Genomic DNA, 112,151 nt, shown 5'->3' with positions numbered 1-112,151 from the left:
CTCCTTGGCCTGTTTGCGAACGAAGACCGTCGGCAGCCCGGTCAGCTGTGACATGACGGTGGCGATCGGTATGCCGCCCATCTCCATCCCGGCCAGCACGTCGCACTCGGGCAGCAGCGCGACCATCGCCTGGGCCACGTCGCGCAACAGGTCGGGCTGCCCCTCGAACAGATACTTGTCGAAGTACTCGGGGCTCACCTGACCGGATCGCAGTCGGAACGACCCGGTCAGGTGACAGGCTTCGTACACACGACGCGCGAGTAAGGACGGCACGCCCTCCAGCCTCGCATCCCGGCTGACGCGGTCAGTAGCTGACCCGATCCCGCTCCGCGTCGACCGACCCGGTCGACGCGGAGCGGATTCATCGACCGCTAGAACCCACTCCACGGGCGGGCCGAGCACTTCCAGGTCTTCCCGTCGTTGTGCGAGACGCAGACCACGATGACCTTCCCGAGGACGGGCAGCCCGACGGTGAAGATGTGGATCCTCGTCTTCAGATAGGGGACGCCCGACTTCTCGGCGACGTCGCCCAGCGCCCACCCGGCGTCCGGCCCCGGCACGCTCGCCACCCGGCGCAGCGAGTCGACGTCCTTGCCGTCGAGCAGCGTCTCGATCTCCCCCGCCGACGGCTCGCCGTCGCCGGTCAACGTGTCGACTGTGTACGGCCCCTCGGCGGCGACGCCGTTGGCCTTCTCGAACGCCGCCTTCAGCCCGCCCACCGTGATGTCGCCGCCGAAATCGAGGGTGAGAGTCTGGTCGCCCTGACGCGACAGGATGCACTCCCAGACGGACTTGCCCGAGGCCATGCACATGGTCAGGCACCACTCCCGGCCCTCGGGCGCGGACGAGGCGAACAGCAGGGAGGTCGCCGTCCCGCTGTCACCTCTGCCGTCGTACACGCCGTCGGCCAGGTCGGCCATGGTCGTGCCGAGGATCTCCCGGCCGCCCGGCATCGCGCCCACGACCGTGACGCCGTCGACCTTCTCGCCGGCGACGAGCGCCGCGAGCTGATCGGCGGTGAGATCGCGGCCTCCGGTGTCGACTGCCAGCACCGTGTCCAGATCGCCGACGGGCCGACCGGTCAGGTCCTCGAACTGGCGCAGCATCATCCCCGGAGCACCGGGCTGGTCGGTGACCGTCGTCCGGGCCGCGTCCTCGGCGGCTTGCGACGGCGCGTACGAGGCCACCAGCCCGACGACGAGCGTAGCGGTGACGACGGTGGCGCGCCTGGCGATGTCCCGCAGAGCTGTCGGGTTCGTACGGGCTACCAGCGACATGTGATCACCACGCCCAGGCCGTTGGGAGAGGGTCCCCAGCCGCAGTGCCGGTCGATCCACTCACCGATCTCGCCGATCGTGTCCGCGACCCATGAGAGCGCCGACTTGATCGCGCCCCAGAGGCTGAAGTAGACGACTGTGGTCTCGGGTGTGCCGCCGGCCTCGTCGATGACGTCCTTCGCCGACGAGGCGCGGTCCGGCTTCTCGATGGTCTTCAGCACGCGTACGCCGGTGGTGTCCTTGCCGGCCAGCAGCGCCTCGACCTGCTCCGGGGTCCGCTCCTTGCCGTCGTCGACCGCCACGATCGCGCGGTCGATCAGCACCTTCCCGCTGCCGGTGACGGCCTGGGCGATGGCGGCGATCTCGCCCAGTGTGAGGTCGTTGCCGAGCGCGGGCCCGGTGAACCGCCGGACCGAGACAGTGCCGGACGGATCGACCCAGATCGCGTCGGCCACGATCATGTCGTCCGCCCCGAACGGGTCCCAGGCGAACGTCCACTGCCCGGCGACGCAGCGGAACTGACCGTGCTCGCGCCCCTCGGGTTCGGTCTCGGCGCGGATGATCCCGCCGCGCTCGTCGAGGTACTGGACCAGACAGTCGGTGCCCTTGGTCGGCGGCTTGTCGGTCTGGGCCACGGCCGCGGAGGACGTGGCCAGCGCCATCGCGCCGACCACCCCCACCACCGCGAGGTTGCGTGCCAAGCGACTCATCGAACGCTCCATCCCTGGCGAAAGGAAACTGATCCCCGAAGAGTGCCGAGCCGGGCTGAAGCGGCCCGGAAACCGCGCGGAAAGCGCGGTGCGTCAGGACAGCCGGGTGACGTCGAGCTGTTCGAGGTCGGCGCGCAGCGAGTCGGCGTCGGCGTCGCCGAGGTCGTCGAGGATGCTCAGGGCGCGGCGCCACGCGGCACGGGCGGCGCCCAGGTCGGCGAGCGCCCGGTGGCTGCCGCCCAGATTGACGTACGTGCTCGCTACCGCATACCGGTCGTGGACCTGCGCGAAGAGTTCGAGGGCGTGCTCGTAGCAGGCGACCGCCCGCCGGTCGTCTCCGAGCTGGTGATGGGCGTGGCCGAGGCTGTCCCACGTGTCGGCCTGTCCCTGCACGTCGTCCACCTCCTGCAACATCCGCAGCGCCTCGCCACACGACGTGAGGGCACGGTGGTAGTTGCCGAGCAGCCCTTCCTGCCAACCGACCGCGTTGAGGGTGTACCCCTGCCCGGCCCGGTTCCCGGCCCGCCGGAACAGCGTCAGCGCCCGCTGGGAGTGGCTGAGCGCCTGGTGGTGCCGCCCCTGCCGCTCGGCCAGCTGACCGAGGTTGAGGCAGGTGTGTGCCCGCCCGGCGTCGTCACCGACATCGGTGAACAGGTCGAGCGCGCGCCGCAGGTGGTCGTCCGCCTCGTCGTACCGCCGGAGCCGGGAGCAGGCGAGCCCGAGGCTGCGGTGGGCGTGGCCCTGCCCGGCCTGATCGCCGATGCGGGACGCGGCGGCGAGAGCGATCCGCTGCGTGCCGAGCCAGTCCTGCCAGTGCCCCTGCCGGTGCAGGAAGCCAGCCATGGCCCAGGCGAGCCGCCAGGCGTGTCCCTCGAACCCGGACCGCGCCGCGAGCGGTACGGCGGCGAGCAGAACGGGGACCTCGGCGGTGAACCACGCCGTGGCTGCCGACTTGTTCCCGGGGTTCTCCGGCGTCACGTCGGGCCGGGGCGGCGGGAGACTGATCTCGCTGAAGTGCGGATGCAGTGCGAGGTCCGCGGCGTGTGCCGCGCGCAGGCAGTGGTCCAGCAACCGGTGCACGGCGTCCTGTCGGTCGGCCGGTGACTCCGCGTCGTCGGCGAGGCTTGCCGCGTACGCGCGCAGCAGGTCGTGGAACGCGTACCGCCCGTAGGTGTGCTCGGTGAGGAGGTTCGCCCGGGTCAGCTCGGTGAGCAGCGGACCGATCGCCGTCGGGGTGACGCCGGCGAGGCTGGCCACGGCCGGGGCGGAAATGTCCGGACCGGGATGCAGGCTCAGCAGCCGGAACAGCCGGACCGCGGGTGGGCTGAGCGTTCGGCACGACCAGGAGAACACCGCCCGGACGTCGGTGGCCTCGTCGCCTCCGTGGAAGGCGTTCAGGTCGCCCAGCTCACCGGCCACCGCGGCCAGCGAGAAGCGCCGGTTGGTGGCGGCTCGGGCCGCGACGATGGCCAGCGCGAGGGGCAGCCGCGCGCAGCGGTCGGCGATGTCGTCGGCCGCGGCGGGTTCGGCGGCGACCTGGTGCGCCCCGAGCCGGCGGACCAGCAGGTGGCGGGCTTCGTCGGAACTCAGCAGGTCGAGGATCACCGGCTGGGCGCTCTCGATGACGACCAGCGGGGTGAGCTGGTCCCGGCTGGTGATGATCGCGAGGCAGTCGGGTGAGCCGGGCAGCAGGGGTCGGACCTGTTCCGCATCGCGAGCGTTGTCCAACACCACCAGCAGACGCTTGCCGGCCACCGCCGTGCGGTACAAGCTCACCATCCGGTCCGGTTCGCTGGGCATCCGCTCCGCCGCAACGCCGAGCGCCTCCAGGAATCCGTGCAGCGCTCGCGTCGGTTCGGTAGGTGTGGCCGCCGGGTCGAAGCCGCGCAGGTTGACGTAAAGCTGGCCGTCGGGAAAGCGCCCGGCCGCGCGGTGCGCCCAGTGCACGGCGAGCGCGGTCTTGCCGACGCCCGCGGTGCCGGACACCACCACGGCGCCACCGGAGTCGACGAGCGCGTCCAGGGCGGCGAGTTCCGCGTCGCGCCCGGTGAACGTCGGTACGCAGGGAGGCAACTGCGCCGCCACCGCCACCGGCCGTGCCGTCGCCGTCGGGGCGGGCGCGGCGATCGCGGTGTCCTGGCGCAGAATCGCGCGCTCCAGATCTCGTAGCCGCGGACTGGGGTCGATGCCGAGGTTGTCCCGCAGGGCGTCGCGCAACCGCCGGTACGTGGTGACCGCTTCGCCCTGCCGGCCGTCCCGGTACAGGGCGAGCATCAGCTGCGCGTGCAGGTGTTCGTCGAAGGGATGCTGCCGGACGAGCCGTTCCAACCCGGGGACGAGCCGAGCGTGCTCGCCGACCGACAGCCGTGCCTCGGCGAGCGCGCGTTCGGCCTCCAACCGCAGGCGTGCCAGGTATTCCGCCTGCTCCTCGAGCCAGGCGGACCCGGTCACGTCGGCCAGCGGCGGTCCGCGCCACAGTGCCACCGCCTCCGTCAGGTGGGTCACCTGCTCGGCCCGGTCCGTCACGCGGCGGGCCAGTTCCAGGAGGTGCTCGGCGACCTGGACGTCCGTGGACTCCGGCCCGGTGTTGAGCACGTAACCGGGCCGACGCGACACGATCGACCCGGGCTCGCCGAGCACCCCACGCAGGTAGGAGACGTGGCGCTGGAGCGTGTTCTCCGCGGTGGCCGGCATTTGCTCGCCCCAGACCACGTCGATGAGCCGGTCGACGCTCACGACCCGGCCCGCGTGCAGCGCCAACGTCGCCAGTACCGCCTTGCGGCGCAGCCCGTTCACCGTCTGCGGGCCGTCGGCGGCAACCACCTCCACCGGGCCGAGCAGCCGGACTCGTACGCCCGCGCCAGCCATCGACATCACCGGGTCAGGCTAAATCCGCAGCCCGCAGGCTCGATCTGTTCGTCGCGCAATGGACACGACGCCGGCTCTGCCCGGTGTACGGGCCGTTGCGGGTGTCGCCTGACGTGCCGTCGTAGCGGGTCACGCGGGTCCTCGATCAGACGCCGTCGGGCCGTCGCCCCGACTGGCGGCCTGGCGGATCATCGCGTCCGTCTCGGGATCGGGCATGAGCTCCCGAACGTCCTGCGCGCAACGGCACGAGGTGGCGATCTTGGCAGCCCACGCCAGCGCGTCCTCGCGTGTGGCCACGTCGACGACCGAGAACCCGCCGACGACCTCCCTGGTCTCCGGGTAGGGACCGTCGGTGACCGTTCCGTCCGTGGCCACGATGCTCGCCTGCTGCCTCTCCAGTCCGGCGCCGAACACCCACACGCCGGCGGTCACGGCCTCCTCGACCACCGCGTGCGAGGCCTTGCCCACGTCGGGCCAGTCCTCGGCGGGGATGTGGTCCATCGCGCCCTCGTTGAACGAGATCAGATACCGCGGCATTACGAGACTCCCTCGTCCCGGCGGCCTCCTCCGACCGCCTCCTGTCTGTACTACGAACGGCTCGGCACGGATTCGACGCTACGCCGCGCGGCCGGATCGTCCAGCCCCACCGAGCCGCTCCGGATGGTCACGCCCGGCACTGTCACGACTCGGGGCTACTGTGTCGAAAATCGAAGCATCGAGAGGGGCTGCACAGGCGATGACGACGCCCAGGCCGGGACGGCAGGTACGAGGACCGAGCGTCGCCGACGCCACGGCCTGATGCCCAGCCCACAGGTGATCGTGGTGGACGCCTGCACTCGCGACGGGCGAGGCGGCAGCCTCATCGCGTTGTCGGACCCCGTCGCGCCCGCCAGCAGCGCCATCATCGCGGCCCTCGGTCTGACGCCGAGCGACATCGTCGCCGACGACCTCCGGGTCGCCTCGCCCGGCACGCCCCGGCTTCTCGTCCGCGTTCGAGAACGCCGGACGCTGTCAGCACTGCGGCCCGATCTGGCCCGGCTGGCAGCCGAGTGTCGCCGGCTCGGCTATCTCGGCTGCTTCGCCTACGTGCTCGACACGTCCCGCCACAGCGACATCGAAGTTCACCAGGGCGACGCGCTCGGCCGCCCGTCAGCCGTCCTCGCGACGGCGACACAGACCCGAGACGGCATCGTGGCCAGAGTCGGCGGCCTGGTTCACCACCCGAGGGCCCAGCCGACCGTCTCGCGGACCGCCTGAGTTACCGCGGGGTGCGGCGCGCTCCCCTGTCGCCAAGGCAGGGAGACGCGCTCACGAGGAGCGGGCGTTGTCCGCCGTGGACGGCCGCCAGTAACGCTGTCACCGTGCCCTTCGGCGGACGGCAGGAAGTGACTCCGTCTCCTAAAATCTCGGTGAGGCATGCTGAGCGCGGATCCGGGGGTTGAGATGGCGTCGACGGACCCGTACGGGATCGACAAGGCGCTCGCCGACACGATGCGTGCGCTGTCCGCGCAGCAGTCGGGCGGGGCGCAGCAAGCGGACGTGCCCCAGCCTGAGGGGCGCGGCGAGGCTGCGGACGGGATGGTCCGGGTTTCCGCCGCGCCGCCGGGCCGGCTGACCGCGCTGGAGGTTGACCCCCGTCTCCGGCGGCTCGACCTCACGACCCTGACCGAGCACATCATGACCGCGGTCAACGACGCCATGGCAGATCTGCAGCAGGCAACGGCGTCCACCGCGGGGCCGGTCGACCTGAGTGACCTTGGGCGGCAGTTGACCGAGATCCAGCAGGATGCCGCCAGGCAGTTCACCACGTTCCTCGACGGCCTCGCCGACGCGCAGGACCGGCTGGGTCGCCGAGGCGGGTGACGACGCCGTGCAGATCGACCCAGAGAGCCTCGCGGCCGCCGGCACCACCATGCGGTCGTTGGCGGACGGCTTTGCCGACAGGCTGACTGCCTTCCAGGCCCGACTGGCGTCGATCGGTCCCGCGTTCGGCGACGACGAGACCGGGTCACTGCTCGGTGTGGCGTACGACGAGGCAGCGTCGTTCGTCTTCGAGTCACTGGGCGAGGCGCTCGAGGAGCTCGGTTTCGCTGGCGACGACCTCACGGCGATGGCTCGTTCCCACGAAGCGAACGAGGCCGACAACGGCGACCTCTTTCGCGTACTCCTCAGACGGATGGAAGGCTGACGCGTGGGTCTGCAGATTCCGGGCGAGCTGCGCAGCCTGCTCGACATCCTGGGCTACACCTGGCCCGCTTCGGACGAACAGAAGCTCTTCGAGCTCGGCCAGGCGTGGTGCGAATTCAGCAATGAGGTAGCCGAGTTCGTCCAGCAGGCGGAGACGGCCGCCAGAAACGCGCTGACCGGCAACAAGAGTGCCGACATTGAGGCATTCCGGGCCTGGTGGGGCCAACAGGAGAGCCCGGTCGACAGCCTGCAGAGCAACGGGACCGGGGCCGTGGTCGGCGGTGCCGGGCTGATGATCTGCGCCGCGATCGTGCTGGCCCTGAAGATCGCGGTCATCGTGCAACTGACCCTGCTGGCGATCCAGATCGCGCAGGCGATCGCCACCGCTGGCCCGACGTTCGGCGCGTCGCTGTTGGAGATTCCGGTGTTCCAGACACTCACGCGCACCATCGTCGGCAACCTGATGCAGGAGGCCCTCTGGCGGTTGGCCGATGGGTAAGAACCGCACCGGTAAGATCGCCGCCAGGTTCGCCCGGGAATGGGTCAGAGACCTCCGGAAGGTCAAGCGTCGGCGCCGTGGTGATCCGGGCGCGCGGCCTACCAGGAACGCTTCTCCCGCGCGGCAGGCGTCCTATCGGGCCCGCCAGGAGGCCGACCGCCAGCAGCGCAACGGCCGGGTCAATGGCACCGCCGAGGCCGTGACCACGGCGGACGGGCGACACACCGCCGTGTCGGTGAGCGACGGCCCCGACAAGATCTATCCGCACCACCGCCAGGTGGCCGGTGCGCTCGACCGAGTGCCGCAGAACCTTCGTGCGCCGTGGCACGGCAACTGTGCGCTGCCGCAGTCGTTGTCGAAGCTGCTGGACCGTGGCGTCGACCCGCGCGGTGGCGCGATCGGCGCCGCGCGGATTCGCGCTCCGGGCAACCCCGGCCATGGCGCGCACAACCCGTGCTGCAACAGTTGTAAGGCGTTGCGCAACGAGTTCGACCTGAGGGAGGTGCTGTGATGCGGGGAGACGACCGCGCACTGCCGGACCGTGCGGCCCAGACACTCAGGATGGCAGGTTGGACGCCACGCCGGCGGGTGGATGTCGGCGAATGGGAGTCGGGGCTCGCCCCGGAGGGCTTTGCCATGCACGCTCCCGCACGTGCCTTCCTGACCGAGTTCGGTGGTCTGGTCGTGCCGGTGAGCGGTCCCGGTCGGGACTCCGCCCGCATCGGTGTACGCCTCGACCCACTGCTGTGCCTCGGTCAGAAGGGGTGGTTCGACAGCCTCTCCGGACCCACGGCCGGTCAGCTCTACCCGCTCGGCGAGGAGCACGACGGGCACGCCAGCCTGGCCATGGACGCCGACGGCACGATCCATCTGCTCTTCAACGACCAGGTCAAGAGGATTGGCCCCGGCCTGACCGGCCTGGGCCGACTGCTCGAGGGCGAAGAGGCCTCGGCCGGGCAGTGACGGCCTCCAGCGGTGGCGACTGAAGCGTGCCGGCCACCCCAGTCACGGCGCACCTCGCCCGAGGCGGTCCACGCACCGCCCAGCTGATCTCACGGGCTGCGCCACCCGCCTGTCCGGCTGTACCGTTTCGCGAGTGGGACGGCTAGCGGACCGGCGCCGTGACCTCGCCGGACGCGCCTCACACCACGACCTCGGCCGGATCCGCGATCTTCCAGTACTCGGCGTAGCGACCATTCACGTGCATGAGTTCCGCGTGAGTGCCTTGTTCCAGGATTCGGCCATGGTCGAGGAAGACGATGCGGTCGACATCTTGCACGGAACGCATTTTGTGCGCCACCATGACGACCGTGCGTCCTTCGCGCAGCCGGTCGATACCCGCGTGCACGGCGGCGTCATTCACGGGATCCAGTGCGGATGTCACCTCGTCGAGCAGGACAATCGGTGCGTTCTTCAGCAGAGCGCGTGCGATGGACACTCGTTGGCGTTCACCGCCGGAGAGCCGCGCTCCACCTTCTCCGACTTCGGTCGCCCAGCCCTGGGGCAGCCGAGCAATGACATCGTCCAACTGTGCGGCAGTAGCGGCGGATCGCACTTCTGCGTCAGTGGCGTCGGGGCGTCCGAGGCGGACGTTCTGTTCAATTGTCCCGTCGAAGAGGTAGACGTCCTGGAAGACAATCGAGAATTGTGCCATCAGAGTCACGGGGTCGATGTCCCTGACGTCGGCTCCTCCGATACGCACCGCACCGGCGTCTACGTCGGAGAATCGTGCGAGAAGTTTCAGTATTGTGCTCTTACCTGCGCCCGACGGCCCGATCAGAGCAATTCTTTCTCCGCTCCGGACGTCCAGTGAGACGTCCTCGATCACTGCGCGGTCACCGTCGCGCAGTGTCACCGAGTCGAGTTCCAGGCCGTGATGTGCGGGGGTTTCGGGGTGGGCAGCGACCGGTAGCGGCTTTGTCTGGAGTACGTCGTTGATGCCGATGAGTACCGTGCGCGCGCCACGGATCCTCCCGCTGATCTCGGTCAAGGACAGTAGCGGCTTGGCGCTCAGCGTGGCCAGAAGCACAATGGCCAGCGCATCTGCGGCCAGGAGTTCACCGGCCAGGGCAAAGTAGGTAGCGAGAGTCAGGAGCGCAATGAATGCTGCCTGCACGACGGACGTCAGTCCTACTGCGCCGGGGAGGGTGGCGAACGTGGTCCGGCGTGCGGCGATTTCGAGTTCGCGCAACGAGCGGTCCAAGATCTCGAAGCGTTCCGCGTTCCGGCTACCGGCCCGTAGTACCGGTTGCGCGTGAAGGAACTCCACCACTCGTGCCGTTGCTTCTTGCTCTCGTGTGACGCGGTCCGTGTCGGCCGAGGTTGCCGACTTCTCGGTCCAGAGGTCGATGGCGACGATCGTCGGTGCGACCGCGAACGCGGCAAGCCCGATACGCCAGTCGACACAGGTTATGACGACGGCGATTGTCGCTGGGGTCACGGTCGCTGAGATCAGGGGGCCGAGCAGATGAGCGATTGCACTCATCGCCTGGAGGACCCCTCGTCCCGCCAAGACGGAAACGTCGCCGATTCGCGCGGCGGAGAACCAACTGATCGGCAGTGACGCCAGGTGATCGCCGAGGCGATGGTAGGTGCCACGCAGGAGCGCCGCGCCGACCCGGAAGCCCGTGAGGTCGCCGACATAGCGGACGACGCCGTAGACGGCGACGGCGCTCGCGAAGGCGATGATCCAGGGCCAGGCCGTCTCGGGGAACGGGCCGAACAGGGCGCGGAGGACAGGGACGAGGAGCGCATAGGAGACACCTTCGAGGACCGCCGCGGCGACCATCAGCGCGACGGTACGTCGTAGCGGCGACGCGTATTGCTGTCCCAGGACACGCAACAGCAGGCGGATCATCGGGGTCGGCTCTCCATTCGCGCCACTCGGCGGCGTGGTTCTTCGATGCGTCCGTGCTTGAGCACCAGTACGGTGTCGGCTTCGGAGATGGACTCGGGACGGTGCGCGATCATCAGGATGGTCTTTTCCTGGGTGGCCAGCATCTGACGCACGGCGCGTTCGGTCTGCGGGTCGGCGAACGAGGTGGCCTCATCGAGCACCAGCACGGGTGTTTCGGCGAGCAGCGCGCGAGCCAGGGAGATCCGCTGCTTCTCCCCGCCGGACAGCTCCACGTCCACACCGATCACGGATGCATAGCCGCGGGGCATCTGGAGAATCCGGCGGTGAATGTTCGCCTGCCGGGCGGCCCTGAGGATGTCCGCGTGCTCCGCGTGCGGAACGGCGAGCGAGATGTTTTCCGCGATCGTCGCGCGGAGGACCCGGACGTCCTGGAACACGAAGGAGATGTTTCGGTAGAGTTCGCTGCTGCTCAGGTCCCGCAGGTCGACTCCACCGAGGAGTATCGTGCCCGCGGTCGGGTCCGAGAATCTCGGAAGCAGCTCTACCAGCGTGGACTTGCCGCTGCCGGATGGGCCGGTCAACGCCGTCGTCGTGCCGGGTTCGAGCACCAGGTCGATCCCCTTGAGCACCTCGTGGTCCCCGTATCCCGCGTGAACGCCGCGGAATTCCACTCGGTGACCATCTGGTATCGCGGACGGCTGTGGCTCGCTCATCGATGGTGTCGAGAGCACCTCCTCGATCCGGGCGACCGCGCGTCCGGCCGCCTGAAAATCGTCGAACCCGTGGCCGAGAACGGCGACGGGAGCTGTCAACCCCATCCCCAACAGGAGGAAGGGCAACACGTCGACGGCCGCCATGCCCCCCGCTACGGTCATCGCCGTGCCGCCGGTCAGGACGACCAGTAGCACGAATGCCGGGGAGAGGACGAACTGCATCGCCGCGGCGGGGCGGGAGATTCCCCGCACCCATCGTGTGAAGACCGTGACGAAGCCGTCGGCGGCGGTACGGAACCGATGGTGAGCGCGCCCGAAACCGCCGAAGGTCTTCACCACGGCGATCCCTTCGACGAATTCGATGACCGCACTGGTGATGCGCTCCATCGCCTCATCGAACTCCTGTTGCTCACGCAGCCGGGGAGGCGTCATCATCAACGGCACCAGTGCGACCGCCAGCACGACGGGAACAAGCGTGATGAGTGTCAGTCGCCAGTCGATGGTGAAGAGATAGGAGAGTGCGACGAGGGGAACGATGAAGGCAGAGACGAGTTCGCCCGGCGCGTGGGCGATGAACGGGTGGACGGTGCTCACGTCTTCGCCCACGGCTTTCGCAAGTTCCCCGGTTCGGCGCCCGGAGAACCAGCTGAGTGGCACGCGACCGAGCTTCGCGGCGAGCTCTCTGCGGAAACTCAGCTGCACGTTCCCGTCGAGCACATGCCCCAACCCCGCCGCCACGGCAGTGAGCACGACGCCGACGATGAGCCCGAGGGCACCGAACGCCACAGCGACCCAGGCACGCCGGTGGTCTGTCGGGCCAACGGAGAGGAAGACCCTTCCGATCTCCACCACAGCCAGAAGTGGTGCGAGGCCCGCGACGGAGCCGAGGACGTAGAGCAGGATGATCGCCGCGAACCGGCGTCGGTAGGGCAGTAGGAGATCCCGGGTCTGCATGATCGGTATTCCTTCGGGTCACTCACGTGTGCGGGGCGCCGCTCCCGTGTTCAGACGCTCTCTCAAGAAGTTGGTGATCTCCGTGCGGGCCGCCTTCGCCTGGGGCACGAGGTTCGGCATGCTCAGGAAGGCATGGGTGGCACCCGGATACTCCGCCACCCGAGCGGGAGATCCACTTTCCTGAAGCCGTTCGGCGTAGCGTCGCCCCTGGTCAGAGATCGGATCGTGCGTGGGCACAACAACAAGGGCAGGGGCGAGCCCGCTGGCATCCGCCGTAGCCAGAGGTGACAGGGCCGAAGCATCCGTTCCTGGGGGAAGACCGAGACGCAGGAACATTTCCATCTGCCCGGTGGTCAGCGTGGGGTTGTCGGCGTAGCGGGCGTACGAGGGCAAGTCGTTCATGCTGGAGGCGACATCCACGCAGGGATTGGCCAGCACCTGCGCGCGCAGCGAGAGACCGCTGTCGCGCGCCCGGATCGCCGCGAGTGCGGCGATCAGCCCTCCCGTGCTTTCGCCGAACACGGCGACCCGTTCGGGATCGACTCCCCAGGTGTCCGGGCCTTGGTAGATGTGCTCAAGCGCGTCCCAACCGTCATCGACAGCGTCGGAGAGCGGGGTGTCCGGTGCGAGCAGTCGATGCTCGACAGAGATGACAACCGCTGGCAGGTGGGCGGCGAGGTGGCTGTTGATCCAGTCGCTTTGCGCGGCCGTGCCGACGAAGCCGCCGCCGTGCACGTGCAGCACGAGCGGAAGCGCACGGGCCGTGTCGTCGGGTCGACTTGCCCCGGGGCGATAGACGCGTACCGCCAGCGTGCGCCCCGGTAGGACGATTTCGCGCCAGTCGGCCGTGGCGTGCGGATTCATGCGGCCGGTGATGACGCGGGCCAGGGGCGAGGCACGCTTACGGTTCACCGTGAGCTGCAGGGTGCGCAGTTCTTCGGCCGTCATCTGCGACCACTCGGGCTCCTTTCCGAGGGCGGCATAGAGCCGAATTCGCAGCGGAGGTCGATCCGTGTTGTCATTCATAGCTCTTCTTCGCGTGTGAGGAATCTTCCGCTTCCGGCTTCATGAGACGGTTCTTTTGGAAGCCGGCGCATCACGCACCAGCAGGATTGTCGCAATGATGCCCAGAACGGTGGGGGTGAGCACCAGGAGCCCCCACACCGGGGAGAAGACCTGCTCGCCGTACTCGGTAGAAGTCAGCAGCAGAATCGCGGTCACACCGGTCACGAAGGTCGCAACCGCCGACCGAACTGGAGCCCACCATCCCCGCTTCCGCGACAGCAGAAATACGAATCCCCAGAGCAGGGTGATTGTTATGGCGACGGCATACAGAATCGCGTAGACCAGCCCCGGATCCGGCGTCAACCCATGTGGTGCGTACGCGGCTTCGGTGAACCCGTAGAGCTGCCGGCTGCCGGCCTGATCGATGATCGTGACGGCAAGGACGAGCCCAGATGTGACGATTGCGCCCCAGATCAAGGCTGTGGGCAAGCGACGAACCCGACGCTTCTGGACGCTCTCATCACCGGGCCGTTTAGAAAGTGACTGTCTCACAGATAGCGACTCTACGCAGCCCGGCGACAGGTAGTCAACACCTAACTGACAGTGGCTTGCTGTTTGCGGGCCGTGGTGTTAGCGTTCCGGCATGCCGGGGCTTCGGGAAAGCTGGCGTTTAGCAGCGATGCGGACGATCCAGGAACGCGCGCTGGACCTGTTCGACGAGCGGGGATTCCCGGCCGTGAAGATCGAGGACGTCGCTGAAGCCGCAGGAGTTTCCCCCTCCTCGATCTACCGATATTTCGGCACCAAAGAAGGGCTCCTCGTCGCCGACGAGTTCGACAACTGGGGGCAGGAGACGCTCGGTGCCGTTCTGGATCCCCGAGATCCGATAGGCAGCCTGATCGAGGCGGTGGTCGCCTATGAAGCGCCCCGGACTTCGGGGGGAGACAGCGTCGACCCATCGGCGGACATCCCGTGGCGGCGCGTGCGGTACTTCTTCACCGAACCGTCCGTGCGCTTGGCTGCACAAGCCTCGCTCGATCGAGCGAGTCAGCTCATTACCCCCCTGCTCGTCTCCTCCGACGCGCTCAGCCCGACCCAGGCGCGAGTGGTCGCGAACGCGCTGGCCTTCGGCTACTTCGCATGCCTCGAACAGTGGTACCTCGATGACCGCACCCGGCCTATCGCCTGGTACGTCGAGGAAGGGCTGCGTCCGCTGCGGGAGCTCTGGCCGAAGTAAGGCATTTGACTCCGGGCCGCCAGTTCCACCGCGTCTGACGCCGAGGCAGGGAGCGGCACTTGCGCGAAACCGTGAGACGCCGGACCGGAAAGCGAGTCAGCGACCCGGTCGATGATCACTCGACCAGGGTCGCTGACCTGCGATTTCAAGGGTGGGCCGCAGGTACCACCATGCGAACCAACCGGCGACTCTTGCCGGTTCGCCAACTCACGCCAACGGCGCTCGGCAGCCTGATAGTGCTCGTCGTCGGTCATGTCGTGCGCTTGCGGCCACCGCCGTCGCGCCTCGGCCCGCTCCTGGCGTTGAAAGATCAGCATCCGCACCCTGTCGTGGCACTCGTCCAGAGGCCACGGCGTCCCGCACACCATCCGCGTCGACAAGCCGCTGCCGCTGTGGCGGCGCCGCCGAAGCCAGCTCATCGGTGGCATCCGGCACCAGGTCCAACTGGCGACGGACCTCCCGACGGCCGCGAATCATCACCGAGGACATCTGCATCCAACCATCCGGGCCACGAAGCACCTGCAACTCCTCAGCCGGCAGGCGTGCCACCGCCCGGTCGTACCAGCGCAACGCACCATGCAGGTCGCCGCGCTCGGCGAGCAGCTCAGCGACCAACGTGCAGTGACCGTCATCCATCGCTGCGTCATGAGCCAGGCCATCCAGCACGACATAAGCCTCATCGACGTCGCCCTGCTCGAATCGCACCTCAGCGAGCTGCGCCATCGCGTAGCAGCCGTCACCACCGCCGTCAGTGAACAGCCTGGTCAGCAGGTCGGCTGCTCGGTCGAACCGCCCCGCCCGGCGCCATGCGTCGGCAGCCTCGAGCAGGATCTCACCTCGCTCATCCGGATACTGCTCCACCTCAGCCTCAAGGGCTGCAGCCTCGTCAGCCACACTCATCGACACGACACCTACCGCAATGAATGCCTTGACGCCACCGGGCGCGGGGAGCCAGGGGCGTCAGGAGCGGTACACATCCCTTCGGTGATCAATGTCCACAACGGTCACGGTGCGGTTGTCGTCGTCGATGCGGTAGATGATCCGGTAGGTGCCTCGCCGGGCGCTGAACCGATCCGACAACGGCGGCAACAAGCGCTTCCCGACTCGGTAGGGCTCTCGCACCAACGGCCCGGTCATGAACTCGTACGCGGCGACAGCGACGGCCTCCGGCAATCGTTCGGCGAGCGCTCGACGGACGGTCGGCGTGGTGCGAAGCGTGTACGGATCTTCCGGCAGCCGGGGGCTCACGCGGCCGAGGCGCGACGGGCGCGAATGGTCTCCGCGAGCTGGTCGGCGGACACCTCTTCACCTCGGGCCAGTTCTGCGTCGGAGTCGGCCAGCCGCCGCAGGGTGTCCGCATCCCCGAGAACCGCGACGGTTTCCTCCAGACGCTCCAAGTCCTCCACCGACACCAGCACGGCGGACGGCCGACCATGCACGGTCACGGTCACCCGTTCGTGGTGGTCGTGCACCCGCCCCACCAGCTCAGAGAGCCGAGTCTTCACTTCCCCCAACGGCAGCGTCGTCATAGTCACAAGTATGACCAAAATCCGCTGGGGCGTCTACCGTTCCTTCAGACACCACGCTGACGGTTCGCATGATGAACACGCATCGCCACGAAACGGCAGGTCAGAAAGTTGCGTGGGGCGGGCGGGACTCGAACCCGCGACCGAGGGATTATGAGTCCCCTGCTCTAACCGGCTGAGCTACCGCCCCGACACCGCGCGGATCTTATCCCGCCCGGTGGATCACGGGCCAGCGCCGGTGTGGCCCCGCCTCATCTCCGCCGCCGTCGCCACAGCAGCACGATGGGCAACGCGAGGATAACAGTGAGCAGCCAGCACACCACGGCGACGCCCCCGAACCATTCCTCGCCCGGCGCGGTGCCCGCGGCGACAATGACGTACGTCAGCAGCATGCTCGCCGCGCCTGCAACAGGACGGCCGCGCCGCTGACCACGATTGCCGCGATCTCCCACCACGGGCGGTCAGCGGGCGTGGCCGCCGACCGCCCGGCGGCGGGATGGCGTCCGATGTGCGGGCGGGATGGCGATGTGCCGGTCGGCCGGCACCTGAGCGTCAATGACCGGCAGCGCCGCCGGGAGCAGGTTGAACATCGTCGGCTCGATGGGCGCGCACGGCAACACTCATAGATGATCCGCTATGGCCGCGGGGCCCTCGTTCGGGGCGGGCTCAGCCGGCGCGCAACTCCTCGAGCACCGCCCCGGCGGCACGCCAGCCGCTGGCGAGAGCGCCCTGGATCGATGGACTGTCGCGGTGGTCACCGGCCACGAAGAGCCCCTCCCCCATCGACACGGGCTTGCGCAGCCGCCCCTGCGGCGGCGGCGCGGCGGGCAACGCGTCCGGGACGGCCACTGTGGTGAGGTGGGTCCAGTCGGCGGTGGATCGACCGTACAGCCGGGTCAACTCGGCCCGGATGGTCGACTCGGGCGGGGCCGTCGGACCCACCACCGAGGTGGCCACGAGGTGCCGTCCGGCGGGCGCGTACGTACGGGCGGCGTTGCTGAGCACCACAGTGTTCGCCACGATCTCCCGCCGGTCGCCGTCGACGAGCAGGATCGGCTCGGCGAGCGGCGGCTCGGGCGCGCTGTGGTAGTAGGTCGTGTAGCTGTGCATGCGTACCGTCGCCAGGGCCGGCAGCAGCGCGGCCGCGGCGGGCGGGTCGACGGCGACCACGACGGCCCGGCAGCGGATGTCGCCGGCCTGGGTGCGGACCACCCCGGGCGCGACCTGCGCGACCGGGGTGTCCAGGTCGAGCAGGTCGGCGGGGAGCGGGTCGGCGATGGCCCGGGGCAGCGCGGCCATCCCCTCGGCGGGCAGGCCGATCCGGCCGCGGGCGAACGAGCGCAGCACCATCGCGAGCACGTGGCTGGAGGTGGCCAGCTCCCGGTCGATGAACACCCCGGACAGGAACGGCCGCAGCAGCTCCTCGATGATCGCGTCGGAGAGGCCGGCGCGGCGCAGCGCCGTCTCGGCGCTGGTCTCCGGCGCGGAGAGCAGCCGGGACACCGGCAGTGTGGCGCAGCCGGTGGCGAGCGCGGCGAAGCGCAGCCGGTCGAGCAGCGAGCCCACGCCGGCCAGCGCGGTACGCGGCCCGCCGGCCGGCTCCCGCAACGGATTGACCAGACGCAGCAGGTCGTCGCCCCGGCGCACCAGCACCCCGGACGTGAAGCAGCCGAGGTTGAGCCGGTCGGTGTCGAGCAGTGTGCCGAGCCGCGGGTAGGCCGTGTTGAGCACCTGGAAGCCGCGGTCGATCTGGTAGCCGTCCACGACGTCGGTGGCGACCCGGCCGCCGAGCCGGCCGCCGGCCTCCAGCAGGCGCCAGGGCACGCCGGCGCGGTGCAGCCGGCGGGCGGCGGCGAGGCCGGCCAGGCCGCCGCCGACGACGACCACGTCGGTCTCAGCGAGCATCGCGCGCCTCCCGCTCGCCGTTCGCCCGGGACAACCGGCCCGGCCACCAGATCTTCGGCCCGATGTCGTACGCGAGCGCGGGCACCAGCAGCGACCGGACGATGATCGTGTCGATCAGTACCCCGATCGCGACGGCGGTACCCAGCTCGACGAGCACCACCAGCGGCAGGACGGCCAGGGCGGAGAAGGTCGCGGCGAGCACGATGCCGGCGGAGGTGATCACCCCGCCGGTGACGGCGAGGCCGGCGAGCACACCGGCGCGGGTGCCCCGCTTGACCGACTCCTCCCGGACCCGGCTCATCAGGAAGATGTTGTAGTCGATCCCGAGGGCGACCAGGAAGACGAACGCGAACAGCGGGAACGACGAGTCCACGCCGGGGAAGTCGAAGACGTGGCGGAACAGCAGCGCACAGAGACCGAGGGTCGCCGCGAAGCTGAGCAGCACCGTGCCGATGAGCAGCACCGGAGCGAGGAGGGCCCGCAGCAGCAGGGCCAGGATCACCGCGATGACCACCAGCACCACCGGGATGATCACGTTCTGGTCGCGCTTCGCGGCGTCCGAGGTGTCCACGTTGATCGCGGTGAAGCCGCCGACCACGGCGTCCGCGCCGGGCACCTGGTGCACGGCCACCCGCAGGTCGCGGATGGTCTGCTCGGCCCTGTCGCTGTCGGGCGGGTCGGCGAGCGTCGCCTCCAACTGCACCCGCCCGTCGACGACCTTCGGCGGGGTGTTCTCCTCGGCTGGGCCGGTCTGCGGGCCGCTGGAGAGTGGACGGACGTCGGCGACGCCGCGTACGCCCTGGGCCACCTGCGCCACCTGCCGCGCGCTCTGCTCGGTGGTGAAGATGGTTGCCGGGCTGCCGGTGCCGGCCGGGTAGTGCCGGGCGATCACGTCCTGGCCGTCCACCGAGTCGGTGCGCTGGGTGAACAGGTCGGACTGACCGAGGGTGGTGGCGCCGAGCTGGGTCAGGCCGAGCGTGAGGAGAGCCAGGACGACGGCGGTGCTCAGCCAGATCGGTCGGGCGTGCCGGGCCACGAAACCGGCGATGCGACTCCAGATGCCGTGCTCGGTTCGCGGGTCGGCCTGGTCGGCTCGGGGACGTCGGGGCCAGAACGCCCACCGGCCGCCGAGCACCAGCAACGCCGGCAGGAAGGTGAGCATCACCAGCAGGGTGGCGGCGATGCCGATGGCGGCGACCGGGCCGAGCGCCCGATTCGAGTTGAGGCTGGACAGCAGCAGGCAGAGCAGGCTGACGATGACCGTGCCGCCGGACGCGATGATGGCCGGAGCGGCGCCCCTCCACGCGGCACGCATCGCGTCCCACGGGCGGTCGTGCCGGTGCAGCTCCTCGCGGTACCGGGCGATCAGCAGCAGCGCGTAGTCGGTGCCGGCGCCGAAGACCAGCACGGTGAGGATGCCCTGGGCCTGGCCGTTGAGCTTGACGATGTCGGCGTCGGCGAGCAGGTAGACGAAGACCGAGGCCAGCGCGTACGACATTCCGGCCGCCAGCAGCGGAAAGATCCACAAAACTGGGCTGCGGTAGACGATCAGCAGGATGATCAGGACCACCACGAGCGTGACCAGCAGCAGCGGCCCGTCGATGGCGGAGAAGACCTCGATCAGGTCGGCGAGCAGGCCGGCCGGGCCGGCGACGTCCACGGTGAGCCCGCCCCGGTCGCCGCCGGCGATGTCGCGTAGCTGTTCGACGACCGAGCCGACCTCCTCGCCCTCGGCGTCGTCCACCGGCACGACGACCTGGAGTGCCTGGCCGTCCTCACTGGGAATCGGCGGGGGCAGCGGGTTGACCACGCCGGGCACCTGGGCGAAGCGGGCGGCGTCGGCGCTCACCCGCTGCCGGTCCGCGTCGGTGATCCCCGCCGACCGCTCGTAGACGACCAGCGCCGGCACGGTCTGCCGGTCGACGAACCCGCCGGCGAGGTCCTGGGCACGGGTCGCCTCGGCGTCGGTGGGCAGGAAGGCGGCGTTGTCGTTGGTGGCGACCTCGCTGAGACGCCCGGCGTACGGGCCGGCCACACCGCCGATCACCAGCCAGGCCAGCACGACCGCCACCGCGACCAGTGTGGCCCGACCGAAACCCCCTCGTCCGGACATTGCGCTCACCCCATGAATCGATGCATCAATCGACGCAGCTGGAGTCTAGGTCGACATCGACCATCCTGCCGGGCAGGCGAGCCGCAAGCGACCCAAACCCCCCATTCCGCCCCACACCCCCACACACCGCGGCCCCACACCCCCGCGCCCCACACACCCCCGCACACCGCGCCCCACGCCCCTCGCACGCCGCGCCGTCACGCCCCCGCGCCACCGCGCCACCGCACACCGCACACCGCACTCCACCACGCCCCACGCCCTCACGCCCCGCGCCACCGCACACCGCCCTCCACGCCCCCACCCCGCCCCGCCCCGCCCCGCCCCGCCCCGCCCCGCCCCGCCCCAAGATCGTCACAACTTCGGGGATATTGCTGCCTCAGGCCCGAGGGAGACAGCAACATCCCCGAAGTTGCTGCCACGAACGCCGACCCCACCCCGCCAACGCAGCCGCGCCGCAGAACCCCGCGCCGACCTTGCAGTTTCGGTCGTGGATATGCGAAGAGTGCCCCTTACGCCGGGACAGTAAGTGCAAGATCGCGGAGGGCAGGGGGCGGGCGGCCCGGACGGGAGGAGCTGCCCGGGGGCGGGGGGGATAGCAGGAACGCCCGTCGGCGTAGTGCCGACGGGCGTTGGTGGAGAAGCTCCCCCGATTGGACTCGAACCAATAACCTGCCGGTTAACAGCCGGCTGCTCTGCCAATTGAGCTACAGGGGATCGTGCACCGCCCGGAACCGGATTTCGCCGGTGCCGTGCGACGGGACAAGAGTACAGGACATTCCCCGGTGGTGGGCCAGTGGGTTCCACCCGCATCCGCCTTGATCCAGATTCGCAGGTCAGCGCCACAGCCGAATCGCAATCGGGACAAATCGCCATCCCGGCACAAGCAGGCTTGAGCGGGGAGCAGGATGGGTAGTTAGCTGCGGACAGAGGACGCAGGCGCGAATTTGTCGCGCCCGACGGGGCAACCCGCCGGGGCGACGGCGCGTCAGGTACGGAAGGAGCCGCCATGCGCGGAAAGATCATGTTTCTTGGCGGGCTGGCTGCGGGATTCGTCCTGGGCGCTCGTGCCGGCCGGGAGAAGTACGAAGAGCTCGTGGTCCGGGGCCGCAAGGTGCTCGACCACCCGACCGTCCAGGAGGCGGCCGGGGTCGCGCAGGCCCAGGCCAACAAGCTCTACAGCGAGGGCAAGGACAAGCTCGGCCAGACCAAGCTGGGCGAGAAGCTGGGCACCGGCAACGGCAGCACCGGCAAGCAGGAGCTGACCGCCGCCGACGACGCGTTCGCCGGCACGCCCGCCACCGTGGGCGCCAAGGCGGGCAGCAGCACGGTCGGCACGACCTCCGGGTCGCCGTCGGCCACCAACCCCCGCACCAAGCCGTCCGGCTCGGGCACCAACGCCAGCACGCTCTGATCCATCGCACGTAGACCCATCGCACGTAGACCCATCGCACGTAGACCCATCGCACGTCGACGGGCCGGTCGCCGAGAGGCGACCGGCCCGTGGCCTGTTCGAGCTGTGGTCAGTCCTTGCTGCTGAACGCCGCGTCGAAGGCGGCGCTCGGGGCGTCGAAGGCGAGCCGGCGGACGAACTGCAGCGCCTCCGGGGCGCCGACCAGGCGGTCCATCCCGGCGTCCTCCCATTCGACGGAGATCGGACCGGTGTAGCCGATCGCGTTCAACGCCCGGAAGCAGTCCTCCCAGGGCACGTCGCCGTGCCCGGTGGAGACGAAGTCCCAGCCGCGGCGCAGGTCGGCCCAGGGCAGGTGCGAGGCGAGCCGGCCGCGCCGGCCGTCGCCGGTACGCACCTTCGCGTCCTTGCAGTCCACGTGGTAGATCCGGTCGGCGAAGTCGAAGATGAAGTTCACCGGGTCCAGCTCCTGCCAGACGAAGTGCGACGGGTCCCAGTTCAGCCCGAACGCGGGCCGGTTGCCGATCGCCTCCAGCGTCCGCTTGGTCGTCCAGTAGTCGTACGCGATCTCACTGGGGTGCACCTCGTGCGCGAACCGCACCCCGACCTCGTCGAACACGTCGAGGATCGGGTTCCACCGATCGGCGAAGTCCTGGTAGCCGCGCTCGATCATCGACGGCGGCACCGGCGGGAACATCGCCAGGGTGTGCCAGATCGACGACCCGGTGAACCCGACGACGGTCTTCACTCCGAGCTTCGCCGCGGCCCGCGCGGTGTCCTTGATCTCCTCGGCGGCCCGCTGGCGGACCCCCTCGGGCTCCCCGTCGCCCCAGATCCGGGCGGGCAGGATGTCCTGGTGCCGCTCGTCGATCGGATGGTCGCAGACCGCCTGACCGACGAGGTGGTTGGAGATCGTGAAGACCTCGAGGTTGTGCTTTGCGAGCGTCTCCCGCTTGCGGTCGACGTACGAGTCGTCGGCGAGCGCCTTGTCGACCTCGAAGTGGTCGCCCCAGCAGGCGATCTCCAGACCGTCGTAGCCCCACTCGGAGGCGAGCCGGCAGACCTCCTCGAACGGAAGGTCGGCCCACTGGCCGGTGAAGAGCGTGATGGGTCGCGCCATTGTCCTTCTCCCCTGATGTGATGGGGATTCCCTTGTGCGGACCGGGGCGAGGGTGACCGGTCAGACCGGTACGTGGCACCGAGGCGGAACACCGGTGGGTGCCGAGCGCACCTGAGCCCGACGGGTTGCGCCTCCCACCGGGCCACCGGCCACCGTCACGGTCGCCGCCTCCACCCTATTTCCGCCGGGGGTCATCGCGAAAGCCCCGGATCGTCACTCGGCCGCTTCTTCGGGCGCGGGCAGGACCGCCCGGACGGTGAACCCGCCGCCGGGATTCGGGCCGGCCGAGAAGGTGCCGCCGACCCGCTCGGTGCGCCCGCGCACAGCGGCCAGCCCTCGCCCGGCGCCCCGGGTCTCCCCGGCCGGCGTCGCGGCATCGGCGCCGTCGTCGCGTACCTCGATGGTGATGCCCTCGGCGTCGTAGCGCAGCCGGACCGCGACCGCCGCGCCGGGGGCGTGTCGGCGCACGTCGGCCAGCGACTCCTCGATGATCCGGTACGCCGCCACGTCGACCGCGCCGGGCAGCGGCCGGGGTGCCCCGCCGAGGCTCCAGCGCACGGGCTGACCTGCGGCGAAGCCCTCCGCCAGCGCGTCGAGACGGTTCAGGCTGGGAGCCGGCCCGGTCAACGGGTCGGGCTCGTCGGCCCGGTGCAGCGCTGCGCGCAGGCGGTGCCCCTGGGTCCGCGCCATCCGGCGCCATCGCGCGAAACGCCCCATACTGGTCAAGGTACGGCAGCCTCCTGAGAGTGAGCCCGCGGCGTCCACGCAACGCGCCCAGCGGCACCGGCGGCACCGACCGCCCCGACCGCCCCGACCGCCCCGACCGCCCCGACCGCCCCGACCGCCCCGATCATGGATTGTCGAGAGGGGTATACCTGTGAGTTATATTTATGACTCACAGGTATACCCCTCTTCGGCGACATCGGCCTCGGCAAGGACGCGCCCGGTGAGGCGGGGCGCGTCCGGTGTCGCTGTGGTGCACACCAGGATCAGGTGATTCCGGGGAACGGGTCGCACCGGGGTCTGGCGGCATCGGGAGCGGGTGGCTCGCAGGGGCCGTCAGCCGTGACCGGCGGCCCCTGCGCGCTCAGTGAGCCCGGTGGGCTCGGTGCATTCGGCAGGTCAGGGCAGGGTCCACTTCTGGTTGGCCGCGCCGTTGCAGGTCCAGAGGTGGACGATGGTGCTGTCCGCCGAGTTGTTGCCGGAGACGTCCAGACACTTGCCCGAGGCCGTGTTGCGCAGGCTGCCGTCGGCCTGGGCCGCCCAGTTCTGCGCGCCGGTGCCGTTGCAGGTCCAGAGCTGGATCTTGGTGCCGTCGGCGGTGCCGCTGCCGGACACGTCGAGGCACTTGCCGAGCGCCTTGATCGTCGAGTTCGGCGTCACGGTCCAGGTCTGCGCCGTACTGCCGTTGCAGGTGTAGATCTGGATCTGGGTGCCGTCGGCCGTGGCGCCGCTGCGCACGTCCAGGCACTTGCCGGCGAGGCCCTTGACCGGGCCGACCCCGGTGCTGCCGCCGGTCCCCTTGACCAGGGTGAAGTCGTCCACGTCGAAGAGCCCGGTGCCGCTACCGCCGAACGTGAGGTAGAGGTTCTGGGTGCCGGACGGGACGTTGGACAGCGCCGCGGTGACGTTGGCGAACGTCGTCCAGCTGCCGGTGTTGGGCACGGTGACCGTGCCGAGCACCGGACCGGTGGCCGAGCCGGTGCGGACCTGGATGGTGCCGCCCGCGCCGCCGGAGACGACCCGGGAGGTGAACGAGGTGACGCCGGTCAGGTCCACGCCGTTGTACGCCGCCCAGTCACCCGGGTCGATGTAGCCGATGGTCTGGCCGCCGTTGGCGCCCGCCTTGGTGAACGCGGAGACGCCGTTGGCCGAGCTGAACGCCTCGGCCTGGATCGTGCCGGTAGGCGGCGGAGTGGTGCCCAACTCCTTGATTCGGATGTTGCGGAACGAGGCGTCGTCGCCGGTGCCGTGGTTCTGGATGCCGATGTGGCCGGCGAGCGACCGTACCGGATTGGTGTTGGTGAAGTCGTTGATCTTCACCCCGTTGAGGAAGATCTGGAGCCGTTCGCCCTCGACCAGCAGCTCGTAGGTGTTCCACTCCCCCGGCGCGTTGAGCGCCGCGTCGCGGGCCGCGAGGTCCGCGGACTTGAAGGTGTAGACCGAGCCGGTGGTACGGTCCGCCGCGTCGGTGGCGTCGATCTGGATCTCGTAGCCGTTGTCCACCGCCGACCACGGGTCGCTCGACGGCGGGAAGCCGATGAACACGCCCGAGTTGTCGTCGCCGGCCAGCTTCCAGTCCAGCTTCAGCGAGTAGTTGGTGAACTGCTTCGCGCTGTACCAGTACAGGCCCATGCCGCCCACCGAGGTGAGGGTGGCGTCGGAGTTGGTGAAGTTGCCCGGCCCGGCCTGCGACCAGCCGGTGGTGGAGCCGTTGTAGAGCGGGGTGTAGCCGGTCTCGGGCCGGCAGTCGGCCTTGCTCACACCGGCCGCGTACCGGATGCCGCCGAGCAGGTGGTTCCGGAAGTTCGGCTCGGCGTACGACGCCTGGGTGTGCCCGCCGCCGGTGTAGAAGGACCGGCCGCCGCTGTAGCTCTTGCACCAGGAGTGCGGGTGGTCGGCGCCCATCCCGCCACCGGAGTACGACGACTCGTCCAGGGTGGCCAGCACGTGCGCGGTCGACCGAGCGTTGGTGCGGTAGTTGTACCACTCGTCGGTGCGGGTCCAGGTCTGCGGCAGGTGGCCGGTCGCCGCGTGCCCCCGGTCCTCCACCTTGACGTTGGCCTGCTGGATGGCCGGGTGCGAGGCGAACCACGCGCCGACCAGGTTGCCGTAGAACGGCCAGTCGTACTCGGTGTCGGCGGCGGCGTGCACACCCACGTACCCGCGACCGGAAGCGATGTACGACTCGAAGGCGGTCTGCTGGCTGGCGTTGAGCACGTCACCGGTGGTGTTGAGGAAGACGACCGCCTCGTACTGGGCGAGGTTGGCGGTGGTGAACGCGGCGGCGTCCTCGGTGGCGGTGACGGTGAAATTTTTCGCGGCGCCCAGGTCGCGGATGGTCTGGATGCCGACCGGGATCGCGTCGTGCCGGAAGCCGGCGGTCTTGGAGAACACCAGCACGTCGTAGGGGGCGTCGGCGGCGCTGGCTGGGGTGGCCGGGGTGGTGCAGGCGATGACGGCGAGGACGGCGGTGGCCGCGCCGAGGACGGGTCGCAGGAGTCTGCGCATGTCGCTCTCCTAAAGACTGTTAGGAGGGGCCCCTTGTACAACACTAGGCGTTAACAAGGGGCCCTTCCTTTCAACTCAGGGCAGGGTCCACTTTTGGTTCGCGGCGGCGGTGCAGGTCCAGAGGTGCACTACGGTGCTGTCCGCCGAACTGTTGCCGGAGACGTCGAGGCACTTGCCGGACGCCACGTTGCGGAGCGTGCCGTCGGCCTGCGCGGACCAGTTCTGCGCCCCGGTGCCGTTGCAGGTCCAGAGCTGGATCTTGGTGCCGTCGGCCGTGGCCGCACCCGAGACGTCGAGGCACTTGCCCAACGACTTGATGGTGGAGTTCGGCGTGACCGCCCAGGTCTGGGCCGCACTGGCGTTACAGGTGTAGATCTGGATCTGCGTGCCGTCGGCGGTGGCGGCGTTGCGCACGTCCAGGCACTTGCCGCCCAGACCCTTGATCGGACCGGTCCCGCCGGTGGGGGCCGAGCCGGTGGTGAAGGTGAACGCGTCCAGGTCGTAGAGCGCGCCGGTGCCCGTACCCGCGAACGTCAGGTAGAGCGTGGTGGTGCCGGTCGGCGGGTTGGTGATCGCTCCCGTGACCGTGGTGAAGGTTTCCCAGCCGCCGGTCACCGGGACGGTGGCGGAGCCGAGCACCGTGCCGGTGGCCGAGCCGGCCCGCACCTGGAGGGTGCCGCCGGAGCCCGCCGAGGAGACCCGGGCGGTGAACGAGGTGACGTTGCCCAGCCGGTACGGCTGGAACGCGATCCAGTCGCCGTTGTTGATGTCGCCGACGGTCTTGCCGCCCTCGGCCGGGGTCTTGCTGAACACGTTGATCCCGGACGAGCTGCCGAAGAACTCGGCCTGGCGGTGTCGCGGCGGCAGCGTGTGCTGGGTGTGCGTGGTCAGCCCACCGGCGTCGGTGTACTCGGCGTCGAAGATGGCGAAGATGTTCGCCGCGTCGTCGTGCTCACCGTCGACCGGGATGGTGATCGAGCCGGAGCAGCCGGTCTTCGAGGTGATCTGGTGCCCGTGCTGGTCGTGCCCGAGCACGTAGGTCATCTTGACCTTCGTGCAGTCGATCGTGCCGTCCTCCGGGTCGGTCACCGTGATGCTGTACGGCACGGTGTCACCGAAGCTGAACAACTGCCCGTTGCCGGGGTTGTTGATGGTCACCGTGGGCGCGGTGTTGCCAACGTTGATCTGCACGCTGGCGCTGCCGGTGGCACCCTGCGGGTCCCGTACGGTCAGCGTGGCGGTGTAGGTGCCGTTCGTGCTGTACGTCTTCGTCGGGTTCGCCGTCGTGGAGGTGGTGCCGTCGCCGAAGTTCCACGAGTAGGTCAACGCCCCGCCCTCGGGGTCGGACGAGCCGGCCGAGGAGAACACCACGGTCAGCGGGGCCGCGCCGGAGGTCTTGTTCGCGCTCGCCGCGGCGCTGGGCGCCCGGTTGCCGCCGGCGACGTAGTCGAAGCGGTAGAGCGCCGAGTTGGCGTCACCGTTGAAGTAGCCGGTGCCGTAGTCGAGCACGTAGTAGGAGCCGTCCGGGCCGAAGGCCGAGTCCATCACCTGCTTGCCGACCCACGGGAATGTGTCGATGGTGCCCCGGGAGCCGTCGGAGTTGACGTGGATGGGCTTGATCCAGCCCCGGCCGAACTCGGTGGCGAAGAACTGGCCGTCGAACGACTGCGGGAACTTGGTGGTGGAGGTCGACGAGGCGTTGTAGCGGTAGACCGGGCCGGCCATCGGCGACTCGGAGCCGCCGCCGAACTCGGTCGGGGTGCCGGCGTCGCCGGCGTACCGGATCCAGGCCGGCTGGGCGGGCGGCAGGGTGGTCAGGCCGGTGTTGCGGAACGAGTTGTTGGTCGGCCCGCCGGCGCAGTTGTACTTCGCTCCGCTGGTGTTGGTGGCGAAGTCCCACTCGTTGTACGTCTCGGTGGTGGTGTTGGTGCCGGTGCAGTACGGCCAGCCGTAGTTGCCCGGCGCCGCGACCCGGTTGAACTCGACCTGGCCGGACGGCCCGCGGGTGGAGCTGGTGCTGCCGGCGTCCGGCCCGTAGTCACCGACGTAGACGACGCCGGTGCCCTTGTCCACGCTGATCCGGAACGGGTTGCGGAACCCCATCGCGTAGATCTCCGGCCGGGTCTTGGCCGTGCCGGGGGCGAACAGGTTGCCCGACGGGATGGAGTACGTGCCGTTGGCGTTCACCTTGATCCGCAGGATCTTGCCCCGCAGGTCGTTGGTGTTGCCGGCGCTGCGCTGCGCGTCGTACGCCGGGTTGCGGTTGGTCCGCTCGTCCAGCGGCGAGTAGCCGGCGGATTCGAAGGGGTTGGTGTCGTCGCCGGTGGACAGGTAGAGGTTGCCGGCGGCGTCGAAGTCGATGTCCCCGCCGACGTGGCAGCACAGACCGCGGTCGGCAGGCACGTCGAGGACGTCGACCTTGCTGGCCTGGTTGACCGTGAAGTCGCTGTTGAGGGTGAACCGGGAGAGGCGGTTCACTCCCTGCCAGGCCGAGAAGTCGGTGCCGGTCGCGGGCGCGTCGCCGGCGGGGGTGGACAGCGGTGGCGCGTAGTAGAGGAAGATCTGCCGGTTGCTGGTGAAGTTCGGGTCGACGCCGACGCCCTGCAAACCCTCCTCGTCGTGGTTGTAGACCAACAGGGTGCCGATCACCGACGTGGTGCCGTTCGCGTCGGTGCGGCGCAGCGTGCCGTTGCGGGCGGTGTGCAGGACCGAGCGGTCCGGCAGCACGGCCAACGACATCGGCTCCCCCATGTCGGACACGCCACGGGCGAGTTCGACCTGCTGGAAGTCGGTGGCGTTGATCGTGTGCGCCTGGGCCGGTGTTGGGCTGGCCGCCAGGGTGACCGTGCCGGCCGCGGCCACGAGGAGCAGGGCCGATCCGGCGGAGAGCCATCGTCGGGATCGACGAGGGGGTGCGTCCTTGTTGGACATCTGTGCTGTCCCTTCCTGACGAGTGAGGCCAGGCCGGGCGCGCGCCGTCGCGCCGGATGCCGTAGCGGTGGTGGGGGTCGATGGGTTACCGCGCCGCCGGTTCACCTCGACGAAACAATGTCGTGTTGGCCCCGACACTAAGTCGCGCTTGTAGATGTGTCTATACCTTCCGACGATCCAGCATCAACTTTCGTCGATTTGATCGAAAGTTGCCGGGTCGGGACCGTAAGAAAGGGTCAGGACGTCGCGTGCCGCACGCGCCAAGGGGCGGCACGCGACGCCGACACGTCAGGACTGCCGACCGGTCACCTGACTGGCCAACCCCACCAACGCCGCCCGTACCGAATCGGGAAGCGGCACCGCCGCCAGCGCTCCCGTCGCGGCTTCCTTGCGAATTCTGATCATCTGTTCGATCCGGTCCCGCGCGCCGGTGACCTCGATGATCTCGCGCAGCTCGACCGCGCCGTCCGCGTCCAACTTCGGGTTGCCGAACAGCTCGCGCAGCCGAAGGGTCTGCGACCGGTCGGCGGCGCTGCGGGCCAGCGCCATCATCACCGTGGGCTTGCCCTCACGCAGGTCGTCCAGGATCGACTTGCCGGTGACCGCCGGATCACCGAAGACGCCCAACACGTCGTCGCGGAGCTGGAAGGCGTCCCCCAACGGATCACCGAACTCACCGAGAGCCGCGATCAGCTCCGGTCCCGCCCCGGCCAGCGCCGCGCCGATCTGCAACGGTCGGGTGACCGTGTACCGGGCGGCCTTCATCCGGATCACGGTGAGCGCGCTGGCCACCGAGCCGTCACCCACCCCGGAGACCAGGTCGAGGTACTCCCCCGCGATCACCTCGGTACGCATCAGCGCGAACACGGCGTAGCCCCGGTGCACCTGCTCGGTGTCCAGCCCGCACTCGTGGAACATCTGATCCGACCAGGCGGCGCAGAGGTCCCCGCAGAGCAGGGCGGTGTTGCGCCCGTACGCCTCGGGGTCGCCGCGCCACGACGAGCGGGCGTGCAGGTCGGCGAAGAGGCGGTGCACCGACGGTTCGCCCCGGCGGCGGTCGCTGCCGTCCAGGATGTCGTCGTGGATCAGCGCGAACGCGTGGAACAGCTCCAGCGCCGCCGCGGCCACCACGATCGGGCGGTCGTCGGCGGCCCCGGCAGCACGCCAGCCCCAGTAGCAGAACAGCGGACGCAGCCGCTTCCCGCCGGCCAGCACGAACCGTTGCAGGGCGGTGAACACCCCGCGCGGCGCTCCGTCGGGCCAGTCCGGGCCCTGCCGGTCGAGGAAGGCGGCCAGCTCCGCGTCGAAGCGCGCCCGCAGCCCGCTCGCGTCCGCCGGAGCGACGGTGGCCGTCACGATCCCACCCCGGACCGGCCACCGTCACCGTTGGCCAACCCGGCCAACTCCAGCAGCAGCGCCTTCACCTCGGTGGCCGCCACCCGGTCCCGGGCAGCGGACGGGTCGGAACAGAGCAGCACCGGGGCGTCCGCCGGGTCGCTGGGCAACCGCCCGTGTGAGCCGCGTACCGCCTGGGCGCCGGCGTCCAGGCCGACGGCGCTCATCAGGTAGCGCATGCCGAGCTTCTTGCGGGCCAGCGCCACCCCGGCACGTGCCTTCGCGGCGCCGGGGTTGGCCGGGTCGAAGAACAGCTCGGCGGGGTCGTACCCCGGCTTGCGGTGGATCTCGACCAGCCGGGCGAAGTCCGGCGCGCGGGCGTCGTCGAGCCAGTAGTAGTAGGTGAACCAGGAGTCCGGCTCGGCCACCAGCACCAGCTCGCCGGCGCGTGGGTGGTCCAGCCCGTACGCGGCCTTGCCGTCGGCGTCCAGCACCTCGGCCACCCCGGGCAGCCCGGCGCAGAGCTTCGCCACCGCCGGCACGTCGGCCGGATCCTTGACGTAGACGTGCGCGACCTGGTGGTCGGCGACCGCGAACGCTTTCGACGTCCACGGGTCGAGGTACTCCATGCCGGCCTGGGTGTGCACCCGCAGCAGCCCTTCGGCACGCAGCAGCCGGTTGACGTCCACCGGCCGGGACACGTCGGTGATGCCGTACTCCGAGAGCACCACCACTGTCGCGTCGCGGGCCCGCGCGGCGTCCAGCAGCGGGCCGAGCACCGCGTCCAGCTCGGCCGCCGCGGCGGCGGCCTGGGCCGACGAGGGGCCGAAGCGTTGCAGGTCGTAGTCCAGGTGGGGGACGTAGACCAGGGTCAAATCGGGTGACACGTCGGCCAGGATCTGCTCGGCCGCCCGGCAGATCCACCGCGACGACGGCAGCCCGGCGGTCGGCCCCCAGTAGGTGAACAGCGGGAAGGTGCCCAGCCGCCCGGTGAGCGCGTCGTGCAGCTCCGGCGGGTCGGTGTAGCAGTCCGGCTCCTTGCGGCCGTCGGCGTAGTACACCGGTCGTGGCGTGACGGTCCAGTTGACGTCCGCGCCCATGGCGTACCACCAGCAGACGTTGGCAACGGTGTAGCCCGGTTCGGCCCGACGCGCCGCCTGCCAGAGCTTGTCCCCGCCGACCAGCGCGTTGTGCTGGCGCCACAGGAACACCTCGCCCAGCTCCCGGAAGTACCACCCGTTGCCGACGATTCCGTGCCCGCTGGGCTGTTCGCCGGTGAGGAAGGTGGACTGCACCGAGCAGGTCACCGCCGGCAGCACGGTGCCCAGCTCGGCCCGGAAGCCGCCGTCGGCGACGCCGCGCAGCCGAGGCATGTGCGCCAGCAGTCGGGGGGTCAGCCCCACCACGTCGAGTACCACCAGTCGTCGGCTCATCGCGTCACTCCCGCGCTCACGGCGTGGTCCGGGGTCAGCCCGAGGCCGACCAGTTCGTCTCGGGCGAAGGCCAGCTCGGCGGCGATGCCGGCGGCCAGCTCCGCGTCGGTGCCGGGCCGCCGCGCGGCCGGTAGAACCCCCCAGGTGTACGTCTCGACGTCGAGGTGGTCGCACCCGGCGGCCGGCCCGCTGAAGAGCGCTCTCAGCGCGGCGCGCAGGACGGGCAGGGTCGAGCCGAGCGGTTCCTCCGGCGGGGCGTGCAGCGGCACGTGGTAGTGCACCCGCCACGGGCCGGGCAGCGCCCGGTCCAGCGCCTCGTCCAGGTCGTCGGCCGCGTACGCCGCATCGGCCGGGTCGGCCAGACCGGCGCAACCGGCGCTCCGGGTCTGGTGCAGGAAGCGCGGCTCCACCCAGCGGCGCAGCGCGTCCGCGCCGCCGGCCGGGTCGGCGGCCTCGACGGCTGCGGAGACCTGCACCTTCACCACGGGCAGTCCGGCCGTCCGCAGTCGTTCCAACGCCTCGGTCGGCTCCTCCCAGGCGCACGCCAGGTGGGCCAGGTCGAGGCAGACGCCCAACCGGTCGGTGTCGATGCCGTCCAACAGCGCGGCCGCCTGCCCGGTGCTCTCCACCACACAGCCGGGCTCCGGCTCGAAGGCGACCCGCACCTCGCGGCCGGTGTCGCGCTGCACGGCGGCCAGGCCGGCGGCGAGCTGGTCCAGCCGGCGTCGGGCGGCGCCGGCCCGCTCGGTGTCCCAGGGCCGCCGCCAGGCCAGTGGCAGGGTGGAGATCGAGCCCCGGGCCGCGTCGTCGGGCAGCAGGTCGGCGAGCACCCGGGCCAGATCCAGGGTGTACGTCAGCCGCTGCTCGGTGGTCCAGTCCGGGTGGTACACGTCCTGCTTCACGACGGGCGCCTGGAAGGCCGCGTACGGGAAGCCGTTGAGGGTGACCACCTCCAGCCCTCGCGCGTCCAGCTCGGCGCGCAGCCGCAGGCGCAGCGCCGGGTCGGCGGCCAGTTCGGCGGCGACCGGGGCGGCCAGCCACAGGCCGAGGCCGAGCAGGTCGCTGCCGAGCGCTTCACGCACCGGCACGGCGTAGGTGTCCAGTTGACCGAGGATGCCGGCGAGGTCCTCGGCGGGGTGCACGTTGGTGCAGTAGCCGAGATGGACGGTGTCGCCCCCGGCATGTCGCAGCCGCATCAGCTGCCGCCGCGCAGGATCGAGTTGCCGGTCTGCGGGTCCACGGCGGTGACGTCGAGGTCGCTCAGGTCGAGCCGACCGGACTGGCCGTAGAACTCCACGGGGTTGCGCCACAGCACCCGGTCGACGTCGTCGTCGCTGAACCCGGCGAGCAGCATCGCCTCGGCGGTGGCCCGGGTCAGCAGCGGATCGGAGCGACCCCAGTCGGCGGCCGAGTTGACCAGCATCCGTTCCGTGCCGTACTCGCGCAGCAACTCGACCATCCGCTGCGGCGTCATCTTCGTGTCCGGGTAGATGGAGAAACCCAGCCAGCAGCCGCTGTCCCGCACCAGCTTGACGGTCACCTCGTTGAGGTGGTCGACGACCACGCGACCCGCGTCGATGCCGGACTCGGCGACCACGGCGAGGGTGCGCTCGCAGCCGCGCGCCTTGTCCCGGTGCGGGGTGTGCACCAGCGCCGGCAGGTCGTACGCCACGGCGAGGGCGAGCTGCGCGGCGAACGCCTCGTCCTCCTCCGGGGTCATCGAGTCGTACCCGATCTCGCCGACCGCCACGACCGCGTCCTTGTCCAGGTAGCGGGGCAGCAGGTCGAGCACCGGGCGGCAGCGCGGGTCGTTGGCCTCCTTGGGGTTGAGCGCGATCGTGGCGTGGTGCCGCACCCCGAACTGCCCGGCTCGAAAGGGCTCCCAGCCGATGAGCGAGTCGAAGTAGTCGATGAACGAGGCGACGCTGGTGCGCGGCTGGCCCAGCCAGAACGCCGGCTCCACCACCGCGCGGACCCCGGCGGCGGCCATCCGTTCGTAGTCGTCGGTGGTGCGTGAGGTCATGTGGATGTGGGGGTCGAAGATGCGCATTCACGCCTCCCGGGGCAGTGCGGCGGTGAGCCGGTCGAGCAGGTCGGTGGCGTCGGCGGGCATCTCCCGGCCGGCGGCGTGCCGCTCGGCGGTGAGCGCGGCCAGCATCGCGGCCAACTCCCCGTCGGCGCGGGTCTCCAGGTCGGCGACCACGGCCAACGGCACGCCGCTGAACACGCACTTGAGCACCGCCTGCCGCCAGGCGGCCGGGTCGAGGTGCCGGGCGTACGGGCCGAGGGCGGCGGCGATCAGCCGGGTGTCGTTGGTCCGGATCGCGTCGTGCAGCAGCGGCACCCCGTCGGCGCCGATCGGCAGCAGCGGCAGGGCCCGCAGCACGGCCCGCCGCTCGGCCGCGTCACCGTGCTGGTAGAGGCTCTCGACGTACGAGGCGTGCTCGCCCGGCAGGGCGGTGAGCAGCAGCACCCGGGCCGCGTCGTCGGCGGTCCAGCCGGGGGCGTCGGGCAAGGCGGCCCGCCCGCAACGCCGGCCGACGGCGGGAAAGAGCCGGGCGATCGCGGTGGGCTCGGCCGCGACCTGGCGCAGCGCCTCGTCCAGCCAATCGGGATCGGGTACGCCCCGCAGCGCGGCCCGTAGTGAATCCGGTGTCATCCCGTCTCCTCCCCTTGTGCTGCTGCGCCGCTCCGCGGGTGCCCGAGCGCGTCCTTTGCTCTGCTTCACTCCACGCGACGGTTGGTGTCCGGATCTGTTGCGTCCGTTGAAGCAGAGCAAAGGGCGTCGGCGGGTACCTCTTGTCGCCGGCGGTCACCGATTGTCGAGGTGGCCGCCGCGGCGCGCAGGAAATCAATGGACCGGGCGGCCACGTCCGGTGCGGCGTGCGAGTCGCGGGGCAACTCGACGGCGACCAGCCCGCGGTAGCCGGCCTCGGCAAGGGCCGCCAGCACCGGCGGGAAGTCGATTTCACCGGTGCCGAACTCCAGGTGCTCGTGCACGCCCCGGCGCATGTCGTCGATCTGCACGTTGACCAGGTGGTCGGCCACCTCGGCGACGCACTGCGGCACCGGCCACGGCTCCAGGCACCGGCAGTGACCGATGTCGAGGGTGATGCCGAAGCGGGTCGGAGCGTCGAGCGCCGCGTGCAGTCGACGCCAGTCGGTGATGCTCTCGACCAGCATGCCCGGCTCCGGCTCGAAGCCGAGGGTGACGCCCGCGCTGTCGGCGGCGTCGACCACGCTGGCGCAGCCGGCGACCAGCCGGTCCCAGGCGCACTGCGGCGACACCGTCTCGGGCCGCACACCGGCCCAGAACGAGACCGCCTCCGCTCCCAGGTCAGCGCCGATCCGCACCGCTCGGCGAAGGAACTCGATCCGCCGGGTGGGGTCGTCGTGCAGCAGCGTCGGTGCGTGCTTGTGCCACGGGTCGAGCAGATAGCGGGCCCCGGTCTCGATCACCACCCCCAGACCCAGCGCGTCCAGCCGCCGGGCGACCGCCGCGATCCGGCGGGTGAGCCCGGGTGCGAACGGGTCCAAATGGTCGTGGTCCAGGGTGAGCGCCACGCCGTCGTAGCCGAGGTCGGCGAGGACGGCGAGCGCGTCGTCGAGCCGGTGGTTGGCGAAGCCGTTCGTGCCGTACCCGAGGCGCAGCGCCGTCGCGTCGGCGCTCGGCGGCAGGACCGTCCCGTTGCCGGACTGCGCGGGTCGAGGCCGAGCGGTGTCGGGCTGCGCGGGTCGAGGCCGAGCGGTGTCGGGCTGCGCGGTGTCGGGCTGCGCGGTGTCGGGCGGAGCAGTTTCGGACTGCGCGGGTCGGGGCCGGGGCACGGTCATGTCGGGGAGACCTTCCGGGCCAGCCGACGACCCAGCGGCGCCGCCGCCGCGACGGCCAGCCCGAGCAGGCCGGCGCCGCCGCGTGCGGTCAGCGCCCCCTGCAGGGCGGGCAGGCCGGTGATCCCCGCGCCGACCGCCGCGCGGACCTTCCCGGCCGAGGGATCCCGGACGACCTGGGCCTGAGCCGCGCCGTAGCGGGCGGCGTACCACCCGGCCAGCAGCGCGGGCAGCGCGACGGCGAACCCGGCCGACCGGGCCCGGCCCGCGCCCACGACGGCCCGCCCGTCGGCCCCGGCAGCCCCGCCAGCTTCGGCGCCGGGGACAACAGCGCCACGGGCGCCGGGAACGGCAGCCCCACGGGCGCCGGGAACGGCAGCCCCACGGGCGCCGGGAACGGCAGCCCCACGGGCGCCGGGAACGGCAGCCCCACGGGCGCCGGGAACGGCAGCCCCACGGGCGCCGGGAACGGCAGCCCCACGGGCGCCGGGAACGGCGACGGCGGCGCTGGCGGCGACCAGGGCGGTGCCCGCCAGTGTGCGCATCGGCAGAGCCGCGTCCGTGCCGGTGACCTCGCGCCGGGACAGGGTGGTGACCGTCCAGGTGTGGGCCGCCACGGTCGCCGCCGAGGGGAGCGCCCGCCACAGGTGGCCGCCGGATGCGCCCAGCAGCACGTCCAGCCCTCGGCAGGCGGCCATCACGGCGGGGCCGGCGGCGGTGTTCTTGGCCAGCAGGTCGTACCCCCAGATGCTGGCGGCCAGTGGCACCGCGAGCGCGGCCGCGCGGCGACCGCCCACGGCGGCGGCCAGGCCCACGCCGGCGGCGGTGAGGCCGGCCGCGAGGCCCAACGCGGCGCTCGGGGTGACTCGGCCGCTGGGGATCGGCCGCTCGGGGCGTTCGACGGCGTCCAACTCCCGGTCGGCCCAGTCGTTGGCGGCCATGCCGGCCCAGTAGAGCAGCACCGACGCGCCGGCGAGGGCAGGGGTACGCGGGCTCAACGCGCCGGCGGCCGCCGCGCCGGCGACCACGTCACCGGGGACCGAGAGCGCGGCCGGCGCCCGGACCAGCTCGGCCACGTCAGCCAGCGTGGTCATGGCCACCGTCCAGGCCGGCGTGCAACCGCTGGGTGAAGTCGGTCAGCCGGGCCCACTGCTCGGCCAGCGAGTGGGTGGGCGCGCCGAGCGGATCCTTGAAGAAGAAGCCCAGGTCGACCAGCGGCCCCACGTGCCCGGCGGCGTGCGCGGCGGCGGTGAGCCGGGCCAGGTCGAGCACCAGCGGCGCGGCCAGCGCGGAGTCGCAGCCGTGCCAGGTGAACTCCATCCGCATTCCGGTGCCGAGGAAGCCGGCGAACGTGATCAGATCCCAGGCGGTCTTGAAGTCGCCCAGCTCCTCGACGTACTCGATGCGGGTGTTGCCCTGCGGGACGTAGCCCAGCGTCTCGCCGAGCACGCGTTGCTTGCTCTGCACCTTGGCCGCGTTGGCGGCCGGGTCGGCGAGGGTGGCGCCGTCGCCGCCGCCGAGCAGGTTCATCCCGGACCAGGAGCGCACGGCGAGGTTGCGCATTGCGAACATCGGCGCGAGAACCGACTTGATCAGGGTCTCGCCGGTCTTGCCGTCGTGCCCGGCGTACGGCAGGCGTAGCTCTTCGGCCAGCGCGGCCAGCGCCGGCAGCCGCAGCCCGGTGGACGGGGTGAAGTCGACGTACGGGCAGTCGGCCAGCAGCGCCGCGTACGCGTACAGGGAACTGGGCGGCAGCACCTCGTCCGGACCGGCGAGGGCGGCCCGCAGCGCGGCTGGATCGGCGTGCCCGGGGTGCGGTCGAGGCGCGGGTTCGGTGGCGGAGACGTTGACCACGACCACGCGGTCCAGCCGGTTGCGCGCACGGAAGGCTTTGAGGTCACCCACGAGGGTCGCGACCCGGTCGGCCTGGGTGGCGCCGAGCGGGGCCGGACGCAGTTCCTGCTCGACGGCGGCCAGCTCGTCGGGGAGCGCGGCGACCAGCCGACCGGGTATCACACCGGTGTCGGCCAGGGCCTCGGCGCGCTTGCTCAACGGGGTGGTGGCCACGTCGTGGCCACCGAAGACCAGATCCGCGAAGGACGGGAGGGCGGGACCGCGCAGATCCGGCAACTCGGTGACGCAGCCGGTCGGCCCGGCCAGGCCGGCCCGCAGCGCGAGCCCTCCGACGATGCTGGTGGTCGCGACCGAACCGCGCGCTCCTACCAGCCAGACACCCGTTCGCATGGTGCTCCTTCCCGTCCAGGAGGAACCGTCGGTGTAATTAAATATAGGAATATCAGAATATTTTTCAAAAAGCTACGACTTTGGCGGATGGGCCCCGCCCGCCCGACCCGTACCGGAACGACACCGGATCCGGCGTCGGCGTCGGCGGCGACGACGACGGACCGGTTTCCGGTACGGGTGCGGGCAGACGGGGCTGGCAGGCAGGGTCGGTCGGCGTCTCGACCCTGCCTCCCCCGCCCGGCCGGCCGGGGCGTTGGCGTGCCCCGACCGGACGTCTCAGGTTGCCGTGCCCACCGGATCGTCGACCAAGGTGCGGCCCGCCGTAGGGCGGCGTACCGAGGCGGGACGAGTGGGGGCAGCGGCGGGCGGTGTCATCGGGTCCTCCGGATTGCCGGGGGTGGTGGCGGTCCTCCGGTGCGGCCGGGGAATCCCGGTCCGGTCGCACCGGACGACCGTCCTGCTCGTGCGCCACCGGGCCACGCGGCCCGGCTGCACACTCTCCGGAGCCGACCTCGTCCCGACCGCGGGGCGCAAACCGCGGCCGGTCCCTCGCCGGTCGGCTCCGGAAAGCCGGTCGGGCGACGGCGGCGCGAACACCGCCGTCGCGGATGGTCAGGGGGTCAGACGGCCACCGCGGTCAGCGCCGGTTCCACGTCGGTCCAGGAGGAACCGACGTCCGCCGAACGGGTCACCGCGTCCAGCACGAGCTGGACCTGCAACGCGTCGGCGAAGGAGGGCGCCGGGTCGGTGCCGGTGGCGATCGCCTCGATGAGATCGCGCATCTGGTGGGTGAAGGAGTGCTCGTAGCCGATGATGTGGCCGGGCGGCCACCACGCCGACATGTACGGGTGGTCGCTCTCGGTCACCAGGATCCGGCTGAAGCCCTGTTCCAGGGTAGGCCGGGTGGCGTCGTAGAACTCCAACTCGTTGAGCCGCTCCAGGTCGAAGACCACGCTGCCCAGCGAGCCGTTGATCTCGACTCGGAGGGCGTTCTTGCGGCCCGTGGCGAAACGGCTCGCCTCGTACGTCGCCAGGGCGCCGCCGTCGAGCCGGGCCACGAAGATCGCGGCGTCGTCGACGGTGACCGGCCCGGTGGGCGCCGAGCCGCCATCCACAGTGGCCGCCAGACCGCTCGACTCGGCCGGCAGTGGCCGCTCCTTGACGAACGTCTCGGTGACGGCGCTGACGCCGGTGATCCGCTGGCCGACGACGAACTGCGTCAGGTCGATGATGTGCGCACCGATGTCACCGAGCGCGCCGGAGCCCGCCCTGTCCTTCTGCAACCGCCAGACCAGCGGGAACTGCGGATCCACGATCCAGTCCTGCAGGTACGTCGCTCGGACGTGCCGGATCACCCCGAGTCGTCCGTCGGCGACCATCTGGCGCATCATCGTGACCGCGGGAACCCGGCGGTAGTTGAACCCGCACATCGAGCGCACCCCGGAGGCGCGGGCGGTGTCCGCCGCGGCGGTCATCGCCCGTGCCTCCGCCACTGTGTTGGCCAGCGGCTTCTCGCACAGGACGTGCTTGCCGGCGGCCAGTGCGGCGAGGGCGATCTCGGCGTGACTGTCGCCGGGTGTGCAGATGTCAACCACGTCGATCTCGTCGGAGTTGATCACGTCGCGCCAGTCCGTCGTGTGCGCGTCCCAGCCGAGCCGGTCGGCGGCCTCGGCCACCTTCGCTGTGTCGCGGCCGCAGATCAGCGCCATCCTGGCTCGTGCCGGCAGGTCGTACACGCGGTTCACGGTGCGCCACGCCTGCGAGTGCGCGGCGCCCATGAACGCGTAACCGACCATGCCGATCCGCAGTTCTTTGTCTGTCGTGGACAAGGTGGGTCTCCCCCCGGTATGTCAGAACCCGAGCTTGTCGTAGCTGCTCGCGTTCTCCTTGGTGATCGTCTCGGAGGCGAGGGTCACTTCCTTGGGCACCTGCAGCTCCGTCAGGTCGCCCAGGCCCCGACCCTGCGCGATGAGCCGCGCCAGCGAGACCGCCGAGGACGCCATCGACGGGTTGTAGGTCACCGTCGCCTTCAGCACCGAGTTATCGGCCTTGATCGCGTCGATCGCGAGCTTGGAGCCGGCACCGCCAACCATGAAGAACTCCGACCGGTTGGCCTGCTTGATGGCCGCGAGCACACCGATGCCCTGGTCGTCGTCGTGGTTCCAGATCGCGTCGATCTTCGGCAACGCCTGGAGGAGCTGGGCCGCCTCGCGCTGGCCGCTGTCCGAGGTGAACTCGGCCGAACGACGGTTGGTGACCTTGAACCCGTACGTCGCCAGGGCCGCCTTGAAGCCCTCGCTGCGCTCGACGGTCAGCGGGATCTCCAGACCGGCGATCTCACCGATGACCGGGTTGGCGACGCCCTTGTCCTTGAGCTGCTTGCCGATGAAGTGCCCGGCCGAGACGCCCATGCCGTAGTTGTCACCCTTGATCACCAGCCGGGAGGCCAGCGCGTCGGGGAACGCCCGGTCGAGGTTGACGATCGGGATGCCGGCCTGCATGGCCTGGAGGGCAACGGCGTTGACCTCCTTGCCGTCGTGCGGCAGCACGACGATGATGTCCGGCTTCTGGGCGATCAGGGTGCCGAGCGTGGAGCGCTGGGCCTCCGAGTTCGACCCGCCGTCGACCTCCTTGAACTCCACGTCCGAGTACGCCGCGGCCTGGGCCTTGGCGTTGGCGTGGATGGCGCCCATCCAGCCGTGGTCGGCTGCCGGGGCGGAGAAGCCGATGACGACCTTCTTGCCCGGGGCGTTGTTGCCCTCGGCGTTTCCGGCGGCCTTGGTCTGGGTGCTGGCGGCCGGGGTCTCGTTACTGGTGCAGGCGGTCAGCAGGGTGGCGGCGCCGACCGCGGCTCCACCGAAGAGCAACCGGCGGCGCGACAGGTCGCGACTGTTCTGGGTCATGAACGACCTCCTGGGAGCGGTTTTCACATGGGTGAGGGTGTGCAAGGTCCGGCCACCGTCGAAGATCTCGACGTCGCCTGGACAACGGTGCGGTGCGTCAGGTTGCGGTGGTGACCCTGTTCCGCGCGAGGAGCCGAGTGACGGACTTGAACTGGAACTGCTGGATCAGGACGGCGGCGACGATGATGCCGCCCTTGACCATGTTCTGCGCCTCGATGGAGAGGCCGTTGATGGCGAAGAGGTTCGTGATCGTGGCGAAGATGATGACGCCCAGCAGCGAGCCGACGATCGTGCCGCGCCCCCCGCTCAGCAGCGTCCCGCCGATGATCGCCGCGGCGATCGCGTCCAGCTCGTACAGGTTGGCCATCGCCGCCTGCGCCGAGGTGGCCTGCGAGGTGAGCATGATGGCGGCGATGCCGCAGCACAGACCGGAGAGCGCGTAGAGCAGCATGGTGTGCCGGCGCACGTTGATGCCGGCCAGCCGGGCCGCCTCCGGGTTACCGCCCACGGCGACCGTCCGCCGGCCGAAGGTCGTCCGGTTGAGCAGGACCCACCCGGCCACCACCACCGCGCCGAGGATGTAGACGAGGATCGGGATGCCGATCACCTTGCGGGCGGCGATGTCGTTGATGAACGTGCTGCTCGACACCTGCGTCTGCTTGTTGGAGATCGACGCCGCCAGGCCGCGCGCGGCCACCAGCATCGCGAGGGTCGCGATGAAGGGCACCAACTTGCCGTACGAGATGAGGACGCCGTTGACCAGGCCGACGCAGATGCCGACCACGAGGGCCGTGAAGATCATGCCGCCGGCGCCGTAGCTCTGGGTGGCCACCGTGGTGCACCAGACCCCGGCCAGCGCGACGATCGCTCCGACCGACAGGTCGATGCCACCGCCGATGATCACGAAGGTCATGCCGACCGTGACCACGCCGACGACCGAGGCGAGCTGGAGGATCGCCAGCACGTTGTTCCAGACCCAGGTGGGGTCGCCGTACAGCTCGGGCTTGGTGACCGCGCCGACCACGATGAGCGCGGCCAGCACGCCGATCAGACCGAGGTTGCGCTTCGCGCCGTCGCCGCCGTCGCCCCGCCACCAGGAGAGCTTGCCGGTGGATGCCGCCCTGTCGCTGGTCGCTGCCGTCTCCGCGGGGGCCACCGGCGGCGACTGCGCCGGAAGCTGTGGGCGTTCCGGTGTCGCGGTGGGTGTGGGAGTCGCGTCGCTCATGCCGGTGCGCCTTCCATCAAGGACCCCGCCATCACGAGGTCAAGCACAGTGTTCTCGTCGAGTTCGCCGGCCGGGGCTTCGCGGACGACCCGGCCCTCCCGCATCACCAGCACCCGGTCGGCCAGGCCCAGCACCTCGGGTACCTCGCTGGAGACCAGCAGCACGCCGACGCCCTGCGCGGCCAGTGATCGGATGACCTGGTACAGCTCGGCCCGGGCGCCCACGTCCACACCCCGGGTGGGCTCGTCGAGGAGCAGCAGCTTGGTGCCGCCGAGCAACCACCGGCCGACCACCACCTTCTGCTGGTTGCCGCCGGACAGGGTGCGTACCGGCCGGTCGACGTCCCGGGGCCGCAGTTCCAGGGTCTCGGCGATCCGGTCCGCCTCGGCGCGTTCCGCCGCCGCGTTGGTGAAGCCGAGCCGCGCGTACCGGCCGAAGGTGGCGAGCGTGACGTTGCGGTAGATCGGCTCGCCGAGCAGCAGCGCCTGGCTCTTGCGCTCCTCCGGGGCCATGCCCATGCCGGCCCGCACCGCCGCCCCGACGCCGGGGCGCAGCACCTTGCCGTCCATCCGCACCGTGCCAGCCTCCGCCAGCCGGGCACCGTAGATCGTCTCCAGCAGCTCGGACCGGCCGGAGCCGACCAGGCCGGCGATGCCGACGATCTCCCCGGCCCGCACGTTCAGCGAGACGTTGGCGAACTCGCCGGTGCGGGTCAACCCGTCCACCTGGAGCAGGTCGGCGCCGGCGGTGTCGTCGGCCGGCCGGTCCGGGAAGACGTACTCGATGGTCCGGCCGGTCATCCGGCTGACCAGGTCGCGGGTCGGGGTGTCGCGTGCCGGCAGGTTCGCCGCCGTGGTCCGGCCGTCCTTGAGTACGGTGACCCGGTCGCCGATCTCGCGGATCTCCTCCAGACGGTGGGAGATGTAGATGACGGCGATGCCCTGCGCGGTCAGCTCGCGGATGATCCGGAACAGGTTGCCGACCTCGTCGTGCGCCAGCACCGCGCTCGGCTCGTCCATGATGATCAGTCGGGCCTCGTGCGACAGCGCCCGGGCCATGCTGACGATCTGCTTGCCGGCCGCCGGCAGGGAGCGGACCATCCGCCCGGGCGGGATCTCGCCGTGACCCAGCCGGCTGAGGATCTGCCGGGTGTGCCGGGCCATCCGGCCGCGCCGGACGAAGCCGAGGCTGCGGTACTCGTGCCCGAGGAACGCGTTCTCCGCGACCGAGAGGTCTTCGACGAGGTCGAGTTCCTGGTAGATGGTGGCGATGCCGGCCTTCATGGCGGCCTGCGGGTTGGCGAAGGTGACCGGTTCGCCGCGCCACTGGACGAGCCCGGAATCCGGTTGGTGCACTCCGGCCAGCACCTTGATGAGGGTGGACTTGCCGGCACCGTTCTGCCCCAGCAGGCAGTGCACCTCTCCGGCGCGTACCTCGAGCTGCACACCGTCAAGGGCGCGTACGCCGGGGAAGGTCTTGACCACGTCGGTGAGGCGCAGGACCACCTCGCCCGCGACGGTGTCGGGCGGAGCTTCGACCAGCGGCGCGTCGGCGTCGGCCGACCCGGTGGTGGCGGTCTCGTCGGACAGGGCCACGGTCTCCTCCTCGCTCATGATGCTTCCCCGAAGGCGACGTCGCTGGCGAGCACTGCCGCACCGGCGACGCCGGCCCGACCACCCAGTTCGGACAGCACGACGGGCAGGTTGCCGGTGGCCAGCGGCAGCGACCGGCGGTAGACCACGCTGCGGATCTCGGCGAGCAGGATGTGCCCGAGCTGGGCCAGCCCACCACCGATCACGATCATCGACGGGTTGGTGAAGCTCACCAGGCCGGCGAGGACTCCGCCGACCCGCCGCCCGCCGTCGCGGATCAACTGGATACAGGTCACGTCGCCCTCGACCGCGCCCTCGGCGACGTCCAGAGCGGTTACCGCGCCGCGCAGGACCAACCGCTCGGCCAGTGCCGGCGACGCCCCGCTGCGGGCGGCGGCGGTCGCGTCCTTGGCCAACGCGGCGCCGCTGAACAACGCCTCTAGACATCCGACGTTCCCGCACGAGCACATCGGCCCGTGCGCGTCGACCTGGATGTGGCCGATGTCCCCGGCGCAGCCGTCGGTGCCGCGGTAGACGTCGCCGGTCAGGTAGATGCCGCAGCCGATGCCGGTGCCGATCTTCACGAAGAGGAAGTCGTCCACCGAGTGGGCGACCCCGCCGTGACGCTCACCGATCGCCATGATGTTGACGTCGTTGTCGACCACCGCCGGGCAGCCGTGCTCCCGGCTGAGCAGCTCGCGGACCGGAAACCGGTCCCAGCCCGGCATGATCGGCGGCGAGACCGGGACGCCGTCGCGGAAGCTGACCGGGCCGGGAACACCGATGCCCACCGCGTCCAACCGCTCGTACGCCCCGTCGACCCGGGCCTTGTGCAGCAGCTCGTTGACCCGTTGCAGGGTCACTTTCGGTCCATTGCGGATTTCGGCCGGCTCGGCGTAATGGGCCACCGGTTCGAGCCGGCCGTTGACCACCTCGACGTCCATCGAGCTGGCGCCCAGGTCGACGGCCGCGAAGCGCAGTTTCGGGTTCAGCTCGACCAGGGTGGAGCGACGCCCGCCCCGGGAGGCGGCGAGCCCGGCCTCGGCGACGTAACCCAGGGCGACCAGCCGGTCCAGCTCGGCCAGCAGGCGTGGGCGGGGCATCTGGAGGCGGTCGCCCAACTCGGCCCGGGACACGGCCCCCTCGTCGCGGAGCAACCGCAACAATCGGACGTGCAGGGGCTCGGCGGTCCGCACCGGGGAGTTCACCTCTTCATCGAACTCGTTCACGTCGACGCAACGTCGAGGTGTTGTGTCCGACACAGTAGGAGCGTTCCGCACCGCCTGTCCAGAGCTTCAACCGTTCCGGTGGCAACTTTTGTCCGTAAGAGCAAAAGTTAATAGTGGATCAAGAAAAGGGCCTGCGGAAACTAACCGGGGGCGGGAGCGCCTCGCGCTCCCACCCCCGGGTGGTGATGGACATCACACGTCTGATCGAGGCGTGCTGGGACGATGTCGGGCCGTGAGCCCGCAAGCAGGTGCAGAACCAGGTCGGGGCGCTGCGGCTGCGGGAGCGGCTGCTGTGCGATCAGGTCAGCGCTTGGCAGCCGAATTCCGCTTCTTCCTGAGCTTGCGGTCGTCGCGCAGTTCGAGGTACGGCTCGTCGTCGACGGAGTGGCCGGCCGAGATGGCCCGGCCGCGCTCCAACTCCGCGTCGAACTCGGCGCCCAACAGGATCGCGAGGTTGCTCAGCCAGAGCCAGACCAGAAAGATGATCACGCCGGCCAGCGCTCCGTACGTCTTGTTGTACGAGCCGAAGTTGCTCACGTAAAGCGCGAAGAGACCGGAGATCACCAGCCAGATCACCACGGCGAGCACCCCACCCGGGCTGACCCAGCGGAACCCGCCGTGCCGGGCGTTCGGCGAGGCCCAGTAGAGGATCGCGAACATCAGGCTGACCAGGAGCAGCAGCATCGGCCACTTGGCGACGTCCCAGACCGTGACGGCCGTCGAGCCGAGGCCGACGGCGTTCCCGACCAGTTCGGCGAGGCGGCCGGTGAAGACCACGATCACCGCGCAGGCCAGCAGGAGCACGCCGATCACCGCCGTGACGCCGACCCGGATCGGCAGCGTCTTCCAGATCGGCCGACCCTCCGGCACGTCGTAGATCGTGTTCGAGGCGCGCATGAACGCGGCGATGTAGCCCGACGCGGACCAGAACGCGGCCAGCAGACCGATGATCGCCGCGACGCTGGCCAGCCCTCCGCTGCCCTGCGCCTGGTTGATCGCATCCTCGATGATCTTCTGGATGCTCTCGTTGGGCACCGCCTGGTTGACGGTGTCCTTGACGCCCTCGGTGGTGCTGGTGCCCAGCAGGCCGAGGATGGAGATCAGCACCAGCAGCCCCGGGAAGATGGACAGCACCCCGTAGTAGGTAAGCGCCGCCGCCCAGTCGGTCAGGCTGTCGTCCTGGAACTCGGTGACCGTGCGGCGCAGCGCGGCCTTCCAGCCGCTGCCGGGCAGATCGGTGGGGCTGTCCGGCCCGGCGTCGGGCCCGACCGGCTCGCTGTGCTCACGGTGGGCGGACGTCTCGTCGGCGGCCATCGCCCCTCCTCTTCCTCGCCGGTGTCGCCCCCAGGACATGCCCCGCGAACAGCGGCGGATAACCCCTACGGGTAGAGCAACCTGCCCATCCGGCGCGACGCCACCAGCAGGCCGACCGCCAGCATCGCCAGCAGGTAGAGCACGTCGAGCAGCCAGAGCCAACCCCCGGTGCCCAGCGCTACGCCACGGATCAGGTGCACGGCCCGGTACAGCGGGGTGACCTCGATCAGCCAGTGCAGCAGGGTCGGGTACGCCTGTGCCGGCACGAAGGTGCCGGAGAAGAGGAACAGGGTGAACTGTGCGGACCCCACCAGGTCGAAATCCTGCCAGCTGCGCATGACGGTGGAGATCGCCATGCCGAGCGCCCCGAACGCGAACCCGACCAGCACCGCGGCGGGCAGCGCGGTGAGCGCGTGGACGACGCTGGTCAGATCCAACGCGACCATCACCCCGAGGAACGCGGCCGAGTAGGCGCTGCCCCGCAACATCGCCCAGCTCAGCTCACCGAGGGCGATCTCGAACGGTCGGACGGGGGTGGCGATCATCCCGTCGTACAGCTTCATGTACTTCATCTTGCCGAAGAAGTTGAAGGTGGTCTCGGAGAGCGCCCCGGTCATCGCGGAGGCGGCCAGCATCGCCGGAGCCACGAACGCGGCGTACGACACCAGCCGCCCGTCGGGCAGCGGCAGGTCACCGACCAGCGTCCCGACACCCACGCCGATGGAGAGCAGGTAGAGCAGCGGCTCCACGAAACCGGAGAGCAGCAGCAGCCAGTAGACCGACTTCAGCGCGGCGAGATTGCGCTCGACCACCGACCCCGACCGCCGGGAGGCGGCGGAGACGTCGACCAGCCGGGGCAGCACCAGCGTGACCACGAGATCTCCCTAGACGACGAGCTTGCGGCGGAAGGCGCGCAGCGCCAGCAGCCAACCGACGGCCGCCCAGGCAGCCAGGTAGAGCAGGTGCCCGTCGACCGACCACTGTGGGGCGACACCGAGCGTCGCCGCACGACAGAGATCGACGGCGTGCCACAGCGGAGTCGCGTACGCCAGCCAGCGCAGCGCCTCCGGCAACGACTCGACCGGGAAGAACACGCCGGCGAACAGCGTCATCGGGATGACCGCGAACCGGAACAGCATCGCCAACCAACTGTCGCTGGACACCACCGCGGCGTACGCGAACGTCGGCGTGGCCCCGGCCAGCGCGAGCAGCGCCACCACCGGCAGGGTGGCCAGCGCCCACGGCGACCGCAACGCCCCGAACAACCCGGTGACCAGCAGAAAGGCCGCGATCGTCGTGAGCACCCGGAACAGCACGAAGGCCAGGTGCCCGGCCAGGATGTCGCCCACCCGCAGCGGCGACGCCGTCTGCGCGAAGTAGGTCTTGACCCACTGGAAGTTACTGAACACCGGCCACGTCGAGTCGCCCACGGTCACCTGGAGCGCCGTCGAGGCGATCAGCCCGGGGACCAGCCAGTCGAGATAGCGCACCCCGCCGACGCCCTGGTCGATGTACGCACCGACGCCCAGCCCGAAGCCGAGCACGGTGAGCACCGGCAGCAGGAACGACGAGAACACCCCGGCCCGCCAGGTGCGACGAAGACCCACCAGGTAGTGCTCGAACACCGCGTACGCCGGCACCCAGGGCAACCGCGTCCGCTGCGCCACACTCACCATGACCACCTCCGTCCCCGACCTTCCTACCCCCGGGGTACGACAGGCCGCCGGTCACCCTACGGCGACCCCGTCGACGTGTCGCCCGGGTTTCCGCCCGGTCGCGCGCCACGCTCGCGATCCCCCGGCGGCCTGCCGACGCGATGATCCACTCCAGATCGGCGATATCGCGGCATCCCATCGCCCGGACACCGCCGTATCGCCGATCTGGAGTCGATCACATCGCCCGAGCGGCGTCGGACCCGACGAACGAGCGCCACGCGTCGGGCGTGAAGACGAGCGCCGGGCCACCCGGATCCTTCGAATCACGTACGGCCACCAGCCCCGCAAGGTTGTCGGCCACCTCTACGCAGTTGCCGCCATCCGGACCGCTGCGGGTGCTCTTGCGCCACCGGGCGCCGGTCAGCTCCATGTCTCCGCCACTTCCGCCATCAGATCGAGGGACTGCCTGTGCGATAGTGCCTCACCGCGGATCGACTCCCACACCTCGACCATCTGCCGGACGTAGTCGGCCCGGTCAATGACCTGCCCATGGCGCTGGCCGGCGAGGTAGACAAGATCCTCTCCCCGCGGCGAGGTAGCGATGACGAAGGGGCCGCCGAGCCCAACGTAAGCACCCACAGTCGTCGGCACCACCTGGATTCGGACCCTGGGAAATGCCGAACCCAGCTTCACGAGGTGCTGAATCTGCTCGCGCATCACGCCCGGTCCTCCGACGGTACGGCGCAGCACGTGCTCGTCGATCACCGCCGTGAGCAGCGGAGGTCGGTCGCGGGTGAGCAGTCCCTGACGGTCCAGCCGGGTTGCCACCTGCTGCTCGATCTCGTCGGGCGCGAACAACCCGCCGCCGGTCAGTAGCGCACGGGCGTACCCCTCGGTCTGCAACAGACCTGGCACACACAGCGGCTCGAACGAGCGCAGCGCGGTCGTCTCCTGTTCGACGCCGGCCCAGTCGCGGAACCACGGCACCACGGCCTCGCGGCTGATCCGCCGCTGGATGCGCTCGAAGCGCCCGTCGGCCGTGAACACGGCGTCGCACCGGCGCGCGAAGTCCAGGCTCGGCCGGCGCTCGGAGGTCTCCACCTTGGCGACCAGTGCCCCGGAATAGCTCAGCGCCTCCGCCAGCGTCGCCTGGGACATGCCACTGGCTGCCCGGGCCAGCCGTAGCTCCTCCGCGAAGTGCTCCAGCATGGACGAACTTTCCACGGACAGCCTCCGTACATCCTCGTACCGTGCCGGGCCGGTCACCGTACGCGCTGGTCGTCGGTGCGCGGAACCTCCCACGGTAGTCGCATCCTCAGCAGACTGTCACACAGCGGGACCGCTCACGGGATCGGACGGCGGGCGGAACCAGGCCGGGGGCGCCCGACGGACGCCTGAAGGGCGCCCCTTCCGACCCGACGGAGGCTGCACGGTGCGACTTCGGAACGTCCGCCCGGATGCGGACCGCTGGTCGGCTCGGGACCGGGGCGGGAACTGATGCCCCGCTACCGGCCGCACGTGGCGGCCCGCCCGTCCTGGCGTTGCCGGGTCTGCGGCGTCGCCTGGCCGTGCTCGGCAGCTCGTCTGGCGCTGCTCGGCGAGTACCGCGAGAACCGGACCGGTCTGCTCGTCTACCTGGCCGCGCTGCGGGAGGAGGCGGACGCGGACCTCGGGCGTCAGGTCACGCCCGACCGGCTGACCGACCGCTTTCTCACCTGGGCTCGAGCCCGAGCGCGGTGATCGTTGGCGGCTCAGCGGGTCGACACGCCGGCCCGGTTGCTGCTGAGCTGCCACCGATCGGCCGGCGACCCGATCGTGGTGGCGCGGCCCGTCAATCGACCAGGGTGCGGCCGGTCAGGTGCAGGAAGACGTCCTCCAGGCCGCTGCGCCGCACCAGGACGTTGGCCGGATTGAGCCCCAGCGCGCCGACCTCGGCGACCGCCGCGTCGCCGTCGGGCACGTAGAGCAGGACCCGGTCGGGTAGCACCTCGACCCGCTCCCCCACACCGTCGAGCTTGCCGGCGAACGGCTCCTGCGACTCGGCCACGAAGCGCAGCTCGACCACCTCGCGGGTGGAGTGCTCCTCGATCAGCGCCCGGGGTGAACCCTCGGCGACGATCCGCCCGCCGTCCATCACCACCAGCCGGTCGCAGAGCTGCTCGGCCTCATCCATGTAGTGCGTGGTGAGCACCAGCGTCACGCCCTGCTGCTTGAGCCGGAACAATCGCTCCCACACCAGGTGCCGCGCCTGCGGGTCGAGCCCGGTGGTCGGCTCGTCGAGCAGCACGATCTCCGGGTCGTTGACCAGGGCGCGGGCGATGGTCAACCGGCGCTTCATCCCACCGGAGAGCGGCTCGACCTTACTGTCGGCCCGCTCGGTGAGCTGGACGAAGTCGAGCAGCTCGGCGGCCCGTTCCCGGGCGGCCCGCCGCGAGATGCCGAAGTAGCGGGCGTACACCGTGAGGTTTTCCCGGACGGTCAGCTCCGGGTCGAGGTTGTCCATCTGCGGGCACACGCCGAGCCGGGCCCGGATCGCCGGCCCGTCACGGACCGGATCCAGGTCGAGGATGCGCAGCTCACCGCCGCTCGGCGGGGAGATGCAGCCGACCATCCGCATGGTGGAGGACTTGCCGGCGCCGTTGGGCCCGAGGAAGCCGAACGCCTCACCCGAGCGCACCTCGACGTCGATGCCGTCGACGGCGGTGAAGTCGCCGAACCGCTTCACCAGCCCACGAGCCTGAATCAGTGGTCGCCCCGAAGTCACCGCCCGACCCTAACCGCCGGGTCCGACAGCCCTCCACGCAAATACGCGCTAGCTGTCGGCCGGGGCGGTGGCGGCGCGGGCCGCGCCGACCAGGCGGTCGGTTTCGGCGAGCAGGGCCTCGTCGTCCGCCGGTGTGCCAGGATCGAGGCGGACCGTCCAGGTCAGACCGTCCACGCCGGCCACCCGCCGGGCCGCGACCCGGGCCGCGCCGCCGGGCACCGGGTGGTGTTCGGTGTACGCGACGGAGCGCGTCACCCGTGCCCGCACCTGGTGCGGCAGCTCACCCGGGTCGAGCAGCAGATACGTCTCGGCCGGCCCGTCGGTGACCACGGTGTAGCCGTCGCGCTCGACGACCGTCTCGGCGGGCGTGACGGTCAGCTCCCGACCGGACCAGACCGCCTTGAGCACGTCGTGCCAGCCGATGCGGTGCCCCCGCCCGGGCAGCCACAGCCCGAGGTTGCTGGCCACGACGACCCCGTCGCCCTCGCCGTTGCCCGCCGCCGACCAGGCGAGCATCCGCTCGTCGGCGGCCAGGGGTGGCCGGTCGGCCGGCGGCAGCTTCGGCTTGCGGCTGAACAGTCCCATCTAGAGCCCTCCCGCGGCCTGCTCGCGCAACGCCCGGGCATGCTGCTCCAGCGACAGCAGTTCGCCGAAGGCGGCGAAGTACTCGTCCTTGTTGTTGACCGGGTTGATCCGCTGGATGCGCGACTTGAGGTCGCGGATGCGGGCCGTCACCGACCCGAACTGCACCCGGGCCATGGTGATCGACACGTAGCGTGGGTCCGGTTCACCGTCGATCCGCAGCGGCTCCACGGCCAGCTCGCCGACCAGCGCCGCCGAGGCCAGGTCGTCGCAGGCGTCGCGGACCTTCTCGATCCAGACGGCGCCGCCGGTCGCCGACACGGCCCCACCGGCCGCCGCGACGGCCGTCCGCACGGCGACGTGCACCGGGTTGCGGTATTCGGTCGCCTCGACCGCGTCGAACATCGGCCCGGCCAGCACCGGCTGTTGCAGGGCGAGCTTCAACGCCTCGCGCTCGACCATCGCCTGCGGGCTGTCCACCGACGGTTCGGGGCGGGCCGGGGCGGGTCGTGGGGCGGGCGCGGCGTCCCGGCCGCCGGACGGTGGAGTGTTGGCGGCGGCGAGCACCGCCCGCTGCACCGGCTCGATCTCCATGCCGAGGTCCATGGCGAGCTTGCGGACGTACTCCGGGCGCTTCTCCCGGTCTTTCAGTTGCGCGACCAGCGGCGCGGCCCGGCGCATCGCCTCGACCCGGCCGTCGACGGTGTCCAGGTCGAAGCGGCTGATCTCGTGGCGCAGCGCGAAGTCGACCAGGGGCTCGCGCCGAGCGACCAGGTCGCGGACCGCCAGGTCGCCCTTGGCCAACCGCAGGTCGCACGGGTCCATGTTGTCGGGGCTGACCGCGATGAACGTCCGGCCCACGAAGCGCTGGTCGTCGGAGAAGGCACGCAACGCCGCCTTCTGCCCGGCGGCGTCCCCGTCGAAGGTGAAGATGATCTCGCCGGCCACCGAGTCGGTGTCCAGCAGGAGCCGGCGCAGCACCCCGATGTGGTCGGCGCCGAACGCGGTGCCGCAGGTGGCGACCGCCGTCGTCACCCCGGCCAGGTGGCAGGCCATCACGTCGGTGTAGCCCTCGACGATCACCGCCCGGCCCTGCTTGGCGATCTCCCGTTTGGCCTGGTCGATGCCGTAGAGCACGTGTGACTTCTTGTAGATCGGCGTCTCGGGGGTGTTCAGGTACTTCGGGCCGTCGTCGTCGTCGAAGAGCTTGCGCGCGCCGAAGCCGATCACGTCGCCGGCGAGGTCCCGGATCGGCCACAGCAGCCGGCGCCGGAACCGGTCGATCAGCGTGCCCGAGCGGGACTCCCGGGACAGCCCGGCGGTGACCAGCTCCTGATGGGTGAAGCCCTGCTGGCGCAGGTGCTTGGTGAGCAGGTCCCAGCCATCCGGCGCGAACCCGCACCCGTAGCGCTCGGCGGCGGCCCGGTCGAAGCCCCGTTTGGCCAGGAACTCCCGGGCCGGCCGCGCCCCGGCGGTGCTGAGTTGCGCCCGGTAGAAATCGACCGCGGCGGCGTGCGCGGCGACCAGGCGCTGCCGTTGGCCCTGCTGCGGGCGGGGACGCGGGGTGCTCCGGTCGTCCTCGACGTAGCGCAGCTGGATGCCGGCACGCCCGGCCAGCCGCTCGACCGACTCGACGAAGCTGAGGTGCTCCGCGTCCATCAGGAACTTGATCGCGTCGCCGCCGGCCCCGCAGCCGAAGCAGTACCAGACGTTGCGGGCCGGCGAGACGTTGAACGAGGGGCTCTTCTCGTCATGGAACGGGCACAGGCCCTTGAGGTTGCCGCCGCCGGCGGACTTCAGGGTGACCGTCTCGGAGATCACATCCCCGATCGAGGTGCGTTCCCGGACCAGTGCGATGTCCTCGTCCCGGATCCGCCCAGCCATGCGCCACCCCCTCGGCGTACATCCTGCCCTGCCGGACCGACGACACACCGGCCGGGGGACACCGGTGTGGCGGGCGCCGCCGTCGGGCTCACCCGTTCCGGTCCGGCCGCCGGGCCCGCGCGGAAACCATGACCAGGTGCGCAGGGTACGCGCGGCAACCGGCACCTGACGGTCAGGTCGCGGCCGGCTCCTCGGCGGCGACCTGCCGGTTCCAGTCCGCCTTGGTCGAGCGCCAGCCCTCGTCGTCCATGCCGCGCCGCCAGTAGCCGGAGATGGAGAGCCGGTCGGCGGGCACGCCCCGCTCGCCGCGCAGCAGCCGGCGCAGCTCCCGGACGAACGTCGCCTCGCCGTGCACGAAGGCGTGCACCGAACCGGGCGGGAACTCCAGCTCGCGCACCGCCGCCACCAGGGCGTCGCCCACCGGGCGGTCACCCCGGTGCAGCCAGGTCAGCTCCACGGCGCCGGGGCTGAGCAGCTGCTGCTCCTCCGCCGGGTCGGCGATCTCGACGAGGACCCGGGCCGGAGCGCCCAACGGCAGCCGTTCCAGGGCGGCGGCGATCGCCGGCAGGGCGCTCTCGTCGCCGACCAGCAGATGCCAGTCCGCGTCGGGGCTCGGCGCGTACGCCCCGCCGGGGCCGACGAAGTGCACCGGGTCGCCCGGGCGCAGCGCTGCGGCCCACGGGCCGGCCAGCCCCTCGTCGCCGTGGTGCACCACGTCCACGGTCAGCTCCCCGGCCAGCGGGTCCCACCGCCGCACGGTGTACGCGCGCAGCCGGGGCCACTGCTCCCGGGGCAGGTCACGGCGGATCGCGGCGAGGTCCAGCGGCTGCGGGTACGCGACGCCGGGCACCGGAAAGACCAGCTTGATGTAGTGGTCGGTGAACTCGCCCACCGGCAGGCCGGTCAGCTCGTCCCCACCGAGGACGAGCCGGATCAGGTGCGGGGTGGGTCGCTCGGTGCGCAGCACCTGGACCGAGGTGACGTTCCTTGGGCGTTCCGTCATGCACTTAGGTTAGCCTAAGTTGCCGTGCCTGCCTCGGGCAGTGTGCCGCCGCCGACCAGACGGGCGTGCCAGCTCATCGCCCCCGGGTCGGTGAGCGAGGCGATCTGGTCGATCACCACGCGCAGCCGGGCCGCGTCGTCCGGCGCGGCCCGCCACAGCGGGGCGAACACCGGGTCGAGCCCGTCCGGGGCCCGTCCGACCAGCGCCGCCGCCAGCTCGGCCAGCATCGTCCGCTGCCGCTCGTAGCGACCCCGGAAGCCGGTGCGCCGCATCACGTAGCGCAGGGCGATGCCCTTGAGCAGCGCGCACTGTGCCCGGACCCGTCTCGGCACCACCAGATCGGCGGCGTAGCGGCGGTGCGGCCCGGGACCGTACCGCTCCTCGGTGGCCGCCACCGCCGCCGACACGAACCGACCGGTCAGGCCGCTCGTGGTGGCCTTCAGCGCCACCTGGGCACGGTGGCTGCCGTCGTACCCGGCGAGCGGGGCGAGCAGCGGGTCAGCCAGCACCTCGACCAGCACCTCGGCCAGGTCGGCCGGCGACTCCCCGGAGTACGCGGCGGCCACGTCGGCGCAGAGCGCTGCCCGCTCGTCGGAGTCCACGAGCAGCGGGCGCAGCCCGACGTACCCGCCGTGGATGCCGTCCTCCACGTCGTGCACCGAGTACGCGACGTCGTCGGCCCAGTCCATCACCTGCGCCTCCAGGCAGCGCCGGTCGCCGGGCGCATCGGCCCGGATCCAGCCGAAGACCGCCGCGTCGTCGGCGTACACCCCGAACTTGCGCTGCCCGTCGCGGCGCGGCCAGGGGTACTTGCCGATCGCGTCGAGCGACGCCCGGGTGAGGTTCAGTCCGGCCGACGAACCGTCCGGGGCGAGCACCTTCGCCTCCAGGCGGGTCAGCACCCGCAGCGTCTGCGCGTTGCCCTCGAAGCCGCCGCAGGGCGCGGCGAGCAGGTCCAGAGCCGCCTCGCCGTTGTGCCCGAACGGTGGGTGCCCGAGGTCGTGGGCGAGCCCGGCGACGTCCACCACGTCCGGGTCGCACCCCAGCCGGGCGCCCATCTCCCGGGCGATCTGAGCCACCTCCAGCGAGTGGGTCAGCCGGGTCCGCAGGAAGTCGTCGGTGCCGGCGGTGTGCACCTGGGTCTTGGTGGCCAGCCGGCGAAACGCCGCGGAGTGCAGCACCCGGGCGCGGTCGCGCTCGTACGGTGAACGGCGGTGGCCGGTGTCCTTGGGCGGCTCCTCGACCAGCCGGGCGTCGGCGCGGTTCACTTCTGACGCAGGACGCAGAACTCGTTGCCCTCCGGATCGGCCAGGACCGTCCACTCGACGTCACCCTGCCCGATGTCGACGTGCCGGGCGCCCATGTCGACCAGGCGCTCGACCTCGGCCTCCTGATCGACCGGTCGGAGGTCGAGATGCAACCGGTTCTTGCGCTCCTTGCCGTCGCCGACCGGAACGAAGACCAGCCCGGGAAGGCGGTCGGCGGACTGGCGGATCTCCACCTCGTCCGGTCTCTCGGTGACGACCTGGTATCCGAGCGCCTCGGCCCACCAGCGGGCCAGTCGGGCCGGATCGCGGGCGTCGATGGTCAGGTTCTCCCAGACGCTGGTCATACAACCACCTCTCCCGTCGACGGCGGACACAGCCGGCCGTGTGTGAGCGAGCCAAGGTTACGCCCGCCGATGCCGCTCGACCTGCCCGCGACGCAGCACCGGCGCGTGCGCAACCGCCGATCGGTCCCCAGTTGCGGACCGATCGCCCTGGGTTACGGGCTGACGGGCGGAAGTGGCCACCGGTAGCGTTCCCAGCGCGGAAAGTGACCAACCAGCCGAGACGCGGAGCCGACCGCTAGGGAGACGCTCGTGGATGCAGACACGGTGGTGGGAACGGAACTGCTCGGGCTGCGTCGACGCCGGCCCGAGGTCGCCGGCGCCGTGCTGGCCGGCACCGACGGGCTGCTCATCTCCAGCGACCTGCCGAGCACCGACGCCACCCACCTCGCCGCGCTCGCCGCGGCCAGCTACGGGCTCGGTCACCGGGTCGCCGACACGGTCCGGCGGGGTGAGTTCCGCGAGTCGGTGGTGTGCACCACCGACGGCTGCGTGGTCACCTACCCGGCCGGGCGCAGCGCCCTGCTGACACTGGTCACCGGGTCGGCGGCGAAGGATCTGGAGGGGCTGCACGAGGAGGCCCGGGCGGTGGCGCACCGGGCCGGCCGTGTGCTGGACACCCGCGGCGGGGGGATCGGCGCCACCGCGCTGCCCGACGCGCACGCGCCGCTGGCCGTGCGTACCCCGATGGCGACCCTGCCGACGCAGCTGCGCCGCTCGGCCCGACCCACCTGGCGTCGCCCGCCGATCTGAGCGCCGGCGACGGGTCGGCCCACCGCCGATCTGAGCACCGGCGACGGGTCGGCCCACCGCCGGCCTGGGCGCTGGCGACGGCCCGGTCGTGCGGGCCGCCGCCAGCACCCGCGTCAGCGGCTGTCCGACCCGTCGGTCTCCACGGCTGCCCGGCCGGCCTCCAGGCGGGCCACCGGCACCCGGAACGGCGAGCAGGACACGTAGTCCAGGCCGACCTCGTGGAAGAAGTGCACCGAGTCCGGGTCACCGCCGTGCTCACCGCAGATGCCGAGCTTCAGCCCGGGCCGGGCCGCCCGACCCTCCTCGGCGGCGATCCGCACCAGCCGGCCCACGCCGTCCCGGTCGATCGACTCGAACGGCGAGATGCCGAAGATGCCCAACTCCAGGTAGCGCCAGAAGAACGCGCCCTCGACGTCGTCACGGGAGAAGCCCCAGCCCATCTGGGTCAGGTCGTTGGTGCCGAAGGAGAAGAACTCGGCCGCCTCGGCGATCTGCCCGGCGGTCAGCGCCGCCCGGGGCACCTCGATCATGGTGCCGATCAGCACCTCGACGCCGCTGTCACGGACCACCTCAGCGATGATCTTCTCGGCCTCGGCGCGGACCGTCTCCAGCTCCTGCACGGCTCCGACCAGCGGCACCATGATCTCCGGCTTGGCCACCCGACCCTCTCGGGCGCAGGTCACCGCCGCCTCCACGATGGCGCGGACCTGCATCGCGAACAGGCCGGGGATGACCAGGCCGAGGCGGACGCCCCGCAGCCCGAGCATCGGGTTCTCCTCGTGCATCCGCCGGACGGCGGCGAGCAACGCCTCCTCCTTGGCCACGTCCTCGCCACGTTCCTGCGCGACGGCGACGTTGACGGCGAGCTGCTCCAGCGGCGGCAGGAACTCGTGCAGCGGCGGGTCGATCAGCCGGACGGTGACCGGCAGCCCGTCCATCTCCCGGAAGATCTCCTCGAAGTCGGCCCGCTGCAACGGCAGCAGCGCCTCCAGCGCCGCCTCCCGCTCGTCCGCGGCGCGGGCCAGGATCAGCCGCTCGACCAGCTCGCGCCGGTCGCCGAGGAACATGTGCTCGGTGCGGCACAGCCCGATGCCCTCGGCGCCGAAGCGCCGGGCACGGGCGGCGTCCGCGCCGGTGTCGGCGTTCGTGCGGACCGCCAGCCGCCGCCTGCCGTCGGCGTGCGTCATGATCCGGTGTACGGCCCGGACGAGCGCGTTGTCGATGTGCTCGGGGTCGGGGCTGCCCTCGAAGTACTGCACGACCTCCGACGGCATGACCGGGACCTCACCCAGGTACACCTTGCCGGTGGTGCCGTCGATGGAGACGATGTCGCCCTCGTTGACGGTCCGCCCGGCCACGGTGAACCGCCTCGCCGGCACGTTCACGTCGATCGCGTCGGCGCCGGAGACGCAGGTCTTGCCCATTCCCCGGGCCACCACGGCGGCGTGGCTGGTCTTGCCGCCGCGCGAGGTGAGAATGCCCTTGGCAGCGATCATGCCGTTCAGGTCGTCCGGGTTGGTTTCCCGGCGGACCAGGATCACCGACTTGCCCTCGGCAGCCAGCTCGACGGCCCGCGCGGAGGTGAAGACCACCGTGCCGGACGCCGCGCCGGGTGAGGCGCCGATGCCCGTGGCGACCGCCTCGAACTCGTGGTCGAGCTGGAAGCGGGGGAACATGAGCTGGGCGAGCTGTGCGCCGTTGACCCGGTACAGCGCCTCGTCCTCATCGATCAGGCCCTCGTCGACAAGTTGCCCGGCGATGACGAACGCGGCGGCGGCCGTCCGCTTGCCGACCCGGGTCTGCAACATCCACAGCTTGCCGCGTTCGATGGTGAACTCGATGTCGCACAGATCCCGGTAGTGCTCCTCCAGCCGGGCCATGATGCCGAGCAACTCGTCGTAGGACGACTTGTCGAGCTGCTCCAACTCCTGCAACGGCACCGTGTTGCGGATGCCGGCGACGACGTCCTCGCCCTGCGCGTTGGCCAGGTAGTCGCCGTAGATGCCCTGCGCGCCGCTGCCCGGGTCGCGGGTGAAGGCGACGCCGGTGCCCGAGTCGGGGCCGAGGTTGCCGAAGACCATGGTCACCACGTTGACCGCGGTGCCGAGGTCGGCCGGGATGCGCTCCTGGCGGCGGTAGAGCACCGCGCGCTCGGCGTTCCACGACTCGAAGACCGCCCGGATGGCCAGGTCGAGCTGTTCACGCGGCTGCTGCGGGAACTCCCGGCCGGTGTGCTTGGCGAAGATCTTCTTGTACGCGTCGACCAGCCCGCGCAGGTCGTCCGCGTCCAGGTCGAGGTCGTTGTGGGTGCCCTTGGCGCTCTTGGCCTCGTCGAGGGCGTGCTCGAACTCCTCGCCCGGCACCTCGCAGACGGTCTTGCCGAACATCTGAATCAGTCGGCGGTAGGAGTCCCAGGCGAACCTGTCGTTCCCACCCGCTTGCGCGGAGAGCCCGACCACGCTCTGGTCGTTGAGGCCGACGTTGAGGACGGTCTCCATCATGCCGGGCATGGAGAACTTGGCCCCGGAGCGGACGGACACCAGCAGCGGGTCCTGCGGGTCGCCGAGGCGCTTGCCCATCGCCCGTTCCAGCGCCTCCAGGTGCGCCTCGATCTGACCGGCGAGGCCGTCCGGCTCCCGCCCGGTCGCGAGGTACGCCTGGCAGGCCTCGGTCGTGATGGTGAAACCGGGCGGGACGGGCAGGCCGAGGTTGGTCATCTCGGCGAGGTTGGCACCCTTGCCGCCGAGCAGGTCCTTCAGATCCTTGTTGCCCTCGGAGAAGTCGTAGACGTACTTGTGTTCGTCGGTCTCTTGCGCTGCCACCAGAGCCTCCCACGCGCGCCGGATTGACACTTAACGAAGGTTCAGGGCGAAGGTTAAGCGAAGATCGGATGGCCTGGGACCGTTCGGTGACAATAGGCACAGCCATCACGACTATCCGCGTTCGTACCGGTTTTTGGGAACGCTTCCACGCGCACGATCACGCATCTCCGCCGGTCCTCGTATTCTTGACGGCACTGGTTCTGCCGAAGCTCGCTTTTGCCATATCCGACGCGAATAACCCCCTCCGGAGCCGTCGTCGTGTCATCCCTTCCGCTCTCCTCCCCCGCCCCCGAGCCGACTCCGACGGCCACCGTCGCCGCCTCGACCGCAGTGCCCGCACACCAGCCGGCGGCCGGCGACCTGGCTGTGCTCGCCGCGCGGGCGGCCGGCGACGACCTGCTCGCCCCTGCGGTACGCCTCGACAGCGTCGTACCGGCACCGGAACAGGTCGAAGCGGACCCCACCGCGTCCTTCGTACTCACCGCGGACACGGCCATCCAGGTCACCGCCGACCCGGGCGCCCGCGCGGTGGCCGACCACCTCGCCGAGCTGCTCCGACCGGCAACCGGGTTCCTCCTGCCGGTCGCCGACACCCGTGCGGTCGGGCCGACCGGCACACTGACGCTCACCCTGGCCGCCACGCCCGCCGGCCCGGCCCCCGCTATCGAGCGATCAACCACCGACCTCGGGGCGGAGGGCTACCGGCTCGACGTGGCCGGCGCCGGGGTACGCCTCGTCGCCGGCACCCCAACCGGCCTCTTCTACGGCGTCCAGACGCTCCGGCAACTGCTCCCCGCCGCCGTGGAGAGCTCGACGCCGGTGACCACGCGCTGGGCGCTGCCCGGCGGCACGATCCTGGACCGCCCCCGCTTCCCCTACCGGGGCGCGATGCTCGACGTGGCGCGACACTTCTTCGCCGTCGAGGACGTCCTGCGGGTGATCGACCACCTCGCCCGCTACAAGCTCAACCACCTGCACCTGCACCTCACCGACGACCAGGGGTGGCGCATCGCCGTCGACTCCTGGCCGAAGCTGGCCACCGTCGGCGGGGCGAGCGAGGTCGGCGGCGGCCCCGGCGGGCACTACACCAAGGCGGACTACCGGCGGATCGTCTCCCACGCGGCCTCCCGGCACGTCACCCTGGTCCCGGAGATCGACCTGCCCGGCCACACCAACGCGGCGCTCGTCGCGTACCCCCAGCTCGCACCGGACAAGCTCGCGCCACCGCCGTACACCGGCACCGAGGTCGGCTTCAGCTACGTCGACCCGGCCGACGAGCAGACGTACGACTTCATCGCCGACGTGCTCGGCGAGGTGGCCGCCCTCACCCCCGGCCCGTGGCTGCACATCGGCGGCGACGAGGCGTTCAAGGTCAAGGGTGCGGTCTACACCGATTTCGTGGAGCGGGCGCAGCGGATCGTCGCCGACACCGGCAAGGCCGTGGTGGGCTGGCACCAGCTCGCCCCAGCGGCGCACCTCGACGGGCGGGTCCTGCAGTGGTGGGGCACCGACGCCGAAGATCCCACCACGGCCGACGCGGTCCGGCGGGGCGCTCGGCTGATCCTCTCCCCCGGCAACCACGCCTACCTGGACATGAAGTACGCCGAGAACACCCCGATCGGGCACGACTGGGCCGGCCTCATCGACGTACGTCGGGCGTACGACTGGGATCCGGGCACGCACGTCGCCGACGTGCCCAGCACGGCCGTCCTCGGCGTGGAAGCCCCGCTGTGGACCGAATCGGTCACCTCGCTCACCGACATCGAGTTCATGCTGTTCCCCCGGTTGCCCGCCATCGCCGAGCTGGGCTGGTCACCCCGGGCCGCGCACGACTGGGCCGGGTTCCGCGAGCGCCTGGCCGGGCACGGCCCGCGCTGGTCCACCGCCGGGATCACCTTCCACCGTGCCCCCGAGATCCCCTGGCCGGCGACCCCCACGGTCCCCCGGCAGAACCGCGCACCCCAGAACGACACGACAACCCACTGAAGGCGCGACAGACCGCGAGGTCTGCGCCTCCGGCGACATGCCGCCCACCGACGGACACCGTGCACGGCACGTTCCGGCGGTCATGATCGTGCTCGATCGTGGCCTCGCCGCCTGGTGGGGCCCTGTTTCCTGGATCGAGCACGATCATCAGACTGGGCGCAGGTCCGTGCGGGGGTGATCGTCTCGGGTTCGGCGATGTCGGGGTGTCCCTCGCGTCCGGAAACCCCATGTGGGCCCTGTTTCCAGGATCGAGCACGATCGTGAGGCAGCCACACGGCCCCATGCGGGGGTTGATCGACTCGAATTCGGCGATGTCGGGGTGTCCCGCACGCCCGGATACCCCGACATCGGCGAAGTCGCGTCGATCACCACCGGGCGGTGTCGGATGTCCGTTTCTGGTGGACGGTTTGTTCGCTTCCGATGGCAGCGTCCCGTGGTCGGCGGCACCCGGGCGGCGGAATCGGTGACCCGGCGGGGTCGTTATACCTGGCATGGCGCCGCGCCCCCGGGCTAGCGGCGCACGGCAGCCGCCGGGAACACCCGCCCGACCGGCACGGTTATACCCCCCGCACAGCCGAGCATCACCACTGGCCGGCCTGTGTGGCAACCGCCGGGAACACCCGCCGGGCCGCCACGGTTACACCCCCCGCACGGCCGAGCACCACCACCGGCCGGAGCGTGTGACAGCCGCCGGGAACACCCGCCCGGCCGGCACGGTTACACCCCCCGCACGGCCGAGCACCACCACCGGCCGTCTCCGGTCCGGGAGGAACGTCGGCGGAATGCCCCGCCACCCGGACCCGTTGCACCACCTCCCGGGGACACTCCCGTGCAGCCCCCTGTCGGGCCGCCGGGTCGGGTCCCTCGTGAACTTTCCCGCTCGGCACACCACCCCCCCGTTTGTGTGTCGTCGCGTTTTCCCCCGAGGCAGAGGAGCACGCCATCATGCGTACCGATCTGATTCGTAAGACCGCCCTGACCGCCGCTGGTCTCGCGTTCACCGGCGGCGCCATCGCCGGCCCCGTGACCACCGCCTACGCCGCGTCCGAAGCCAAGCCCGCGACCACCACGCAGTCCGACCGCAAGCCTTCGGGTGAGCGTCAGCTCGGAGTGCGGTACGAGGCGCAGCCGAACTTCTACTACTGCGGCCCCGCCGCCGCCCGTAACGCCCTGAGCGTGCAGGGCAAGGACATCAGCGTGGACGCCATGGCCAAGGAGATGGGCACCACCGAGGCCGGCACCAACAGCATCAACGACATCACCCCGGTGTTGAACAAGGAGACCGGTAAGAACGACGCCTACCGCAGCGTCGAGATCAGCAAGCCCACCGCCGACGCCAAGCAGACCGACCAACTGCGCGCCGACATCGTCAAGACCGTCGACAACGGCCGCGCCGTGGTCGCCAACATCGCCGGCACCACCACCGACACCAACGGCGGTGTGCACTCCTTCGAAGGCGGGCACTACATCAGCGTCGTCGGCTACCGCGACAACGGCAACACCGTCACCATCGCCGACTCCGCCGACCCCAACACCGCCTCCTACCAGGTGAGCGTCGAGCACCTCGCCGACTGGATCGCCACCCGCGGCTACGCCACCAGCTGACCCCACCCAACACACCACCGACAAGGGCCGGACCCCACCACGGGGCCCGGCCCTTTCGGCATGCTGTCAGTCGGTCGCAAAGCGCGCCTCCGCCCCGCGCCAAGCGACCCGGCTCCTCGGCCCACCTGCCCGGAACATAAGCGGATCTTGGACAGTTTCCGTTAGCGCCGCCCAACGGAAACTGTCCAAGATCTGCGCGTTCAGGTAGGACGATCGAGTCGACGCGCGGCGGCGCGGGTGAGGGAGCTGCCCCTTGGCCGCTCCAAGCCACATCAGCGGCGGCGTCGGTAAGCACGATCGGCGGCTCTGACGCATCGTCCGGCGGGACCCCGGTAGGCCACCCGCGCACACGGTCGGTCGCGGGTCAGCCGCCGGAGTCGTCCATCTCGGCGCCCTCGGGGACGGTGTCGTCGTCCCGGCTGGCCAGCCAGCCGTCCGGGAGGAAGACCTTGCCCGGCGAGTTGGTACGCCCGCGCGGCTGCCCCAGGGCGGCCACCGGGAACGGCTCGGTCGGGTCGAGCTTGCCGAGCAGGTCGTCGAGCTGGGCCAGGCTCTCGATCATCGCCAGCGAGCGGCGCAGTTCGCCGCCCACCGGGAAGCCCTTCAGATACCAGGCGACGTGCTTGCGGAAGTCGGTGCAGCCGTCGCGCTCACCCCGGGCCGGGTTGCGGGCGCCGGCCACGAACTGGTCGACGAGCAGCTCGGCGTGCCGGCGCATGGTCACCGCCACCTCGCCGAGGGTGGGCAGACGCCGTTCGGGCCGGCCGTTGAAGGCGGCCTCCAGGTCGGCGAAGAGCCACGGTCGGCCGAGGCAGCCCCGACCGATCACCACGCCGTCGACCCCGGTGTGGGCGACCATCCGCAGCGCGTCGTCGGCCTCCCAGATGTCGCCGTTGCCGAGCACCGGCACGTCAAGGGCCTGCTTCAGGGTGGCGATCGCGTCCCAGTCGGCGGTGCCCGAGTAGCGCTGCGCGGCCGTCCGCCCGTGCAGGGCCACCGCGGCCACGCCGGCGTCCTGGGCGGCGAGCCCCGCTTCGACGTACGTCAGGTGGTCGTCATCGATGCCCTTGCGCATCTTCACGGTGACCGGCACCCCGGAGGGTGCGGCGGCGTCCACCGCGGCCCGCACCAGGCGGGCGAAGAGCCTGCGTCGCCACGGGAGCGCCGCGCCGCCGCCCCGCCGGGTGACCTTGGGGACCGGGCAGCCGAAGTTGAGGTCGATGTGGTCGGCCAGATTGCGCTCGACGACGATCCGTACGGCGGCGGCAGTGACCTCCGGGTCGGTGCCGTAGAGCTGGAGGCTGCGCGGCTGTTCGTCGTCGCCGAACGCGATCATGCGGAGCGTCTTCGGGTTGCGCTCGACCAGCGCACGGGTCGTGATCATCTCGCAGACGTAGATGCCGCCGCCCTGCTCGCGGCAGAGCCGGCGGAACCCGACGTTCGTGATCCCGGCCATCGGCGCGAGCACCACCGGCGGCGACACCTGGTACGGCCCGAGGGCCAGCGGGCGCAGCGCGGGAACGGTCGAGGCGGTCACCGCCCAAGTGTAAGGAAGGGCCCCTGCTTAACGCCTAGTGCATAGGAAGGGGCCCTTCCTAACACGACGCATATCACACCGCGCGATGATCGACGGAGTTGTCCACAGCCGGCAGGAGTTTCCACAGGCCGTACGACCGGGCGGGACACGGCCTGGTTCCGGCGGTCAGGCTGCGGTCATGCGTGAACATCCACCCGAGCTGGCGGCAACGGCCGAGCGGCAGCAGCAGATCGCCACCCGGGCTCAGTTGCTCGCCGCCGGCTACGACGACATGTACCTGTACCGCCAGGCCCGGCGCGGCCAGTGGCAACGCGTCCTGCCAGCGACGTACGCCCTGTTCACGGGCATACTGACCGAGGAACAACGGCGGATCTCCGCAGCGCTCTACGCCGGGCCGCAGGCGCAGCTCACCAGCTTGGCCGCGCTCGCCTGGTACGGGTTTCGGCAGATTCCGCGTAACACCGACGTACACCTGGTGGTGCCGCACCACGCGCGGCGCCGGTCGGCGGGCTACGCCCTTGTTCGGCGAGCCCTGACGCTGGACGCCCGGCCGCGTTCGAGCGCGCCCTACCCCGTTTGCTCGCCGGCACGGGCGGTGGTGGACGCCGCCCGCGACCTTGGGCAGCTTCGCCCGGTGCGGGCCATCGTCGCCGAGTCCGTCCAGCGCGGCTTCACCGACCTCGCCAGGCTTGATGAGGAGATCCGCCGGGCGCGGCGCAGTCGCACCGCGCTGATCAGGATGGCGTACGCGGAGGTCGTGGCCGGCACCCGGTCGGCTCCGGAGGCGGATCTGCGCGAGTGCCTGGCGGACAGCCCGATTCTGTCGCAGATTCGGTGGAATCCCCGCCTTCGTACGCTCGACGGGGCGGTGTTACCGACGCCGGACGGATACCTGACCGACTCGGCGGTGGCGCTGGAGGTCGATTCGCAGGAGTACCACTTCAGCCCGAGCGACTGGGCTCGGACGCTGGAGCGGCACAACGAGCTGAGTCGGCACGGTGTCCTGGTTCTGCACGTCACGCCAGCACAGCTCCGGCGCCATCCAGACCGCATTCGACGAACTGTCGAGGACGCGTACGAGTCCCGGCAGGGCGTCGGCGCCACGCTCCGGGTCCGGGTCGATCCAGCCGGCCCGGAGCAGGCGAGGGCCTGATCGAGTACGGGCGCTCCGCTCAGCTCGCTCAACTCAGTTCAGCTCGCGCAGCAGCGAAGTTAGGAAGGGGCCCCTCCTATACCTGAGGCGTTAAGAAGGGGCCCTTCCTTACACCTCAGCAGCCGGGGAGGCGCTCGATCAGGTAGCGCTCGACCTGGTCCAGCGAGACGCGCTCCTGGCCCATGGTGTCCCGGTTCCGCACCGTCACGGCGTTGTCGTCCAGCGTGTCGAAGTCGACAGTCACGCAGAACGGGGTGCCGATCTCGTCCTGCCGGCGGTAGCGGCGGCCGATCGCCTGCGAGTCGTCGAACTCCACCACCCAGCGCTTGCGCAGCAGCGTGGCGAGGTCCTTGGCCTTGGGCGACAGGGCCTCGTTACGCGACAGCGGCAGCACGGCCACCTTCACCGGGGCCAGGCGCGGGTCGAACCGCATGACCGTGCGTTTGTCCACGCCGCCCTTGGTGTTCGGCGCCTCGTCCTCGTCGTACGCCTCCAGCAGGAAGGCGAGCACCGCGCGGGTCAGACCCGCGGCCGGCTCGATGACGTACGGCATCCAGCGTTCGCCCTTGGTCTGGTCGAAGTACGACAGGTCGACGCCGGAGTGCTTGCTGTGCGTGGAGAGGTCGAAGTCGGTGCGATTGGCGACACCCTCCAACTCGGCGAACTCGGTGCCGCCGAACTGGAAGCGGTACTCGATGTCGACCGTGCGCTTCGAGTAGTGCGAGAGCTTCTCGGCAGGGTGCTCGTACAGGCGCAGGTTGTCCGCCGAGAGCCCGAGGTCGAGGTACCAGTTCCAGCGCTCCTGGAGCCAGTACTCGTGCCACTCTTCGTCGGAGCCCGGCTCGACGAAGAACTCCATCTCCATCTGCTCGAACTCGCGGGTGCGGAAGATGAAGTTGCCCGGGGTGATCTCGTTGCGGAACGACTTGCCGGTCTGCGCGATGCCGAACGGCGGCTTCTTGCGCGCGGCGGTCGCCACGTTGTTGTAGTTCACGAAGATGCCCTGGGCGGTCTCCGGGCGCAGGTAGTGCAGCCCTTCGTCGCTCTCCACCGGACCCAGGTACGTCTTCATCAGGCCGTTGAACATCTTCGGCTCGGTGAAGGTGCCCTTGTTGCCGCAGTTGGGGCAGTTGACCTCCGCGAGCGAGGTGGGCGCGTGGCCGTGCTTGGCCTCGTACGCCTCCTCGATGTGGTCGGCCCGGAACCGCTTGTGGCAGAACTGGCACTCGGTGAGCGGGTCGACGAACTCGGCGATGTGGCCGGACGCCTCCCACACCTTGCGGGCCAGGATCACCGCGGAGTCCAGGCCGACGACGTCGTCGCGCTGCTGGACCATGGTCTTCCACCACTGCCGGCGGACGTTCTCCTTCAGCTCCACGCCGAGCGGACCGTAGTCCCACGCCGACCGGGTGCCTCCGTAGATCTCGCTGGAGGGGAAGACGAAGCCTCGGCGCTTGGCGAGGCTGACGACGGCGTCGATACGGTCGGCTGGCATGTTTCCTCCTACGCCGGCTGGCGGTCGGCGGGGGCGAGATGTGGATGGATCGGTCGGTTCGGGACAACGGTACGACCACCGGTGTCCCGAGCCCAGGAGAATACCGGGGGCGGGTCAGCTCACCCCGCAGACCTCCAAGCCGCCGGTCTGACCGTCCGGGCCCAGGCTGACCTGCTGCCGCTCCCGGTCGCCGCCGTCGAGGGTCACGTCGACCGGGACGGTCAGGTTGGTGGTGTCCACCTCACCCACCCGGAACGCGGCGACCTGTGGCTCGGCGGCCGCCCGTCGCTCGAACTCGGGGCGGGACTCGCGCCGCTGCGCGTCGTCGCAGAGCTGGTCGTACGCCCGGCCGTAGTTTCGCTCGACGAGCGCCTGGTAGTAGTTGCCGGTCACCGTGCGGCCCTGCTCGCGGACCGCCTGCACGCCGCTCACGGCCAGGCCGACGACGGCCGTGCCTCCGCCGCCACAGCAGAGCAGCACGGCGAGGGCGCCGACGCCGAGGCCGATCCAGAGCCGGGTCCGGCGGCCCTCGGTGGGCGGCGCGGCGAACGGCGGAGCCACACCGGGACCGGGCGGCGGGGCAGGTGCGGTCATAGGAGCAGGGTAGTGCCCGGCGGCTCAGCGGTAAGGACCAGCGGCCCGATCACTCTCGGCTACCACCACGGCTCCCCCGGGTGCGGCGCTGGCCAGCGCCTCGTACGCGGACGGCTCGTCGACCGACTCGGCGAGCAACGGCACCGCGGTCACCTTGACCTCGAAGGCGCCCAGCGCCCGCCGGTAGGTGCCGACCGACTCCCACTCGGTGAGCAGTGTCCAGTACCGGGGGTCGTCCAGGGCCCGGACCAGTTGGCCGCGCAGGTAGCCGGGGCAGGCGGCCAGCGCGGTGAGGGCGGCGTGCGCCCGTTCGGTGAAGCCGTCGGCGACATCGACGTCGACCACGAACCGGTTGGTCACCAGCACCGGGGGTTCCTCCTCGTAGAGTCTGTGGGATGCAGCGTACGCAGCGCCCTCTGCTGGCCCGGTTGGCCGGGGCGAACCCGACGTCGGTGTTCCTGCTCACCCTGGTGGTGGTGCTGGTGGCGTTCTTCACGCCGGGGGTGGTCGGCGGGCTGCTGACGCTGGCCCTCGCCGCCGCCCTGATCGCCCTGTTGGCGACCACCTGGCCGGTTCAGGCGCCGCAGACCCGGCTGATCCGGCTGCTGATGCTGACTCTCCTGGTCACGGTGGGCCTGGCGAAGCTGCTCTGACATGCACGCATGCGTTTTTGACAATCATTGTCGTTACCACGGACAGTTGGGGACATGACCAACCGCACCACGTCCCGCGTCCTGGCCGCCGCGACGGCCCTGCTCGCCCTGGGCGCCGTCGCCGGCTGCTCCACCGGCGGCGCGGCCGGCGCCGATCCGCAACGGGTCGACGTGGTGGCCGCGTTCTACCCACTCCAGTTCCTCGCCGAGCGCATCGGCGGTGACGCGGTCCACGTGACCAACCTGGCCAAGCCGGGCGCCGAGCCGCACGACCTGGAGCTGAGCCCCCGCCAGGTCAGTCAGGTCACCGAGGCCGAGCTGATCGTCTACCTGAAGGGCTTCCAGCCCGCGGTGGACGAGACGGTCGCGCAGGACGACGACGCCCCGGTGTTCGACGTGGCCGGCGTGCAGCCGCTGTTGGACGCGAGCGTCGGCGGCCACAACCACGAGGGCGAGGATGAGCAGGGCGAGGAGCAGCACGCTCACGCCCAGGACCCGCACGTCTGGCTCGACCCGACCCGGCTCGCCGCCATCGGCGACCAGCTCGCCCAGCGGCTCGGCGAGGTCGACGCGGACCACGCCGCCGACTACACCGCCCGGGCCACCGCGCTGCGCGCCGACCTGACGGCCCTCGACGGCGAGTTCACCCAGGGTCTCGCGACCTGCCAGCGGCGGGAGATCGTGACCAGCCACACCGCGTTCGGCTACCTGGCCGACCGCTACCGACTCGAACAGGTCGGCATCACCGGGCTGAGCCCGGACGTCGAGCCCTCGCCGCAGCGGCTCGCCCAGGTCATCGAGGAGGCGAAGACACACCACGCCAGCACGATCTTCTTCGAGGCGCTGGTCAGCCCGAAGGTCGCCGAGACCATCGCCGGCCAGGTCGGCGCGAAGACCGCGGTGCTCGACCCGATCGAAGGACTCGCCGCAGACAGCGGCTCCGACTACCTTTCGGTGATGCGTACCAACCTGCAGACCCTGCGGACGGCGTTGAGCTGCTCGTGAGCGCCCCCGTCATCACCGTCGAGCACGGCGCGGTCGGCTACGACGGCCGCCCGGTGCTCCGGGACGTCTCGCTCACCGTGACCGCCGGGGAGGTGGTCGCGGTGCTCGGCGCCAACGGCTCCGGCAAGTCCACGCTGATCCGCGCGATCCTCGGCCTGGTGCCGCTCAGCGCCGGCTCGATCACCCTCTTCGACCGGCCGTTGCGCCAGTTCCGCCAGTGGCAGCGCATCGGGTACGTCCCGCAGCGCCTCGGGGCCGGCGGAGGCGTGCCCGCCACCGTTCGCGAGGTGGTGGCGTCCGGCCGACTGGCCCGCCGGGGGATCCTGCGCCCGCCCGGCGCGGCCGACCGGGCCGCCGTCGACGCGGCCCTGCGCGCGGTCGGGCTCGCCGACCGGGCTGCCGACCCGGTGTCCACCCTCTCCGGCGGTCAGCAGCAGCGCACCCTGATCGCCCGTGCGCTGTCCGGCCGGCCGGAGCTGCTGATCCTCGACGAGCCCACCGCCGGGGTGGACGCGGCCAGCCAGGAGGCGTTCGCGGGCGCGCTGCGTGACTTCGTCGCCGACGGCGGGACGGTGCTGCTGGTGGCACACGAGTTGGGTCCGCTGCGACCGGTGATCAGCCGGGCGGTCGTCGTCCACCAGGGCGGCGTCTGTCACGACGGCCCGGTTCCGGACCCGGCCGGCCACCACGCGGATCCCGACCACGACCACGTGCACCCGCACGGTCCCGACGAGCCCGCCGGACTGTGGAGCAACTGACCATGGAACTCTTCCAGTACCCCTACATGCAGCGCGCCCTGATCGGCGCGCTGGTGATCGGCCTGGCCGCGCCAGCGCTCGGCATCTACCTGGTGCAGCGCCGACTGACGCTGATCGGCGACGGCATCGGCCACGTGGCGTTGACCGGCGTCGGCGCCGGCCTGCTCCTCAACCGCTCGCCGGTGCTGGTGGCGGTGATCGTCGCCACGGTCGGCGCGATCGCCATCGAGGTGGTCCGCGCTCGCGGGCGGACCTCCGGCGACCTGGCCCTGGCGCTGCTCTTCTACGGCGGCATCGCCGGCGGCGTACTGCTGGTCGGCCTCTCGGACGCCACCAGCGCCAACCTCAACGCCTACCTCTTCGGGTCGCTGCTCTCCACCTCGATGGCCGACCTGATCACCGTCGGAGTGCTCGGTGCGGCGATCCTGATCACCATGATCATGCTGCGGCCGGCGCTCTTCGCGATCAGCCACGACGAGGAGTACGCCCGCGTGTCCGGCCTGCCGGTCCGCACCCTCAACCTGCTGATCGCGGTCACCACCGCGGTCACCGTGACCATCGCGATGCGGGCCGTCGGGGTGCTGCTGATCAGCGCGCTGATGGTGGTTCCGGTGGCCACCGCCCAGCAGGTCACCCGGGGCTTTCGCAGCACGATGACCGCCGCGATGGCGCTCGGGTTCTTCGCCGCCGGCTCCGGCGTCTGGGTGGCGGCCACCGCCGACACCCCGCCCGGCGCCTCGGTGGTGCTGCTGGCGATCGCCTCGTTCCTGGTGGTGGCCGTGGCTGGCGCCCTCTGGCGGGCGGTGCGCCGCCGCGCCGCGCCGGCCCCCGTACCGGCGCCGGAACCGCACGAGGTCGTCCTGCACTCAGGCTGATCGGCGGATGTCGGTGGTATTGGTTACCGTTGCAAGATGACCAGCGCAACAGGCTACGAGGGTTTCGACGGAGCCAGCGAGTTGCTCCGGGCCCTGTCGGCGCCCATCCGGCTGGCCATCGTCAGCGAGCTGGCCGGCGGCGAGCGGTGCGTGCACGAGCTGGTGGAGAAGCTGGGCGCGGCCCAGCCGCTGGTGTCCCAGCACCTGCGGGTGCTGCGCGGCGCGGGCGTGGTGCGGGGCTCCCGCCGGGGCCGGGAAATCGCGTACAGCCTCGTCGACGAGCACGTCGCGCACATCGTGGCGGACGCGGTCAGCCACGCCGGGGAGGGATCATGAGCGAGAGCGGCGCCGCGGTGCGCAACACCCGGCAGCGCTCGGCGGTGAGCGCGCTGCTGGGCGAGATGGAGGGCTTCCACAGCGCCCAGGACCTGCACGCGATGCTCCGGCAGCGCGGTGAGCGGGTCGGCCTCACGACGGTCTACCGCACCCTGCAAGGGTTGGCCGACGCGGGCGAGATCGACGTGATGCGCCCGCCGGGCGGCGAGCACCTCTACCGCCGGTGCAGCGAGGGGCACCACCACCACCTGGTCTGCCGGGCCTGCGGGCGTACGGTCGAGGTGGCCGGCCCTGCCGTGGAGAGCTGGGCCGACCGGGTCGCCGCGCAGCACGGCTACGCCGACGTCAGCCACACCCTGGAGATCTTCGGCACCTGCCCGGCCTGCGTCCACTGACCAGCGTGGCAGACCTTCAGTTCACGCCGGTGCGGCCGACGGCCGGAGATCCGGCCCTGCTCGACTGGCAACACATCCACAATTCGATCATCCCCACGGCTCCGCTGTCGGCCGACGAGGTCGTCGCTCGCGCCCAGCGCAACATCCTGGAGGTCGCGTACGCCGACGGGGCACCGGTGGGCTGCTCGACCGTACGACCCCCGACCTCCGATGCCGCGACCGTGATCGCGCGAGTCGTGCCCGGCAGTCGCCGGCGCGGCTACGGAGAGCAGATCTACCAGCGCGGGCTGGCACGGGCCCGAAAGCTCGGCGCGGAGGTCATCGAGACCGTCGTCCTGGCGTCCAACGACGAGGGCCTGCGGTTCGCCAGACGGCACGGCTTCGTCGAGATCGAGCGGTACGTCCTGCCGGGTGACACCGTCGCGTTCGTGGACCTGCGACTCGCCTGACTGTGAGCCGCCGCTGTTGTCGGCCGGATCGCCCCGGCCATCGATCGACGGGTGCCGGGCGGGGACCGTTCGTGGCACGCTGTCCGGCGTGAAGATCTACGCCGATCGGTTTCCGACCGCCGTCCGCCAGTTGCTCACCGACCTGCTCGTCGTCGCCTGGGTGTACGTCGCGATCCGCGCCGCGCTCTGGCTGCACGACCTGGTGCAGAAGCTCGCCGTACCCGGGCAGAAGCTGGAGGGCGCCGGCGGCGGCCTCGCCGACAACCTCGCCGACGCCGGCGGCAAGGTCCGGCGGGTGCCGCTTGTCGGTGACGAGCTGACCGCGCCCTTCCAGCGGGCCGCCGACGCCGCCCGCGGGCTCGCCGACGCCGGCCGGGAGCAGCAGCACCTGGTCGACCAGCTCGCCCTCGCCCTCACCGTCGCGGTGCTGATCTTCCCGCTCGGCCTGGTGCTCTTCGGTTGGCTGCCGCTGCGGCTGCGTTGGATGCGCCGGGCCGGATCGGCCGCGAAGCTGGCTGCCGGGCCGGCCGGGCGGGATCTGCTCGCGCTACGCGCGCTGGCCACCCAGCCGCTGGGCCGGCTGACCCGGATCGCGCCCGACGTCGCCGAGGCGTGGCGACGTGGCGACGACGAGACCGTCGAGGCCCTGGCCGCGCTGGAGCTACGCCAACTCGGCCTGCGCAGCGAAGGCCGCTAACCCCACCCACCCCCACCCAACATCCCGCCCAGCCCCAGCCCCCTGCCCCAGCCCCCTGCCCCGGCCCCGGCCCCGGCCCCGGCCCCGCAATCTTGTCCCCCCGCCCCGCCCCGTCCGCCCTCGCACCCGGCACCCGGCAGCCCGCACCCGCACCCGCACCCGCACCCGCACCCGCGATCTTGCAGATTCTGTCGCGACATAAGGGGCAGACCTTCCCAAGTTGACGGCAGAAAGTGCAAGATCGGCGAGATCGGCCGCGCCTTTCGGGGCGGCGTACGTCGTGGGGGTGTGCCGTGCGGCAACGCCGCGCCGACGCGGGACCTGTGGTGATCGTGCCGTTAAGGTCGTCGGGTGTTCTACTTCCTGATTGTCATCGCCGTACTGCTGCTCGGCTACGCCGCCGTCCTGGTCTCCCTCGTCCGCCGGGGCAGGAAAATCCCACCCGCGGCGTACCTCGCCCTGGCCGGGCTCAACGGTCTGATCCTGGCGGGGGTGCTGGCCTGGGCGGTCGCCCGCTGAAACGCCACGTCACGTCACGTCACGTCACGTCACGTCACGTCACGTCACGTCACGTCACGTCACGTCACGTGATCGTGCTCGAAGCAGGAAGTAGTGGCCTCGCGGTCGGAGGGATGCCACCAGATCCAGGATCGAGCGCGATCTTGCGGTGCGATCGACATAACCAGCGCGGCGAGGATGAACGGGGACGCAGGGGCCGGGTCGGGAGGGGCTACGGCTTCGGCGGGATGCGGCGGCGGACGTCCTCGGCGGTGGACGGGCCGGGCGACCAGCGGGCCACCCAGGGCAACTCGTCGGACGGGGTGATGACCCCCTCCTCCAGGCCCGCGTAGCGGCCGGCGAGGATCCGCTTGGCGGCGGCGGTGTCGACGGAGTCGGTGTTGTCCCAGAGTGCCGTGAACAGGGCGTCCACCCGAACCCGGGCCTGCCGGCAGAACAGGTCGGCCAGCTCGACGTTCTCCGGTCGCGTGTCCCGTTCGGCGAACGCCCGGACACAGACAGCGGACATCGCGAACAACTCCGCGCCGATGTCCACCACGCGCCCGAGGAACGCCTGCTTGCGCTCCATCTTTCCCTGCCAGCGGGACATCGCGTAGAACGTCGACCGGGCCAGCTTGCGCGACGACCGCTCCACCTGGCGCAGGTGCGCGGCCAGGGGACCGAACTCGGCGTACGCCGACGGGCTCTGGCCCTTGCCGACCGCGAGGGTCGGCAGCCACCTCGCGTAGAACGCGCCCGCACGGGCGCCGGCGCGGGCCTTGCGGCCGAGCCCCGCCTCCGGGTCGGAGATGTCGCCGGCCACCGAGAGGTGGGCGTCGACCGCCTCCCGGGCGATCAGCAGATGCATGATCTCGGTCGAGCCCTCGAAGATCCGGTTGATCCGCAGGTCGCGGAGCACCTGCTCGACGTTGGCCGGGCGTTCGCCGCGGGCGGCCAGCGAGTCGGCCGTCTCGTAGCCGCGCCCGCCCCGGATCTGGATCAGCTCGTCGGCGATCTTCCAGGCCATCTCGCTGGCGTACAGCTTGACCAGCGCCGCCTCGATCCGGATGTCGTTGCGGTCGTCGTCGGCGAGCAGGCAGCACAGGTCGAGCATGGTCTCCATGCCGTATGTGGTGGCGGCGATGAAGGAGAGCTTCTGGGCGACCGCCTCGTGCTCGCCCACCGGTCGGCCCCACTGGACGCGGTCGGCGGCCCACCCCCGGGCCACGTTCAACGACCACTTGCCGGCGCCCACGCACATGGCCGGCAGCGAGAGCCGACCAGTGTTCAGCGTGGTCAGGGCGATCTTGAGCCCCTTGCCCTCACCGCCGATGACGTTCTCCGCCGGCACGAACACGTCGTGGAACCGGGTCAGGCTGTTCTCCAGACCGCGCAGGCCGACGAACTCGTTGCGCCGCTCCACGGTGATGCCCGCGCTGTCGCCGTCCACCACGAACGCGGTGATCCCGCCGCGCCGACCCTCGGCGGCGGGCACCCGGGCCATCACCACCAGCAGAGTCGCGACGATGCCGTTGGTGGCCCAGAGCTTGACCCCGTTGAGTCGGTAGCCGGTGCCGTCCTCGGTCGGCTCGGCGGTGGTGGCCAGCCGGGCCGGGTCGGAGCCCACGTCCGGCTCGGTGAGCAGGAACGCGGAGACCTCGCCCGCGGCGAGCCGCGGCAGGAAGCGCTGCTTCTGCTCGGCGGTGCCGAACATCTTCAGCGGCTGCGGCACCCCGATCGACTGGTGGGCCGAGAGCAGCGCGCCGATCGCCGGGCTGACCGAGCCGGCCAACATCAGCGCCCGGCAGTAGTGCAGGTTGCTCAGACCGAGGCCGCCGTACTTCCGGTCGATCTTCATGCCGAACGCGCCGAGGTCGGCGAGCCCGTGGAAGACGGAGTCCGGAATGGAGGCGTCCCGTTCGACGGCCGCGCCGTCCACCTCGGAGGTGAGAAAGGCGCGGAACCGACCAAGGAACTCCTCGGCGCGGGCCACGTCGTCCGCATCGGAGCGCGGCCACGGGTCGATGAGGTCGAGCCGGAACCGGCCGAGGAACAACTCCTTGCCGAAGCTGGGCCGATCCCAGGTGGACTCCCGGGCGGCCTCGGCGACCTGCCGGGCCTCCTTCTCGGAGACCTGCCCCGCCTCCGCCGGCAACGGCCCGGCGCTGCCGGACGTGGCGCTGCCGGACGTGGCTTCGGAGTCGGGGCCGTCCGGTGCCGGTGGGCCGTTCTGCGTCGTGGTCACGGCTGCCCCCTCGAACCTCGGTTGCGGCTGCGTCGACGTGCGCGACTACCGTCACGCTACCCCCGGTTGTTACCCAGGGGTAGCGCTGCGTGCGGATCGTCGCGCGCTGCTCCGGCGGGGTCAGTGGCCGCTGAGCGTGTCCGGGTCGTCATCGTCGTCGTCGATGTCGTCCTCACCCCAGTTGCGGCGGGCGAACGGCAGGATCACCCAGAATGCGAGGAACCAGATCCCGGTCATCGCACTGAGCACGAACGCGATCGGCCGGTCCAGCACGAAGTCGGTGATCAGCAGCACCGCGCTGACCATCGCGATCAGCATGAAGGCGAGGCCGCCGTTGGCCATCCGGTGCGCGAACCGCACCAGCTCGGGCTTGCGCCCCTGACGGAACAGCGCCCGGTGGAACGCCACCGGCGAGATGATCAACGCGGTGGCGGCGGCCGCGGCGAGCAGCGCGACGATGTAGACGTCCCGCTGGAACTCGCTGGTCCGGGTGAACCCGTTGCTGAACGGCAGGGTGAGCAGGAAGGCGAAGAGGATCTGCACGCCGGTCTGGGCGACCCGCAGCTCCTGCAACAGGTCGGCGAAGTTGCGCTGCCAACGCTGCTTCTCGGTCTCCTTGGACACGCGCTACCTCCGGTCAGACGGTACTGCCGGCGGTCCCGGCCGCCGGCAGCAACGCCAATGCCCCACCCGGCCGAGCGCGAAACAGGCTCAGGACACGTTCCGGCCAGCTCCCGGTCGCCTGCCGGTCATCGCCCGGTCGTCACACCGTCGCCCGCCCGCGCCGCCCGCGTCGCGCCGCCAGCCCGCGCCACGCCGCCAGCCCGCGCGCCCGCGCCGCGTGCGTCGCGCCATCGCCCGCGCCAGCGGAAGAGGTCAGGAGCCGCGGCGGATCCGGCCGGCGTACCGGGCCTCCAGGGCCGTGTTGTGCGCGTCGCCGTCCGGGATGTTCGCCGACAGGTAGACCGGAGGCCGCTCCCCCGCCGCCAGCAACCGGGCGACGACCTCCACGGTGACCTGCTGCGCCAGCAGCGCCGCCGTGATCGAGGAGACCGCGCCGACCGCGCCACCGCCGGGCAGCGGCAGCGTCGCGTCGCCGTACGGTGCGCCGTTGTCGAGCACCACGTCGGCGAGGTCGGCCAGCTTGTGCCCGGACGGGTGGCGGGACGTCATCCGTCCGGAGTGCTGCGCCGAGGTGATCGCCACCAGTGGGTGACCATGCTCCTTGACTAGCGTGGCGAACTCGACCATCGCGCCGTTGACCCCGGAGTTCGAGGCGAGCACGAAGACGTCGGCGGGGCGTACGGGGGCCAGCTCCCAGAGCCGGTGCGCCACCGCCGGGTCCCGCTCCAGCAGCGGCCCGAGACGATCGGCCGGTTCGCCGCCGAGCAGCACCAGGTCACGCAGCGCGATCCGATTGGTGGGCACCAGGCCACCCGCCCGACCGGCGATCTCCATGGCGAGGGCCTCCGAGTGCCCGGTGCCGAAGGCGTGCACCACCCCGTCGGCGCGTACCGCTTCGGCGATCAGATCGGCGGCCCGCCCCACCGCGTCCCGCTGGCTCGCGGCCACCCGGCCGATCGTCTCGGTCACCACTGCCAGGTAGTCCTCGGCACTCACACTCATGCGTCCTCCGTCGTCCGGTTGCGGGCCATCCACTGCACCGCGAAGTCGACCGCCGCCCGCTGGCGTACCAACCTTCCCGTCCCGGCGCCCACCGGGCCGGAGCGCACCGCCCCGGTGGTCTCCAGGTCCCGACCCAACGCGCCGAAGTCGCTCGCGTCGAGCCGGACGTCCTGCCACCACACCCACTCGCGGCCACCGTCGGCCGTGCGCACCGCCGCGCCCAGTCGCTCGCGGACCGGCGCGGGACGGCGGTACTCGGCCAGGTGCAGCGAGGTGTTGACGCTGTGGTCCACACCGAGCAGCAGTACGTCGGCGTCCAGGTCGTAGAGCCGGGCCAGCGGAGAGCGCTCGCCGAGCATGTCAGCCAGCTCGTGCCCGGCCACCACCTGCTCAGCCGTCGGCCCGAGCGCGGCGAACGACACGTGGGGGTTCGCGCTACGCAGTGCCGCGGGCCAGCAGCGGACCGTCTCGGCGAACACGCCCATGTGCCGACTCGGTGTGACCGCCGGGTCGAAGCCCGGCATCTCGGCGCGGATCAGCGGCCACCAGTCCACCGGCACCGGCGGGTTGCGCCACTGCGCCGGGTCACTGTTGTCGGGGTTGTGGGTGGGCACCACGATCGTGCCGTCCGGGCCGAGCGCGTCGCGCAGGGCGAGCACCAGCGCCTGCGGCCCACCGCAGACGAAGCCCAGCGGGCGCATCCCGGCGTGCACCAGCACCGTCGAGCCGGGGCGTACACCCAGCAGGCGCAGCTGCGCGGCGATCGAGCGACGGGTGCCCAGCCCGCCGACGGGCACCGTCACGGCGCTCCTCGCTCCGACGCCGGCCCACCCGGCGCCCGTCGGCTCAGGGCCCGTCGGCCCGGCGCCCGTCGAGCCAGCGTCCGCCCGCCCGGCACGGCTCGGCCCGGCACGGCTCGGCCCGGCACGGCTCGGCCCGGCACGGCTCAGTCCGTCCCGGCGATCCGGGCCAGGACCGCCTCGGCCAACGCGGCGGGTGCGGCGTCCGGAATCCAGTGGCTCACCCCGGGCAGCGGTACGAAGCGGTAGTCACCGGTGACGTTGGCGGCGCACGCCTCGGCGGCGGGCCGCCCGATGGCGATGTCCCGGTCGCTCCAGACGTAGGTGGTGGGCACGGCGACCGGACCGACAGCGGCCAGGTCGGCGCGGGACATGGCCCGGTACCAGTTCAGGGCGGCGGTGAGCGCGCCCGGCGCCCGCATCGGGTCGGCGTAGCGGTCCACCCGGGGGGCGTCGCCCACCCCGCCGAGCATCTTGCGCAGCGCCGTCGCGTGCCACGCCAGCAGCACCTTCTCGGCCTTGCCCGGCTTGCGGAACAACGCGATGTACGACGAGCGGGCCTTCTGCTGGCTGTCGGTGCCCAGAGCGTGCGCCATGGCCGCCGGGTGCGGCACGGACACCGCGGTCAACGTACGGACCCGCTCGGGGTGCGCGGCGGCCACCGCCCAGGCCACGATCGCGCCCCAGTCGTGGCCGACCAGGTGGACGGCGTCCACACCGAGCGCGTCGAGCACCGCCACCACGTCGGCGACCAGTTCGGGAATCCGGTACGCGGCCACCGTCTCCGGCCGGGCGCCCGGCGAGTAGCCCCGCTGGTCCAGCGCGTAGGTGCGCAGCCCGGCGGCGTGCAGTGCCGGCACGACCTCGTCCCACTCCCCGCTGTGCTGCGGGAAGCCGTGCAGCAGGAGGACGGGGACGCCGTCGGAGGGGCCGCCGGTGCGTACCTCGAACGTGAGACCTCGCGCGTCGACCTGCATGATCGTCAGCCTACCCAGCCGGTGGGGCGCCGGCCCTGATGCGCGGGTGGCCGGATGCCCTGCTGGGCTGTTACCCCTGGTCGGTGCTAGCGTCAGCGAGACAACTTCACATCCGACAGGGGAGCGCACAGCGCTGAGAGTGCGGGCACGCCCGCAGACCCTCGAACCTGATCTGGGTAATGCCAGCGCAGGGAGTTCGGTCGACCTCCAGCCGCGCCGTGAGTCCGGTGCCACCGGACGCGCGGCGTGCGTCTTCTCCTGGTTCGTTCCACTGAACTGGGAGCACAGCATGGACAACACCACCAGCCGTTGGCGCACCATCGACATCGTGGTCGCCTCGGTGATCGCGGTCGCCTTCGGCGTCATCTTCTGGGCCTGGGGCCTGGTCTGGAGCGCCACCGAGGGCGCGTTCGCCTTCTTCCCGCCCGCGCAGACGCTGATCTACGGCGTCTGGCTGCTGCCGGCCGTGGTCGGCGGCCTGGTCATCCGCAAGCCCGGTGCCGCGCTCTACTGCGAGACGGTGGCCGCGGTCGTCTCCGCGCTGCTGGGCAGCCAGTGGGCCGGCACGGTGATCCCCCAGGGCATCGTGCAGGGCATCGGGGCCGAGCTGGCGTTCGCCGCCTTCCGGTACCGGTCGTTCCGGCTGCCGACCGCCGTGCTGGCCGGTGCGTTGACCGGTTTCAGCGCGGCGCTGTTCGACTTCTTCGTCTGGAACGTCGACTACGCGCTGGGCGACTACCGCATCCCGTACGCCCTGCTCACCATCGTCAGCGCCACGATCATCGCCGGTGTGGGCGGCTGGCTGCTCACCCGCGCCCTGGCCAACACCGGCGCGCTGGACCGCTTCCCGGTGGGCCGGGACCGCGCCCTGATCTGAGGGTGCACTGTCCCCGTGATCAAGAGGTTTGCGTCAACGGAAGCCGGAATTCTGCCGCAAACCTCTTGATCACCGGCGGGATGACGGCCGGGAGTGGCCGGGAGGGGGTGTTTGTGGGCGGGGTACTGCTGCGGGGGTTCGGATGGCGGCATGCCGGGCGGCGGGCCTGGGCGGTGCGTGGGATGGACCTGCGGGTCGAGGCCGGAGAACGGGTGCTGCTGCTCGGGCCCTCCGGGGCCGGCAAGAGCACCCTGCTCAGCGCGCTGGCCGGGCTGCTGCCCGAGGATTCCGGTGAGCAGGAGGGCACCGTCGAGATCGACGGGCTCGACCCCCGCAAGGCGCGGGAACGGGTCGGCATCGTCTTCCAGGACCCGCAGACCCAGCTGGTGATGGCGCGCAGCGGCGACGACGTCGCGTTCGGTCTGGAGAACCGGGGCGTGCCGACGGACGAGATCTGGCCCCGGGTCGACGAGGCGCTGCGGCGGGTCGGCTTTCCGTACCCCCGCGACCGCAGCACTGCCGCGCTCTCCGGCGGCGAGCAGCAACGCCTGGCCCTGGCCGGCGCGTTGGCCCTGCGGCCCGGCCTGCTGTTGCTCGACGAGCCGACCGCCAACCTCGACCCGGACGGGGCCGCCCTGGTGCGGGGCGCGGTGACGGGCGCGTTGGACGCCGACACCACCCTGATCCTGGTCGAACACCGGGTCGGCGAGGCGCTGCCACTGGTCGACCGGGTGGTCGTCCTGGAGCCCGGCGGCGGGGTCCGCGCGGACGGGACGCCCGACGCGGTCTTCGCCGCACACGGCGCCGCCCTCGCCGCCGAGGGCGTCTGGGTGCCCGGTCACCCCATCGCGCCCCGCACGGCCACCGCCACCCCCGGCGACCTGCTGCTCACCGCCGACCGGCTCGGCCTGCCGCCCCGGCTGGGACCCACCGACCTGGCGGTACGCGCCGGAGAGGCACTCGCCGTACGCGGACCCAACGGCGCCGGCAAGTCCACCCTGGCGCTGCTGCTCGGCGGCCTGCTCAAACCGGGCGCCGGTCGCGTCACCGCCTCGGCCGAGTTGGCCGGCGCCGACCACCGCGCTCCCCCGCACCGCTGGCGAGCGCCCGCGCTGGCCCGACGGATCGGGTCGGTCTTCCAGGACCCGGAGCACCAGTTCGTCACCGGCACCGTCTTCGACGAGCTGGCGCTCGGGCCACGCCGGACGGGTCAACCCGAGGCTGCGGTCCGGGAGACCGCCGCGGGGCTGCTGGACCGGCTGCGGCTGACCCGGCTCGCGGCGGCCAACCCGTACACCCTCTCCGGCGGGGAGGCGCGGCGGCTGAGCGTGGCGACGGCCCTGGCCACGGCGCCCCGCCTGCTGATCTGCGACGAACCGACCTTCGGGCAGGACCGGCGGACCTGGCGGGAGTTGGTCGACCTCTTCGCCGACCTGCGGGACGCCGGCCACGGCGTGGTCACGGTCACCCACGACCTCGATTTCGTCGCCGCGCTCGCCGACCGCACGGTCACCCTCCAGCGGACACCGGACGGTGCCCGGTGATCAGCATCGAGCCGGTCGCCGCGCCCGGCGCCCCGCTGGCCCGGCGCAACCCGGTGGCGAAGGTGGCCGCCGCGCTGGTCTTCTCGTTCGTCCTGCTGGCGACGCTCGACCCGGTGGCGCCGGCGATCGCCATCGCGGTCGAACTGGCGGTCCTGCCGCTGTTCGGCGTCCGCTACCGGGTGCTGGCCCGGCGGGCCCTGCCCCTGCTGCTCAGCGCCACCGGCATCCTGGTCACCCTGGTGCTCTTCGCCGCCGACCAGTCCGGCCGGGTCCTGCTGGACGTCGGGCCGGTGCTGGTGAGCACCGGCGTGCTGCGCACCGCTCTCGGCCTGGTGCTGCGGGTCTTCGCGGTGGCCCTGCCCGGCGTGATCGTCTTCGCCACCACCGACCCGACCGACCTGGCGGACGCGCTGATCCAGAACGCGAAGGCGCCGGCACGGTTCGCCGTCGGGTCGCTGGCCGCGTTCCGGCTGGTGCCGCTGCTCGGTCAGGAATGGCAGATGATCAGCATGGCCCGGCGGGCACGCGGCGTCGACGCCGGACGCAATCCGGTGGCGAAGCTGCGGCTGTTCACGTCCACGGCGTTCGCGCTGCTGGTCGGGGCGATCCGCCGGGGCACCCGGCTGGCCGTCGCCATGGACGCGCGCGGCTTCGACGGCGACACACCCCGTACCGTCGCCCGACGCCAGCGCTTCGGCCTCGCCGACGCGCTGCTGATCGCCGGGGCGGCCGCGCTGGCCGGAGCAGCCCTGACGACAAGCGTGCTGCTCGGCACCTTCCGTCCCCTGATCGGCTGAGCGGGCGCGCGGCCGGCTCAGCCAGTCGACACGATCCGCACCGCAGCGGTGCCGTGGTGGCCTCCTGCGCTGCGGAGGCCACCACAGCACCGACCTGGGCGCCATCGTCCCGACGGGTCGGGGCCGGTCAGCTCCGGCGGAAGGCGTACCGGCGGGGCTGGCCGGCCCGTTGGCTGCGGCCACCGCCCGAGCGGTGACCGCCCGCCTGCGGTGGCCCGGCCGTCGGCGCCACCGGCCGCCCGGCGGTCTTCGGCAGCTCGTCCACCGTCGGCGCGTCGACCGCCGCCGGCACGTCGACGGCCAGCGCCGGCTCGGCCAGCGCCGCCGGCAACGCGGGCTCCGCCGGCAGCGCCGGCTCGACCAGCACCGCCGGTAGCGCCGGCTCGACCAGCACCGCCGGTAGCGCCAGCTCGACCAGCAGCGCCGGCAGTACCGGCTCGGTCAGCAGCGCCGGCAGCGTCGGTTCGACCGGGAGGTCGGGGCGGGTGGGTGGGAGCGGGCCGTGGCCGGCCGCCGGGTCGGTGCCCAGCGGCGTCGGCTTGGGGGTACGGGTCCTTCTCGGATTGCGCCTGGCGGGCATCCGGGCCTCCTTCGGTGCCGACCTTCCCGGCGGTCCCGCGCTCCGGCGGTCGGTCGGATCGGCTGGTGACCGTGGCAACGCGACGGTCGAATGGGAAGGGACTGCTCACCGGGGATCGGGCCGAATCAACACCGCCGGAACGGTGGAAGGAGACGCGCGACGCCCGGGAGCGCACGGACCGCGATCGCGGGGCGGCGGGCCGGCTCGGGAAGTGGGGCGTCAGTTGCGCATGCCCGAACCCTAACCACCGCCCGATGAGACGCGCACCCGATTTTCCTGGCACGATCGGCGCATGCTGATCGCGTTCTCGATCACCCCGCTCGGTGCCGGCGACTCCGTGGGTGACCTGGTTGCCGAGGCGGTACGGGTGGTCCGCGAGTCCGGGTTGCCCAACCGGACCGATGCCATGTTCACCACCGTCGAGGGTGAGTGGGACGAGGTGATGGCGGTGGTGAAGCGGGCGGTCGACGTGGTGGCCGCGCAGGCGCCCCGGGTGAGTGTCGTCCTGAAGGCCGACGTCCGGCCCGGGGTCACCGACGCGCTCACCGCGAAGGTGGCGCGTGTGGAGGATCGACTGTCCCAGGGGTGAGCGTGGCCGCCGGTCGGGGTGTGGACGCGCCGGACGGACGGGCCGCGACCACGCAGTGACCCGCCGTGGGACGACCCGCCCACGATGCCGCGCGCCGCGATACGGTCGCAGCAGGATAGTTCGACGGCGAGAGGTGGCGGCACGAATGGCTGAGCAGGCGACGGCGCAGATCGGCGTGACCGGGCTGGCGGTGATGGGCCGGAACCTGGCCCGCAACCTGGCCCGCAACGGCTTTACCGTGGCGGTGCACAACCGGTCACCGGAGCGCACCCGCAGCCTCGTCGCCGAGCACGGTGACGAGGGCACCTTCGTGCCCGGTGAGTCGATGGCCGACTTCGTGGCGTCGCTGGAACGGCCCCGCGCGGTGATCGTGATGGTCAAGGCCGGTGCGCCCACCGACGCCGTGATCGACGAGCTGGTGCCGCTGCTGGACGAGGGCGACATCATCGTCGACTGCGGCAACGCCCACTTCGCCGACACCCGTCGCCGGGAGGAGTCGCTGCGCGCGCAGGGGTTGCACTTCAGCGGCACCGGCGTCTCCGGTGGTGAGGAAGGCGCGCTGCTCGGGCCGAGCATCATGCCGGGCGGCTCGGACGAGTCGTACGCCAAGCTCGGGCCGATGTTCGAGAAGATCGCCGCCCACGTCGACGGCGAGCCGTGCTGCACGCACGTCGGGCCGGACGGCGCCGGGCACTTCGTCAAGATGGTGCACAACGGCATCGAGTACGCCGACATGCAGCTCATCGCCGAGGCGTACGACCTGCTCCGGTCCGGCCTGGGCGCGAAGCCGGCGGAGATCGCGGAGATCTTCCGCGACTGGAACGGCGGCGAGCTGGAGTCCTTCCTCATCGAGATCACCGCCGATGTGCTCGCGCACACCGACGCGGCGACCGGCCGCGCGTTCGTCGACGTCGTGCAGGACCGGGCCGAGCAGAAGGGCACCGGCCGGTGGACGGTGCAGAGCGCCCTCGACCTGGGCATCCCGATCACCGGGATCGCCGAGGCGACGTTCGCCCGCTCGCTGTCCGGTCACGTCGACCAGCGCGAGGCGGCCCGGCGGGCGTTCCCGGACGCCGGTGAGGCATGGCAGGTCGCCGACCGGGACGCGTTCGTCGAGGACGTGCGACGGGCGCTGCTCGCTTCCAAGATCGTCGCGTACGCGCAGGGCTTCGACCACATCCGGGCCGGCAGCCAGGAGTTCAACTGGGACATCGACCTCGGCGGCACGGCGACCATCTGGCGGGGCGGCTGCATCATCCGCGCCCGCTTCCTGAACCGCATCCGCGAGGCGTACGACGAGCAGCCCGACCTGCCGACGCTGCTCGTGGCGCCGTACTTCGCCGAGGCGGTCGCGGCCGGCGTGCCGAGTTGGCGGCGGGTGGTGGCCGACGCGGCCCGGGCGGGGGTGCCGACGCCGGCGTTCTCGTCGTCGCTGGCGTACTTCGACGCGCTGCGCGCCGAGCGGCTGCCCGCCGCGCTGATTCAGGGCCTGCGGGACAACTTCGGCGCGCACACCTACCAGCGCGTCGACCGCGAGGGCTCGTTCCACACCACCTGGGCCGGCGACAAGACCGAGTCCCCGGCGTAGCCGGGATCGCCCCGCGCCCACGCGCGATCGCGCCCTCGCAAGATCGTGCTTGATCCATGATGTGGTGGCCTCCCGACGATGGGAGGCCACCACATCCATGTTCGAGCGTGATCATGGGACCGGACGGCGGGTACGCGCGGGCGCCCGTCAGGCGACCGTGGCGTGCATCTCCCAGACGAGGATCTCGGCCGGCTCGTCGGCGCTGACCCGCCGGCCGCCGGTCCTGGTGAGCCGGGCCGCGTCGCCGGTGCCGAGCGGGCCGCTGTCCTCCAGGGTCACCGTGCCGTTCGGCACGTACAGATGCACGAAGGGCGCGTCCGGGAGGGTGACCTCGTCGCCGGGGCCGAGCCGGGCGGCGTGCAGGGTCGCGTACCGGTTGCGGATGCGGATCGCGGACGCGCCGTCGTAGCGGTCCATCCCGGACGCGACCGGCACCAGGCCGCCGCGCAGCAGCTCGTCCTCGATCTCCAGCTGCTCGTAGCCGGGGTCGACGCCCTGCTCGTCGGGGAGCACCCACATCTGCACGAAGTGCACGGGGTCGCTGTGCGGCTCCTGGTTGGTGAGCCGCCAGGCGTCGTTCTTCTCCGAGTGCAGGATGCCGGTGCCGGCGCTCATCCGCTGCGCCAGGCCCGGGTAGATCACCCCGGAGTGGCCGGTGGAGTCCTGGTGCACGAGTGAGCCGCGCAGCACCCAGGTGACGATCTCCATGTCCTCGTGCGGGTGGGTCTCGAAGCCGGCGCCCGGCCGGACCACGTCGTCGTTGTTCACCAGCAGCAGCCCGTGGTGGGTGTTGGCCGGGTCGTAGTGCCGGGAGAACGAGAAGGAGTGCTTGGAGTCCAACCAGGAGATCCGGGTGACGAACCGGTCCTCGGCGCGACGCAGGTCGACCGACGGTGCGGGTGCGGTCACCAGGCACGCTGCCCGGTCTCGGGGGTCGACGGCGCCCAGGTCTGGGCCGTCTCACCGGTAACCAGCTCGGCGATCTCACCGGTGCGCAGCCGCGGCGTGTGACCGAACTCCGCGCAGTGCTGCTCGGCGATCTCGGCGCAGATCTCGGCGACCTGCTCGCAGATCGGGTCGCCCAGATCCGCCGCGTTCAGGGCCATGATCATCTTGTACCGGAGATCCCGCATATCGCCCCCAACCGCCATCATCCCGCCACCTCCGGACCCTACCCGCCCCCACCTCCCCGAACCCCAGAACAACCAACCCGAGCCACCTGCCCCGGCCGCGTCGATCAAGGAGTTGTGCCGGCGAACGAAAGTCGTGAATGCGGCCGAACCGGCCACCGCAACTCCATGATCGACAGGGTGAGACGCCGGCGCCGCCCCGCACGTCGTGTGCGGGGCGGCGCCGGAGAGTCGGGAACTACCAGAACCGGCGGCGCTTGGCCTTCTGCGGGCGGATCAGATCCGCGCCCCTGGTCAACAGCCGGGTCGCCCCGGAGGGACCACGCCGGGCCTCCAGGGTGTGGCTGAGCCGGCGGGCGCCGGCCGCGGCCAGCGGCACCGCGATCGCCATCACCGCCCACTGGGCAATACGCTTCTGGATCATGTGGGTTCACCTCCGTCAGTGGCTTCTGACATAGCCGGTACCCAGAGTGACCGTCGGGTAAGCCTCAGACCGTCGGGGCCACCGGGTTGGGCAGCGCGCCGCCGAACCGCCGGTCCCGCTGGGCGTACAGCTCGCACGCGTACCAGAGGTGGCGGCGGTCGAAGTCCGGCCAGAGCGTGTCCAGGAAGACCAGCTCGGCGTACGCGGTCTGCCAGAGCAGGAAGTTGGAGATCCGCTCCTCGCCGGAGGGCCGCAGGAACAGGTCCACCTCCGGGATCTCCGGGTGATACAGGTATTTTGCGACGGTCTTCTCGGTGACCTTCGACGGGTCCAGTCGACCGGCCGCCACGTCCCGGGCGATCGCCGCGGCGGCGTCACCGATCTCGGCCTGCCCGCCGTAGTTCACGCAGAACTGCAGGGTCAGCGTCGAGTTGCCCCGGGACATCTCCTCGGCGGTCTGCAACTCGGAGATGACGCTCTTCCACAACCGCCCCGGCCGCCCCGACCAGACCACCCGGACGCCGAGGTCGACGAGCTGGTCGCGGCGTCGACGGATCACGTCCCGGTTGAAGCCCATCAGGAACCGGACCTCGTCCGGCGAGCGCCGCCAGTTCTCGGTGGAGAACGCGTACGCCGACAGGTAGGGGATGCCCATCTCGATCGCGCCCTCGATGGTGTCGAAGAGGCTGTGCTCCCCCGCCTCGTGGCCCTTGGTGCGGGGCAACCCGCGCTCCTTGGCCCACCGGCCGTTGCCGTCCATGACGACGGCCACGTGCTTCGGCACCGCCTCGCTCGGCAGCGCCGGCGGCCGGGCGCCGGACGGGTGCGGCGTCGGTGGCGTCGGCTCCCGCCGGCCGGACCTCATCGATCGGATCACTCGGTTCTCTCCCTGCTCGTGCCGTCCGCACCGGCCTCGACGTCACCGCGCGGCCGGAGCATCGCAGCCCCACCGCCGCCCGACGGCGGGACCGTGCCGGCGACCGAGGGCCCCCGGTCGACCAGCGGCAGCGAGCGTAGCGCGCGTTCCAGATGCCACTGGAGGTGCGCCGCGACCAGCCCACTGCACTCCCGGCGTACGCCGGTCTCGGTGGCGTCGGCGACCACCCAGTCGCCGGTGGTCAGCGCGGACATCAGGTCGATGGTGGCCGGCGCGGGATGGGCCGCGCCGGGCGGCCGGCAGTCCGGGCAGACCGCGCCGCCGGCCGGCACGGAGAACGCGCGGTGCCGCCCGGGGGTGCCGCAGACCGCGCAGGCGATCAGCGCCGGCGCCCAGCCCGCGAGAGCCATCCCGCGCAGCAGGTACGCGTCGAGCACCAGCGTGGTCGCGTGGTCGCCCCGGGACAGCGCCTTCAGCGCCCCCACGGTGAGCTGGAACAGCCGCAGCGACGGCTCCCGCTCGACCGGCGTCAGCCGCTCGGCGGTCTCGGCGATCGCGCTGGCCGCCGTGTAGCGGGGATAGTCGCCGAGGAACCGCTTGCCGTACAGCTCGATGCCCTCGACCTGGCTGACCGTGTGCAGCGAGCTGCCGTGGTTGCCCTTGGGGTCGCCGGCGAGTTGGAGGTCGACGTGACCGAACGGCTCCAGCCGGGCGCCGAACTTGCTCATGGTGCGCCGGACCCCCCGAGCGACCGCCCGCAGCCGGCCGTGCCGGCGGGTGAGCAGCGTGATGATCCGGTCGGACTCGCCGAGCTTCTGCACGCGCAGCACCACCGCGTCGTCGCGGTAGAGCTGTCGGCGGTACCCGGCCATCGGACCATTCTCCCTCGGGGTGGGAAATCAGGGTCGGTTCGGGGTGGATGCGCGGACGAACCCCGATGCGCCCGGCTCGTCGCCGGCCGTAGCGTGCTCGCCATGGCACTGCACCAGACCACCGCCGCCCGTCGTCGCCGCGCCGCCGCGCCCGTCGCGTTGGGACTGACCACCGCCCTCATCCTGCTCGCCGGGTGCGACAACCTGTCCTTCCGCCGGCTCGACTACGACAACACCGAGGCGGTGAAGATCAGCACCGTCCGGGTGGAGGGGGGCTCCGGAGACGTGATCGTCCGAGGCGGCGGCACGGCGGGCGAGGCACGGATCAAGCGGGTCGTGCGCTACCAGGGCGGCGAACCCAAGACCCGGTACGAGATCAAGGACAACGAGCTGGTGCTGGACACCGACTGCGGCAACCGGTGCAGCGTCTCGTACGAGGTGACCGTCCCCGAGGGCGTGACCGTGCAGGGCGAGAGCGGCTCGGGTGACGTCGAGCTGACCAAGGTCGGCGCGGTGAAACTGCGGCTGGGCTCGGGCGACGTGCGGATCAGCGACGTCGCCGGGGCGATCGACGTGGAGACCGGCTCCGGCAACATCGAGCTGAGCGAGGCCCGTTCGGCCGTACGACTGCGCGCCGGCTCCGGTGACATCACGGCTCGCCGCCTGGACGGAACGACGGACGCCGAGGCCGCCTCCGGCAACGTCACCGTCGAGCTGGAGACCCCCGCCTCGGCGCGGGTGCACGCCTCCAGCGGGGACGTCTCGCTGATGGTGCCGGCCGGCAGCTACCGGGTCCACTCCAGCACCGGCTCCGGCGACGCCCGGATCACCGTCGCCGACGACCCGGCCGCCTCCCTGGTGCTCGACGGCTCGGCCGGCAGCGGCAACGTGTCGATCAGCCAGCGTTGACCTCGACGGTCACCGGCGCACCGGGCACCCGCTGCGCCGGTACGGCCGCCTGTACGACGGTCTCGCCGACGTCAGGACGACCCGCCGGGCCACGGTCGGAGGGGGCCGGCGGGCCGGTCGGGCGCGACGAGCCGGCGGGAATCAGCTCCGGGCGGCGACGGGCGGCGACGTCCTCGACCCAGCCGACGGCCAGGGTGACCAGACCGACCAGCGCGAAGACCAGCAGCACCCGGACAGCCAGCCCCACCGGGTCCTGGTGCGACCAGCCGACCACGTCGACCAGCGGGGTGAGCGCCACCACGAACGACATGTGCCAGAGGTAGATGGTGAGCGCCCGCCGATTGAACACGGTCACCACCCGATCGGCCAGCCGGCTGCGCTCCAGCCAGGCCACCCCGGCCGGCGCCCGACCCAGCACGACCAGGATGAACGCGGCCGACCAGAGCGCGTTGCCGAGGTGGTTGTCGTTGAGGTCGTACCCGCGCGGGCCGGGATGCGTGACGAGCCACGCCCCACCGGCCAGGGCGAGGGCCGCCGACAGCGGGTACAGCACCCGACCGGTGAGTCGACGCAGCATACCGGCATGGTGGGCGAAGCCGAGCAGCCACGCGCCGAAGTACAGCCCGAACTCGCGCACCACCGGCGGCGCCGGGTAGATCCCCACCTCGATCGTCACCAGCACCACGTACGGGGCGAGCAGGGTGGGCAGCGGGGCCCGGCGGAACAGCCAGAGCGCGACCGGGGAGGCGAGCACGAACCACAGGTAGTCGCGCAGGTACCAGATGATGCTCAGCGCCAGGGCGCCCCAGTTGTTCGCCGGCGGATCGGTGATCGGGAACAGCCACAGCAGCACCCGGGGCGACAGCGACAGCCCGGTGAGCAGCATGGCCGGCACGAAGACCGCCGCCAGCACCCACAGCGACGGCAACAGCCGGCGCAACCGGCGGCCGACCGCCATCGGGCCGGACCGGGCCAGTGAGGCGGCCATCAACGAGCCGGCCAGCGCGAACATCACCGACATGGCCGGGAAGACGAGGGTGAGGGTCGCCCAGCCGGTGACGTGGTAGACGACCACCCGGACGATGGCCAGGAAACGGAGCAGATCAAGGTATCTGTTGCGCATCAGCCTGCATCTGGATCGGGGACGCGGTGCTTCATCCCCTACCCTTCGCGACCCGCGCGCCAAACGACGCCGACCCCGGCCGATCGTGAAGCTGCCCACAGGGCCGACCGGAAACGATCAACCCAGCCCGCGCCCGCCCTTTCGCAGGGCGGCCGGATGGCGCTCAGAAGCCCAGCTTGCGCAACTGCCTCGGGTCGCGCTGCCAGTCCTTCGCGACCCGCACGTGCAGATCGAGATAAACCCGGCTGCCCAGCAGCTCCTCGATCTGCCTGCGGGCGTTCGTGCCGACCTCCTTGAGCCGGCTCGCCTTGTGACCGAGAACAATGGCCTTCTGGCTGGGCCGTTCCACGTACAGGTCGGCGTAGATCTTGATGACCTGACCCTCGGGGATCATCTCCTCGACCACCACGGCGATGGAGTGTGGCAGCTCGTCGCGGACGCCCTCCAGGGCCGCCTCCCGGATCAGCTCCGCGACCATCACCTGCTCCGGGTCGTCGGTCAGCATGTCGTCCGGGTAGAGCTGGGGCGACGGCGGCAGGTATTTGGTCATCACGTCGACGAGCGTGTCCACCTGGTGCCCGGAGACGGCGCTCACCGGCACGATCTCGGCGAACTCGCCCAGCTCGCTGACCGCGAGCAACTGCTCGGCCAGCCGGCGCTTGTCCACCAGGTCGGTCTTGGTGACCACCGCCAACACGGTCGCCTTCAGCTCGGCCAGCTCGCCGGTGATGAACCGGTCACCGCGCCCCACCGGCTCGTCCGCCGGGATGCACAGGCCGATCACGTCGACCTCGGTCCAGGTCGAGCGGACCAGGTCGTTGAGGCGCTCGCCGAGCAGCGTACGGGGGCGGTGCAGACCCGGCGTGTCCACCAGAACCAGCTGCGACTCCGGACGGTGCAGCACCGCCCGGATGACGTGCCGGGTGGTCTGCGGCTTGTTCGAGGTGATCGCGATCTTGGTGCCGACGATGGCGTTCGTCAGGGTGGACTTGCCGGCGTTGGGCCGTCCCACGAAGCAGCCGAACCCGGCCCGGTACGGACGCGGCTCCGGATCCCGGACGGGGCTCACTGGGTCACCGTGCCGAGCACGGTGCCGTCCGGCGCGGCCACGTGGATCGGCGCGTCCACGGCGAGGTCGCGGACCGCGGCGTGCCCGGCGCCGTCCAGCGTCGACGCCTCGGTCACCACCACCGCCGCCTCCAACCGGCCCGCGCCGGCGGCCACGGCGGAGGCCACCGCCAACTGCAGGGCCGTGAGGGTCAATGAGGGCAGCGCGACGCTGGCCGCCGCGTACGTCCGGCCGTCGGAGTCCCGGACCGCGGCCCCCTCCACGGCACCGACCCGCCCACGGGCGCCCCGGGCCAGGACGACGAGCTTGCCGTCCTCGGCGCTCAGCGGGCCCGGTGCGGTGGGGGTGGGCCGGGCGGCGGGCGCGGCGGGTGTCTCAGGCATCGGCGGCTTGCCTCTCCTCGTCTCGGTAATGATCCGGGTCGTCCCCGGGGCCGGCATTGTCGCCGCGCCCGGTGCTGTCCTGCTCGTCGCCCGACTCCACCCTGCTGACCAGGACGGTGTCGATCCGGTTGCGTCGGCCCGTGGTGCCCTCGGCGACCAGCCGGAGGCCGGCCACCTCGGCCTGCGCTCCGGGGATCGGCACCCGTCCCAGCGACTGGGCGAGCAGGCCACCGACCGTCTCCACCTCGTCGGTGGGCAGATCGGCGCCGAACATCTCGCCCAGGTTCTCCACCGGCAGGCGGGCGGTCACCCGCACCGAGGAGTCCGCGAGGCGTTCGACCGGCGGGCGTTCGACATCGTACTCGTCGGTGATCTCACCGACGATCTCCTCCAGGATGTCCTCGATGGTGACCAGACCACCGGTGCCGCCGTACTCGTCGACCACGATGACCAGGTGGTTGCGGGCCGCCTGCATCTCCGACAGCAGATCGTCGACCGGCTTGGACTCCGGGACGAAGGTGGCCGGGCGCATCAGCTCGGCCACCGGCAACTGCTCGGCGTCCGGGTCGCCGCCCCGCGACCGCCGGATCAGATCCTTGAGGTAGAGCACCCCGAGCACGTCGTCGACGCTCTCCCCGATCACCGGGATGCGGGAGAAACCCGACCGCAGAAAGAGCACCAGCGCCTGGGCCAGGGTCTTGCCCTCCTCGATCCACACCATCTCGGTACGCGGCACCATCACCTCGCGGGCGATGGTGTCGCCGAGCGCGAAGACCGAATGGATCATCTGACGCTCGCCGTGCTCCACGACGCCGCGCTGCTCGGCCAGGTCCACCAGCTCACGCAGCTCCACCTGGCTGGCGAACGGCCCCTCGCGGAAGCCGCGCCCCGGGGTGACCGCGTTGCCGATCAGGATGAGCAGCGAGGCGAGGGGGTTGAGCGCGCGGCCCAGCCAGCGGACCAACGGCGCGACCGCCCGGCCCACCGCGTACGCGTGCTGCCGGCCGATGGTGCGCGGCGCGACACCGACCACCACGAAGCTGACCACGGTCATCGCGCCGGCGGTGACCAGCGCGGCACGCCAGCCGGCGCCGAAGCTGTCCACCGCGACCAACGCCACCAGCGTGGTGGCGGTCAGCTCGGCGAGCAGCCGCAACAGCAGCAGCAGGTTGAGGTGCCGGACGACGTCCGCGGCCACGACCTGGAGGGTCCGGGCGCCGCGCACACCGTCGCGGGCCAGCTCGGCGGCCCGGGCCGGTGAGACCGCGGCGAGCGCCGCCTCGGTCATGGCGATCACACCGGCCAGCACCACCAGGCCCGCCGCGAAAACGATCAGTTGCAGGTCGGGAAGGCCGGCCGTGGGGCCGACCGCGAGTAACAAAGGAGTGGACATCACTGGGTGCGGGTCGACCGCCAGCTCGCCAGCAGTCGGGCCTGCAGAGCGAACATCTCGCGCTCCTCCTCCGGCTCGGCGTGGTCGTAGCCGAGCAGGTGCAGCACCCCGTGCACGGTGAGCAGATGCAGCTCGTCGGCCGAGGCGTGCCCGGCGGTCGCCGCCTGCTTGGCCGCGACCTCCGGGCACAGCACGATGTCACCGAGCAGGGCCGGCTCGCCGCCGGCGGGGGCGCTCTCGCCCGGACCGTGGTCGACGCTCCCCTCGTCCATCGGGAAGGCGAGCACGTCGGTCGGGCCGTCCCCACCCATCCAGCGGTGGTTCAGCTCGGTCATGTAGTCGATGTCGACCAGCAGCACGGAGAGCTCGGCGAGGGGGTTGACCCCCATCTCGTCGAGGGCGTGCCGGGCGACGGCGAGCACGGCGTCGGTGTCGACCTCGACACCGGACTCGTTGGCGATCTCGATGGACAACTGCTTTCCTCTGCTTTAGCGGCGGCGGCCGGACCGGCCGCCCTGGGCGGGTCGCCCGGGTACGGCGTGGACGCCCTGCGCCTGCTGGTTCTCCCGCTCGGCGTCCCAGCGGGCGTACGCGTCGACGATCTCCCCGACCAGCCGGTGGCGAACCACGTCGGAGCTGGACAACTGGGAGAAGTGCACGTCGTCGACGTTCTCCAGGATCTCCCGGACCACCCGCAGGCCGCTGCTCGTCCCGCCGGGAAGGTCCACCTGGGTGATGTCACCCGTCACGACGATCTTGGAGTTGAAGCCGAGTCGGGTGAGGAACATCTTCATCTGCTCGGGCGTCGTGTTCTGCGCCTCGTCCAGGATGATGAACGCGTCATTCAACGTCCTGCCCCGCATGTACGCCAGGGGCGCGACCTCGATCGTCCCGGCGGCCATCAGCTTCGGGATCGACTCCGGGTCGAGCATGTCGTGCAGCGCGTCGTAGAGCGGGCGCAGGTACGGGTCGATCTTCTCGTTGAGCGTGCCGGGCAGGAAGCCCAGCCGCTCCCCCGCCTCGACCGCCGGTCGGGTCAGGATGATGCGGTTGACCTGCTTGGTCTGCAACGCCTGGACGGCCTTCGCCATCGCCAGGTAGGTCTTGCCGGTGCCGGCCGGGCCGATGCCGAAGACGATGGTGTGCGAGTCGATCGCGTCGACGTACCGCTTCTGCCCGAGCGTCTTGGGGCGGATGGTGCGCCCGCGACGGGAGAGGATGTCGAGGGTCAGGACCTCGGCGGGCCGCTCGGCGCTGCCCTGCTCGAGCATGCCGACGGTACGCCGGACGGCGTCAGTGGTCAGGGTCTCGCCTTTCTCGATGAGTTCGAGCAGCTCACTGAAGACCCGCTCGGCGAGGGCGTTGTCCGCGGGGGCGCCGGTGATCGTGATCTCGTTGCCCCGGACGTGCACGTCACTGGCGACCGAGCGTTCGACGAGTCGCAGGATCTCGTCGCCCGCGCCGAGCAGATTGACCATGATCTTGGAGTCGGGCACGGTGATCCTGGTCTGCACCCGGGGCGGGCCGGGAGGTGGGGTGCCGGTCATAGGTCGGGCCGAAGGGCCCTGCGCACCTGCTCTCGATCTCGGCGCCGGCCCTGCTGGCACGGCGTGCGGACGTTACACCCATCGTATCGGGTCAACGCGGGCCGCATCGCGCCCATTTCCGCTGGCCGCGATCAACTACCGGCCCGGAAGTCGTACCCGTCGAAGGTCTCCTGGTGGCGGGTGAACCGGTAGGTCGCCCAGTGCATCCGGACCACCGTCTGATCCTCGTTGCGGGTCAGCCGCAGCAGCTCGCCGACTTCCCGGCCGGAGACCGTCCGGAACACGTCCGGCCGATCCGGCAGCGGCGCGAAGACCGCCGGCGGGCGGCCGGCCTGGTCCCCGGCCCCGCGCGCCCGCAGGGCACCGTCGTGCCAGGAGAAGACGTACTCAAAACCCTCGCCCCACCACCGGCCGAGCACCCCCCGCAGGGCCGCCGGAGCGGGTGCGCCCGGCGCCCACGGCTCGATGTCGGCGGGATCGTGCTCGACCGCCTCGGTGAGCAGCCGGTGCGGCAGTTCGAGCAACTCGCTCGCCGTGCCGGACGAGCCGAGCACCGCGGCGCCCATCGCGCCGGCCGTGCCGTCGCCACCCCGCCGGCCGTACACGCCGGCCAGGAAGCCGGGCATCGCCCCGTCGTGCCCCACGTGCACCACCCGCTCGCCCTGTGGGACGAGGATCAGGCCGAGCCCGAAGCCAGCGCCCCAGAGCGTCTCGTCGGTCGTGGTCAGCGGCCAGCGCATCTCGTCCAGGGTGCCCGGGGCGAGCACCGCGCCGGCCGGGTCGAGCGCCGCCGGGTCGGCGAGGAATGCCGCCCAGCGGGCCATGTCGGTCGCGGTGCTCCAGAGCTGGGCGGCCGGGCCCACCGCGCCGAAGTCGGTCGGCGGCTCCGGGTGCGCCTCGTCGGAGTACGCGTCGACCAGGTAGCCGGTGGCCGCCGAGGGCCGAGGGGTCACGGTCGTGTCGGTCAGCCCCAGCGGCGTCAGCACCCGCTCGGCGAGCACCTCCGCCCAACTGCCCCCGCGCAGCCGACCGACCAGCAGGCCGAGCACGGCCAGGCCCAGGTTGGAGTAGTGGAAACGCCGGCCGGTGGGCAACACCCGCTCGGCGCGGTCGAGCCCGGCCACCAACTGCTCGACGTCCGGCGCGTTCAGGGTGTCCCAGACGTCACCGAACGGCTCGCGTTGCAGGCCGCCCGTGTGCGACAGCAGCCGGCGCACGGTCAGCTCGCCGTGGGCGGGAAGGTCCAGGTGTCGGCCCACCGGGTCGTCCAGGTCCAGCAGCCCGTCGTCGCGGCACTGGAGGGTGAGCACCGCCGTGAAGGTCTTGGTGACCGAGCCGATCCGGAACTGGGTGCCCGGCCCCAACGGGCTGTCGGTGCCGGTGCCCCCGACAGTGCACGTCCACAGCGGTCGGTCGGCGCGGTGCAGCGCCGCCGACACCGCCGGCACCCGGGCGTCGGCCTGCACCCGGCGGACCAGCCGGCCCAACCGGTCGTGCGCGTCCGGGCCGGCCGTCACGCCAGGTCCCGGGCGAGCATCGGGCCGAGCGGGGCGCCACCGAGCAGGTGCGCGTGCGCGTGGAAGACCTCCTGCCCACCGTACGTCCCGGTGTTGAACATCAGCCGGAACCCGTCGCCGAGCAGCCCCTCGTCGTCGGCCACCGCGGCGGCCGTGGCGAGCACCGCACCGGCCAGCGCCGGGTCACCCTCGGCGAGCGTGGCGACATCGGCGTAGTGCTCCTTCGGAATGACCAGGACGTGCACCGGGGCCTTCGGGTCGATGTCGCGGAAGGCGAGCGTGGTGGCGGTCTCCCGGACCACGGTGGCCGGGATCTCCCCGGCGACGATGCGGCAGAACAGGCAGTCGGATCCCATCGGGGCAGTGTAAGGAAGGGCCCCTTGTTAACGCCTCCGGTAGAGGAAGGGGCCCTTCCTAACATCTGCGGCGGCTGGGGCAGGATGGCCGGCATGACGGATCGGGCGGTACTGGTGACCGGCTCCTCGCGCGGCATCGGCCGCGCGGTGGTGGAGGCGTTCGCCGCCAGCGGCGACCGGGTGGCCATTCACCACCGCGACTCCGGCGACGCGGCCGAGGAGCTGCGCGCGGGGCTGCCCGGCTCGGGGCACGTGGTGGTCCGCGCCGACCTCACCGACCCGGACGCGGTCCGGGCCATGGTCGACCGGGCCGCCGAACTGCTCGGCGGGCTGGACGTGCTGGTCAACAACGCCGGGACGTACGGCGACCGGGACGTCCCGCACCCGATCTTCGGCACCTCGTACGAAGAGTGGCAGCAGCGCTGGCGGCAGGTGCTGGAGACCAACCTGACCGGGGCCGGCAACGTCATCTGGTGCGCCGCCCAGCACCTGCGCGAGCGCGGCGGCCGGATCGTCAACGTGTCGTCCCGGGGCGCGTTCCGGGGTGAGCCGGACCAGCCGGCGTACGGCGCCAGCAAGGCGGGGCTGAACGCGTTGGGGCAGTCCCTCGCCGTGGCGCTCGCGCCGTACGGCATCACGGTGGCCACCGTCGCGCCGGGCTTCGTGGCGACCGACATGACGACCGAGCACCTGCGCGGTGAGCGGGGCGCGGCCATCCGGGCGCAGAGCCCGTTCGACCGGGTGGCCCGGCCGCAGGAGATCGCCGCCGCCGTGCACTGGCTGGCCTCGCCCGAGGCGGAATGGGCCTCCGGCACCATCGTCGACCTCAACGGCGCCTCCTACCTGCGCAGCTGACCTCCCGCCAGCCCGCGTCGCCACCCCGCCAGCGCCTCGCACCTGGTCATCGCGTCCTTTGCTCTGCTTCAACCACCGCAACACGCAACGGCCGAAACTGTTGCGTCAGTTGAAGCAGAGCAAAGGACGCGAACAAGGTGGGATGCCTGGGTCGGGCACGACCCACCACAGCTAGCGGTGGGACTACCAGCGGCCGAGGCGGGTGGCGAGCACGCTGAGCGCGGCCACGCCGGCCGTGGAGGTCCGCAGCACGGCCGGCCCGAGTCGCACCGGCCGGCCGCCGGCCTCGCGGAAGGCCGTCAACTCGGCCGGGGCGATGCCGCCCTCGGGGCCGATGACCAGGACGATCTCACCGGCGGTCGGCAGGTCGGCGGTGCTGAGCCGCTCCTCGGCCTCCTCGTGCAGGACGAACGCGGCGGCGGCGCCGGCGATGCGGCGGACGACAGTCGCGGTGGACTCGTCCGGGGCGCCGGCCACCACCGGCAGCCAGGGCCGGCGGGCCTGCTTCGCCGCCTCGCGGGCGGTGGCGACCCACTTCTGCCGGGCCCGTACGCCCCGGTCGCCGCGCCACTGGGCCACCGAGCGCGACGCCGCCCAGGGCACGATCTCGTCTACCCCGACCTCGGTCATCGCCTGTACGGCCAGCTCGCCCCGGTCACCCTTGGCGATGCCCTGCACGGTGACGATCCGGGGTACGGGCGCGTCCGCGTACTCCCGGGAGGTGACGGTGACCTCCAGGCTGCCCTTGCCGACGGCGGTGACCACGGCGGCGGCCGTGCCACCCCGGCCGTCGGCGAGCAGCAGCTCCTCGCCCACGCGCAACCGCTGCACGGTGGCGGCGTGGTGCCCCTCGGGCCCGTCGAGGGTCAGCGCGTCGCCGGTGGGCAGCGCGTCGACCAGGAAGAGCGGCGCGGACACGTCAGGCGTGGCCGTTGAACGCGTCGCGCATCCGGGAGAAGAAGCCGCCCTGCTTGGTCAGCTCGGCGACCTCCTCACCCCGGGTCTTGGCGAAGTCGCGCAGCATCTTCTCCTGGTCGGGGTCGAGCTTGGTGGGCGTCCGGACGTCGAGGTGCACGTAGAGGTCACCCCTGCCGGTGCCGCGCAGGTGTGGCACACCCCGGGCGCGCAGCCGCAGCGTGCTGGCCGGCTGGGTGCCGGCCTTGACGTCGACGGTCTCCTCGCTGTCCAGCGTCTTGATGGTGAGCCGGGTGCCCAGCGCGGCGGCCGTCATCGGCACGGTGACGCGGCAGTGCAGGTCGTCGCCCTTGCGGGAGTAGACGTCGTGCGGCCGCTCGTGGATCTCCACGTAGAGGTCACCGGCGGTGCCGCCGCCCGGGCCGACCTCGCCCTGCTGGGCCAGCCGGATCCGCATGCCGTCCTCGACACCGGCCGGGATCTTGACGGTGAGTGAGCGGCGGGTGCGCACCCGGCCGTCGCCGGCACAGGTGGGGCAGGGGTGCGGGATGGTCGTGCCATAGCCCTGGCAGACGGTGCACGGCCGGGCGGAGACCACCTGGCCGAGGAAGGTGCGCTGCACCGACTGCACCTCGCCCCGACCGCCGCACGCCTCGCAGGTGGCCAGGTGGGTCCCGGCGGCCGTGCCGGCGCCCGAGCAGGTGGTGCAGAGCACCGCGGTGTCGACGGTGATCGGGGCCTCGACGCCGAACGCCGTCTCGTGCAGGTCCAACTCGAGGCGCAGGATCGCGTCGGCGCCCGGCCGGGTCCGCGGCCGTGGGCCACGGGCGCCACCTGCCGCGCCGCCGAAGAACGCGTCCATGATGTCCTGGAAGCCGACGAACGGGCCGGCTCCACCCGGGCCACCCGGGCCGCCCGCGCCGCCGCCTCCCGGGGCGAGCGGGTCGCCACCCAGGTCGACGATCTGCCGCTTGCGGTCGTCCGAGAGGACCTCGTACGCGGCGTTGATGTCCTTGAACTTATCCTGAGCCTCCGGGTCCGGATTGACGTCCGGGTGGAACTGGCGTGCCAGCTTGCGGTAGGCGCGCTTGATCTCGTCATCGGAGGCTTCCCGGCTGACACCGAGGATGCCGTAGTAGTCCCTGGCCACTGCGTTCCGTGTCCTCATGTTCGTCTCGCGTTACGCCGACCGGCGGCCGCAGCCGGCCGTCGGCCCTGACTGGTCAGTTCTGGGCCAGCAGCTCGCCCACGTAGCGTGCCACGGCGCGCACCGTGGCGATGGTGCCGGGGTAGTCCATGCGGGTGGGGCCCAACACGCCGAGGCCGCCCACGATGGTGGCCCCCGGGCCGTACCCGGTGCTGACCACCGAGGCGGCGCGCAGGTTGTCGAACTCGTTCTCGTCGCCGATCAGGACCCGGGTCGTGCTGGGCTCGGTCTCGCCGATGAGCTTGAGCAGCACGACCTCCTCCTCCAGCGCCTCCAGGATGGGCCGCAGCGAGCCCTGGAAGTCGAGCAGGCCGCCCCGGGTGAGGTTGGCGGTGCCGGCCAGAGCGATGCGTTCCTCGTGCCGCTCGACAAGCGTCTCGAGCAGGACGGTGGACAGGGTGGTCATCGCCGGACGCAGCTCGCCCGGCGCCTCCTCGACCAGCGCCTGCACCAGCGGCGGGGTCTCGGACAGCCGGGCGCCGGCGAGCTTCTCGTTGACGAGCCGGCGCAGGTCGGTGACGTCGTCGGCGGGGACCGGGCCGGGCAGCTCCACCAGCCGCTGCTCGACCCGCCCGGTGTCGGCGATCATGACGAGCATCAGCCGGGTGGTGGAGATCGGCACCAGCTCCAGGTGCCGCACCGAGGAGCGGGCCAGGCTCGGGTACTGCACGACGGCCACCTGCCGGGTGAGCTGGGCGAGCAGGCGTACGGTGCGGTGCACCACGTCGTCGAGATCGACCGCGCCGACGAGGAAGCGCTCGATAGCCCGGCGTTCGGCCGGACTGAGCGGCTTGACCCGGGACAGCCGGTCGACGAAGAGGCGGTAGCCGCGGTCGGTGGGCACCCGGCCGGCGCTGGTGTGCGGCTGCCGGATGTAGCCCTCCTCCTCCAGCACGGCCATGTCGTTGCGGACCGTCGCCGGGGAGACCCCGAGCTGGTGACGCTCGACCAGCGCCTTGCTGCCGACCGGCTCCTGGGTGGAGACGTAGTCCTCGACGATGGCGCGGAGCACGGCGAGCTTGCGGTCGTCCAGACCCATCCTCCGCACCTCCTGTCGCACGTCGGCCGGCAGCCCACCCGGGGCCGACGGCCGTCCTGGCACTCGACTGTAACGAGTGCCAGTCTACGTCGGCGCCCCCGCCAGCGCGATGATCAACGACAGGCCGCCGGTGCGGCCCGCGCCACCCCGCGCGGGCCGATCGGCCCGCGCGATCGGGCGGTCTCGCTCTGGTGCGACGTTGCCGCCGACACCTACCGTGACAGTCATGACTGAACCACCTCGCCCTCCCAGTGCGGGAGACCCCGGCAGTTACCCGCCGGAGCCGACTCCCCCGAGCTCGCCCTTTGCGGCCGAGCCGCCCACCGCACCACTGTCCGGGGCACCCGACCCGGCCGGCTATCCCCCGGCCGGTGGCTATCCGCCGCCCACCGGTGACCAGCCGCCGTCGGGCGGCTACCCTCCGCCAGGTGGCTACCCCCCGCCGGGCGGTTATCCCCCGGGCGGCCCGACTGGCGGCTATCCGACCGGCGGCGCCTTCGGCGGCCCCGGCGGCGGCTACGCCAACAACGAGGACAAGACCTGGGCGCTGGTCGCGCACTTCGGCGGCGCGGCCGGGATGATCATCAGTGGGGGCGTGCTCGGCTGGATCGCCCCGCTGGTGGCGATGCTGGCCCGGGGCAACCAGTCCCCGATGGTCCGGGCGCACGCCGTCGCCGCGCTCAACTTCCAGCTCATCTGGTCGATCGTCGGCCTGGTCGGCTGGGTGCTCTCGTGCATCCTGATCGGCTTCATCGGCGTCGGGGCGGCCATCATCCTCGGTGCCGTGTTCGGCATCCTCGCCGGCATCAAGGCCAACGAGGGCAGCTTCTACCGCTACCCACTCTCGGCCAACCTCGTCAAGTGATCCGGGCCGGCCGCTCCCCCGGCCGGTCCCCCGGATCAGGGCAGCAGGTCGCGCACGACCGCATCCGCGAGCAGCCGGCCGCGCAGGGTGAGCACCGCCCGGCCGGCGGCATAGTCCCCGCCGGCCAGCAGGCCGTCGGCGAGGGCACGCTCGGCGCCGGCCCGGCCGGCCGCGTCGAGCACGGCCAGCGGCAGCCCGCTGGCGAGCCGCAGCCGGAGCATCACGTCCTCCATGTGGGCCTCGTCGACGGTGAGCACCTCGCGGGCCAGGCCGGGTGACGCGCCGGAGGCCAACCGCTGGGCGTACGTCGTGGGGTGCTTGACGTTCCACCAGCGCACCCCGCCGACGTGGCTGTGCGCCCCCGGCCCGAGCCCCCACCAGTCCGCGCCGGTCCAGTAGAGCAGGTTGTGCCGGCACCGGGCGGCGTCGGTGCGCGCCCAGTTGGACACCTCGTACCAGGACAGGCCGGCCGCGTCGAGGGCGGCCTCCGCGGCCAGGTAGCGGTCCGCGGCGACGTCGTCGCTGGGGTACGCCAGCTCGCCGCGCCGCATCCGGGCGGCGAGCCGGGTGCCGTCCTCGACGATGAGGGCGTACGCGCTGACGTGGTCCACCCCGGCGGCGACGACCTGCTCCAGCGTGGCGGCGAAGTCCTCGGCCCGCTCGCCCGGCGTGCCGTAGATCAGGTCCAGGTTGACGTGCTCGAACCCGGCGTCGCGGGCCTCCAGGGCGGCGGCGGTGGCCCGACCGGCGCTGTGTTTGCGGTCCAGGATCGCCAGCACCCCCGGGGAGGCGGACTGCATGCCCAGCGAGATCCGGTTGTAGCCGGCCTTCCGCAGCCGCCGCAACGACTCCGGGCTGACCGACTCCGGGTTGGCCTCGGTGGTCACCTCGACGTCGGCGGCGAGTCCCCAGGTGCGGTCGATGCCGTCGAGGATGCGGGCCAGGTCGTCGGCGGGAAGCAGGGTGGGGGTGCCGCCGCCGACGAAGACCGTGTCGACCCGCGGTGGCGGGCTGTCGCCGAGCACCCGGGCGGCGAGCGTCAGCTCGGCCAGCACGGTGTCGGCGTACTCCTCGCGGCTGGCGCCCCCGCCCAGCTCGGCGGCTGTGTAGGTGTTGAAGTCGCAGTAGCCGCAGCGGCTGGCGCAGAACGGAACGTGGACGTACACGCCGAAGCCGCGCGCGCCGACCGCCGAGGTGGCGGTGGCGGGCAGCGATCCGTCGACGGGCACGGTCTCACCATCTGGAAGGACGCCGGGCATGGCCACTAGTGTGCCCGGCATGACCTCTCCCGACGTCCTCGTGCGGGTCGCCACGGCCCGTGGGGTGACCACCCTCACCCTGGACAGCCCGCACAACCGCAACGCGCTCTCCACCGCCCTGATGACCCAGTTGCTGGCCGGGCTGGCCGACGCGGTGGCCGACGACGCGGTCCGGGTGATCGTGCTCGACCACACGGGCCCGGTCTTCTGCTCCGGCGCGGACCTGAAGGAGACCGCCGCGGCGTACGCCAGCGGGACGGTGCCGGCCGGGATGCTGGGCGACGTGCTGGCGGCGCTCTGGGACTGCCCGAAGCCGGTGCTGGCCCGGGTGGCCGGGCCGGCCCGGGCCGGCGGGCTGGGCCTGATCGCGGCCGCCGACCTGGCGGTCTGCGCCGACGAGGCGACGTTCGCCTTCACCGAGGTGCGGATCGGGGTGATCCCGGCGGTGATCTCGGCGACCGTGCTGCCCCGGCTGCATCCGCGTGCCGCCGCCGAGCTGTACCTGACCGGGGACACCTTCGACGGCCGACGGGCCGCCGAGATCGGCCTGGTCACGGCCTCCGTGCCGGCGGACGGGCTGGACGACGCGGTGCGGCGCTACTGCGACTCGCTGGTGCGCGGCGCTCCCGGCGCGCTGGCCGGCGCGAAGGAGCTGCTGCGCCGGCCGGGCACCGCCGAGCTGCGGGCTGACCTGACGCGGCTGTCCGCCCTCTCGACCGGGTACTTCCTCTCCGACGAGGGGCGCGAGGGGGTCCTGGCCTTCCGGGAGAAGAGATTAACTCGATGGGTGGCCGCTCTGGACGGTGGTTCCGCTGATCATGGCGGGTAGGACCGGGACGGGCACCAGGCGGTCGCGGCGGCGCGGCAGGTGAGTTCGGCCCCGGAGCGGGAACGTCCCGATCGGTACGCGGCGGCAGCGCGGACCCCGAACCGGTCGGACGACCCGGACGACGCCGACGGGGACGTACGCTTGTCGAACTGTCGTTCAGGAGGTGTGGGTGCGAACTCGGACAGCCGTGGCGGGTGGAATGGTGCTCATCCTCGTCGCCGTGATCGCGATCTGGCTCGTCGTCCGGCAGGTCGGGGATCAACTGCGACTGCCGCGGGCGGGACGGACCTGCACGGTCCAGGCCGACGGCCGGGTCGCGCTGGACGTCGAGCAGATGGCCAACGCGGCGACCATCGCGGCGATCGGCGCCCAGCGCGGGATGCCGGAGCGGGCCGTGGTGATCGCGCTGGCCACCGCCTACCAGGAGTCGGGTCTGCACAACCTCCCCGACGGCGACCGGGACTCGGTCGGCCTGTTCCAGCAGCGCCCGAGTCAGGGCTGGGGCACGTCGGCGCAGATCCGCGACCCCCGCTACGCGGCCAACAGGTTCTACGCCGCGCTGAAGAAGGTGCGCGGCTGGGAGAAGATGCGGGTCACCGATGCCGCCCAGCGGGTGCAGCGCTCGGCGTTCCCCGAGGCGTACCAGAAGTGGGCCGACGACTCCGAGGTGCTCAGCAGGGCCCTGCTCGGCGATGTCACCGGCGCGGTGGCCTGCACGGTGGGGCGTACCCCGGTGATGCACGGCGCGGCGGCGACCGCCCAACTGACCCGCAACCTGGTGCTGGACTGGGGCGTGTCGAGCGCCGACCCGGCCAGCCAGACCGGGCTGGCGGTGACGGCGGACGACCAGCGCGACGGTTGGCGGTACGCGCACTGGCTGGTCTCGCACGCCCAGGACCACGGGGTGAAGCGGGTCCGCTTCGGCGACCTGGAATGGACCGCCCGCAACGGCACCTGGGGCCGGGTCACCGGCGAGCAGGGCCCCGCGGGTCAGGTGGTGGCCGAGGTCTTCGCCGACGGCTGACGGCCCGGATCTCTTAACCGGCAGTCACCGCACAATCGGGCACCACGCCACACATAACCTAATTCACCACAGAGATATCACTGTGCGCAGCAGGACCACTGCAGATGGTCTGGCCCGGGTCCGCCCGCGCCGTACGCCCTCCCCGATGTCTGGACAGTCGCGTTACGATCGGCGGCCTGTGCCAGAAATGGTTTCACCTCATGGGGAGGGGTACGACGCGGTGTTCGATTACGGCGACCGGACCGGCTACGAACCGATCAGCGACACTGACCGCAAGGAGTTCCACGAGCAGGGGTTCCTCCTGCTGCGTAACGTCCTGACGGAGGACCACCGGGCGGCGCTGGAGGCGGCGGTCGACCGCGTCTACGCGGAGGAGCAGGCCAAGGGCACCACCAAGAAGGACGGCACCCTGCACCTGCTGGGCTTCCTGGAGCGCGACGAGCTCTTCGGTGAGCTGCTGACCCACCCGATCGCCTTCCCGTACATGTGGGGGCTGGCCGGCTGGAACATCTACACCCACCACAACCACCTGGACGTCACCCCGCCGGCCGCCGAGCCGGAGAAGCCCTACTGGGGTTGGCACCAGGACGGGTACCGGCAGAACTCCGACCCGGAGACGATGGACCCGAACCTGCCCCGGCCGATGTTCTCGCTGAAGGTCGCGTACGTGCTGTCCGACCTCTCCGAGACCGGCCGCGGCGCCACCAAGGTCATCCCGGGCAGCCACCTGAAGAACTCGCTGCCCCGGCCGGCGGACCTCACCGTGCAGAACCCCGACCCGGAGGGCACGGTGGAGATCACCGCCAACCCGGGCGACGCCTTCATCTTCGACCGCCGGCAGTGGCACTCGCGGTCGACGAACCTGTCGACCATCACCCGCAAGATGCTCTTCGTCGGCTACACCTACCGGTGGATCCGCCCGCTGGACGAGCTGCACCCCGACGTGAACGGCGAGTGGTACCGCAACCGCACGCCCGTGCAGCGCCAGCTGATCGGTGAGGGCACCCACACCGCCAACTACTGGGGCATCAACTGGGACGGGTACGTCGACGACGAGATCCCGCTGCGCAAGGAGCTCAAGGAACGCGGTCTGCTCGACCGCAACATCCCCTGGCTCCGCTGATCTGACAACAGGAACGGCTGACGACGGCCGGGCCGCAGGGGTTGTCCCCTGCCGCCCGGTCGTCGTCGTCTCGGGCCGGCGTTGCTCGGGCGGGTACCGCGCCCGGTCGGTCAGGTGACGTCGCGGCGCATCGGGACGAGTACGGCGATCGCCGAGGCGGTCAGCGCGTACGCGGCGAGCAGGAGGGCACCGGTCACCGGTGGGAGCAGGTGAACGGCCCCGCTGCCGAGTTCTGCGGACATCGCGTCGGCGAGGTAGGTGAAATCGGTGAGCGCGGCGGTGGCTCCGCCGGGCAGGACCGGGTACAGCGTGTTGGCCCCGGGGATCATCATGAGCACCGGCTCCCCCACGTAGAGGTAGCCGGTCACGACACACAGCGCCGCGATCTGGTGGTGGATAAGTGCACCGACCCCCGCCCCGACAAGCAGGTAGACCGCCATCGCCGCGGCGATACGGCCGAGCAGCGCCAGCACCGTGGTGACCGGCAGACCGAGTGAGACGCCGCGGGCGGCGGCGACAGCGAGCAGCGCCACCGCGGCAGTGCCCGCGAGGACGACCCCGTAGGCGAGGCCGAGGGCCGCGTAGGTGGCGAGCTTCGCGGCGAGCACCCGCCCACGGCGCGGCGCGAACAGGAACGTGACGGCGGCGGTGCGGTGTCGATACTCGGACGTGACGACGAAGGCACCGGCGGCTGCCGGCACGAACGCGGTGTAGCCGAGCATGCCGAGGATCGCGCGGAGGCCGGCCTCGGTGTCCAGGCCCGGCATCGGGGGGTCGAAATTTTCCGGGCCCGCCAGCGCCATGGCGCCGAACAGGCCGCCACCCAGCACCGCGGCGGTGAGGAGCAGTCCACCCCACATCCGGGTGGCCAGCAACCGACGGAACTCCGCTCTGATCACCAGGTTCATCGGGTGGCCGCCTCGTCTCTGGTGAGGTGGAAAAAGAGGTGTTCCAAGCTGGCGCTCTCGACGACCAACTCGTGCACCCGCAGGCGGCGAGCAGCGGCACGGTCGGCGATGCCCGGCGCGTCCAGCCCACGCACCCGCAGCCGGTCGGGCCCGATGGCTTCGACGTCCGGGATGGCGCCGCCATCGGTGGGGCCTGCCGTCAGGGCGGCAGTGAGGGCGTCGGCGTCGGGTGAGGTGACCAGCACGGCGGGCGGGCCGGCGAGCCGGGAGCATGGCCCGGCGGCGACGAGTTCGCCGCGCCGGATCACCACGATGTCGTCCACGAGCTGCTGGATTTCGCCGAGCGCGTGACTGGAGATCAGGACGGTGCGACCCCGCTCGGCCAACTCGCGCAGGAAACCGCGCAGCCACGACATGCCCTCCGGATCCAAGCCGTTGCCGGGTTCGTCCAGCAGCAGTACGCGGGGATCGCCGAGCAGCGCGGTGGCAAGGTTGAGCCGCTGCCGCATGCCGGTGGAGAAGCCGCGAGTCCGACGATCGGCCGCCTCGGTGAGGCCGAGCAGGTCGAGCAGGTCGGTGACCCGGCTGTCCGGATGTCCGCCCATCGCGGCGTACACACGCAGGTGGTCGCGGGCGGTGTGGCCGGGGTGGAACGCGGTGGCGTCGAACACCGCACCGACGGTGCGCGACGGCCGAGGCAGTCGGCGGTACGGCTGCCCACCGATCGTGGCGGTGCCGCTGGTGGGCGCCACCAGCCCGGTCATCATGCGCATGGTGGTGGTCTTGCCGGCGCCGTTCGGGCCGAGGAAGCCGGTGACCACACCGGGCTCCACGGTGAAACTCAGATCCCGCACGGCGGTGACGTCGCCGAAGCGCTTGGTCAGGCGGGACACCTCGATCGCGAGCCCGTCGCCGGTCATTGCTGGGCCGCCATCGCACGCTTGATCGTGGCCACAAGGCCCGGTGCCGCCGGGCTGGAGAGCACGACCTCGTCGAATTCACCGCCGCCCGCCGGCCGGTCCAGGACGAGGTGCATCCCGGGCTCCGCCCGGCGGGCCGCCACGAGCTGCCGGGGGCCGCCGAACAGGCCCCAGACACCGATCTTGGCGAAGCCGGACACCACGTACCCGCGGCGGGCGCCACGGGCCAGCCGGAGCGGATCGTCCACCAGGTCGACCCGTCGCACCGCGACGAGACGCAGCGCGACCCGATCCCGCCCCGTCCACAACCGCTCCCATCCGGTGAACCGGATGTCGATCACGTCGTTTGTCACCATGACCGATGCCATCAGCCATCCCCCTTCGTTGGTTCGGAATCGTCCGCCGTCGCCGGTCGCTCCGACGTCGGCGGGTCGGTCGGCAGCAGAACGGTCGCCAGCAGGCGGGGTGTCCGTCCGTTGCCGGGCTTGTTGGCCAGCAGTGGGCCGACCAGCGCGTTGAAGCCGGCGGCGAACTCGCTGAACTCGACGTCGGTCAGGTGCAGCACGAGTTGCTGGTAGCCCACCCCGTCGGCGACGAAGTCAATCCGACCCCGGGCGAGGTAGCGGGAGAACTCCGACAGCAGACTCGACACGAACGCCGTGAAGTAACGTGCGTGGTCCTCCACCGTGGCCGTGGCCAGGCTCGCGGGGTCGAGCGTCGCGCCCTGCGCGGGAAGCCCGTACACCCGCTCGACGGCGCCGCGTATCTTGCGCTCCTCGACCACCTCGAGCAGCCCCGCCTTGACCAGGATCGCCAGCTGTCGGTACATGGTGGCCTGCGGGACGTCGGGCAGCAGCTCGATCAGGGCCTGGGTGGTCAGGCGCGCGCCCGCGACCGCACGCAGGATCCGGATCCGCACAGGGTGCAGCGCCAGATCGGCCCAGCGTTCTCTCGATATCCCCACGACCCGAACATTATCACTATTGATAGTGAGAACGTTAGGCGGCGGAAGCCGGAGCCGACTTGCTGATCAGCGTCCCAGCCGGCGGCGGGCCTTCTCCCGGATCGGCGCCGGAAGGTCCTCCGCGTCGAGCAGCCGGGGCAGCAACTCCGGCTCCAGACTGGTCGCCCGGAACACCTCGCCGATCGTCACCCCGTGTGCGGGCCGCTCGATGACCTCGACCGGATCGCCGGCACCCACCTCGCCCTCACGCAGCACCCGCAGGTACGCCCCCGGTGTGGCCCGCACGGTGAATCGCTGGATCAGATCGGGCACCCCCCAGAAGCCGGCGAACGTGGTGCACGGGGTACGCGGCATCGTCACCTGAAGCACGGCCGTGCCGACCGCCCACTGCTCGCCGATCACCGCGCCGGTCACGTCGACCGCGTAGGTGGTCAGGTTCTCCCCGAAACCGCCCGAGCGGATGGTCCGGCCGATCTCGGCCGACCACCACCCGGCGTCCTCCTCGGCGTACGCGTAGACGGCCTTGTCGGACCCGCCGTGCACGGCCCGCTCGCCGATGAAATCGCCGACCACGCCACCGGTGAGCACCGCCACCGGCCCGTCGACCGATCGCTTGTCGATGCCGCTGCGACCGCTCGCATCGCCGGCCCACTCCGCCTCGGTCACCACGCCGAGGTTCACCGCCGCCACCCTGCCCGTCATGGCGGTCAGCCTAGTGGCGGCACGGTCAGCCCTTGACCGCGCCAGCGACCAGCCCGGAGACCATCCGACGCTGCACCAGCAGGAAGAAGATGATGACCGGCAGGGTGAACAGGGTCGACGCCGCCATCACCGGCCCCCAGTTGGTGTCGTCGCGGCCGAAGAAGAAGGTCATCGCCACCGGCAGCGTGTAGCGACCCTGGTCGTTGATGAACGTCAACGCGAAGATCAGCTCGTTCCAGGCCGTGATGAAGGAGAAGATGCTGGTGGCGACCAGGCCGGGAGCGACGAGGGGGAACAGCACCCGGCGGAACGTCTGGGCCCGGCTGGCCCCGTCGATCGCCGCCGCCTCCTCCAACTCCTTGGGCACCGCAGCGACGAAGCCGCGCAGCATCCAGACCGCGAACGGCAGCGAGAACCCGAGGTACGTGAGGATCAGGCTGGGCAGGGTGTTGTAGAGCCCCAGCCGCTGGATCATCAGGAAGAGCGGGATGACCAGCGCCTCCAGCGGGATCATCTGCACCACCAGCAGCATGATCAGAAAGCTGGTCCGCAGTTTGAAGCGGAACCGGGCCACCGCCGTCGCGGCGAGCAGGGCGACCAGGCCGCTGAGCACCACCGTGGTGACGGCGACGATCGCGCTGTTGAGAAAGAAGTCCAGGAAGCTGACGCCGGGGATCAGGTTGCCGGTCAGGATCTCCCGGTAGTGCGCCAGCGTCGGGTGGGCCGGCACCGGCTGCGGAGTGGACGAGAAGATCTCCCTGCTCGGCTTCAGCGAGGTGGAGATCATCCAGTAGACCGGGAACGCCGCGAAGAGCGCGACCAGCAGCCCGGCGCCGTTGAGGGCGATCTTCTTCACGACTCGTCCTCCTGCCTGAGCACCATCCGTACGTAGAAGCCGGTCACCACGAGCAGGATCAGGGTGAGGATCACCGCGATCGCCGCGCCGAGGCCGTACTTCGGCGGCGGCGAGAAGGCTTCGGCGTACGAGTAGATGGAGAGCATGAACGTCGGCCGGTCCTGGGTGCCGCCGGCCAGCACGAACTGCTGGGTGAAGACCTTGAAGTCCCAGATGGTGGAGAGCACGATCAGGATCCCGAAGACCGGGCGCAGCAGCGGGAAGGTGATCTTCCAGAAGACCCGCCACGGGCTCGCGCCGTCCACCCGGGCCGCCTCGTGCAACTCGCTCGGCACGCTCTTGAGACCGGCAAGCACGCTCACCGCGATGAACGGGAACGAGTGCCAGACCACCACCAGGGTGAGGATGGCGAAGAACAGCAGCGGCGAGTTGAACCAGCCGTAGCCGGTCCAGTCGCTACGGCCGAAGAGGGCGTCGGAGAGGCCGTCCGGCAGCGCGTTGAACAGCCAGGTGACCAGGCCGCTCGTGTCGTCGAAAATCCACTTCCAGACGATCGTGCCGGTCAGCGCCGGGGTCGCCCAGGCGAGCATCACGCAACTGGCCACGAAGGTGGCCATCTTGCGACCCAGCCGGTTGAGCAGCAGCCCGACCAGGGTGCCGAGCACCATCGTGAGCAGCACGTTCGCCGCGGCGAACAGCACCGTGTTGCGCAGCACCGTCAGAAAGAACGGGTCGGAGAGGATGTCGGTGTAGTTGCCGAGCCCCACCCACGGCCACTCCCGGTCGCCGCGCAACTGCCGGACGCTGTTGAGCCGGTAGAAGGACATCGCCACCACCTGGCCGAGCGGCCAGAGCAGCAGCGCCCCGATGATGACGAGTGCGGGCAGGAGCAGCAGGTAGGGCAGGCGGTCCACCGGGCGACGCCGCCGCGCGGGGTTCTCCCGCGCGGCGGCCGTTTCCGGGTTTTTTGTCGGTAAACTCACTTGCTGTTCAAAATGCTTTCCATCTCACCGGCCGCGTCGGCGGTAGCCTTCTCGACCGTCTTCTGACCCTTCATGACCGAGCTGTTCATCGCCTGGGTCACCGTCTTCGTCCGGCTGACCTCCACCCACTTCGGGGTGAGCGGCGTGAGCTTGGTGTTCTGCATGGTCGTGGCGAACGCCGCCATCACCTTGTCGTCGGCGTACGTGCCGCTGGCGACCAGGTCCTGGTAGACGGGGAAGAAACCGAGGCTGCTCGCGAAGCTCTGCGCGTTCTTCTTGTTCAGCAGCACGGTGAGGTAGTCCCAGGCCAGGTCCTGCCGCTCGCTGTCCTTCCAGATCGCCACATCCGAGCCGCCCGCGAAACCGGGCGCGGCCTTGCTGTCCGGGCCGGGGATCGGGAACGTACCCCAGACCTTCTCGATCTCGGGGTTGTCCTTCTTGATGGCGGCCTGCTGCCAGCTGCCGGCGAACGCCATCGCGGCCTTGCCGGTGGCGAACTGGGTACGCGCGTCGATCTCGTTCCAACCGGCGGCGGCCGGCGGGGCCACCTTGTGGACGGTCACGAGGTCGGTCCAGTACTTGACGGCCCGCTGCGCCTCCGGCGTGGTGTAGCCGGACTTCCAGGTGCCGCCCTGGTTCGTGGCGATCTCGGCGCCAGCGCCCCACAGGAAGGAATAGAAGGGCAACTCGGAGTTGCCCGGCAGCGCGATGCCGTAGGTGCCCGGCTTCTTCGCCTGCACGGCCTTGGCCACGGTGACCAGGTCATCCCAGGTCTTCGGCGGCTGCACACCGGCCTCGGCGAACCAGTCGGTGCGGTAGTAGATCGCCCGAACGCCCGCGTACCACGGCACGCCGTACTGCTTGCCGTCGAGCTGCGCGTTGCGGACCAGGTCGGGCAGCAGGTCCTTGCCGTCGGCCCAGCCGCCCATCCGGCCGCTGACGTCGGCGAGCGCCTCCTGCGCGGCCCAGCCCTGGGTCTCGGTGTTGCCCAGCTCGGTGATGTCCGGTCCCGCACCACCGGCGAGCGCGGCCTGGAACTTCTTGGGCGCCTCCAGCCAGGGAATGTACTGCACGACCACGTCGGTGTCGGGGTGCTTCTGGCGGAACTCCGCCTCGACGCCGTCGAGGAACTTGTTCTGCGCGTCGCCGCCCTCGCCCATCATCCAGACCGTGAGCTTGCTGTCGTCGCTCGCCTTGTCGTCGGAGCCTCCGCAGCCGGTCAGCACCATCGCGGCCGAGGCCACCACGGCGGTGACCGGGGCCAGCCGCTTCCACCTGTTCACGCCACTTCTCCCCTCGCGCCGCCTGGAACTTACCTTCTCCGCCGCACCTTAGTACGAAGAAATCCTTTACGACAGTGGGTGGGCAGGCCGAAGCGTCGCGACCGTACCGCAGGGAACCGACCCGACGGGCCGTGGCGTAGGGCCGAATCCACGCACCGCACCACGGAGAAGGGCGCCCGACCACTGGTCGGGCGCCCTTCTCCGTGGTGCGGTGATGCCAGGTTGTTACCGGGTGACGCGGCGGCGGCCACCCACGCCTGCCACCAGCGCGACCGCGATCGCGGCCACCACGACCTGCACCAACAGCTCCGTCCAGTCGATACCGGCCGTCTCGGTCGCGATACCCATCGCCCGCGCCAGCACCGTACCCAGCAGAGCCGCACCGATACCGATCAGCAGGTGCAGCCACATCGGCATGTTCTGCCGACCCGGAACAACCAGGCG

Annotated in this window: 114 protein-coding genes, 2 tRNA genes, 1 pseudogene and 1 riboswitch (2 of these 118 cut by a window edge); of the genes and pseudogenes, 33 read left to right on the top strand and 84 right to left on the bottom strand. The window is 71.4% G+C overall.

Translation table 11 applies throughout. The annotated features are described in order from the left end of the window. The 5 genes from pyrE to OG505_RS00810 all read right to left on the bottom strand — a co-directional run. Positions 1-273: the 5' portion of an orotate phosphoribosyltransferase gene (pyrE, locus tag OG505_RS00830; RefSeq protein WP_405430264.1), read on the bottom strand. It extends 252 nt beyond the left edge of the window; 273 of the gene's 525 nt are visible here — the first part of the coding sequence; the start codon lies at positions 271-273; the stop codon falls past the left edge of the window. 98 nt (positions 274-371) lie between these two features. Continuing rightward, positions 372-1,277, bottom strand: coding sequence for a hypothetical protein (locus tag OG505_RS00825; protein WP_405430262.1), 906 nt, complete (start codon positions 1,275-1,277; stop codon positions 372-374). After that, positions 1,265-1,987, bottom strand: coding sequence for a hypothetical protein (locus OG505_RS00820; RefSeq protein WP_405430261.1), 723 nt, complete (start codon positions 1,985-1,987; stop codon positions 1,265-1,267). The genes OG505_RS00825 and OG505_RS00820 overlap by 13 nt, the downstream gene beginning before the upstream one ends. A 93-nt stretch (positions 1,988-2,080) precedes the next feature. Continuing rightward, the gene (locus tag OG505_RS00815; RefSeq protein ID WP_405434318.1) at positions 2,081-4,861 is read right to left on the bottom strand and encodes a BTAD domain-containing putative transcriptional regulator; all 2,781 of its coding nucleotides are present in this window, start codon (positions 4,859-4,861) and stop codon (positions 2,081-2,083) included. 123 nt (positions 4,862-4,984) lie between these two features. Next, a complete protein-coding gene (locus OG505_RS00810) occupies positions 4,985-5,392 on the bottom strand; it encodes a YciI family protein (protein WP_405430260.1) in 408 nt (135 codons plus the stop codon). A gap of 276 nt (positions 5,393-5,668) precedes the next feature. On the opposite strand from OG505_RS00810, the gene OG505_RS00805 reads away from it, so the two are divergent. From OG505_RS00805 to OG505_RS00780, 6 genes are all read left to right on the top strand, one after another. Further along, positions 5,669-6,112 (top strand): hypothetical protein, encoded by a 444-nt coding sequence (locus OG505_RS00805; protein ID WP_405430258.1) that lies wholly within the window; start codon positions 5,669-5,671, stop codon positions 6,110-6,112. A 159-nt stretch (positions 6,113-6,271) separates the two neighbouring features. Beyond that, entirely contained in the window at positions 6,272-6,718 is a 447-nt protein-coding gene (locus OG505_RS00800) for a YbaB/EbfC family nucleoid-associated protein (RefSeq protein WP_405430257.1), read from the top strand. A gap of 58 nt (positions 6,719-6,776) precedes the next feature. Beyond that, positions 6,777-7,043, top strand: a complete 267-nt coding sequence (locus tag OG505_RS00795) for a hypothetical protein (protein WP_405430256.1) — start codon at positions 6,777-6,779, stop codon at positions 7,041-7,043. A 3-nt stretch (positions 7,044-7,046) separates the two neighbouring features. Continuing rightward, complete coding sequence (locus tag OG505_RS00790; protein ID WP_405430255.1) at positions 7,047-7,541, top strand: hypothetical protein; 495 nt, start codon at positions 7,047-7,049, stop codon at positions 7,539-7,541. Next, positions 7,534-8,052 carry a hypothetical protein gene (locus OG505_RS00785; protein WP_405430254.1) on the top strand — a complete coding sequence of 173 codons (519 nt, stop codon included), beginning with the start codon at positions 7,534-7,536 and terminating at the stop codon, positions 8,050-8,052. Before OG505_RS00790 ends, OG505_RS00785 begins: the two co-directional genes overlap by 8 nt. Next, positions 8,052-8,504 (top strand): SUKH-3 domain-containing protein, encoded by a 453-nt coding sequence (locus tag OG505_RS00780; protein ID WP_405430253.1) that lies wholly within the window; start codon positions 8,052-8,054, stop codon positions 8,502-8,504. Before OG505_RS00785 ends, OG505_RS00780 begins: the two co-directional genes overlap by 1 nt. Before the next feature lie 178 nt (positions 8,505-8,682). On the opposite strand, the gene OG505_RS00775 is transcribed toward OG505_RS00780, so the two are convergent. From OG505_RS00775 to OG505_RS00760, 4 genes are read right to left on the bottom strand one after another with little or no spacing between them, the layout of a single operon-like run. Then, complete coding sequence (locus OG505_RS00775; protein WP_405430251.1) at positions 8,683-10,398, bottom strand: ABC transporter ATP-binding protein; 1,716 nt, start codon at positions 10,396-10,398, stop codon at positions 8,683-8,685. Continuing rightward, a complete protein-coding gene (locus OG505_RS00770; RefSeq protein WP_405430249.1) occupies positions 10,395-12,065 on the bottom strand; it encodes an ABC transporter ATP-binding protein in 1,671 nt (556 codons plus the stop codon). Before OG505_RS00770 ends, OG505_RS00775 begins: the two co-directional genes overlap by 4 nt. 18 nt (positions 12,066-12,083) lie before the next feature. After that, entirely contained in the window at positions 12,084-13,091 is a 1,008-nt protein-coding gene (locus tag OG505_RS00765; protein WP_405430248.1) for an alpha/beta hydrolase, read from the bottom strand. Between the two features lie 39 nt (positions 13,092-13,130). Then, entirely contained in the window at positions 13,131-13,622 is a 492-nt protein-coding gene (locus OG505_RS00760) for a hypothetical protein (protein ID WP_405430246.1), read from the bottom strand. Positions 13,623-13,713: 91 nt separating this feature from the next. On the opposite strand from OG505_RS00760, the gene OG505_RS00755 reads away from it, so the two are divergent. Next, entirely contained in the window at positions 13,714-14,307 is a 594-nt protein-coding gene (locus OG505_RS00755) for a TetR/AcrR family transcriptional regulator (RefSeq protein WP_405430245.1), read from the top strand. A 207-nt stretch (positions 14,308-14,514) separates the two neighbouring features. Here the strand turns inward: OG505_RS00755 and OG505_RS00750 are convergent, their stop codons facing one another. The 9 genes from OG505_RS00750 to OG505_RS00710 all read right to left on the bottom strand — a co-directional run bounded on the left by OG505_RS00750 (position 14,515) and on the right by OG505_RS00710 (position 20,565). Continuing rightward, positions 14,515-15,207, bottom strand: a complete 693-nt coding sequence (locus OG505_RS00750; protein ID WP_405430243.1) for a tetratricopeptide repeat protein — start codon at positions 15,205-15,207, stop codon at positions 14,515-14,517. Positions 15,208-15,267: 60 nt separating this feature from the next. After that, a complete protein-coding gene (locus tag OG505_RS00745; protein ID WP_405430241.1) occupies positions 15,268-15,555 on the bottom strand; it encodes a type II toxin-antitoxin system RelE/ParE family toxin in 288 nt (95 codons plus the stop codon). Continuing rightward, entirely contained in the window at positions 15,552-15,836 is a 285-nt protein-coding gene (locus OG505_RS00740; protein WP_046571873.1) for a type II toxin-antitoxin system Phd/YefM family antitoxin, read from the bottom strand. The genes OG505_RS00745 and OG505_RS00740 overlap by 4 nt, the downstream gene beginning before the upstream one ends. 113 nt (positions 15,837-15,949) lie before the next feature. Next, positions 15,950-16,023: transfer RNA gene (locus OG505_RS00735), tRNA-Ile, on the bottom strand. A gap of 61 nt (positions 16,024-16,084) precedes the next feature. Beyond that, positions 16,085-16,225, bottom strand: coding sequence for a hypothetical protein (locus OG505_RS00730; RefSeq protein WP_405430239.1), 141 nt, complete (start codon positions 16,223-16,225; stop codon positions 16,085-16,087). A 69-nt stretch (positions 16,226-16,294) separates the two neighbouring features. Continuing rightward, positions 16,295-16,423 carry a hypothetical protein gene (locus tag OG505_RS00725; RefSeq protein WP_405430238.1) on the bottom strand — a complete coding sequence of 43 codons (129 nt, stop codon included), beginning with the start codon at positions 16,421-16,423 and terminating at the stop codon, positions 16,295-16,297. Positions 16,424-16,499: 76 nt separating this feature from the next. After that, the gene (locus OG505_RS00720; protein ID WP_405430236.1) at positions 16,500-17,738 is read right to left on the bottom strand and encodes an FAD-dependent oxidoreductase; all 1,239 of its coding nucleotides are present in this window, start codon (positions 17,736-17,738) and stop codon (positions 16,500-16,502) included. Next, positions 17,728-19,851, bottom strand: coding sequence for an MMPL family transporter (locus OG505_RS00715; RefSeq protein WP_405430234.1), 2,124 nt, complete (start codon positions 19,849-19,851; stop codon positions 17,728-17,730). The genes OG505_RS00720 and OG505_RS00715 overlap by 11 nt, the downstream gene beginning before the upstream one ends. A 641-nt stretch (positions 19,852-20,492) precedes the next feature. After that, positions 20,493-20,565 (bottom strand) — tRNA-Asn (locus OG505_RS00710). A gap of 292 nt (positions 20,566-20,857) precedes the next feature. Here OG505_RS00710 and OG505_RS00705 point away from each other — a divergent pair. Continuing rightward, entirely contained in the window at positions 20,858-21,262 is a 405-nt protein-coding gene (locus OG505_RS00705; RefSeq protein WP_405430233.1) for a hypothetical protein, read from the top strand. Between the two features lie 109 nt (positions 21,263-21,371). On the opposite strand, the gene OG505_RS00700 is transcribed toward OG505_RS00705, so the two are convergent. The 22 genes from OG505_RS00700 to OG505_RS00595 all read right to left on the bottom strand — a co-directional run bounded on the left by OG505_RS00700 (position 21,372) and on the right by OG505_RS00595 (position 48,508). Next, positions 21,372-22,379, bottom strand: coding sequence for a sugar phosphate isomerase/epimerase family protein (locus tag OG505_RS00700; RefSeq protein WP_354854580.1), 1,008 nt, complete (start codon positions 22,377-22,379; stop codon positions 21,372-21,374). Between the two features lie 213 nt (positions 22,380-22,592). Next, the gene (locus tag OG505_RS00695; RefSeq protein ID WP_405430231.1) at positions 22,593-23,069 is read right to left on the bottom strand and encodes a sensor histidine kinase; all 477 of its coding nucleotides are present in this window, start codon (positions 23,067-23,069) and stop codon (positions 22,593-22,595) included. A 432-nt stretch (positions 23,070-23,501) separates the two neighbouring features. Next, a complete protein-coding gene (locus tag OG505_RS00690; protein WP_405430230.1) occupies positions 23,502-25,610 on the bottom strand; it encodes a ThuA domain-containing protein in 2,109 nt (702 codons plus the stop codon). A 75-nt stretch (positions 25,611-25,685) separates the two neighbouring features. Then, positions 25,686-28,541 carry a PQQ-dependent sugar dehydrogenase gene (locus OG505_RS00685; protein ID WP_405430229.1) on the bottom strand — a complete coding sequence of 952 codons (2,856 nt, stop codon included), beginning with the start codon at positions 28,539-28,541 and terminating at the stop codon, positions 25,686-25,688. A 288-nt stretch (positions 28,542-28,829) separates the two neighbouring features. Continuing rightward, on the bottom strand, positions 28,830-29,897 hold the full coding sequence (locus tag OG505_RS00680) for a polyprenyl synthetase family protein (protein ID WP_405430228.1): 1,068 nt from the start codon (positions 29,895-29,897) through the stop codon (positions 28,830-28,832). Further along, positions 29,894-31,309, bottom strand: coding sequence for an alkaline phosphatase family protein (locus OG505_RS00675; RefSeq protein ID WP_405430227.1), 1,416 nt, complete (start codon positions 31,307-31,309; stop codon positions 29,894-29,896). Before OG505_RS00675 ends, OG505_RS00680 begins: the two co-directional genes overlap by 4 nt. Further along, positions 31,306-32,505, bottom strand: coding sequence for a metabolite traffic protein EboE (gene eboE / locus OG505_RS00670; RefSeq protein WP_405430226.1), 1,200 nt, complete (start codon positions 32,503-32,505; stop codon positions 31,306-31,308). The genes OG505_RS00675 and eboE overlap by 4 nt, the downstream gene beginning before the upstream one ends. Beyond that, the gene (locus OG505_RS00665) at positions 32,505-33,359 is read right to left on the bottom strand and encodes a TatD family hydrolase (RefSeq protein WP_405430225.1); all 855 of its coding nucleotides are present in this window, start codon (positions 33,357-33,359) and stop codon (positions 32,505-32,507) included. Before OG505_RS00665 ends, eboE begins: the two co-directional genes overlap by 1 nt. Further along, positions 33,360-33,968: an EboA domain-containing protein gene (locus OG505_RS00660; protein ID WP_405430223.1), complete on the bottom strand. Its 609-nt coding sequence runs from the start codon at positions 33,966-33,968 to the stop codon at positions 33,360-33,362. A gap of 65 nt (positions 33,969-34,033) precedes the next feature. After that, on the bottom strand, positions 34,034-34,987 hold the full coding sequence (locus tag OG505_RS00655; RefSeq protein ID WP_405434317.1) for a sugar phosphate isomerase/epimerase family protein: 954 nt from the start codon (positions 34,985-34,987) through the stop codon (positions 34,034-34,036). A 149-nt stretch (positions 34,988-35,136) separates the two neighbouring features. After that, the gene (locus OG505_RS00650) at positions 35,137-36,231 is read right to left on the bottom strand and encodes an SCO3242 family prenyltransferase (protein WP_405430222.1); all 1,095 of its coding nucleotides are present in this window, start codon (positions 36,229-36,231) and stop codon (positions 35,137-35,139) included. Next, positions 36,215-37,381 (bottom strand): inositol-3-phosphate synthase, encoded by a 1,167-nt coding sequence (locus tag OG505_RS00645; protein ID WP_405430220.1) that lies wholly within the window; start codon positions 37,379-37,381, stop codon positions 36,215-36,217. Before OG505_RS00645 ends, OG505_RS00650 begins: the two co-directional genes overlap by 17 nt. Positions 37,382-38,001: 620 nt before the next feature. After that, positions 38,002-39,177: a Gfo/Idh/MocA family protein gene (locus OG505_RS00640; protein ID WP_405434316.1), complete on the bottom strand. Its 1,176-nt coding sequence runs from the start codon at positions 39,175-39,177 to the stop codon at positions 38,002-38,004. A 54-nt stretch (positions 39,178-39,231) separates the two neighbouring features. Then, positions 39,232-40,284 (bottom strand): substrate-binding domain-containing protein, encoded by a 1,053-nt coding sequence (locus OG505_RS00635; RefSeq protein ID WP_405430219.1) that lies wholly within the window; start codon positions 40,282-40,284, stop codon positions 39,232-39,234. Between the two features lie 97 nt (positions 40,285-40,381). Next, positions 40,382-41,509 carry an ABC transporter permease gene (locus OG505_RS00630; protein WP_405430217.1) on the bottom strand — a complete coding sequence of 376 codons (1,128 nt, stop codon included), beginning with the start codon at positions 41,507-41,509 and terminating at the stop codon, positions 40,382-40,384. Next, positions 41,506-43,122 carry a sugar ABC transporter ATP-binding protein gene (locus tag OG505_RS00625; RefSeq protein WP_405430216.1) on the bottom strand — a complete coding sequence of 539 codons (1,617 nt, stop codon included), beginning with the start codon at positions 43,120-43,122 and terminating at the stop codon, positions 41,506-41,508. Before OG505_RS00625 ends, OG505_RS00630 begins: the two co-directional genes overlap by 4 nt. After that, positions 43,119-44,297 (bottom strand): ROK family protein, encoded by a 1,179-nt coding sequence (locus tag OG505_RS00620; RefSeq protein WP_405434315.1) that lies wholly within the window; start codon positions 44,295-44,297, stop codon positions 43,119-43,121. The genes OG505_RS00625 and OG505_RS00620 overlap by 4 nt, the downstream gene beginning before the upstream one ends. A gap of 336 nt (positions 44,298-44,633) precedes the next feature. Next, positions 44,634-45,644, bottom strand: a complete 1,011-nt coding sequence (locus tag OG505_RS00615) for a YihY/virulence factor BrkB family protein (RefSeq protein WP_405430214.1) — start codon at positions 45,642-45,644, stop codon at positions 44,634-44,636. Between the two features lie 65 nt (positions 45,645-45,709). Next, complete coding sequence (locus OG505_RS00610; RefSeq protein ID WP_405430213.1) at positions 45,710-46,519, bottom strand: ABC transporter permease; 810 nt, start codon at positions 46,517-46,519, stop codon at positions 45,710-45,712. Between the two features lie 9 nt (positions 46,520-46,528). Beyond that, positions 46,529-47,320 carry an ABC transporter permease gene (locus tag OG505_RS00605; RefSeq protein WP_405430212.1) on the bottom strand — a complete coding sequence of 264 codons (792 nt, stop codon included), beginning with the start codon at positions 47,318-47,320 and terminating at the stop codon, positions 46,529-46,531. A 214-nt stretch (positions 47,321-47,534) separates the two neighbouring features. Continuing rightward, on the bottom strand, positions 47,535-47,729 hold the full coding sequence (locus OG505_RS00600; protein WP_405430211.1) for a DUF397 domain-containing protein: 195 nt from the start codon (positions 47,727-47,729) through the stop codon (positions 47,535-47,537). After that, positions 47,720-48,508: a Scr1 family TA system antitoxin-like transcriptional regulator gene (locus OG505_RS00595; protein ID WP_405430209.1), complete on the bottom strand. Its 789-nt coding sequence runs from the start codon at positions 48,506-48,508 to the stop codon at positions 47,720-47,722. The genes OG505_RS00600 and OG505_RS00595 overlap by 10 nt, the downstream gene beginning before the upstream one ends. 288 nt (positions 48,509-48,796) lie before the next feature. Between OG505_RS00595 and OG505_RS00590 the strand changes: the two genes are divergently transcribed. Beyond that, positions 48,797-49,039: a flavin reductase gene (locus OG505_RS00590; RefSeq protein WP_405430207.1), complete on the top strand. Its 243-nt coding sequence runs from the start codon at positions 48,797-48,799 to the stop codon at positions 49,037-49,039. Positions 49,040-49,130: 91 nt separating this feature from the next. On the opposite strand, the gene OG505_RS00585 is transcribed toward OG505_RS00590, so the two are convergent. From OG505_RS00585 to OG505_RS00560, 6 genes and pseudogenes are all read right to left on the bottom strand, one after another. Beyond that, entirely contained in the window at positions 49,131-50,063 is a 933-nt protein-coding gene (locus OG505_RS00585) for an ABC transporter ATP-binding protein (RefSeq protein WP_405430206.1), read from the bottom strand. Positions 50,064-50,111: 48 nt separating this feature from the next. Then, positions 50,112-50,648, bottom strand: a complete 537-nt coding sequence (locus tag OG505_RS00580; protein ID WP_405430204.1) for a hypothetical protein — start codon at positions 50,646-50,648, stop codon at positions 50,112-50,114. Beyond that, positions 50,649-52,551 (bottom strand): annotated as a pseudogene (gene dnaG / locus OG505_RS00575) (DNA primase). A gap of 150 nt (positions 52,552-52,701) precedes the next feature. Continuing rightward, the gene (locus tag OG505_RS00570) at positions 52,702-53,532 is read right to left on the bottom strand and encodes a siderophore-interacting protein (protein WP_405430203.1); all 831 of its coding nucleotides are present in this window, start codon (positions 53,530-53,532) and stop codon (positions 52,702-52,704) included. A 14-nt stretch (positions 53,533-53,546) separates the two neighbouring features. Next, positions 53,547-54,800: a deoxyguanosinetriphosphate triphosphohydrolase gene (locus tag OG505_RS00565; protein WP_405430202.1), complete on the bottom strand. Its 1,254-nt coding sequence runs from the start codon at positions 54,798-54,800 to the stop codon at positions 53,547-53,549. Beyond that, entirely contained in the window at positions 54,797-55,144 is a 348-nt protein-coding gene (locus OG505_RS00560; RefSeq protein ID WP_405430200.1) for a VOC family protein, read from the bottom strand. The genes OG505_RS00565 and OG505_RS00560 overlap by 4 nt, the downstream gene beginning before the upstream one ends. A gap of 249 nt (positions 55,145-55,393) precedes the next feature. Between OG505_RS00560 and OG505_RS00555 the strand changes: the two genes are divergently transcribed. After that, the gene (locus OG505_RS00555) at positions 55,394-55,894 is read left to right on the top strand and encodes a roadblock/LC7 domain-containing protein (RefSeq protein WP_405430199.1); all 501 of its coding nucleotides are present in this window, start codon (positions 55,394-55,396) and stop codon (positions 55,892-55,894) included. 113 nt (positions 55,895-56,007) lie between these two features. On the opposite strand, the gene ppdK is transcribed toward OG505_RS00555, so the two are convergent. Further along, positions 56,008-58,716 carry a pyruvate, phosphate dikinase gene (gene ppdK / locus OG505_RS00550; protein ID WP_405430197.1) on the bottom strand — a complete coding sequence of 903 codons (2,709 nt, stop codon included), beginning with the start codon at positions 58,714-58,716 and terminating at the stop codon, positions 56,008-56,010. 258 nt (positions 58,717-58,974) lie between these two features. On the opposite strand from ppdK, the gene OG505_RS00545 reads away from it, so the two are divergent. Continuing rightward, entirely contained in the window at positions 58,975-60,702 is a 1,728-nt protein-coding gene (locus OG505_RS00545) for a beta-N-acetylhexosaminidase (RefSeq protein ID WP_405430196.1), read from the top strand. 945 nt (positions 60,703-61,647) lie between these two features. Beyond that, the gene (locus tag OG505_RS00540; RefSeq protein ID WP_405430195.1) at positions 61,648-62,307 is read left to right on the top strand and encodes a C39 family peptidase; all 660 of its coding nucleotides are present in this window, start codon (positions 61,648-61,650) and stop codon (positions 62,305-62,307) included. A 364-nt stretch (positions 62,308-62,671) separates the two neighbouring features. On the opposite strand, the gene dusB is transcribed toward OG505_RS00540, so the two are convergent. Beyond that, positions 62,672-63,844: a tRNA dihydrouridine synthase DusB gene (gene dusB / locus OG505_RS00535; protein WP_405430194.1), complete on the bottom strand. Its 1,173-nt coding sequence runs from the start codon at positions 63,842-63,844 to the stop codon at positions 62,672-62,674. A 178-nt stretch (positions 63,845-64,022) separates the two neighbouring features. Here dusB and OG505_RS00530 point away from each other — a divergent pair, with 178 nt between their 5' ends. Next, on the top strand, positions 64,023-64,997 hold the full coding sequence (locus tag OG505_RS00530; RefSeq protein WP_405430193.1) for a type IV toxin-antitoxin system AbiEi family antitoxin domain-containing protein: 975 nt from the start codon (positions 64,023-64,025) through the stop codon (positions 64,995-64,997). Between the two features lie 115 nt (positions 64,998-65,112). On the opposite strand, the gene OG505_RS00525 is transcribed toward OG505_RS00530, so the two are convergent. The 3 genes from OG505_RS00525 to OG505_RS00515 form a co-directional block, all read right to left on the bottom strand. Continuing rightward, a complete protein-coding gene (locus tag OG505_RS00525) occupies positions 65,113-66,492 on the bottom strand; it encodes a glycine--tRNA ligase (protein ID WP_405430192.1) in 1,380 nt (459 codons plus the stop codon). A 114-nt stretch (positions 66,493-66,606) separates the two neighbouring features. Continuing rightward, positions 66,607-67,086 (bottom strand): hypothetical protein, encoded by a 480-nt coding sequence (locus OG505_RS00520; RefSeq protein ID WP_405430190.1) that lies wholly within the window; start codon positions 67,084-67,086, stop codon positions 66,607-66,609. A 24-nt stretch (positions 67,087-67,110) separates the two neighbouring features. After that, positions 67,111-67,452, bottom strand: coding sequence for an antibiotic biosynthesis monooxygenase family protein (locus OG505_RS00515; protein ID WP_405430188.1), 342 nt, complete (start codon positions 67,450-67,452; stop codon positions 67,111-67,113). A 29-nt stretch (positions 67,453-67,481) separates the two neighbouring features. Between OG505_RS00515 and OG505_RS00510 the strand changes: the two genes are divergently transcribed. The 9 genes from OG505_RS00510 (at position 67,482) to OG505_RS00470 (ending at position 72,773) form a co-directional block, all read left to right on the top strand. Then, positions 67,482-67,739 carry a hypothetical protein gene (locus OG505_RS00510; protein ID WP_354854653.1) on the top strand — a complete coding sequence of 86 codons (258 nt, stop codon included), beginning with the start codon at positions 67,482-67,484 and terminating at the stop codon, positions 67,737-67,739. Positions 67,740-67,793: 54 nt separating this feature from the next. Then, positions 67,794-68,744, top strand: coding sequence for a metal ABC transporter substrate-binding protein (locus OG505_RS00505; RefSeq protein ID WP_405430186.1), 951 nt, complete (start codon positions 67,794-67,796; stop codon positions 68,742-68,744). Then, positions 68,741-69,502 carry a metal ABC transporter ATP-binding protein gene (locus tag OG505_RS00500; RefSeq protein ID WP_405430185.1) on the top strand — a complete coding sequence of 254 codons (762 nt, stop codon included), beginning with the start codon at positions 68,741-68,743 and terminating at the stop codon, positions 69,500-69,502. The genes OG505_RS00505 and OG505_RS00500 overlap by 4 nt, the downstream gene beginning before the upstream one ends. Before the next feature lie 2 nt (positions 69,503-69,504). Continuing rightward, positions 69,505-70,377 (top strand): metal ABC transporter permease, encoded by an 873-nt coding sequence (locus OG505_RS00495; RefSeq protein ID WP_405430183.1) that lies wholly within the window; start codon positions 69,505-69,507, stop codon positions 70,375-70,377. Positions 70,378-70,413: 36 nt separating this feature from the next. After that, positions 70,414-70,713 carry a metalloregulator ArsR/SmtB family transcription factor gene (locus tag OG505_RS00490; RefSeq protein ID WP_007463903.1) on the top strand — a complete coding sequence of 100 codons (300 nt, stop codon included), beginning with the start codon at positions 70,414-70,416 and terminating at the stop codon, positions 70,711-70,713. After that, on the top strand, positions 70,710-71,108 hold the full coding sequence (locus tag OG505_RS00485) for a Fur family transcriptional regulator (RefSeq protein WP_007463905.1): 399 nt from the start codon (positions 70,710-70,712) through the stop codon (positions 71,106-71,108). The genes OG505_RS00490 and OG505_RS00485 overlap by 4 nt, the downstream gene beginning before the upstream one ends. 5 nt (positions 71,109-71,113) lie before the next feature. Then, positions 71,114-71,557, top strand: a complete 444-nt coding sequence (locus OG505_RS00480; protein WP_405430182.1) for a GNAT family N-acetyltransferase — start codon at positions 71,114-71,116, stop codon at positions 71,555-71,557. 88 nt (positions 71,558-71,645) lie between these two features. Next, positions 71,646-72,254, top strand: a complete 609-nt coding sequence (locus OG505_RS00475; RefSeq protein ID WP_405430181.1) for a hypothetical protein — start codon at positions 71,646-71,648, stop codon at positions 72,252-72,254. A gap of 351 nt (positions 72,255-72,605) precedes the next feature. Beyond that, positions 72,606-72,773 (top strand): hypothetical protein, encoded by a 168-nt coding sequence (locus tag OG505_RS00470; protein WP_234587259.1) that lies wholly within the window; start codon positions 72,606-72,608, stop codon positions 72,771-72,773. Positions 72,774-72,984: 211 nt separating this feature from the next. Here OG505_RS00470 and OG505_RS00465 read toward each other — a convergent pair whose 3' ends face one another. From OG505_RS00465 to OG505_RS00445, 5 genes are all read right to left on the bottom strand, one after another. After that, complete coding sequence (locus tag OG505_RS00465) at positions 72,985-74,997, bottom strand: acyl-CoA dehydrogenase family protein (protein WP_405430179.1); 2,013 nt, start codon at positions 74,995-74,997, stop codon at positions 72,985-72,987. A gap of 120 nt (positions 74,998-75,117) precedes the next feature. Further along, positions 75,118-75,621 (bottom strand): DUF6328 family protein, encoded by a 504-nt coding sequence (locus OG505_RS00460; protein WP_405430178.1) that lies wholly within the window; start codon positions 75,619-75,621, stop codon positions 75,118-75,120. A gap of 252 nt (positions 75,622-75,873) precedes the next feature. After that, complete coding sequence (locus tag OG505_RS00455; protein ID WP_234587252.1) at positions 75,874-76,623, bottom strand: sugar isomerase domain-containing protein; 750 nt, start codon at positions 76,621-76,623, stop codon at positions 75,874-75,876. Then, a complete protein-coding gene (locus tag OG505_RS00450) occupies positions 76,620-77,426 on the bottom strand; it encodes an aminoglycoside N(3)-acetyltransferase (protein WP_405430176.1) in 807 nt (268 codons plus the stop codon). The genes OG505_RS00455 and OG505_RS00450 overlap by 4 nt, the downstream gene beginning before the upstream one ends. Positions 77,427-77,569: 143 nt before the next feature. Further along, the gene (locus OG505_RS00445; RefSeq protein ID WP_405430175.1) at positions 77,570-78,400 is read right to left on the bottom strand and encodes an alpha/beta fold hydrolase; all 831 of its coding nucleotides are present in this window, start codon (positions 78,398-78,400) and stop codon (positions 77,570-77,572) included. Positions 78,401-78,507: 107 nt separating this feature from the next. Then, a riboswitch (TPP riboswitch) is annotated at positions 78,508-78,612 on the top strand. A gap of 77 nt (positions 78,613-78,689) precedes the next feature. Here OG505_RS00445 and OG505_RS00440 point away from each other — a divergent pair. The 3 genes from OG505_RS00440 to OG505_RS00430 all read left to right on the top strand — a co-directional run bounded on the left by OG505_RS00440 (position 78,690) and on the right by OG505_RS00430 (position 81,618). Further along, positions 78,690-79,277: an ECF transporter S component gene (locus OG505_RS00440; RefSeq protein ID WP_405430173.1), complete on the top strand. Its 588-nt coding sequence runs from the start codon at positions 78,690-78,692 to the stop codon at positions 79,275-79,277. A gap of 113 nt (positions 79,278-79,390) precedes the next feature. After that, on the top strand, positions 79,391-80,821 hold the full coding sequence (locus OG505_RS00435) for an ABC transporter ATP-binding protein (RefSeq protein ID WP_405434314.1): 1,431 nt from the start codon (positions 79,391-79,393) through the stop codon (positions 80,819-80,821). Continuing rightward, on the top strand, positions 80,818-81,618 hold the full coding sequence (locus OG505_RS00430) for an energy-coupling factor transporter transmembrane component T family protein (protein ID WP_405430171.1): 801 nt from the start codon (positions 80,818-80,820) through the stop codon (positions 81,616-81,618). Before OG505_RS00435 ends, OG505_RS00430 begins: the two co-directional genes overlap by 4 nt. 127 nt (positions 81,619-81,745) lie before the next feature. Here OG505_RS00430 and OG505_RS00425 read toward each other — a convergent pair whose 3' ends face one another. Further along, positions 81,746-82,198: a hypothetical protein gene (locus tag OG505_RS00425; RefSeq protein WP_405430169.1), complete on the bottom strand. Its 453-nt coding sequence runs from the start codon at positions 82,196-82,198 to the stop codon at positions 81,746-81,748. 292 nt (positions 82,199-82,490) lie between these two features. On the opposite strand from OG505_RS00425, the gene OG505_RS00420 reads away from it, so the two are divergent. Together OG505_RS00420 and gndA are read left to right on the top strand one after the other, a co-directional pair. Then, the gene (locus tag OG505_RS00420) at positions 82,491-82,787 is read left to right on the top strand and encodes an MTH1187 family thiamine-binding protein (RefSeq protein ID WP_405430168.1); all 297 of its coding nucleotides are present in this window, start codon (positions 82,491-82,493) and stop codon (positions 82,785-82,787) included. A gap of 145 nt (positions 82,788-82,932) precedes the next feature. Next, positions 82,933-84,375 (top strand): NADP-dependent phosphogluconate dehydrogenase, encoded by a 1,443-nt coding sequence (gene gndA / locus OG505_RS00415; protein WP_405430166.1) that lies wholly within the window; start codon positions 82,933-82,935, stop codon positions 84,373-84,375. 147 nt (positions 84,376-84,522) lie between these two features. On the opposite strand, the gene OG505_RS00410 is transcribed toward gndA, so the two are convergent. The 5 genes from OG505_RS00410 to recO all read right to left on the bottom strand — a co-directional run bounded on the left by OG505_RS00410 (position 84,523) and on the right by recO (position 87,678). Next, complete coding sequence (locus tag OG505_RS00410) at positions 84,523-85,284, bottom strand: pirin family protein (RefSeq protein WP_405430165.1); 762 nt, start codon at positions 85,282-85,284, stop codon at positions 84,523-84,525. After that, positions 85,281-85,481 (bottom strand): thioredoxin reductase, encoded by a 201-nt coding sequence (locus OG505_RS00405; protein WP_405430164.1) that lies wholly within the window; start codon positions 85,479-85,481, stop codon positions 85,281-85,283. Before OG505_RS00405 ends, OG505_RS00410 begins: the two co-directional genes overlap by 4 nt. A gap of 262 nt (positions 85,482-85,743) precedes the next feature. Then, positions 85,744-85,929, bottom strand: a complete 186-nt coding sequence (locus OG505_RS00400; RefSeq protein ID WP_121655421.1) for a hypothetical protein — start codon at positions 85,927-85,929, stop codon at positions 85,744-85,746. A 64-nt stretch (positions 85,930-85,993) separates the two neighbouring features. After that, a complete protein-coding gene (locus OG505_RS00395) occupies positions 85,994-86,794 on the bottom strand; it encodes an isoprenyl transferase (protein WP_354862036.1) in 801 nt (266 codons plus the stop codon). An 8-nt stretch (positions 86,795-86,802) separates the two neighbouring features. After that, entirely contained in the window at positions 86,803-87,678 is an 876-nt protein-coding gene (recO, locus tag OG505_RS00390; protein ID WP_405430162.1) for a DNA repair protein RecO, read from the bottom strand. 102 nt (positions 87,679-87,780) lie between these two features. Between recO and OG505_RS00385 the strand changes: the two genes are divergently transcribed. Next, positions 87,781-88,587 carry a DUF4097 family beta strand repeat-containing protein gene (locus tag OG505_RS00385; protein ID WP_405430161.1) on the top strand — a complete coding sequence of 269 codons (807 nt, stop codon included), beginning with the start codon at positions 87,781-87,783 and terminating at the stop codon, positions 88,585-88,587. Here the strand turns inward: OG505_RS00385 and OG505_RS00380 are convergent. The 8 genes from OG505_RS00380 to OG505_RS00345 all read right to left on the bottom strand — a co-directional run bounded on the left by OG505_RS00380 (position 88,574) and on the right by OG505_RS00345 (position 95,975). Continuing rightward, a complete protein-coding gene (locus OG505_RS00380) occupies positions 88,574-89,710 on the bottom strand; it encodes an acyltransferase (protein WP_405430159.1) in 1,137 nt (378 codons plus the stop codon). The two genes, OG505_RS00385 and OG505_RS00380, sit on opposite strands and share 14 nt — an antisense overlap. A 163-nt stretch (positions 89,711-89,873) precedes the next feature. Then, complete coding sequence (gene era, locus OG505_RS00375) at positions 89,874-90,779, bottom strand: GTPase Era (RefSeq protein ID WP_405430158.1); 906 nt, start codon at positions 90,777-90,779, stop codon at positions 89,874-89,876. Continuing rightward, positions 90,776-91,162, bottom strand: a complete 387-nt coding sequence (locus OG505_RS00370; protein ID WP_234587216.1) for a cytidine deaminase — start codon at positions 91,160-91,162, stop codon at positions 90,776-90,778. Before OG505_RS00370 ends, era begins: the two co-directional genes overlap by 4 nt. Continuing rightward, positions 91,155-92,579: a hemolysin family protein gene (locus OG505_RS00365; RefSeq protein WP_357498473.1), complete on the bottom strand. Its 1,425-nt coding sequence runs from the start codon at positions 92,577-92,579 to the stop codon at positions 91,155-91,157. The genes OG505_RS00370 and OG505_RS00365 overlap by 8 nt, the downstream gene beginning before the upstream one ends. Continuing rightward, positions 92,555-93,028 carry an rRNA maturation RNase YbeY gene (gene ybeY, locus OG505_RS00360; RefSeq protein WP_007463954.1) on the bottom strand — a complete coding sequence of 158 codons (474 nt, stop codon included), beginning with the start codon at positions 93,026-93,028 and terminating at the stop codon, positions 92,555-92,557. Before ybeY ends, OG505_RS00365 begins: the two co-directional genes overlap by 25 nt. Positions 93,029-93,043: 15 nt before the next feature. After that, entirely contained in the window at positions 93,044-94,102 is a 1,059-nt protein-coding gene (locus OG505_RS00355) for a PhoH family protein (protein ID WP_405430156.1), read from the bottom strand. 131 nt (positions 94,103-94,233) lie between these two features. Continuing rightward, complete coding sequence (locus OG505_RS00350) at positions 94,234-95,619, bottom strand: serine hydrolase domain-containing protein (protein ID WP_405430155.1); 1,386 nt, start codon at positions 95,617-95,619, stop codon at positions 94,234-94,236. Further along, positions 95,616-95,975, bottom strand: a complete 360-nt coding sequence (locus OG505_RS00345) for a histidine triad nucleotide-binding protein (protein WP_405430153.1) — start codon at positions 95,973-95,975, stop codon at positions 95,616-95,618. Before OG505_RS00345 ends, OG505_RS00350 begins: the two co-directional genes overlap by 4 nt. Before the next feature lie 93 nt (positions 95,976-96,068). Here OG505_RS00345 and OG505_RS00340 point away from each other — a divergent pair, with 93 nt between their 5' ends. Then, positions 96,069-96,830, top strand: coding sequence for an SDR family NAD(P)-dependent oxidoreductase (locus tag OG505_RS00340; RefSeq protein WP_405430151.1), 762 nt, complete (start codon positions 96,069-96,071; stop codon positions 96,828-96,830). A gap of 183 nt (positions 96,831-97,013) precedes the next feature. Here OG505_RS00340 and OG505_RS00335 read toward each other — a convergent pair whose 3' ends face one another. The 4 genes from OG505_RS00335 to OG505_RS00320 form a co-directional block, all read right to left on the bottom strand. Beyond that, positions 97,014-97,748 carry a 16S rRNA (uracil(1498)-N(3))-methyltransferase gene (locus tag OG505_RS00335; protein WP_405430150.1) on the bottom strand — a complete coding sequence of 245 codons (735 nt, stop codon included), beginning with the start codon at positions 97,746-97,748 and terminating at the stop codon, positions 97,014-97,016. A 1-nt stretch (position 97,749) separates the two neighbouring features. Beyond that, positions 97,750-98,895 (bottom strand): molecular chaperone DnaJ, encoded by a 1,146-nt coding sequence (dnaJ, locus tag OG505_RS00330; protein ID WP_405434313.1) that lies wholly within the window; start codon positions 98,893-98,895, stop codon positions 97,750-97,752. 73 nt (positions 98,896-98,968) lie between these two features. Then, positions 98,969-99,991 carry a heat-inducible transcriptional repressor HrcA gene (gene hrcA, locus OG505_RS00325; RefSeq protein ID WP_405430148.1) on the bottom strand — a complete coding sequence of 341 codons (1,023 nt, stop codon included), beginning with the start codon at positions 99,989-99,991 and terminating at the stop codon, positions 98,969-98,971. Between the two features lie 84 nt (positions 99,992-100,075). Next, a complete protein-coding gene (locus tag OG505_RS00320; protein ID WP_405430147.1) occupies positions 100,076-100,219 on the bottom strand; it encodes a hypothetical protein in 144 nt (47 codons plus the stop codon). Between OG505_RS00320 and OG505_RS00315 the strand changes: the two genes are divergently transcribed. Continuing rightward, complete coding sequence (locus OG505_RS00315) at positions 100,218-100,856, top strand: DUF4870 domain-containing protein (protein ID WP_405430145.1); 639 nt, start codon at positions 100,218-100,220, stop codon at positions 100,854-100,856. The genes OG505_RS00320 and OG505_RS00315 overlap by 2 nt on opposite strands. A gap of 35 nt (positions 100,857-100,891) precedes the next feature. Here the strand turns inward: OG505_RS00315 and hemW are convergent, their stop codons facing one another. After that, on the bottom strand, positions 100,892-102,115 hold the full coding sequence (gene hemW / locus OG505_RS00310) for a radical SAM family heme chaperone HemW (protein WP_405434311.1): 1,224 nt from the start codon (positions 102,113-102,115) through the stop codon (positions 100,892-100,894). A 19-nt stretch (positions 102,116-102,134) separates the two neighbouring features. Here hemW and OG505_RS00305 point away from each other — a divergent pair, with 19 nt between their 5' ends. The 3 genes from OG505_RS00305 to OG505_RS00295 all read left to right on the top strand — a co-directional run bounded on the left by OG505_RS00305 (position 102,135) and on the right by OG505_RS00295 (position 105,091). Then, complete coding sequence (locus OG505_RS00305; protein ID WP_405430144.1) at positions 102,135-102,944, top strand: enoyl-CoA hydratase-related protein; 810 nt, start codon at positions 102,135-102,137, stop codon at positions 102,942-102,944. Positions 102,945-103,107: 163 nt separating this feature from the next. Then, the gene (locus OG505_RS00300) at positions 103,108-103,968 is read left to right on the top strand and encodes a hypothetical protein (RefSeq protein WP_405430143.1); all 861 of its coding nucleotides are present in this window, start codon (positions 103,108-103,110) and stop codon (positions 103,966-103,968) included. Positions 103,969-104,188: 220 nt separating this feature from the next. Continuing rightward, complete coding sequence (locus OG505_RS00295; protein ID WP_091409805.1) at positions 104,189-105,091, top strand: phytanoyl-CoA dioxygenase family protein; 903 nt, start codon at positions 104,189-104,191, stop codon at positions 105,089-105,091. Between the two features lie 110 nt (positions 105,092-105,201). On the opposite strand, the gene OG505_RS00290 is transcribed toward OG505_RS00295, so the two are convergent. The 9 genes from OG505_RS00290 to OG505_RS00250 form a co-directional block, all read right to left on the bottom strand. After that, positions 105,202-105,999: an ABC transporter permease gene (locus OG505_RS00290; RefSeq protein ID WP_405430142.1), complete on the bottom strand. Its 798-nt coding sequence runs from the start codon at positions 105,997-105,999 to the stop codon at positions 105,202-105,204. Further along, a complete protein-coding gene (locus tag OG505_RS00285) occupies positions 105,996-106,919 on the bottom strand; it encodes an ABC transporter ATP-binding protein (RefSeq protein WP_405430141.1) in 924 nt (307 codons plus the stop codon). Before OG505_RS00285 ends, OG505_RS00290 begins: the two co-directional genes overlap by 4 nt. After that, entirely contained in the window at positions 106,916-107,287 is a 372-nt protein-coding gene (locus OG505_RS00280; RefSeq protein WP_405430139.1) for a hypothetical protein, read from the bottom strand. Before OG505_RS00280 ends, OG505_RS00285 begins: the two co-directional genes overlap by 4 nt. After that, on the bottom strand, positions 107,287-107,883 hold the full coding sequence (locus OG505_RS00275) for a helix-turn-helix domain-containing protein (protein ID WP_405430137.1): 597 nt from the start codon (positions 107,881-107,883) through the stop codon (positions 107,287-107,289). Before OG505_RS00275 ends, OG505_RS00280 begins: the two co-directional genes overlap by 1 nt. 66 nt (positions 107,884-107,949) lie before the next feature. Then, on the bottom strand, positions 107,950-108,585 hold the full coding sequence (locus OG505_RS00270; RefSeq protein WP_405430136.1) for an MOSC domain-containing protein: 636 nt from the start codon (positions 108,583-108,585) through the stop codon (positions 107,950-107,952). Positions 108,586-108,610: 25 nt separating this feature from the next. After that, entirely contained in the window at positions 108,611-109,441 is an 831-nt protein-coding gene (locus OG505_RS00265) for a carbohydrate ABC transporter permease (protein ID WP_405430134.1), read from the bottom strand. Then, complete coding sequence (locus tag OG505_RS00260; RefSeq protein ID WP_405430133.1) at positions 109,438-110,424, bottom strand: carbohydrate ABC transporter permease; 987 nt, start codon at positions 110,422-110,424, stop codon at positions 109,438-109,440. The genes OG505_RS00265 and OG505_RS00260 overlap by 4 nt, the downstream gene beginning before the upstream one ends. Further along, the gene (locus OG505_RS00255; protein WP_405430131.1) at positions 110,421-111,707 is read right to left on the bottom strand and encodes a sugar ABC transporter substrate-binding protein; all 1,287 of its coding nucleotides are present in this window, start codon (positions 111,705-111,707) and stop codon (positions 110,421-110,423) included. Before OG505_RS00255 ends, OG505_RS00260 begins: the two co-directional genes overlap by 4 nt. Positions 111,708-111,932: 225 nt before the next feature. Further along, positions 111,933-112,151 carry the 3' portion of a GlsB/YeaQ/YmgE family stress response membrane protein gene (locus tag OG505_RS00250; RefSeq protein ID WP_405430130.1) on the bottom strand. Its footprint extends 66 nt past the window's final position, so 219 of the gene's 285 nt are visible here — the last part of the coding sequence; its start codon lies beyond the right edge, outside the window; its stop codon occupies positions 111,933-111,935.

It is taken from the genome of Micromonospora sp. NBC_00617 (assembly GCF_045161355.1).
Taxonomy (GTDB): domain Bacteria; phylum Actinomycetota; class Actinomycetes; order Mycobacteriales; family Micromonosporaceae; genus Micromonospora.
Note: the sequence above shows the minus strand (reverse complement) of the source record. Positions and strands in the feature narration are given on the sequence as shown.

Coding starts and splice junctions, on each gene's coding strand:
- OG505_RS00825 (WP_405430262.1), bottom strand. CDS start 1,277: ATGTCGCTGGTAGCCCGTACGAACCCGACAGCTCTGCGGGACATCGCC.
- OG505_RS00820 (WP_405430261.1), bottom strand. CDS start 1,987: ATGAGTCGCTTGGCACGCAACCTCGCGGTGGTGGGGGTGGTCGGCGCG.
- OG505_RS00815 (WP_405434318.1), bottom strand. CDS start 4,861: ATGTCGATGGCTGGCGCGGGCGTACGAGTCCGGCTGCTCGGCCCGGTG.
- OG505_RS00810 (WP_405430260.1), bottom strand. CDS start 5,392: ATGCCGCGGTATCTGATCTCGTTCAACGAGGGCGCGATGGACCACATC.
- OG505_RS00800 (WP_405430257.1), top strand. CDS start 6,272: ATGCTGAGCGCGGATCCGGGGGTTGAGATGGCGTCGACGGACCCGTAC.
- OG505_RS00785 (WP_405430254.1), top strand. CDS start 7,534: ATGGGTAAGAACCGCACCGGTAAGATCGCCGCCAGGTTCGCCCGGGAA.
- OG505_RS00780 (WP_405430253.1), top strand. CDS start 8,052: ATGCGGGGAGACGACCGCGCACTGCCGGACCGTGCGGCCCAGACACTC.
- OG505_RS00775 (WP_405430251.1), bottom strand. CDS start 10,398: ATGATCCGCCTGCTGTTGCGTGTCCTGGGACAGCAATACGCGTCGCCG.
- OG505_RS00770 (WP_405430249.1), bottom strand. CDS start 12,065: ATGCAGACCCGGGATCTCCTACTGCCCTACCGACGCCGGTTCGCGGCG.
- OG505_RS00765 (WP_405430248.1), bottom strand. CDS start 13,091: ATGAATGACAACACGGATCGACCTCCGCTGCGAATTCGGCTCTATGCC.
- OG505_RS00755 (WP_405430245.1), top strand. CDS start 13,714: ATGCCGGGGCTTCGGGAAAGCTGGCGTTTAGCAGCGATGCGGACGATC.
- OG505_RS00750 (WP_405430243.1), bottom strand. CDS start 15,207: ATGAGTGTGGCTGACGAGGCTGCAGCCCTTGAGGCTGAGGTGGAGCAG.
- OG505_RS00740 (WP_046571873.1), bottom strand. CDS start 15,836: ATGACGACGCTGCCGTTGGGGGAAGTGAAGACTCGGCTCTCTGAGCTG.
- OG505_RS00730 (WP_405430239.1), bottom strand. CDS start 16,225: ATGCTGCTGACGTACGTCATTGTCGCCGCGGGCACCGCGCCGGGCGAG.
- OG505_RS00725 (WP_405430238.1), bottom strand. CDS start 16,423: ATGTTCAACCTGCTCCCGGCGGCGCTGCCGGTCATTGACGCTCAGGTG.
- OG505_RS00720 (WP_405430236.1), bottom strand. CDS start 17,738: ATGCTCGCTGAGACCGACGTGGTCGTCGTCGGCGGCGGCCTGGCCGGC.
- OG505_RS00715 (WP_405430234.1), bottom strand. CDS start 19,851: ATGTCCGGACGAGGGGGTTTCGGTCGGGCCACACTGGTCGCGGTGGCG.
- OG505_RS00705 (WP_405430233.1), top strand. CDS start 20,858: ATGCGCGGAAAGATCATGTTTCTTGGCGGGCTGGCTGCGGGATTCGTC.
- OG505_RS00700 (WP_354854580.1), bottom strand. CDS start 22,379: ATGGCGCGACCCATCACGCTCTTCACCGGCCAGTGGGCCGACCTTCCG.
- OG505_RS00695 (WP_405430231.1), bottom strand. CDS start 23,069: ATGGCGCGGACCCAGGGGCACCGCCTGCGCGCAGCGCTGCACCGGGCC.
- OG505_RS00690 (WP_405430230.1), bottom strand. CDS start 25,610: ATGCGCAGACTCCTGCGACCCGTCCTCGGCGCGGCCACCGCCGTCCTC.
- OG505_RS00685 (WP_405430229.1), bottom strand. CDS start 28,541: ATGTCCAACAAGGACGCACCCCCTCGTCGATCCCGACGATGGCTCTCC.
- OG505_RS00675 (WP_405430227.1), bottom strand. CDS start 31,309: ATGAGCCGACGACTGGTGGTACTCGACGTGGTGGGGCTGACCCCCCGA.
- eboE (WP_405430226.1), bottom strand. CDS start 32,505: ATGCGGCTGCGACATGCCGGGGGCGACACCGTCCATCTCGGCTACTGC.
- OG505_RS00665 (WP_405430225.1), bottom strand. CDS start 33,359: ATGCGCATCTTCGACCCCCACATCCACATGACCTCACGCACCACCGAC.
- OG505_RS00660 (WP_405430223.1), bottom strand. CDS start 33,968: ATGACACCGGATTCACTACGGGCCGCGCTGCGGGGCGTACCCGATCCC.
- OG505_RS00650 (WP_405430222.1), bottom strand. CDS start 36,231: ATGACCACGCTGGCTGACGTGGCCGAGCTGGTCCGGGCGCCGGCCGCG.
- OG505_RS00645 (WP_405430220.1), bottom strand. CDS start 37,381: ATGCGAACGGGTGTCTGGCTGGTAGGAGCGCGCGGTTCGGTCGCGACC.
- OG505_RS00640 (WP_405434316.1), bottom strand. CDS start 39,177: ATGGTCGGTTACGCGTTCATGGGCGCCGCGCACTCGCAGGCGTGGCGC.
- OG505_RS00635 (WP_405430219.1), bottom strand. CDS start 40,284: ATGACCCAGAACAGTCGCGACCTGTCGCGCCGCCGGTTGCTCTTCGGT.
- OG505_RS00630 (WP_405430217.1), bottom strand. CDS start 41,509: ATGAGCGACGCGACTCCCACACCCACCGCGACACCGGAACGCCCACAG.
- OG505_RS00625 (WP_405430216.1), bottom strand. CDS start 43,122: ATGAGCGAGGAGGAGACCGTGGCCCTGTCCGACGAGACCGCCACCACC.
- OG505_RS00615 (WP_405430214.1), bottom strand. CDS start 45,644: ATGGCCGCCGACGAGACGTCCGCCCACCGTGAGCACAGCGAGCCGGTC.
- OG505_RS00605 (WP_405430212.1), bottom strand. CDS start 47,320: ATGGTGAGTGTGGCGCAGCGGACGCGGTTGCCCTGGGTGCCGGCGTAC.
- OG505_RS00600 (WP_405430211.1), bottom strand. CDS start 47,729: ATGGAGCTGACCGGCGCCCGGTGGCGCAAGAGCACCCGCAGCGGTCCG.
- OG505_RS00595 (WP_405430209.1), bottom strand. CDS start 48,508: ATGCTGGAGCACTTCGCGGAGGAGCTACGGCTGGCCCGGGCAGCCAGT.
- OG505_RS00590 (WP_405430207.1), top strand. CDS start 48,797: ATGCCCCGCTACCGGCCGCACGTGGCGGCCCGCCCGTCCTGGCGTTGC.
- OG505_RS00580 (WP_405430204.1), bottom strand. CDS start 50,648: ATGGGACTGTTCAGCCGCAAGCCGAAGCTGCCGCCGGCCGACCGGCCA.
- OG505_RS00570 (WP_405430203.1), bottom strand. CDS start 53,532: ATGACGGAACGCCCAAGGAACGTCACCTCGGTCCAGGTGCTGCGCACC.
- OG505_RS00560 (WP_405430200.1), bottom strand. CDS start 55,144: ATGACCAGCGTCTGGGAGAACCTGACCATCGACGCCCGCGATCCGGCC.
- OG505_RS00540 (WP_405430195.1), top strand. CDS start 61,648: ATGCGTACCGATCTGATTCGTAAGACCGCCCTGACCGCCGCTGGTCTC.
- OG505_RS00530 (WP_405430193.1), top strand. CDS start 64,023: ATGCGTGAACATCCACCCGAGCTGGCGGCAACGGCCGAGCGGCAGCAG.
- OG505_RS00525 (WP_405430192.1), bottom strand. CDS start 66,492: ATGCCAGCCGACCGTATCGACGCCGTCGTCAGCCTCGCCAAGCGCCGA.
- OG505_RS00520 (WP_405430190.1), bottom strand. CDS start 67,086: ATGACCGCACCTGCCCCGCCGCCCGGTCCCGGTGTGGCTCCGCCGTTC.
- OG505_RS00510 (WP_354854653.1), top strand. CDS start 67,482: ATGCAGCGTACGCAGCGCCCTCTGCTGGCCCGGTTGGCCGGGGCGAAC.
- OG505_RS00505 (WP_405430186.1), top strand. CDS start 67,794: ATGACCAACCGCACCACGTCCCGCGTCCTGGCCGCCGCGACGGCCCTG.
- OG505_RS00495 (WP_405430183.1), top strand. CDS start 69,505: ATGGAACTCTTCCAGTACCCCTACATGCAGCGCGCCCTGATCGGCGCG.
- OG505_RS00490 (WP_007463903.1), top strand. CDS start 70,414: ATGACCAGCGCAACAGGCTACGAGGGTTTCGACGGAGCCAGCGAGTTG.
- OG505_RS00485 (WP_007463905.1), top strand. CDS start 70,710: ATGAGCGAGAGCGGCGCCGCGGTGCGCAACACCCGGCAGCGCTCGGCG.
- OG505_RS00455 (WP_234587252.1), bottom strand. CDS start 76,623: ATGAGTGTGAGTGCCGAGGACTACCTGGCAGTGGTGACCGAGACGATC.
- OG505_RS00445 (WP_405430175.1), bottom strand. CDS start 78,400: ATGCAGGTCGACGCGCGAGGTCTCACGTTCGAGGTACGCACCGGCGGC.
- OG505_RS00440 (WP_405430173.1), top strand. CDS start 78,690: ATGGACAACACCACCAGCCGTTGGCGCACCATCGACATCGTGGTCGCC.
- OG505_RS00425 (WP_405430169.1), bottom strand. CDS start 82,198: ATGCCCGCCAGGCGCAATCCGAGAAGGACCCGTACCCCCAAGCCGACG.
- OG505_RS00420 (WP_405430168.1), top strand. CDS start 82,491: ATGCTGATCGCGTTCTCGATCACCCCGCTCGGTGCCGGCGACTCCGTG.
- gndA (WP_405430166.1), top strand. CDS start 82,933: ATGGCTGAGCAGGCGACGGCGCAGATCGGCGTGACCGGGCTGGCGGTG.
- OG505_RS00405 (WP_405430164.1), bottom strand. CDS start 85,481: ATGGCCCTGAACGCGGCGGATCTGGGCGACCCGATCTGCGAGCAGGTC.
- OG505_RS00400 (WP_121655421.1), bottom strand. CDS start 85,929: ATGATCCAGAAGCGTATTGCCCAGTGGGCGGTGATGGCGATCGCGGTG.
- OG505_RS00395 (WP_354862036.1), bottom strand. CDS start 86,794: ATGAGGTCCGGCCGGCGGGAGCCGACGCCACCGACGCCGCACCCGTCC.
- recO (WP_405430162.1), bottom strand. CDS start 87,678: ATGGCCGGGTACCGCCGACAGCTCTACCGCGACGACGCGGTGGTGCTG.
- OG505_RS00385 (WP_405430161.1), top strand. CDS start 87,781: ATGGCACTGCACCAGACCACCGCCGCCCGTCGTCGCCGCGCCGCCGCG.
- OG505_RS00380 (WP_405430159.1), bottom strand. CDS start 89,710: ATGCGCAACAGATACCTTGATCTGCTCCGTTTCCTGGCCATCGTCCGG.
- OG505_RS00370 (WP_234587216.1), bottom strand. CDS start 91,162: ATGCCTGAGACACCCGCCGCGCCCGCCGCCCGGCCCACCCCCACCGCA.
- OG505_RS00355 (WP_405430156.1), bottom strand. CDS start 94,102: ATGACCGGCACCCCACCTCCCGGCCCGCCCCGGGTGCAGACCAGGATC.
- OG505_RS00345 (WP_405430153.1), bottom strand. CDS start 95,975: ATGGGATCCGACTGCCTGTTCTGCCGCATCGTCGCCGGGGAGATCCCG.
- OG505_RS00340 (WP_405430151.1), top strand. CDS start 96,069: ATGACGGATCGGGCGGTACTGGTGACCGGCTCCTCGCGCGGCATCGGC.
- hrcA (WP_405430148.1), bottom strand. CDS start 99,991: ATGGGTCTGGACGACCGCAAGCTCGCCGTGCTCCGCGCCATCGTCGAG.
- OG505_RS00315 (WP_405430145.1), top strand. CDS start 100,218: ATGACTGAACCACCTCGCCCTCCCAGTGCGGGAGACCCCGGCAGTTAC.
- OG505_RS00320 (WP_405430147.1), bottom strand. CDS start 100,219: ATGACTGTCACGGTAGGTGTCGGCGGCAACGTCGCACCAGAGCGAGAC.
- hemW (WP_405434311.1), bottom strand. CDS start 102,115: ATGCCCGGCGTCCTTCCAGATGGTGAGACCGTGCCCGTCGACGGATCG.
- OG505_RS00305 (WP_405430144.1), top strand. CDS start 102,135: ATGACCTCTCCCGACGTCCTCGTGCGGGTCGCCACGGCCCGTGGGGTG.
- OG505_RS00290 (WP_405430142.1), bottom strand. CDS start 105,999: ATGAACCTGGTGATCAGAGCGGAGTTCCGTCGGTTGCTGGCCACCCGG.
- OG505_RS00285 (WP_405430141.1), bottom strand. CDS start 106,919: ATGACCGGCGACGGGCTCGCGATCGAGGTGTCCCGCCTGACCAAGCGC.
- OG505_RS00280 (WP_405430139.1), bottom strand. CDS start 107,287: ATGGCATCGGTCATGGTGACAAACGACGTGATCGACATCCGGTTCACC.
- OG505_RS00270 (WP_405430136.1), bottom strand. CDS start 108,585: ATGACGGGCAGGGTGGCGGCGGTGAACCTCGGCGTGGTGACCGAGGCG.